A 115,343-nucleotide genomic window follows, 5' to 3' on the forward strand; every position below is an offset into this window, starting at 1 on the left:
AATTACCTGCAGATCCTGAGTTAAGTAATACCTGCCGTAGTGTGGAGCATGCTGCTTACTCATACGTTCCCCCAACACCCACTAAGTTCTCTAAAATAATATGCTGCAATAATGAACTTGCTTATACACTCGGCTTTAGTAATGCGGCATTACAATCAACTGAATTTTCAGAATTAATCAGTGGTAATAACTTACCATCAAAAATGCAGCCCTATGCAATGAATTACGGCGGACATCAGTTTGGCCAATGGGCTGGGCAGTTAGGTGATGGGCGTGCGATCAACTTAGGCCAATATTTGTTGCCTAGTAATGGTACAGAAACAAAAGAATACGCCACTTTACAACTTAAAGGGGCAGGTCAAACCGCCTACTCTCGTCGCGCTGACGGCATGGCAGTACTCCGCTCATCTATCCGTGAATATTTATGCTCAGAAGCTATGTACCATTTAGGTATTCCCACTACTCGAGCATTAAGCTTAACCTTAACGGGTGAAGAAGTCGTACGCGACAAATTATACGATGGCAGAGCCGCCTATGAGCCCTGCGCTATCGTCGCCCGTGTTTCACCTTCATTTTTACGCTTTGGTTCAATTCAATTACCCTCTTCTCGTGGTGATTTAGGTTTATTGAAACAAACAATTGAATACAGTATCACTCATGACTATCCAGCATTAATACCTGAGTCAGGGGTGATTGATAAAACGGTATATTTACAATGGTTCACTGAAATCTGTGAACGTACTGCTCATTTAATTGTTGAATGGATGCGCGTAGGTTTTGTACACGGTGTATTAAATACCGATAATATGTCTTTAATTGGTGAAACTATTGATTTTGGCCCCTATGGCTGGATTGATAATTTTGATTTAAATTGGACACCAAATACATCCGATGCAGCAGAAAAACGTTATCGCTTTGGGCAACAGGGTTACATTGGACAGTGGAATTTGTTCCAATTAGGCAATGCAATTTATCCATTAATTGAAGAAGCAGAGCCTTTGCAGGCTTTATTAAACGATTACAACCATGTATACCAGAAAAAATGGTTAACCATGATGCAAGCAAAACTAGGCCTAGAAGCTAAGCGCGAAGATAGCACAATGGATGAAACGGATTTATTATTGTGTAAAGAGTTAGAAAAAGTAATGTCATTAGTCAATACGGATATGACATTATTTTATCGCCACCTTGCTACTTTTTCTCAGCAAACAGATATTACCGACCACACTGTCTTACTCTCTCATTTTACGACGTGTTTTTATTAGTTAGAAGAGATTACGCCTGAATATTTAGAACAACTTGCCAAATGGCTAGGTCAATATAAAACACGATTAAGCAAACAAAAAAATACAGATGAGCAGCGCAAAGATGCCATGAACAAAGTGAATCCTTGTTATATTTTACGCAATTTTCAAGTACAGGAAGCGATAGAACTAGCAGAGCAAGGGGATTATTCTAGGGTATTAACCTTGGCTGAATTATTAAAGACACCTTATCAAGAACAGCAACAGTATCAACAGTTTTCAGTAAAACGTCCGAATTGGGCGACTAATAAATTTGGATGTTCTGCCCTTTCATGTAGTTCATAGTTTATTAGGTAAACTCACAATATCAGCATAAATATAAACCTCAATATTTAAATTCATGCTACTTTAAATTAGTAGACTTTTAGTTGACATCTATTGATATTTGACACTAGAGTTGATATAAGAATCATATCAGCACTTAATATTCATCCCTAAATAGGTACTTATGAGCGAAACGATGACCGAGACACTCTCTTTATCTGTACAACATATAATGTTGTCTGCTGATAGTTCACAGTTAACATTAAAGATTTTTCAAACTGAATCAGTGATCTCTGTTAAAGATATTGTTCGCCTATTACAAAATCCTGCTCTGCCTCGCTATAAACTCAATATTGATGGGGTTAATAAAGCCATCGCCGCTTTTACTATGTTGCGTGAAGGGTTAGGTGAAGGTGAGCAAGAACAAAGTATCGATTTCCCACCTATTGTGATAGCTAATAAAGTAGATGCCATATTACATATTGATTTAGATAACGATAAAATGAACGCTTACGCCAGAATTACGGTCGCCTATGGGGGTAAATCAATCACCTTAGATGATATAAAAAAGCGTTGTCAGCAATTAGACATTAAGTTCGGTCTATCTACCCTGTATATAATTCAACTGTTAGATATTTGTAGGCATTCTTACCCTGGCAGAATATATACGTTAAAGATAGCTAAAGGAGTTGCCCCAATTGATGGTACCGATGCTCAGTTTAAACAATTAGTCAGCACCGGTAACCATCGTAAACCAGCTCCTTCTACTCTTCCTAATGGCAAAGTTGATATGCTTAACCTTGGTGAATTTATCACTGTTGACATGGGAACGGTGTTAATGCAAAAAACGCCTGTTTATTTAGGTGAGCCTGGTAAAACAGTGACCTCAGAAACAATTCAGCAACAACAAGGCATAGATCACCCTTTTATCGTAAATGATAATGTTCAAATTAACCCTAGTGACCCGCTGCAATTAATCGCGACTAAATACGGCGTACCAATCGATAAACAAGGCTTTATTAGTATTGATGATGTACTGCTATTAGAAGAAGTCACGAACAAAACAGGCCATGTTGAATATAACGGCACCGTAGTGATCACTGGCAATGTAGAAAAAGGCATGAAGGTTAATGTTCGCGGTGACGTAACTGTGATGGGAATGGTTGATTCTGCACACATAACATGTGGTGGGGACTTAACCGTTCAGCAAGCAGTTATTGGCCAACATAAAAAAACCGAAGAGGAAAAATTCAGTTGTGAAATTAATTGCCAAGGTAACTTCTCTGGCACTATCGCGCAGTATGCTTGTCTCAAAATCGGTAAAGATTTGTTATTAAGTAGTCAATTAATACATTGTGATACTGAGTGTAATGGCTCAATTAAAGTACATAATAAGTCATTAACAAAAGGGTCGATCATTGGTGGGGTTACTAAAGTAAATAACAGCATAATAACGGCAATAATAGGTACCAGTGGTGGTACAAAAACGGTTATTGACTTAAAGGGTGATGTTTCTAATTTAGAAAAAAAGAAAAATGTTCAGATACATGATTTACATTTAGTAAACAATATTTTAGATAAATTTAAACAGGCAGATAAAAAAGCAGACTCTATATTAAACATCGCCGAACGCAAAAAAGCGAAGCGCAATATTATGCTAGAAAAACAGCAGTATCGAGATGCGAGCGATCGAATCCAAGTAGAAATGGCAATAACTAAAGCCAACATAGAGGCAAGTTACACTTCTTCTTTTATTAACGCGACTAAAAAGCTATTTAGTGATACTACTGTGTCATTCTCTCATCAAACTTGGTCTAGTAATCAAGAATATGGTCCGAGTACTATTTCTCTATTAAATAAAACGCTGCAGGTATCTCCTTATAAACCCAATTAAGAATAACTTGGATTCAGATCATAAGTGCATAACTTGAATTGGTAGAAAAGACGGTCAGCTGAATATATGCTTATCGCTTTTTCTCCGGCAAGAGATGCAACAATGAAAACATATAAACAACTGACCTACGAACAACGATGCCAGATTTATGCGCTAAAGAAAATAGGCATGAGTCAAAATAAAATAGCTAAACAACTGAATGTGAATCAATCAACGCTTAGTCGGGAGCTTTCTCGCAATACAGGTAAGCGAGGTTATCGAATTAACCAGGCCCAACAAGCTGCAGTTAAAAGGCGTATTGAAGCGCGTAAAGCGATTAAAATGACATCTACTCTGATTGCATTAATAAATGTAAAACTAGGTGAAAAATGGAGTCCTGACCAAATCTCAGGATGGCTTAAGAAAGAGCATGGTACCAGTATTAGCTATGAAACTATTTACCAACATATTTGGTCCGATAAGCGGAGTGGTGGCCAATTATTCCAATATCTGCGTCGAAAAGGCAAGGCTTACCAAGCGCGCAATAAAGATAAACAAGCTGGTCGAGGTTTTATCAAGAACCGCGTCAGTATTGATGAGCGACCTAATATCGTTGATACATGTAGCCGAGTTGGTGATTGGGAAATAGATTTAGTCATTGGTAAAGGGCACAGCGGCGCATTAGTGACTATTGTTGAGCGTAAAACGCGTTTTACAGTATCGACACGTATTGATGATAAGTCAGCAAAGACTGTCACTGCGGCCACACTTGCATTATTAAAACCATTTAAAAATGCAGTATTAACCATCACCGCTGATAACGGTAAAGAGTTCGCTTATCACGAAGAGTTAACCAAAAAATTAAAGTGTGCAGTCTATTTTGCAGACCCATACTGTTCATGGCAACGGGGTTTGAATGAAAATACAAATGGTTTGTTAAGACAATATTGGCCCAAATCTACCGACTTTAAAAAAGTATCGAATTCATTAGTAAAAGAGGTAATATTGAAACTCAATGACAGACCAAGAAAGAAATTAGATTACAATACGCCAGCCAAATTAATGGCTGAACATATGGCAGCTATAGCTGCTTAGTCGTTATGCACTTCAGAGTTGAATCCGCCTAATTTATTATCAATCAGATAACTTGTTTACGACATAGTATGCCTATTAACGTGCAAAACTAACAATATCATGATTTAAACCATCAATATTAGCTATCCCCCACTAGCACCATGAGCGATTACAGGCTAAAATTCTTGCCATTATTTTTCCAGACAATCATTTTAAGAAAACAAGAGAGCATTCAGATGGGAAGAGCATACCAAAACAAAAAAGAGTCTATGGCTAAAACTGCAGGCGCTAAAACTAAAGTTTATTCTAAATACGGTAAAGAGCTTTATGTAGCGGCTAAAAATGGCGGCTTTGATCCAGAGGGCAATTTAACACTTCGTCGTTTGATCGATAGCGCTAAAAAAGACCAAGTACCTGCTCACGTTATTGAACGTGCAATTGAAAAAGCAAAAGGTGGTGGCGGTGAAGATTATGAACGTGCGAGTTATGAAGGTTTTGGACCCGGCGGTTGCTCTGTCATTGTAGACTGTCTAACCGATAACGGTAACCGTACATGGACTGATGTACGTAACTGTTTTAACAAAACAGGTGCTAAAATTGGTTCACCTGGCACAGTTGCACATATGTTTGAACATCAAGCTGTATTTGTATTTGCAGGTGAAGACGATGAAGCCGTTTTAGAAGACCTTATGATGGCTGATGTAGATGTGGTTGACGTAGTTAGTGAAGATGGAAAGATTTCAGTGTTTTGTCCTCACACAGAGTTTAACAACGCAAAAATTGCATTACATGCTAGTTACCCAGATGTAGAGCTTGAAGTTGAAGAGATCACTTACGTACCGCAAACGGATACTGAGATAACTGAAGAACATGTTGAAAAATTCGAGAAATTTATTGAAATGTTAGAAGATTGTGACGATGTACAAAATGTATATCATAATGCAGTCTTACCAGACTAATTATTAACAGTTACTGACTCTGATACTGATATAAGTGATGAAACCACACTCTGTGTGGTTTTTTTATACCTGTTATCTAAGCAATTCTGCTAAATAGCTGATTATTCTTGTTAGTTAAAATACGAAACTCTTAGATTAGAGATTTTCAAAAGGAACAAGCATTCAATGCCATTGCTATAACCTAATAAGAGCCCTAGAGGATCGCACACTACATCTACAAGCAAAGTAGGTAGAGCTCATTTTTATTTTGCATAAAAAAATGCCACTAAATAATGGCATTTTATAAATAACTAATAATCACTTAATGGACTAACGGTTAAACCATTTATTAATCAAGTGTTTTCAATTGTCTTTCATATTTATCGAACTGAGCTGTTACTTCAGCTGATGGTTCATCAGTGAATAAACTCACTGCTACAATAGAGATAGTCGCTAAAATTACCCCTGGTACAATTTCATATAAATCGAATATACCACCAGATAACTGTTTCCAAACCACAATTGTAATACCACCCACTAACATACCTGCGATAGCTCCACTTCGGTTCATACGTTTCCAATATAAGCTTAAGATAAGTACCGGTCCAAATGCAGCACCAAATCCAGCCCAAGCATAAGAAACAAGACCTAATACTGAACTATCAGGCGACATTGCAAGATATAAAGCGAGTAAAGAAATAAACACAACACCTAAACGACCTACCATTACAATTTCGCTAGAAGTTGCATTAGGTTTAATTAATTGTTTGTAAAAATCTTCAGCTAAAGCAGATGAAGAAACTAATAATTGTGAATCAGCAGTACTCATTATTGCCGCAAGAATAGCTGCTAATAAAATACCTGCTATCGCTGGATGGAAAATAGTATTCACTAGTACCATGAATATTTTTTCACCATCTTCAAGACCTCCAGTTAATGAGTCATTCATATACAACATACCCACTAAACCGACTAATACCGCGCCTGTCATTGATAATGCAGTCCATACCACAGCAATTCGACGTGCAGTGGTTAAATCTTTATTACTACGTGTTGCTTTAAAACGCGCTAATATATGAGGCTGTCCAAAATAGCCTAAACCCCACGCAACCAACGACACAATTGCAATCCAAGATAAAGGCTCACCATCAACACCATTCCAAATTGATAACAGCTCTGGGTTAATTGCATACAAGTCAGAAGATAATTGATCCACGCCGCCGTTCATCGCTGCAATCGGTACAATTAACAAGGCGGCTGACATTAATAAACCTTGTACTAAGTCAGTCCATGCTACCGCTAAAAACCCACCAAACAACGTATATGAAACGACACAGACAGTACCAATAATTACCGCAACCGTATAATCCATAGAGAATACAGTTTCAAACAATTTACCACCAGCCACTAAACCTGAACTGGTATAGAAAAGGAAGAACATAAGAATAAAGAAAGCCGCTAAACTTTGCACTAGTTTTGTTTTATCAGCAAAACGACGTGATAAGAACGCAGGTAAAGTTAAAGAATCGTTAGCGGTAATACTATAAGTACGTAAACGCTTAGCGACGATCAACCAATTTAACCAAGTTCCTGCTAATAAACCACCTGCTAACCATAATGATTCCAAACCAGCAGCATAGGCATAACCTGGCAACCCTAACAACAACCAGCCACTCATATCCGACGCACCTGCAGATAATGCAGCGGGCCATGGCCCTAAGCGGCGTCCACCTAAGAAGTAGTCCTTAGCATCTGAGGTTCGCTTATAAGCATAAATACCAATAGCTAACATCATGACGAGGTACACCATAAATGTTGCTATTATAGTAAAATTATTTTCTATCATAGATCACTCCGTTTTTGATCGTTAATGCTCTTATTGCTCACCGCAACCTAAAGCTAATAAAGTAGCGTTACCACCTACCGCAGTGACATTAGTCGACAGCGTTTTTTCGGTAATAAAGCGTAATACTAAATGTTGATCTCGTACTGTTGGTAACAGTGCTAAATCTGTTTCTGCAATTAATTGAGCAATTTGTCCTGTTCGAGCTGCTAACGCTTGATTCAAACTAATTGCCTGTGTCTCATTACCTACATAGCCAACACCGGCAATACTAGGGTCTGAAATGATAGCCTGTAATGCTTCCTTCTCTTTAACAATGAACACTGGCATTTCAACACCAGTTAATGAACAAGCTTGCTGTAAACTAGAGACAATTTCCTTATTGTCAGAATTAGATAATAATAAAACACTATTGCCTGCAATTAATGCACAGTTTAATAGCCCCACTAATGCTGGAATAGAGGAGTCCTCTTCCATCATCATCAAAAATATACCCCGACCAGAGGTGCTCAGTATATTACTCTCACCCGTTGGCCCAGGCATCACTTGCGATTCTGCGATTAACGAAATAGCTTGGCGATTATGAAATTCAATCACGTGTGCCGGCATATCACCAATATTAGGATTATCTTTTAAACGCTCTCCCCACTGTGCAGTGATCCCGATGCGTTGATGTATATTGATCTCATTCCATGTTAACCATGATTTTTTTGCTTGCTGGATCATTACAGTTATTGATTCTGACATGATACTTTCTCCTAACATGAACTTACGATTTGTTGAGTAAAACGATGTAAATAACGTGGGCCACCGGCTTTGGGGCCAGTACCAGATAGACCTTGTCCACCAAAAGGTTGTACACCTACTACCGCACCTACTTGATCACGATTGATATAACAGTTACCAACTCGGCTCATTTCTGCGATATGTGTATAAGCTCTTTCGTTACGGCTATGTACACCCATCGTTAGACCAAAACCAGTATTATTGATCTGTTCAATAACGTTATCTAATTCAGCCGCTTTAAAACGGATCACATGTAAGATCGGACCAAACTGCTCTTCGCTTAATTGTCCAAGATTATCAATTTCGATGGCGGTAGGTGAAATGAAGTCACCTTTTGCACAACTGTCATTTAAAGCCACTTGTGCTAACAGTTTATGTTCAGCAATCATCTTTTGAAGATGCGCGTTAAGCTTATCTTTTGCTGTTTTATCAATAACAGGTCCCACATCGGTGCTATGAAGATAAGGTAAACCAACAGCAAGTTCTTGCATTGCTCCCTTAATTAATTCAATAACACGCTCTGCAACATCTTGTTGAATAAATAACACCCTTAATGCTGAACAACGTTGCCCTGCAGAAGCAAAAGCTGAACGAACAACATCACGAGCAACTTGCTCTGGTAATGCAGTGCTATCTACAATCATTGCATTCTGCCCACCTGTCTCTGCTACAAAGGTAGCGGGTAATAATGGTCGTTTAGCTAGATTACGGTTAATCACTTGTGCGGTCCCCGTAGAGCCCGTGAATACAACACCAGCAATACGGTGGTCAGCAGTTAACGCAGAACCAATTTGAGCACCATTACCGGTTAATAATTGAATACATTGTTTAGGGAATCCAGCTTCAAGCATTAATAAAACAGTGCGTACTGCAATTAACGAAGTTTGCTCCGCAGGTTTCGCAATCACCGTATTACCGGCCACTAACGCAGCACCAATTTGACCTAGGAAGATCGCTAATGGGAAGTTCCATGGGCTGATACAAACAAACACGCCTTTACCTTGATGGCGAATTTGTTGCGTTATTCCATCAAAGCTGACATCTGTTTCAGCGTTAGAGAAGTTATCAACGGCCTGTTGTGCATAATAACGACAGAAATCTACAGCTTCTCGCACTTCATCAATACAGTCATGAATTGTTTTGCCGGCTTCGTGGTGACATAAAGCAATTAACTCAGGCATATTTGATTCAAGTAAATCAGCAAGTTTATACAAGTACTGAGCACGCTCCTGTACTTCCGTATTAGACCACTCAGGAAAATATTGATGTGCAGTACTTAGTGCTTTTTCAATCATCTGTGTTTCAGAAAAAACCACTGATCCAACACTAATAGTACGGTCGTAGGGAGCAGTACATTGGTAAACTTCTGTTTTCTCAGTAACATCATTGTAATGAGTACCGTCAACTATAGGCCCCATTTTCCAAAAATGGCCTGTGAATACTTCTACTTTTTTCTCAAAAGGAAGTGCTTCGCTTTCTATGTCAATATTTACACTGAACGAGTTTTTGCGATCAGGGAAAATAGCAGGTGGTAATTCAATTAAACTGTTATGTAATGATTGACGCTTTAATAATGTATCAACAGGATGCTCAATTAATTCATCTATAGGGCAATCAGCATCAACTAAACGATGTACAAATGAGCTATTGGCGCCATTTTCTAATAAACGTCTCACCAAATAAGGTAATAGATCTTTGTGGCTCCCTACTGGAGCATAGATACGTACATTACTATTAGACATGGTCATTACGTGGTTATACAGCGCATCTCCCATGCCATGTAACCTTTGGAATTCAAACTCTTTGTGAGTCGACATTGAGTTGATCGCGGCTATCGTGTGCGCATTATGGCTAGCAAATTGTGGGTAAATAAGCCCCTTAACATGTTCGCATAAAAGAAAACGTGCACAGGCTAAATAAGAAACATCAGTTGCTTCTTTACGCGTATAAACAGGATAAGCCGCGTAACCATTTTGTTGAGATAATTTGATTTCACTATCCCAGTAAGCACCTTTCACTAAGCGTAAAGGAATAACATCACCTTGAGATTTAGCTAATGCAGCCAACCAAACTAAAACAGGTAAAGCGCGTTTGCTGTAAGCTTGTACCACAATACCGAACTTTCCCCAGCCTTGTGTTTTTGGATCTCGGTATAATTTTTCAAATAATGCCAATGAAAGCTCAAGACGATCCGCTTCCTCAGCATCAATAGTTAAGCCAACATTTAAAGCACGCGCTCTTTCTATTAATGACAACACCGAGTCAAACATTTCAGTCATCACACGTTGTTTGTTCGCAGGTTCATAACGTGGATGTAGCGCAGATAATTTAATCGACACCGTCGCAGCATTATTTGCCTGATTTTTATTAATAGACTTGCTGCCTACTGACTCAATCGCCGTTAAATATGCCGCATAATATTTTTTTGCATCACTGGCCGTTAGTGCTGATTCACCAAGCATATCAAAGGAATAACTACAGCCTTTGTTAGTAAACCCTTTACCGTTCTTTTGTGCTTCATCGATATTGCGGCCCAATACAAATTGGTGCCCCATTATTTTCATCGCTTGATGCATTGCTTTACGAATAACAGGCTCAGACATTTTATTAACCAAGCTGTTAACAACATTGGTCGTACTATTGGTTCTAGTTTTTTTTAAATTAACAATTTTACCCGTTAATAGAAGGCCCCACGTTGAGGCATTTACAAAAATAGAATCTGATTTTTTAAGATGTGATTTCCAGTCAGCAACGCTGAGTTTATCTTTAATTAAAGCATCTGCCGTTGTTGAATCAGGAATACGCATTAATGCTTCAGCTAAACACATTAATAAAATACCTTCTTTGGTATCTAAACTGTATTCCAGTAATAATGCATCAATCATCTGCACAGCATTTTTATCTTTACGCACGCGCTTGATCAAATCCGTGGCATAATCAGCCATCGTATTTGATTCATCTTTTGATGGTGTAGCAAGTGGTATTAGTTGCTTTAAACAAGCAGACTCATCAGCCATATACAATGGTGAAATATGTGTCCAAAGCGTTGCTAGCTCTGTATTTATAAAATCTTTGTGCAACACATCCGTTGCAATAAATGATGACATACCCGACTCTCCTAAAAATCATAACACCTGTTAATGTTATGTTATGCAAATGTAACTAAGCACGGATAGTATTGCTAAAAACGTTTGAGTTCTTACCTAAAACTACGATTTATATGTCAAAAAGTACGATCGATTTTTTTTTGTGATCAACATCATGGAAAATTACAATCCAGCTTTATAAAAAAATGATTAATAGTGAATAAATAATGGCAGTAAATAGCTCTTATGCAGTCTGATACAGTCATTCGTCCTTAGGCTGTACATAAAATAAGGCCTAACGCAGTAACCTTTACGTTTAGTGATTAATTGGGAAGGTTGAAAGGCATAGCTGTGAGACATAGTTGAGATATATAGTTGAGAGGAATAGTAAAACCTCTACTTGTAGGATAGTAAAGGCTTCAGTTATACAAAGAAATTAATGAATTCGAGGAGGAAACATTGTCAACGCAACATCAGGCATTGAACTATTAGCGATACCTAGAAGGGGAAGTTCCCTGAAATTTAGTGAAGGTGTGAGTAAAACTACTTTGATTAGCAAAGCCACTAGCACTGGCAATCATCGCTAATGTCAAAGAGCGATCTTCTAATAACTGTTTTGCAAGATTCAGTCGTACTTGCATTATGTATTGATGAGGGGTCATGCCCATTTGTTGTTTAAACAATAAGTGAAATTGACTTTCGCCTAAGAACACACAACCTGCTAGCTGAGCGACGCTGATTTTAGTAGTAATATGTTGAATAATAAAATTATCAATCACTTCTATATTAATGCGATTTTTTTTACTTAGGTCGGTTTTAATATGACGCTGTAATAAAGCAATAATTGTATTTTTGCATGCTTCTGCAACCAATATATCATCAGGGGCTTGGCGCATCTCTTTAACTAATAATTGTAATAATATCTGAAACTGGTTATCTAATTTAAAATATTGATTAGAATGAATCAAAGGTTGAATATGTTGAGCAGTGTAATTATCTAATTGAGACTCAGTAGGTAAATTTAGCGTTAGTATTTCGGCAAAACCTAAACCATTAAAAGCATGATCAGATGAAGCAGTCACCACACAGCCCTGGCCTGGTACAATAATATTCTGCATACCTTCAATGCTAAATTCAGAGTTACCATTTAATGCAATCACTAATTGATGATGATCGTGGTCATGGTGCTGTATTTCATTGGGTAAAGTTATGACTTCAGCCGGTCGCATTAAAACAGCTTCAATTAAATTCATAACTCACTCCTTATAATAGATAATATTAAAAATCCAAATATAAAAGCGAAATGTTAAATTACCTAATAAAAAAATTATATTTTTGAACGACTGTCATTAAGTGGTCATTTATTAGTAATAAAGTGAGCGGTTGTTAAGCATTTTACAAATTCTTGCTGATTATTGATTATTGATTATTGATTATTGATTATTGATGACAAGAAAAATCGAATTCGATGTTCGGCAACATGACATTGTAAATAAAATTGAATGTCGATTGATAAAACGAATACTAATATAAATTAAAGCACTAAATTGATAGGAAGGTTAGAACAAGTTAATTAAAGTATGTCGAGTGATAGAGTCTAGGGATTAACAAAATAGGTTTTATCAATTAGTAGAATTAGACAACTCCTAATCACTCCCCACAGAAATTATTCGTTCTTGTATAAGTTAAGGAAACCTTTAACACTAAAACCATTCAAGAACTGATCGCCTATTTTCACTACAGGTACACCACGGTATCCCGTTTTCGCAAATTCTTTTTGGCCTGCAGCACTTTTAACATCAACTAATCTGAAGGTGATTTTTTGTTGCTCAAGATATTGTTTAGCTGTTTTACAATGAGGACAATTTGCCATTGTATATAATGAAACACGTTTCATTTTTGTATCCTTCGGTTTAAATAATTGCTTCATGACTTGAGGTTAATAGGCCTGTGATAGTATACTTAAGAATGTATTTAAGCATATGAAAAGTAACACTATACACAGGCGATATTTGTAAAAACGCGAAAAAATTAACTGCGCTTTATGGTCTAATGAGCACAACCACCTTTTGCATGGGCATGACCATGCGATAACTCATCTTCAGTTGCCGCACGTACACTTATTACTTCAATAGCAAACGTTAATGTTTTACCCGCGAATGGATGATTCAAATCGCAATCTGCATTAAAACGCCCTACTTTGACGATCGTGACTTCTTGCTTACCTTGGTTAGATTCAACTACTGCTGTCATGCCAGCCGTCCATTTCTTTGCTCCTTGTAAGTGTTTAATCGGAATACGTTGTAACGCACCTTCACGACGTTCACCATAAGACTCTTCAGGAGATAATGTTACTTCAAATTTATCACCCACTGTTTTATCGACAAAGGCTTGCTCCATTTTTTCAAATAGACCACCGCCGCCGTGTAAATAAATAAGCGGTTCATTATCTTTACTGTCTTCTAATAACTCATTACCTTCTGTTAAGCGGTAATGAAATTCAACGACACTGTTTTTAGCTATTTGCATTGTATATCCTTGTTAATCTTTTATATTGTTATTAAATTATTGTTAATAAGTTATTTTACTAAGTTATTGTTACTGATTAGTTTTTACTAAGCCGTTTTACTGACTAATTGCCACTAAGGTATTTTATTAAGCTATCTTACTAAGGAATAGTTTCTGCTCCTACTAGCACTTAATGGGCTTAATTAAATAATTCAACCACTGCTACGGGCATTTGGTGTGCTAAAATATGCTCTTGTTTAATAGTTTTTTTATGCTCACAGATTGTAGCAACCAAGTTTTGGCTTTCTGCTGATAAGGTTTTATTTTTCAGATAATTAACTGAATTAATTTGGTTATAAAAATCTTTTTCAATGCCACTAATGTTAAAGGTTTCAACCATACTTGTTTGAACAGTTAAAATCTTAGTTGCGCTGCTACTTATAGCAATTTCTAAGCCTTTAGGGTCTACGTCCGCAAAACATAATAGCTGATGTGAAGCACTAAATGATCTAAAAAACGCATAGGCTTGATGGGTACTTTGTATTGATTTTTGATCACCACGATACAGCCATAGGGCATTTTTTAAATGTGCTGCATTATCCATTAATACTAAATGTTGTAAATTAGCCATTACCGCTAGGTTTTCAACCAACACAATATATTGATGCTCTACACTGTTAATTTTAGATGCATCAACATATAACCCCAATGATGAAATCGCACCTACCTCTATCTGCTGTCCATTAAGTTGCAGTGTTTGCATTGCGTTAACCAATACAAAGTCATTACTAACGGACAAGGTATTAAACTTTTCATTGTTATGGCTAAGAGCAGTATCTACACGAGTACTTTTATCCGGATAATTATCAAAAAGTAAATTAATGTGTAACTCTCGTTGCACTAATTCAATAATAGCTGCTCTATCTTGTTCAGTATAAAACCACAATCCATCATGAATACGTCCGAGACGATGAGTATCAACCATCCAACGACAACTTTGGCTTGCTTTCACAGCCCCGAGATCAGCACGAAGATGTCTTGCAAAAAAATCATACTGTATTTTATTAAAGCGTGAATAATTCATGTTGGTTTTAACTCTTTACCTTAACTATTTACTCTTGAATTCAAATAATAATTGACCTTAACTATTTACTTTAACGACAATATCACTGTACGACCAATTATGGGAAATACCCTTTAATTGTTGGCCTTTAGGGCGAATATCTATCAATGCTTGTTGTATATTGGTTAATTTACAATAACTACTAAACACTAACTCAACCCAAGGTGTCGGGTCGATATGCTGTTGTTCGCTATGCCATTCTGGTAACGCTTGTTGCCAATATTTAATAGCAGAAACGGGGTTTCCAGTGGTAATAGCTTGTTCAAATAAACGTTCTGTCTGCTCTTCGAAGTAATCGTAACTGAAACTCATAGCAACATTAGCAATCAATTCCACTTCCGATGTTTCACGCGCATTAGGTTTAACCACTGAACTCAATTTACGCAGTGATTGTACAATTTCAATTAATGCAATTTCATGCGCTGTTTCTTTAACATTGATATACGACTTAATCGGCATCGGCGCAGCAAAACGTAATGGTTTCGGTAAAGTTTTGTCTTCAAACACCTGTTCATTAATTTCAAATTCAGGGTGTTTGTGAAGATACCGCGCCATATTGCGTAATAGGCTTGCCTGTTTTTCATCGCGTCGTAATTTAAATAAACTTAGGCGCATACTGTCAATGATGTAACGTAACCTTGGTAGAGTCTGATTAAACCAATAGATGAAACCACTGATTTTACGCGCCAGTTCTACCGGGCAAGCCCAATTCATCCACTCATAACAAGTTTCAGGATCAATCTGTTGTAACTCAGTTAATAGCTTTTGTGCATAGGTTAAAGCACGTTCATTTTCACGAACCTTGGCACTAATAGTAGATACAAAACCAAACTGACTGGAAATGGCATAATGCATATTATCTAAGCTAACATTTAAGTTATCTTTTGCTTCATAAAGCAGATCATCAAGTTGATCTAAATAGTATTCTGCATCGTCCTGCTGGTCGCCAATCACAGATAAACGGTAGTCGTTGACAGTATCTTCCAATACATCAATTACTTTACCCATATCAGTAAGTTGACGGTAACTACTTTGTTTACGCATTAACCGGTTTAGCATGCGTTTTAATTCAGCACTTACACGATAATCACCCGGTTCATCGTCGGGCCTTAATAACGCTTTTTTATGCAAAGCAGCAATTTTACGTGCATCACCACCGTCGCCCTGTATCGAACCAAATACATAGGCTTCAGCAAGCAATTGGTCATTTGAGCCAAGTTGACGCAATAACTCCGCAACATCTTTGGTATCGTAGCCGGCCATTAAAACAATAACTCTTCTTGTTGTTGCTGTTCCGTTTCAGGTAACTCAATGCGTTCTGAGTCATTCAGAAACTCAATCAATAAATAGATTAAATCGAAACGCGCCGTCGCAAAATAGCGACTACTTCCAGCATTCTTACGCACAAAGTATCCTAACTCTTCAAGTTTATGAAACACAAATACCAGCTGTTCACGGCTTTCTAATTTATTCGTTTTAAAAGGACGTATCGCGGTTAAATGGCGCAGTTGTTCACGTAAAGTTTGATCATGTTCAAAGGGATCAAATAGCTCATTGATATTAATAATTGATTTAGCATGGATAGGTAAATCAGTTTGACTGGCAGTGAGGATCAACTCTAAGAACTCTACTAACGGACGAAACATCCCTCTAATATCGGTAAATAAAGTGGTCAGTTCAGCACTGTTATTAGCGTCTACTTCGTTAAAAGTACAATAATAGGCATCGGCACTGTCTAAGTACGTTAAATCACGGTCTAAATTAGATAAAAAATCCGAGACACGATCCTGATTAGATTGAGCCTGCAAATAGAGGAATTCATCGGCAAACCCTGTTTCACAAATTACCGCTCCTGTTAATAGTTGCTGAACAGTTTGCTTAAACATTTTGAGGCTCCTTTGAGATCATATCTATATCAGTACTTGATGACGCCTGCTCACTCTCTGTATTGCTTTGCTCAAGTTTTTCTTGTGAGTTCTCAATAGCGCATACGTCCGTACTTACATTAGTACTTGTATGGTCATTTAGTTGGTTCTTGAGCTGCTCGGCTACTTTTTTACGTTGTAGCAGCAATTCATCTAAGCGAGAAGTAGGAATATGCGCATGGAAAATCTTATTATCTTTAATCTTATAATGACGTTGATATAAAGATAAAATATGCCTATCCGTAGAAGGTGAAGCGGATAGCATAGTGATCGCATTATCGTTAAACATGGTCAATAACAGGTCGATATTTTCTGCTGCCAGTTCACCTAATTCATCTACTGGTAAGATGATTTGTGTTTTAGCATCGCTTTCACCTCGTAACATACCCAAAATACCCGCATATAAAGAAAGCATCGCTAAGTAGGATAAGCCCGTAGAACTGATTTTTTTTAATTGTCGCGCATTACGAGCGTGTTTTAACTGCCCCTTTTCTGAGATAGTAAACTCTATATCAAACAATTGATGATGCGCTAATGCAAAACCATCACTAGGTAGATAAGTCGATAATTTTTGCATCGCCACAATCAAGTCATCGGGAATATCACCCACTCCTTCACGTAAATCATCACGATATTTGTCAAACAATTTTGCAAATTGCTGTAATGGCCCCCAATAATCAAGCTCTTCTTGTTTCATCACAGTATTAACATTAATGTCCGCTAACGCTTCGAAATGAGCGAGCTTAGTGACGTTACTTGATAACTGTTTACCAATGCTTTTAATGCGACGCGCAAAATTTTCTATATGCTGATAAAACTCATTGATCATATTCGCATTGACAGTGACTAGTTGATAAGTATTTTTTTGCTTTTGAGCTGCACTACTTAATAAATCAGCGATCGGATGTTGATACTTAAACAGACTACGAGCGCCTTCATAAATATCATTATCAGACACTAATTTAACCCAGTTTTCATATAATTCACTGTTTGCATTATGCTTAGCAAAGGCGGTGTTAAACTGAGTGATTTGACTTTGTAATCGTTTATCAATAGTTCTGAATTGTTTTATCCAATCGCCACAGAATGTTACTGTTAAATCGGCACTGTTATGCGGTTCAGATTCACTTAAAGTTGCTTCAATACCGTATTGCTCGCACTCTCGTTGCGCTAACCCTAATTGTAATAACAGATCGGCATCGTCATTTAATTGTTGTGATACTTTCTTAAATTGTTTTTGTTTCTCACTGATTAAATTATTTTTTTCAATTTTCAAATCCGCTAAGCTATTTTCTAAGCCACGCTTTTGCACTTCTCGGTTTTGGTTTTTTTCAACTAATTGATCACGATGTACATAACGTTCATTCATAAATTGTTGGTACTCACGGGCTTTACGGGCCCATACAGCACATTGTTCTAGTTTTTCAGTTAACTCAACCCGTTGTTTAATGCGCTTATCAACTTCGCCATCGGGATCTAGCTCTTCTAATGCTCGGTCGCGTTGTTGCTTATAATCTTTTTGTCGTGTTTTAGCGCTGTCTTTAATAGATGTTAACTGCTCTGCTAATTGCTCTAATTGACTATCTCGATCAGATTCAATCACCATGCGTTGATCCAGCATTTGATTGCTCAACTCAAAGCGCTGCTCTTGCTGTAAAGCTTTAAATTCTTCAAGCTTAGTATGTTGATTTTTAATTTGTGTGGTGAGCTTTTTAATATTATCTTCAAACGCTAATGCCGCTTGTTTTAAATAATGTTGTTTTTTAAGCTCAAGATTTTCTTGTTGTGCTTTAAATTGTTGGCGTTTTAATTCTACTTTTTGTAAATTTTGTTTACGTTCGCTGATTAAAACCTGTTGATTTACAATCTGTTTAGTCAATTCATTAAGTTGAGATTCTAGATCTGTCACCTTTTTAATCAAGGCTGCAATTTTTTGCTCTACATCACTTAGTTTTTCTCTAAGTTCGTTTTCATTAAGTTGTAAATCATTATCTTGCAGCTGATCTAAATCTATTTTCAATCCAAATAAAGTTTCTGCTTTATCTCCCTGTGAAACCCATTGAGGATTAAGATCTTTACGTGCTAACTGTTGAGCTGATAACACTCGTCCAATATTGTTTTTCCAACCTAACGCATTTGGCTCATTGCTTAAAAAATGCTGCAGTGAGTTAACTTCAGGTAAGAGTTGTAACTGTAATTGCTGACGTGATTTTTTGACATCTTCAAGCTGGCGGTTGTGTTGTTTATGTTGCTCTAAGAGTTGAATACGTTGTTTTTCTAGCGTATTTAATTGGTCATTATCAGAGCTTAAGACCTGTAGGCAGTCACTTAGGTTATCTTTAACTTCTGACATACTGACTTGATTTGCTTCAATCTCAGCTCGCAAGCTTGCTTCAACAGTAATATTTTTCTGCGCTAATTCTTCCATTTTCAACTGGTTTTGTAGCGTTTGCAGGTCCATATTTATTTTTAAAAATGATTCGTTAAGTTGTTCGTTTAGTTTACTTAACTGACCTTGATAGTTTTCGGACACCACCGATAGCTGTAGATTAGATTGTTCTTTGATCTGCGAGACTTGCTCATTATTACGTGCTTCATCCTGTACCTTTTGCAAGGTTAACGATTGTAATAATGACTCAAATTTAGCTTGAACCTTATTTAAATTACCTTCGAACGCTTCAATAATTTCATTGACATCGTTTAAGGCTTGTTGATAACGAGGTGCATTATCGGCTTGTAATTGATAACTCGCCGCGTCATTTTCATCGAACTTTAATTTATCGTCATCTAACAAATCAATTCGGCTTTGATCCGCTTCTATCTTAGCCGCTATTTGGCTTATTTCAGTTTGAAGCAGAAGGCTTTGTTCTTTTAACTGTTTATCTAGAACCGTTATTTCATCTCTAAAGCTGGCTTTTTGATCACTACGTTGCTGTTGCAATTCAGTTATGTTTTGCTGGTGCGCTAACATTTCCGCATGCAAATGCTGCAGCTTAATCAATAAACTGTCTAACTGCGTAAAATCTGTTTGCCATAACGCAATTTTATCACTTACTTTTTGAATCGAGCGACTAGCTTGTATATCAGCTAACCATAAACTAATATCTTGTTTATTGAGGGTAATTTGTTCTTTTTCTTGTCCCACGCTGCGCGCAATGTGATCGCTAGCGATAGCCACCAGCATTTGTTTAACCGCATCGAAATCTAGATTTTTTTCAATCGTACCATTCACTACTTTATCCAGGTGAGGAGTAGCTAAATCGCTGAATGAGAAACGATTTTGTAATTGACGAACCTCTTTAACTTTACGACCACTGCGTAAGTTTTGAATCACTTGTCGGTATTTATCAACGCCTAAATAGTTAGAGCATTCCACACCTAAATTTCGATAAGCTCTTTCAACTTCTGAGACGGTTAACGGAAAATGATTTTCACCAATAAATAATCCACTTTCAAAACCACTATCAATAAATTTAAATTGCACTCCTCGCCCATCGGAGCTGGCAAGTGCCATACATGTTTGACCACTAGGTCGTTGGTATTCATAAACCAACATACTAGAGTCTCTTGGCAAATAATAATCCGCAAAGTTTTTAGCTTGATCCACTTTACTAACTATTTCACTGGGTCTCATACCATAAAAAAGTGGCAGTAAACGCATCAAAGATGTTTTACCAGCGCCGTTGGTACCTTCAAGTTGCGTATGACCAGATAAGTCTAATTCGTTAACCTGCCCTTTCCAAAAGCTATCGATAATAATAATGCGTAATAATTGATAGGCCTGTTCTGCCATGGAAAATCCTTGTTAACTTTGATTATAAAAACGTTTGTTTATGAAGCAGTCATATCTAAAGGAATAAATACAACCGAAAAACAGTGAAACTTATCTTGCTTAATAAGGTTTGTCGACCAGTTTCAAACAACACTTTGCATTAATCTCTGTAAATGCAGAATATGTAGCCAATACGATTGTTATTAGGTTAATAATCTCGCCTGTTAGCTAATTATAAAAAAGCACTTAAAAACATAAGTGTTCAAAAATATTCTTATTTGAAGTGCTAGTTACTTATTAACTAACAAACAACTCGCCAGAAGGTCAGCAAAAAAAGGACTACCTTTTTTATTTAAAAACGCAATATTCCTATCGGGGATCCCTTCCACATCAGGATGAGCCGCGATAGCTTTTTCCATACTGCTCTCTCGAATGAGATGTAATGTAGGATGTGGTGAACGGTTGCTATAATTAGAAGCTGCATTTTCATCATCGCCAGCAAAACAATAATCAGGGTGAAAATGAGCTAATTGATAAACCCCTTCATAATGACTCATTTGTAGAAGATGGTTGGATAGATATACCAAATCTAAAAAGTGCTCAAAATCACTACAGGCTTCACTCAAAATTAATAACGTAGTTTCAGTTTCTGGATGTGTATCTAAAAACTCGCATTCAACTGTTAGTCTATCTAATACACCTTCAATTTCAGTGTTAGCTTCTTCACAGTAACGAATACTGCCACGATCCACCTCTCTTTTAGCAAATGGACAAATATTATATTTAACAATGACGTTGTTAACCCAAGATTGCGTACTACTAATTACGTCCACGTGTTTCCCTTTTTACAATGTTGCACTTAACTTGAGTGCCTAATGCTTAAATAGTGTCTAAGTGTAACGCTTTCTGTGCGCTTTGATAACCTAAGGCGATCATCTCTTTTGCACGGTCAAACTCTAAAGTGCCACAGGCATTTCTGGGGATCACTATATTATAATCGGCAGGGTAAGCCGCCAATTTCAAGCGAGCAATGGTACTTTGCATAGCATCAAAGGCTTGGTCCGCAACATCATAAGCTTTCCATGTCGGCGGTTTGCTATTTGTTAATGCTAAGTTATCTCCAAACTGTTTGATGTAATGGCCAATTTTTTGCTGCAATGGTAAATCCTCAATACTATCTACCACATCCATTAACGTATCTGGTTCTACTCTATCCAGATCAATAACCCCACCCAGATTAACCGCAACAGTAAAATCAGTATTATCACTAAACGTTGGTGCTATCGGCACAGGGTTTAACACACCGCCATCAATCAGCTGCACACCTTTTCGTTCAACCGGTGTAAAAAATAAAGGTAATGAAATAGATGCACGAATCGCATCGAATAAACAGCCTGAATTAATCCACACTTCTTTCTCATTTTTTATATCTGCCGCAACGGCTGTAAATTGCAGCGGTAAGGCTTCGATGGTTTGATCACCTAATAGCTTGAATAGCGTATCAATTATTTTATCGCCACGTAATAACCCACTCGTACTCCAGGAAATATCTAATAGGGAAATAATATCTAATTTACTTAACCCACAAACCCATTGTTCAAATTCATCTAATTTTCCCGCAGCATATACACCGCCAATCAAGGCTCCAATTGAGCAACCTGATATAGATTTTATTTGATAGTTATTTTCTACTAACCACTTAATAATGCCAATATGGGCCAAGCCCCTTGCACCGCCACTACCTAGCACCAGTGATATGCACTTTTTTTGTTTGGGGCTGATTTCAAGTACATGATTTTCAGTTACCATATTAAAATTCCTGTCGATGTAAGCTTTGCCATTTTAACCACCTTTTAATGTTTAATTAACCATTTACATTGTTGTTTTTTATTTATTTAGCATTCTACTTTTATTAACGTTAGCTATTAACATCGCATTATTTGAATCTCAGACACTTAATATCCCTCATAGCAATAAGTTTTAGTCCGCAAATAAAGTGTTCAGTGCCTTATTTGACAACAACAAACAACAATTACCTATCTTTGCTTGTCCCTGGGTACTTAGCCTGTCATACTTTTAGCTTACTATTTTTTTAATCATCAGGATAATCATGACTAGTTTCTCAACATCAATTCATCAAGTGGTCACGACTGCTTTAGCGGATTTACATGAAGCACAACTGAAAGGTAAAATTCCTAAAAACCCACTCAGTGAAACGCATTTTCTAGCGGCATGGACAACCAATGCGATGAAGAAAAAACGTTTTGAAAGTGATGTATTGCCGACGTTAAAAATTTGGCAACGTAAAGCCCGTAGTTTAGGGAAAAATGCGGCTTTAGTTGAAACCTTTCAGGCAATTAAGGCGCACTATGAGCACGTTTTTGACCAAGACTTAAAAGCAAAACCTGTTAATAAACAACAAATAATTAATTTGTGTGATAAATTAACTGAACTACAATGGATGGTTAACACTGACCTTGAAGTAGGTGAAAAGTTAAATCGCCATAGTGCAGGTCAAGCATCTATGATTATTTGTAGTCAACAATTTGAACAAAATTTTGAAGATGGTTTATTAGTTAAACCTATTAGCTTATATATCCGTGGTGATTTACCAGAAGCATTACAAGCAGCCTTTGATCAATCATTATTACTTTACAAAGTAACTGATTATAAATCTAAAGTTAAATATCATGGTGAATATATTATTTACAACAATAACGAAGGTGAATTTTTACCTGAATTATTGATGGCTTAGTCCTTTTAAAGTGTTTGCTTGGTACCACTGTGCGAACACTTTATAAGCTTTTGTTTAACTGCTGAATAAAAATGCATTTTTATGCATAAATAATAACCCTATAAATTCATCAATATGATTAATTTAGCGTCTGAATATCCGTTATTTATCTGCTTATAAAATATCACCAACATAAACACTATTTTATCCTTAACCAACAAAAATAAGATCAATAATAATGACAAAAAATACTGCCAACGATACTGATATCGAATCTCACTCTTTTACAGCATCGGTATTGCGTCGTTTTATCTGGATCTATTTATTAATAGCAACAGCTTTAGCACTAACTTTGGTATACGTTCAATTCCAATATACTCAAAACTTAGAAAAAACAATGCTTGCGCAAGAAGAAGCATTTGTAACCTCTACTACTCAAGCACTACAAAAAGAGATGCAAATACAATTAATGGTATTGCAAATGGTCACTCGCTCCAAAGCATTAGTTGATTTCCTTGAAAATGGCACACTTTCAAGCAAAAAAGGATTAGAGTCGCTATTTTCTAATTTAGCATCCACATTTTTCCGCTACGACCAAGTAAGGCTACTGGATATTGAAGGTAAAGAGCGTATTCGAATAAATTATATCAACCCTTCTGTAGAAATCGTCAAACCTAATAACTTACAAAGTAAAAAACATACTCATTATTTTCAAGAAGGTATTAAACAACCACAAGGTAAAGTTTATGTCTCTGCTATGGAACTTAATGTAGAGCGTGGTGAAATTGAATTTCCCTATAAACCTGTTATCCGCTTTGCAACACCGGTTATCAATAGCGAGGGTAAAACGGTTGGTTTAATGGTAATGAATTACCTCGCCACTGAATTATTACAAAACTTTAGAGACCAAATGGGGCTACGTATCAACGGTCAAGGTATGTTGATAGACCCAGAAGGTTACTGGATAAGTAATCATGATAGAAGCAATGAGTGGGGAGGAAGCCTTGATACAGTCTCTCAGAAATTTCAAGATAAATATCCTCAAGCGTGGCCTACAATTCAGAAAAATGACAGTGGTATCTATCAATCAGATCACGGAATATTTCGCTACGTATCGATCAATCCCTTTAGTTTAGATAGCATCGGTAAATATCAAGCAGAACGAGCCATTAACCTTTCTGTTAGTGAGCAATCTAGGCAACAGAATAATTGGAAATTAATTATTTTCTTACCCTATGATGTAATGAATGAAAGTTCGTTTTTTTATAAACCAGTGGGCCGTGTGATCATCGCTTCATTATTCATCGGGTCTGCTGCTATTTTGTTACTGCTTTTAATTATGTCAGAACAAAAACGTAGGCGACTGCGTTACGACTTATTCATTAAAAATGAATTAATCGATTTATATGAGAATGCTCCATGCGGTTACCACAGTTTAGATAAAAATGGCTATGTCATAAAAATGAACCAGACTGAGTTAAGTTGGTTAGGTTACACACGCGAAGAAGTTGTTGGATCGTCTTTTACTGATTTTTTAACCAAAGGCAGTATCCCTGTATTTGAGCAGTTTTTGAAAAATCTACACTTGGATGAAACCATAGAAGGTGTTGTATTAGAAGTACAATGCAAAGACGGACATACTTTTTTTGTTTCTACATCGGCCACTTCAATTCTAGAAAAAGGTTATTTTGCTATCGCCCGCACCTCAGCATTTGATATTACAGAACGTATTGAACTGGAAAAGCGTCTTGACCATATTGCTAATACCGATGTACTCACGGAAATCAGTAATCGCAGGCACTTTTTCAAGCAAGCGAGTCAAATGTTAGAATCCAATGACCATGTTTCTTTATTAATGATAGATGCCGATCATTTTAAAAGTATTAATGACAACTTCGGACATGATGTCGGTGATTTAGTCTTAAAATTCATTGCTGATTCACTACAAAAAGCATTACCTGAGGAAGCTATTTTGGCTCGTATAGGCGGTGAAGAGTTTGCCATACTGACGTCAAGAATAAATAAAAAAGACACACTCGAACTAGCAAACAACATTTGTGAGCGATTAGCGAATAACAAGATAAAAATAGATGATCAACTCACGGTTGAAATAACATTATCAATCGGAACTACTCAACGTATTAATGCCAACGAAGACTTAAATGATCTACTTAAACGCGCTGACGTTGCACTGTATTTCGCAAAAACAACGGGACGTAATAAAGCAGTCCAATCAACAGATGAAATCGAAGCCTAATACTTAGAGCTAAAAAATCCTATATAACTGAAGTTATTAAACTAATTTCAGTTATATAGCTTCCGAAAGCTACTTTCATAAACCTATCTTCAATCAATAACCTAGATTCGCATAAGAAGTCGTCAATCTAAGCTAAATTGTACTTTTATTTGTTGCATTAAATAGGTTTCTCTTTGAATCGATAACCCCTGCTTTTTGTCATTTTGCATGGTGTTAATATTATGTTGAATAGCATCGTCAATGTGAACCCAGCACACTTGCATACCATTATTAACTTCATAATCTTCCAGTTTATTCGCACCAAGGTGCTCTCCTATTTCGCAGCTATAGCAATACGAGAGCATATGCATGATAGAACATTCAGGGTTATGTTTATCACTCTTATGTGGCCGGTACTCTTCATATAATCCAAAAGCTTGCACACGCTTTATTCCAACAGCTCCGGTTTCTTCTGCAAGCTCTCTTTTGAAGCCCGTTAATAAATCCTCGCCCTCATCGACACCTCCACCTGGTAAGGAATAGTCGTTATAGCGATTAGTGAACATTAATAAAATTTTTTTATCTCTGATCACTATCGCTCTTGTTGCGATGCGAGTAAAACTTTGATGATGACAGGGGGACAAGTTTTCAATTTGAATCGAAGGATGGACCACTCGTTGCAGTAAACGCATTACACTCTCTAAATATATTAAATTCAATGACGCCTATTTTAATGAGTAATGTTTAATTAACCAAAAAAATGAACAACCTAAAACAATATAATGATTAATTATTTATATCATTCGTTTAAAAATATTTAGATTCGTATAATAAACGCACGAATAACTTTATAACATGCTAAATAGAGTGTCATCGCGGCTTAATAAATTGAGGCTAAAATAGATAATGATGCATTTATTCAAACGAATAATTCGTATTTAACATTCATTTGTACCATAATCACAGAATCATTTTATATTTAATTTTAGGTATTGGAGCGGGTATATGGACATTAACGGCAGTATTAACCTACATAGCCAGCCAGTTACCGCCCTAAGAAATGCGCCTGAAACCTCTGACCTTAAATACCTAGCGATCGAGACTCAAAAACAGACACAAAGTGTTGACCAAGTAACAACACAACAACCAATATTACAGGCTCAAGCACCGAGTGAAGATGTGATCAGTTCAAGAGTTTCCGAGTACCAATCGCTTACAACAAATAATCAACATCAAGATGATAAACCGGTAGGCAGTTTATTCGACATAAAAGTTTAAATGCATGTTTATGATGGCGAAGTTTATTATGGTGAAGTTTATTATGGTGAAGTTTGTAATGATGAAGTTTGTAATGATAAGGTTTTGGCAGCGATAGAGTTTAGTAATAAATCGACATAGGAATTAAAAATAGAACTGAAACTGAAATCGGTACTGGAATAGGAATAGAAATTTTATGAGCATATCAGCAGCTACCCCACTTCCTATCAGCATGACAACAAGCTCAAAAATGGCAAGTAATGTCGTTTCCTCTGCCAATATCTCGTCTGAAACTCAGAGCGCTAAATCAGCACCGATGCGGCCAAACATAGAAGGGTTCTCCCCTTCAGTATCAACAACTCAAGCATCAACTTATCAAAGGCCAACTATCGATGGCAGTATTAAAAGTGCTCACCAAATCGTTATACCTCAACAGAATAAAGAATCATCACACTCTGATCCAGAAGTAGTTGCAAAGGCAGAGGGAGTTGAAAATAGCAAACAAGTAGCAAATACAGAAGCCTCCAATAAAGAGTCAAATGACGACTCAAATGGCAACTCAGATAAGGGCAAAAATCAAACGTATAGCGAAGATGAGTTAGCCGTCATAAACTCTTTAAAGACACGTCATAATGAAGTAAATATCTATGAACAATCTCATGCTGCTGTAGGTGGGCAATATGCAGGTTCACCAAGTTATAGCTATCAAACGGGGCCTGATGGCGTAAAGTATGCGATGTCGGGCGAAGTCGCTATCGATACATCTGCTATTGAAGGTGATCCTGAAGCAACATTAAAAAAAGCACAACAGGTCAAAGCGGCAGCACTTGCGCCTGCACAACCTTCAGCTCAAGATATAAAAGTTGCGGCTGAAGCAGATCAAATGGCGACACAAGCACGCAGTGAGATCTCAGTAGCAAACCGTCCTGATTCCTCTAGTGACGCCAGTAGCGAGCATTCGTCAGCGGGTTCTTCAAGAGGCTCTTCAGCTGATAGCGTCGACACACAACAAAATTTTACCGATTCACAGAATATTGAACCGTCAGTTTCCAATAATCAAACAATAAATAATGATAAACGTGAAGATAAAAGCCCTCAGATAATAAGGGATAAGATGATTGCACGGAGTTTACATATTAATAATGTATATCAAAGTAGCAGCATTAGTTCTACGCCCTATTCTAGCTTCAATGTACAAGTATAAACACGTAATACATTAAAATGCCCATATCCAATTCCCTGTCTACATTTAGAAAATACTTATTCACAATACTTATAGAAAACTCTTAGAGAAAACAGCTTATAAAATCATTCATACAAAAACAATCATCGAAACACACTTATTTTGTATGATAAATGATAGTTAATTTTGCGTGTGCTCTCACAAATATAAAACTAATAAATTAGCATTTATTTTAAGCCTTTGAACATTTGGTGAATAAAAGGCTAACGTATTAATTTTTCAACCTCACTCTATGCTTAATTAACAAACAACCCAACATAAATAAAAATAACCCATATATACAGTTAGATAGTATTTTATTTCTTATGTTTAATTACTTCTAGATTCGCATAATAATTGCATTAATATTAATAAAACTCCTATTAAATATTTGATTATGATTTTTATGAGCAATATAAAAGTATGCTTTATTTCAATAATAGGTATTTAAATATAGAGATAAGGATTGATAGTTACTATTTACAAAATATTTACTTGTATTACAATAAAACCATTGTTAAATAGGTTTTTAAGTATAAATGGGTACTTTGAGTATAAATTAACTATCAATCAACTTTAAATTACATTTTATCAATTAATAATGCTTCATATTTATTGCAGCATGAACTTAACGAATAGTGAGAAAATAATATGTCTAAAAAAATTGCTTTAATCACTGGTGCAACTGGTGGTATTGGTTTCCAAGTAGCTAAACGCCTTGGTCAAGATGGTTATACTGTCGTATTAAATGGTATTGAAGATGAAGTTGGTGCAGCACGTGTAGCAGAACTTAAAGCTGAAGGAATCGAAGCGGAATACTACGGTTTTGATGTCACTAATGATGTAGCTGTTACAGAAAATGTTAATGCTATTGGAAACAAATACGGTCAAATTGATGTTGTAGTCAATAATGCAGGTGGCCTCGGCGGACGAAGCTCTATCGAAGAAATGACCACTGAATTCTTTCGTTTTGTAATGGCATTAAACCTTGATAGTGCTTTCTTTGTATCTCGTGCTGCCATTCCGTTTCTGAAAAAAACCGAAGGTGGTTCAATTATTAACTACACTTCAAATGCAGCATGGAATGCAGGTGGACCTGGTGCTGGTATTTACGGTACATCAAAAGCTGCGGTTCACACCTTAACTCGAGCACTTGCTAAGGAATTAGCACCAGCAGGCATTCGTGTGAATGCAGTTTCTCCTGGAACTATTGATACACCGTTTCATCAACAAATTAAAGATACAAAACCCGAAGTATTTGCATCATGGAAAGATAACATTATGTTAGGTCGTCTAGGACAACCTGAAGATGTATCTGGAGTGATCTCTTTCTTAGTCAGTAAAGACGCAGCGTTTATCACCGCAGAAACAATCCAAATAGGCGGCGGTCAAGCTTTAGGTATTTAGTCTTAGCTTATTAACATTATTTAAAGCATTAAAAACCTCAAATACCTTTAAAAGGGCTCAAAGGTTTTTAATGCTAATGTTCATACAGATACTGAAACTGGGCTCACTTATTTAGACAAACAAACTAAATTAGATACTGCAGGTAGTGTTAGAGGAGATCTTCTTTGGCGAGAATAAGCAATGCCAAATAAACCAATTGCTAATAAAATAATAGATACCGGTTCCGCTACATTTATAGGTGCAATAGTCCCATCCGTACTAACATAATTTCCACTAATATTTAACGTATAACCCGTTTCATTATTGGAACTATACCAATTTTTGTAATATCCATACTTATTATCATAAGAAGACGTAATAGCAACGGAGTAATCACCAGCAGTAAGGTTAACAGTCATAAAACTCTCAAGACCATATCCACTATTATCATCGTATTTAATAAGGTCGTCCCAACTTAAATACCCATCGTCTTTAAACAAATATAAAGAGCTATCGAATTGGTTATATTTGTTGTATTTGCTATTCCACCAATGATTATTTTTATTAGTTTCTACTGCAGATAAAGATACCTTTCCTGTCTCGAAGGTAGAAAAATCATACCAATCTACTTCACCATATTTCACAGTACCAGTCTCGGTTATCAGCCCTGCATATGCAATATTAGGCAGTATTAAATAAAATAGACTACCTATTATTAATTTTTTCATTGCATTTTCCTTCATTAAAATTAACTGTTATATCTAATATACAAATTTAATTTTGATATCATAAAGCAAATACCTAATAATGGCTATTCACTCCAAGATAAAAGAAAAATATTATTTTATGACAAGAAATAAACATAAAAAAACAGTAGGTTAACTATTTTAGCGATTAAATCATAAATTATGTTTTTAATATCATAATTGATTAGTTGTGCAGTTGCTTGTGCTGATAGGATCAGCATTTATTTTTTCGCATTGCACACTATTACGGCCATTATTTTTAACGCGATAAAGTGCTTGATCCGCACGATGAAACAAGTCTTCAACCGTGTCTGTATTATGATATTCGCTAACACCAAAGCTACAGGTTATATAGACGCCCTTTGATAATTCTGTCTGGCTAATTAATTGACGAAGTCTTTCGCTGAAATTTAATGCTGCTTCAATGGTTATACAAGGTAATATTAAAACAAACTCCTCACCGCCCCATCGTGCAAAAACATCTATATCTCTAATATTATTTACCACTACTGAAGCCATATTTTGTAACACCTGATCTCCAATTTTGTGGCCAAATGAATCATTAATGAGTTTAAAATGGTCAATATCAAAAATGACAAAGCTTAGTGCGTGTTCATATCTGTTCGCGCGAGAGATTTCGCTGTTTAATGCTTCCTCGAATTTTTTACGGTTTGCAATGTTAGTTAAAGAATCGGTATTAGCTAAGCGCTCTATTTCAAGGATTTTTTCTTCAAGCTGTTTGTTTTTTGCTTCTAATTGCTCTGTTTTGATAGATATTAATTTCTCGAGTGTAGTGTTGCCTAACTCTAACTGTTGATTTTGTTTAAATAGTGAAAGTTGTGCTTTTTTTTGTTGATGAATATCTTGATGCGCCCCGATAATTCTAGCAACGGATCCATCTGGGTTGTATTCAACCGCTTTAGATCTATCTGTGATCCAAAGGTAACTACCATCGGATTTTCGGCAGCGATAATCGATACAATATGAATCAGTTTGATGTGTAATTATTTTTTCAAAGCTCTGCATCACTTTATCGTAATCCTCTTTGTGGATTACATTTTCCCAAGTATAGACATTTTGTTGAAATGTCCCCACTTCATAACCTAGCATCTCAAACCAGGCGGTACTTCTTAGTACACTTCCCGTTTTACCATCCCAATCCCAAGTGCCTTCTGCAATAACATCTAAAATACAATTCAAAGTTTTATCTGCATCTGCAATTGTTTTATGCTGATAGGTTTGGTGTTGATAAGTTATTTGAGACGCGCCAGGTTCAATTGACTTTAAGTCTAAAGGATCAGGGAGCGATGAATGAGAACGTTCATTATGTTCAAGACTTGGATTGCTTTTATTCATAGGGAATTCTTTTTCATTAAAAAATTATTTATCAGTTTTAATCTATCAACATAAAATGCTAATTAGCTTAACCAATGAAAGCCTAGCATCAGTAAATTAAGTCAACACAGACTTCTAATACACAAAAGTGAAATACGAGCTTAAGCTCTATTATTTCTTCTTATATAAGCGATTTTGTAAGCTTAAATAATCTTTTAAGGCCAATCTTTCCATTTTTAGTTCATCCCTATTACTCTTATTAATTTTTTGATAATGATGAATCAATTTACTTAAATAAGCTTCATGGTCAACCTCAGGTAGCCAAAGCTTATTACCTGTTACTGATAGCGGCTCACCATGCATCTGATTTATAAGCATAAGTTCGTAGCCACGATTATTTTCAATAACCAATTGTTCTTGTTTTAACTTAAAGCCTAAATCTATTAGCGTGAGTCGCAGCTTATAGGTATGTTGAACAGGGCATAATAAAAAATCGATATTGTGGCCAGAATAACGCTGCATCATTCCAGTCAATATATCTATCATCAAATCCCCTCCCACCCCACTAATGATAATTAGATGAGCAGGCCAATCTCTATCATGTACAACATGCTCTGAAATAGAAAAATTTGAACTCACACAATGCGTTCCCAATTCGACGTTGGACTCTAGTGATATTTTAGCTACATCCATGCACCATGTTTGCCAACGACTATCAGCAGGTAACTGATCAGCATACTTGATTAACTTTTGTGATAATTGATCAATTAACTCAGGCACAACATCTACAAAATTAACTTGCTTTATTAACCCATTAGCTAAAATTTTAAAACCTAATAGACCATGGTCACAGCAACAATCCCAAACCACGTTATAAGGTTGATTGACCATTTCAGAGAGAGCTAATAAACGTTTATTTAATTTCATTATTATTTTGCTTTATTTTACAATATTTAAAGGATTGAGTTGATAATTTAATTGATTTAAGTGGCTTTCCTTTCCTGTTTTATAATTTACCCACTAAGGTTGTTTAATGTTTTTCATGGTTAATGCGATTCGCTTACGTTGTTGGTCAATACTTGTTACTTTAACATTTACAACTTGCCCCACTTTCACGATTTTATGAGGGTCATTTACAAAACTATCGCTCAACATTGATATATGAACCAACCCATCTTGATGCACTCCTAAATCAACAAAAGCGCCAAAATTTGCAACATTGGTAACAACCCCCTGCAATAACATGTTTACCTCCAAATCACTGACTTTATGAATACTCTGGTCAAATTCAGCCACTTTAAATTGTTCTCTTGGGTCGCGCCTCGTCATGCTCAATATCGTTAAAATTTCTTGATAAGCCTGTAAGATTGATTCTTGCTCACTGTCTTTAACTTGCTTGATAGGAGGTAATATTAATGCTGATGCATCTTTATTTATAAGCACGTCTTGAGTTGATTTATTATTAAACGCAATTAATTGTTTTGCTAATGGGTATTGCTCAGGATGAAGTATGGTTTCATCTAAGCATTCATCGCCTCCATTGACAGTCAAAAAGCCTGCTGCTTGCTGAAATGCTTTAGTCCCTAAACGCGGCACTTTAGTTAATGCTTGGCGAGATTTAAAACGGCCATGCTGCTGTCTATAAGTAATAATATTTTGAGCAAGTGTCGCATTTAATCCTGCAACATGCATTAATACATTGGGTGAAGCAGTATTAAGATCCACGCCGACTTTATTCACACAATCTTCAACCACAGCTTGTAATCGTTTCGTTAATAACGTTTGTTGAACATCATGTTGATAAAGTCCAACACCAATAGCTTTTGCTTCAATTTTAACGAGTTCTGATAACGGGTCTTGTAAACGTCGCGCTATAGATACTGCACCACGTAAAGTAACGTCAAGTTGCGGAAATTCCTGTGCTGCTAACGCTGATGCAGAATAGACTGAAGCCCCGGCTTCGCTGACTGAAACAGATTGAAGGTTTGCATCGATTGACGCTAATATCTGCGAAATAAATTGTTCACTTTCACGCGATGCGGTGCCGTTCCCAATGGCAATTAATTCAACATTGTATTGTTCAATCATTTTTTTAATTGTTTGTTGGGCTTGTGTTGTTTGCAACTGTGGTTGATGAGGATAAATGGTAGCAGTTTCTATTAATTCACCTGTTTTATCAACAACAGCTATTTTACAACCACTTCTAAAGCCTGGATCTAAACCTAGCGTCACTTTTTCACCAGCTGGTGAAGCCATTAACAATGCACTTAAATTGCTAGCGAATTGTTCAATCGCCTCATGATCCGCTTGTTCTTTTAATTGAACAAAAATTTGCTTCTCTAAACTCACTAACAATTTTGTTCGCCATGCGTGGTCAATGACTTGTCGAACCCATGAGTCATGGTCATCTTTAGCAAGGTAAACATTAAGATGCTTGGCTATTAAGGTTTGGCAATAACTATAAGCTTTTTTATCTTTTTGAAATGGATCTGGATTAATTTTAAGACGAAGATAACCTTCAGCTTTACCGCGTAACATAGCGAGTACACGATGCGCCGGTAACCTGTTTAAACGAGAATTAAAGTCAAAATAGTCTTTAAACTTAATCGCGTCATCTAGTTTAGATTTTACCACCGCTGAAGACACTTCGCCTTGGTCAAATAAATGGTGTTTTAATAAGTTTGTTAATGCAATATCTTGAGCTAGTTTATCAACCGCAATCGCTAGTGCACCTTCTAATACTTGTGTGCTATTGGTAAAGCCTTTTGAATTGTTAATATAACGTTGTGCAATTTTATTTAAAGGTTGTTTAGGTGAAGCCCAAAGTAGCTCTGCTAACCCATTTAAACCTGCTTCTTCGGCTAATTTTGCTTTGGTGATACGGGTAGTTTTAAAGGGAGCATAACAATGCTCAAGACTGACTTTATCTTGTATTGCTTGAATTTCATTTTTTAGTTTATTGGTTAATTTACCGGCTTTATCAATTGCTTTTAAAATGCTTTGTTTACGCGTGGCGAGTTCTCTAAAATAAATTAGCTTGGTCTCTAATAAGCGCAGTTGATTATCGTCTAAGGATTGCGTTAAGTGTTTTCGATAACGGGCAATAAATGGGACTGTATTTCCATCATCTAATAAATGGATGGCAGCTTCTACTTGAGACGCTGAAATTTGACACTCTTTTGCTAATTGATCTTTGAGTTCAGAGAGTTGAGTAACAGAATTAGGCATATTAGCGGATCTTATAATCAAATAAATAGCGGCTATTTTTAGCATACTTACACGATTTTTTCGACTTACTTTTATTTTACTTTCTATTAAAAAGTGTTTTCTCTTACACGGTTAGCAAATCTATACCCGTTACTAATCGAGATGCTTTATTCAGTCGTTAGTTCGGACAGCAAGGCAAGACGCAACATGATGACAATGGCTAGTCCTTATCGAATGTTGCAACGCTGAATTGCTTTTCGAACTAACGACCCGTAGGGCAAGTTGTGAGGCAAGTATCTTCGTTGTTAGAAAGTATTGATTGAACTAGTTAGATCTTCAACTTTCTGCCTAGAAGCTACTCACCTCACAACCTGCTGAACTTTGCATCTTGATTGGTAACGGGTATATATGTGATATCTAAATTTAAAAGGAATAAAAGCCAGAAAATAAAATTATTTTAGGCTTTTATAAGACGCTAATGTAAGTATAAGAGGCTAATGTAAGGAGCTAAGCAATTAAAGGTTTAATGTTCCAGTTTTCATAACTATCCACATTTTTTACTTTAAGGTCAGTTGAGGTACTCAAGTCGATCAATTCTGTTTGCACGTTTTGTTTTGTCTTAGTATTAAAGAAAATCTCTACAATTGGTTTTAACATATTATCTTTTATTTCAATGACGGTTGCTAAATAACCATTGTTTAATAACACAACCGATCCCGCGGGATAGATACCAACCGACTGTATAAATTGTTGTACTAGTTGCGGATTAAAATGGCTGCCAGATCCTTTTAATAAAAATTGAAGCGCTTCAGATGGTTTTTTACCTTTATGATAACAACGGTCTGCTGTTAGTGCATCGTAAACATCAACAATGGCCGACATTTGACCTGCTAAACTTATTTGGTCTTTATTTAAACCCAGTGGGTAACCGTTACCATCGTATTTTTCATGGTGCATTGCCGCAACATCCATTGATATTTGCGATAAACCTTCGGTCTTTTCAAGAATAATACGACTATGCACTACGTGTTCTTTCATGATCACGAATTCTTCAGGCGTTAATTTCCCTGGTTTATTTAGAATATGATCTGGTGTGATCGTTTTACCGATATCATGTAATAACCCACCTATTCCCACTGCACAAATAAACTCATCAGATTTGCCCATACCTTTTGCAAAAGACATCATAAGTACAGAAAAACTAACCGAATGTTCAAAAGTATAATAATCCATATTACGAATATGAGTGAGGCCGAGTAATGCATTTTCGTTGCGTAAAATCGAGTCGCTTAGGTCTTTAATGACGGGCTCAACTTGTTCTAATTCAACGCATTGCCCCATTTTTGCACTATTCATTACACCACTAATAAACTGCCTTGCATCTTCAAAGGCAGCTTTAGCTGCTTCCATTTCTTCTTTGGCACTTTTGGTTTGTTGCTTTACCGAGGCTTCGACTTTTGGTCGAGTACTTTTAACAAGTAAAGTGTCTATCCCTTTACTGGTATCAATCTCGACCCATTTTATGCCAGCATCACGTATTTTTAGAATATCACTTTTAGATTTAAGTAAGAACTTACTCGAAGTAAAAGGATTGTTTAACCAACCGACTACAAGATGATGAATGTACATACCAACTTGAAGTTGGTCTGCTGTTATTTTTTTAATCATTGTAATCCTTAACGACCAAAATATTGGTTAATGATAGCTTCAAGGTTATCCTCAAGCTGCTCTTCGAAATGTAAATAACTTTCACCAAATAGGGATAAATATTTTGTTGCCTGCTCTTGGGTCATTGTTTTATTGCCGAGTTGAAACTTCATTTCACTTAATGTTTTGTCAAATCTAGGCACAATAAACCAATTCAAATAATGCGATGCACTAGCTTGCAATTGGGTTTGGGCAAATTCACAGAATTCATTCACATATTCTTTTCCATCAGGCCCTAGTGATCCAGGTTCCATTCTAAAAATGACCGTCATTTTTTTTTCTGGAGCAAGATTATTAAGCAATGGCATTATCGACCTTTAATAAGTAGTGTTACAAAATCAATCATATAAAAACAATAACGATTTAAGAATATAAAATTAGCATAACTTTGAGTTTTTTGTGGCCGTTTGTAAATTAATTTTTGTTTAAGATCAATTATTGAGTAATTGATGGTTTTTACAGTTAATGATTAACTCATTACAACGCAACATTGAATAAGTTAAATGCGCAAGCATAACTACTAAGCAAAAAACTTAGGATAATAACTAATGGGCACAACTCTTGTACACATTAGTAATTAGAATAGTGGGGAACAAGTAGACTATTGTAGACCTTTAATTCTTTATTTCTTGAATTAAAGTACTAATTACGCATCGTTTTATTGATGTGCAGATTAGATACGAATCGTTAAGTAACTATATATGTTGTTTAAATTTCTTTGCTAGTTGTAATAATGCTTGTTTACTGATTATTTCAACATTGTCTGCACTGATTATATTACCCTTGCTAATAAGTACAGTACGAGGAAAACCATGCCCTCCGAATTGCTCAATCACCCCTGCTATTTCAGGACTGATATATTCTCCTTTAGTTTCCTGAGCAGTCAATTCAAATACCGACAAATCATATTCTGCGACAGAGGCAACAAATGACTCAAGATTAAGACGTTGGTCTGTGCAATCAGAGCACCAAGTGGCAACGACATTTAAGATAAAAGATTCTTTATTTGATATTTTTTGTTCAAATTGACTAACGGTTATGGATACTAATTGTAGAGACATCTTGTATTTCCTATTTTGTTGATTTTTGTCGTTTTTTGTTCGGTTTGAAGTCTCGAATAGAAGTGATAATTACTTATGAGTGTGAATTCATTAATAAACACAGCTCAATGCCAGGACAGTTCTTAGGTCTGTAAATTAACAGCTCACACGGCGTAAATAAGCATCACAGCGAGACACTCAATAGTAAAAATATCATCCTGAAATAAGCAAATGAATAACAGGCAAATACTATTCACCAATTCTACAATAACGAAATAGTATTTACTTAAATAAAAGACCTTAAAGCAATATTTGATAGCACATCAAAAACTCTACAACGTAATCAATAAAAAACGTTTATTAGCGCCTATGTTTTTCATACATTATAAATTGATTTTGTTATACTGCGCGTTGATTTTAAGCGTATAAATTAGGTAACAATATGAGTGTTGATGCAGCAGGTCTATCTGCGAATCTTTTAAAGGCAGTGAAAGCCTGTGGTTATTCAAAGCTAACCCCAATCCAACAACAAGCAATTCCGATCATCAAAGCAGGCCATGATGTATTGGCAAGTGCACAAACAGGTACCGGCAAAACAGCTGCATTCACCCTTCCTTTATTGGATATTTTAGCTAAAAACCAACCTAATAATATTGGCACTTCACGTACTATCAAAGTACTTATTTTAACTCCAACACGTGAATTAGCATTACAAGTAGCAGAGAATGTTAAGCAATACAGTCAATTTCTACCTCTTACATCAGGCGTGGTTACTGGAGGTGCTAATGTATCACCTCAAAAGCAAATGCTTAAACAAGGTGTAGACGTGTTAATCGCGACACCAGGACGTTTGATAGAACACGTTAACGCACGCCAAGTAGATTTAGCACATATTAAACATCTAGTTTTAGATGAAGCAGATCGAATGTTGGATATGGGGTTCCTAACTGATATTCAACAAATTACTGATATTATTAAACAAAAACATCAAACTCTGATGTTTTCAGCGACTTTTTCTAATAAAGTAAAAACTCTAGCGAATAAAATTTTACATACCCCTAAAAATATTGAAACAGCTAAGCAAAACTCAACATCAGGTAAGGTTAAACAACAAGTTTACTGGGTAAGTGAATCGCGTAAACGTGAGTTATTATCTGAGTTGATCGGCGTTAAGAATTGGAAACAAGTGTTGGTTTTCGCTGGTACCAAAGAAAGTGCCAATATACTCGCACAGGAATTAAAGTTGGATGGCATCAAAGCCGCATTATGTCATGGGGACAAAACACAAGGTGCGCGTAATAAAGCGATTCAACAATTTGTAGAAGGCAGTGTTCGTGTTTTAGTCGCTACCGATGTCGCAGCACGCGGTTTAGATATTCCAGATTTACCACACGTAGTTAACTTTCATCTACCATTCTTATCTGAAGACTATGTGCACCGTATTGGTCGAACGGGGCGGGCGGGTAAAAGCGGTCATGCCATTTCACTAGTAAGTCCTAAAGATGAACAATTTTTAGATAGTATAGAAACACTTATTGGTCGAAAATTTGAACGAATTGTATACCCAGGTTACGAATTTAACAGTACAACGGAAGTTCAGCAAGATGGTAAATCGTTCAAGAAAAGTCGTTATAAAGCGACTCAAGAACGTAATCAGCTGGTAGAAAAACGTAAAGCAGAAAATAAACCATCTGCCGTACGCCGTGCAAAAAACAAAGCCAGAAAAGCACGTTAATACGCACTATTGGTGACACAGTGCTACCTTATTCAACAATAAGGTAGCAACTCACTAATTTCATTGTCACCCATCCCTCTCGTAACCCCTCCCATAAAAATTATCAGTTATTATTCTTTATTAATGATAAGTAAACAGACTAAATTAAAAATTTTGTACAGGACAACTTCGTGTTTAATGATATTAAATCATATGAATTCAAATCAACTAATTTATAAAATTATAAAAATAACGACAACAAGCTTCGAGCCCCCTCTCTAGCAGCTTTAATGAAATTTTGTAAGTGTTAATTAAACCTATAACGCTAAGTCATTCCTTCTTCACATAAAAGGTAAAAGAAATGTGATATCCCTGTAATTCAAAGATATTGGGTTGTAACATTATTGAAATACCTAACTGCGTGGATAAAATTATAAGAAACCCCTAACTTGTAATACAATATACCTAGAATTTTAATTTATTAGAACTAGCTCACACCTTTTTATGAGCAAATTTTATTATTTATACTTATAATAAAATTCCAACACTTATTGGAGAGAATATGATCACTTTAGGCGAGTACATTATTGAAAAACAACATGATTTCCCAGAAGCTAGTGGGGAGTTAACGGGGTTATTAGGCGCAATTCGTTTAGCAGCCAAAATTGTTAACCGTGAAATTAACAAAGCCGGCATTGCTGACATTATTGGTGCCACTGGTATTGAAAATGTCCAAGGTGAAACACAGCAAAAACTAGATTTATACGCCAATGATAAATTTAAATGTGCTCTGGAAGCTCGCGGGGAGGTTTGTGGTGTAGCTTCTGAAGAAGAAGACGACTTCGTAAGTTTTGATAGTGAACGTGGTGTAAATAGTAAATACGTTGTATTAATGGATCCGCTAGATGGCTCTAGTAATATTGATGTGAATGTTTCTGTGGGTACTATTTTCTCAATCTACCGCCGTGTGAGTCCAGTTGGATCGCCTGTGACACTAGAAGATTTTTTACAACCAGGTATTAAACAAGTTGCTGCAGGATATGTAATTTATGGTTCATCTACCATGCTTGTTTATACCACGGGTAACGGTGTTCATGGCTTTACCTGTGACCCATCTTTAGGCGTATTTTATCTATCACATGAAAATATGATGACGCCTGAAACTGGAAAGTGTTATTCAATCAATGAAGGTAATTACTTGAAATTCCCATTGGGTATTAAAAAGTATATTAAATTCTGTCAAGAAATTGTACCAGAAGATAACCGCCCTTATACCTCTCGCTACATTGGTTCATTAGTTGCTGACTTCCATCGTAATCTATTGAAAGGTGGTATATTTATGTACCCATCTACAGCACAAGCTCCACTAGGCAAGTTAAGATTGTTATATGAGTGTAATCCTATTGCATTCCTTGCAGAACAATCAGGTGGTATTGCAAGCACAGGTACGAAAAGAATTATGGAAATTGAGCCAACTGAATTACATCAACGTGTACCATTTGTTTGTGGTAGTGCTGGTATGGTAAAAGATGCTGAAAAAATGATCGCGGACTATCCTGAAGCATAAACGGTTCTGATCTTATAATAATAACACCATAAAAATGCCAAACTTATGTTTGGCATTTTTCTATATATGTTAAATTTTTTGAGTGATTAGATTTGGTTATTTGACCTTCATAAAAAAATACCTAATAGCAAATACCTGATAATAACTACCTAATAATAAAAGTACATTCTAGTAAAACATAAATGATGCTTAATAGAAGAAGCTATACATGCGTATCAATGTTATTGCCCTTACTACCTTCAGGCATAGGCGGAATTGATTCTAATAATTGAGTAGCCTGTTGCTCGGCTTGGTCATTACTCTTTTTTAATAAATTAACATTGACCGTTTCCAGCGTATTTATTTTAGTTTGTTCTGTTAGCACACTGCCAACGACACTCATATCCATCAATATTCTCCTTATCTGTACCTTTCATAGCTTCATTTTTAATGACGATATCTATTAACTTCCCTACTGCTTATTTTTCATATTGACCCGTAATAAGGAACTAAAAAGTAAATAAAAATGTAACGGTATAATCTGTTATCGACAGGAACTCATATTTCTTGAATTATAAAGATAAAAAAAGAAGCTAGGCTCCTTTTTAATAGCTAAATTTCGGCATTAACTGAATTAAAGAAATAAGCAATTGACTATTAATGTCATTAACGTACTGGTGCTTCAACCTCTAATTCATTTTCTTGTTGCTCATGGTTTGGGTTTAATCCATCAACAATAACAGCACAAGCTGCGTCACCGGTAATATTCAAAGCAGTTCTGATCATGTCAAAAATACGGTCCAGTGCAAACAACAATGGTAACCCTTCTATCGGGATCCCAGCAGCTAATAAAACAGCAACAACTAAAAACGACGGGCCAGGTACACCCGCTTGTCCAATAGCACCAATAGTGGCGGTAAATATAATAGCGGCGTAAGCACCAAAGGTTAAATCAACATTAAATACTTGCGCAAAAAACACAGCCACTAAACCATAGTAAATAGCGTTACCGCTCATGTTAATAGTCGCCCCTAGCGGTAAGACAAAAGAGGCCGTCGAGTTGTTGATATTAAGTTCTTTCTCAACCACATCCATTGTCACAGGCAGAGTTGCCATAGAAGAAGCAGTGGATAATGCAACGGCTTGCGGCGCTTTCATTACCGATAAAAAATGACGTACAGAAACCTTAGATAGCAACTTGATTAATAACGGATAAAAACCAAAACCAAATATAAGAATTGCAACTACGTAAACGACAAATAATTTCATTACCATGGTAAGTACATCAAATCCAAATGTACCCACGGCTTCTGCCATTAGACCAAAAACACCAATAGGCGCAATTCGCATCACTACATTAATCATCCAAACAAAAGCATCAACTAAAGCCGATAATGCAGACATTAATGGTGCAGATTTTTTTTTATCTACTTTAGACAGAGCAATACCGAGAAATAAACAAAAAACTAAAACTTGTAGAATATTTGCATTGTTTAAAGATTGAAAAATATTGGTTGGGATCATGCCTAAGACTGTCGCAAAAAATCCAGGTACTTCGCCTTTATCTGCATATTCATTAGAGAACATTGAATGCATGCTGCTTAAGTCAACCCCTACGCCAGGTTGAAATAGCTCACCCAAGCCGATTGCTAACGCCACTGCAACAGCAGAGGTGAGCATAAAAAATGCAAAAGTACTGACTCCAATTTTTCCTGCCGCAGGGCTATCTCCTAAATTCGCTGCTCCGGTAATAATGGCAACAGCTACAAGTGGTATCACTAACATCTTAATAAGATGAATAAAGATAGAACCCAATGGCGCAAAAATATCTGCACTTGGCCCCATATAAGCACCAACAGCAGTACCTATTACCATTGCAATAACAACTTGAGTACCTATGTTAGAAAGCATACTTTTTTTAATTTTAACCACGCTGAATCCTTTTATTGTTTTGATAACTAAATTAAACTAGCTCTAATATTGCGCAACAAACTACCTTAAATAGTGAAATTGAAACTGATAACGATCAATCTTTCTGCTACCAGTGATCATTGTCTCAATTTTATAGTGATAGATCACATCTTGATATACCAAAGCGAAGCAGAATCTGTCATATTGACCTTATTCACTCAATTTTTTATTTCGTCTCTTTTAATTAGGAAAAAACATATGAAAATCACAGGATTATTATTATCCCTGGCTATTAGCCCTCTCGCTTTTTCAGGTGAAATTATCACCAATGACGGTATTAGTGTCCTAGCTGTAAATGGTGTAAAAGTGGAATCCTCATTTATGAGCGATAACACATTAGAAGTGAAAGATGGTAAGCAGCAAATTGCAGTGAGATTCAGTAAAAAGTTTGATATTGATGATAATCGTTTTACAGAAAGTAGACCGTTTTTGTTAAATGTAGATGTGAATGGCGAAACAACTATCTCGACTGATAAATTGTATAGCGCTGAACAAGCAGGTCAAAAGATTCAAGCGGGTTTAAACTGGTATGTAACGAATGATAATGGTAAATATCAGGTTGAAAACCCGACTGAATTGCATGGTAAAGGTTTGTTGCCATATAGTGATATCGAAGCATTAATCGCTGACACAAATCGAGATAACAACATAGATGTTAGTTCTGGCACCGTTAAAAAAGTGACTACAAATAGCTTAATTGACGAATATAGAGCAGCAACTGTTGAGCAGAAGAAACAATTCAAAATATGGTTAATCAACAACGAAACACGATAACCACTAATTTAATAAATATTGCTTAAAAATGTTTTATAACGATGTTTTGTAATAATAGCGACAATAGAAAATTAAGTAGCGCCTCGCACAGCACCACTTAGTGCCATCGCACACAACGAAACAAACAGCAACATTTATGGCGGTGTTTGTAAGAATAGTTGCAGTAATTGTTGTTCTAAGAATTGAGACGTAGAGAGTAATATCTTGATTGCCTACTACGTCTTTTTTTGTATCGGTTATCGATATAAACTTGGATCAGTATAAGGTGCTGACTCGATTTTCATATTTGGATTTGGCGCAATTTATAACTGTTATATTTTTGATAAACCAGTCATTAAGCGTGCTGTTTTTCTATTTTTTATAAACACAATTTAAAGTAACATATTCATTGTCAGGTTTGCCTTTTGCTATCTTTTTTTAATTAGTTTTATTATTTAAGGTGTCAATATAATAAGGAGATTCATGTGATCACAGTAGAAACCCCTGCAAGTTTTGAATGGAACGAATCAAATAGTCAGTGGGTAAAAAATTATTTAATACCTAAAACCCCCCTATTATTATCTTTAACACAGGGCTTAGGAATCGATATTAATAATATGTCTGAGACACAATTTACACAGCTATGTCAGTTACTTGAAACCACAGCTGAAGGTCGTGAATTACGTAATAAAATGTTTAAAGCTTGGCGCAGTAAAAAGTCACGTGATAGCGATGATGGAAAAAAACTCTATACCTTTAACTTATCTATTAAAGCTGGTGACCAGTTAAAGAAAGTTGCCAAAAATAAAGCGTTAAATAAAACCCTAGAATCCCTTATTTTTGCCGCTAAAGAGCCTGCGCGTGATACAAAAAAAATGCAGCAAACAATTGATAGCTTAAGTGTGAAAAATCAGGAATTAAAACAACAGTTATCCAATGCACAGAACCAATCATCAAACAGCAATGATACCGATACCGATGATTTTGACTCATTAATTAAAAATGACTTACAAGTTGCAGAATTAGCAAAATTAGAAAAATCTCAGCTGATCAAACAAATTTTATTACTGAAAAGAAAGTTAAATAAATAGATGTCTAGATTCGCATAATAAGTGCAGTTGCTTAACTGCTATTGTGAAGAATAAAGTATAGTTTTGAAAGCCATAACTAATTATGACTCATCTATACCCGTTACCATTCAAGATGCAAAGCTCAGCAAGTTGTGAGGTGGGTAGCTTCTAGGCAGAAAGTTGAAGATCTAACTAGTTCAATCAATACTTTCTAACAACGAAGATGCTTGCCTCACAACTTGCCCTGTGGGTCGTTAGCTCGAAAAGCATTCAGCGTTGCAACATTCGATAAGGACTAGCCATTGTCATCATGTTACGCCTTGCCTTGCTGTCCAAGCTAACGACTGAATAAAGCATCTCGATTGATAACGGGTATATATATTGAATATTTATTAAGCATTTACAGCTTAATCTCTTATAGCTTAACAGGCACCTCTTAATAATTAACGTTTTAACAATCACTTAGGCTAATTAAACGTTCCAAGGATTACTTGGGTCATACTTAGGCTCTGCTTTATCAGTTTTTTTACTTGCTACTTTATTATCACGCATAGGATGTTTAGTGTCTTGTCTGCGTGATTGATGACTTTGGCGTTTCTCATTTTGTCGCTCTTGAAAAGCCGATGCTGCTTTAGCTTGTGACAACTCTATTGATTCAATGGTTAGTTTCATCGGAGATAAAGGTACAATACCATGGTCAAAACCACGCTCTCTCGGGTCTAAATGAAATTCTACATCATTAGGTTTAGGCATACGCTTAAAACGATATAAATAAAAGCTCTCTAACTTTAATCGTGCCCATTCCGTTTTTTGTAAAAATTTTAAACTACCTTTTATACTTGGATTAACGTCAAAACATTTAAAACGGGTTGCTGCAAATAAGATTTTCCAACCATAAAATTCGACCAACTCTGTTAATAATGTTTCAGTTTTCAAACCATGAAGTGGGTTGTTTCTTTGTAATTCGGCAGACATTTTCTTTCCTAAGGGTATTTCAATAAATCGGTAGATAATATGTATATTGGTAAGTTAACATCTAAATGTAGACTAGATAGTAAACTCAACCTTAATAACATTATTGTTTTATTTGTGCATTATAGCAATCATTTCAATTCAGCGTCATTGCTTCCATTATTTTTTGGGATGGTTACGATAACAACTTACAAATTGATTAAATAATGCCCTAACTATTAAGTTGACCATTAAACTGATCATTTATCAATTTCATGTCTATATGTTCAATGCCATCTTCATCGTAAGGATCTGAACAAATAATAAACCCTAATGACTGATAAAAATTTTGTAAGTGAGATTGAGCAGATATTTTAATAGCTGGTGCTTGCATTTCATCTCTAATAAAATCAATCGCTTTATGCATCAGTTGCTTAGCTAAACCACTTTTACGTGCATTGGCAGATACAGCTACTCTACCAATGGCTACTTCTTGATAAAGAATACCAGCTGGAATAATTCGACAATAAGCGACTAAATCATCATCCTCTTCCGATATTAATAATATATGTAATGCTTGCTGGTCTAAATTATCAGTATCCGCATATAAACATTGTTGTTCAAGAATAAACACGTCTTGTCTAAGCTTTAATACTTGGTATAAACGATGTGCAGATAATTCTTTAAAAAACTTTAACTCCCAACTCAACATGATCTATTCCATTCTTTACAATCATCACTTAATAACTTCGTCTTGATACAAAGCATCATTTAACACCCCATGGATTGCTTGGGTCATAAACAGGTTCATTCTTAATAGTGTCTGCTTTCTCATAAATGCGGTATTTGCATGCTATATCAACACGATCAATCATCGCATTAGTAATAGGTTTAGGTTCATCAGGCATCTGATCTTCAGGGATATTTCTGTCTCTAGGTGGCTTAGCCAGTAACTTGGGTTCTGGGTATGGATAGGCTTTGAATTCATACAGATAAAAGGTTTCAACTTTTTCACGTGCCCATTGATTGTTACGCAAAAATTTACAAGTAGATTTCATACCGGTATGGAAATTAAAACGATCTATCAATAGTGCCTCACTTAAGCCTGGCCAAGTATAGTGTTCTGATATTTCGGTTAATAGTACTTCTAGCTTTAATCCATACAATGGATTATTTTGTTTTTTTACGGTCATGTTTTACTCTACTTTTATATTTGCCAGAGACTCTCAGCGGAACTTGATTTCACTGGCAATTTTAATTTATTAAGACAAAAAAGAATGTGCTGGATGATAATTCAATAGACTGTTGTGTACTGTCACGCCTTGATATTTAAGTTGATTGATGCGTTCTAAATACGCAGCACCAGTCAATAAATGTAATGCAACATCGACTGCATTTCGTTGTTGGTAATCGGCTAAATAACTGTCTTTTACCCAACTATTAAAGGCACCCAAACTCGGTCCAGCCCATATTTGATAGTCCATTTCACGTCCCTTTTCACCAATATTTGACCAGCGTGATGACAGACCTAAATACCAACGGAATATAAGTGCCATTTTTCGTTTTGGATCATGCTGCGCTCTGGCTAACATGTCTGGATCACGCTCATGAAAAAAGGCTTTGGTAATATCCCACACTTGATCTAGATTTTGTCTAAAAATTTGTTTTTCCACTTTCTCGCGTTCAATGGCAGGAATAGCTTCTATGCTTGGGTAGTTAGTGTAGATCTCATAGAGTTTATTAGCTCGCATAGCAAACATTGAGCCACGCTTTACCACTTGTAGTTTAACGCCCATTTCAAACATATCTGCCGCAGGAGCCATAGTCACATCGGCCATTTCTACATTCGCTAATAATTTTCTTGTATGTTCCGAAGCGCCCGCTTCTACACAAGCTTGGTTAACAGACCCAAGAACAATGTAAGCAGCCCCCATATTAAATGCAGCTAAGGCAGATTCAGGGGTTCCTATTCCGCCGCCAGCACCAACACGTAGTGGCGTCATATAGTTATACTTTTCTTGTAACTGATCACGCTGTTTTATAATAGTTGGTAGGAGTGTTAAAAAAGGACGGTTGTCAGTGTGTCCACCAGAATCTGCTTCAGCGGTAATATCATCGGCCATAGGCACCTTCAGTGCAAGCTCCGCCTGTAGTGCCGTTATTTTTCCTGCTGCTAGTAATTTTGTTAAAAACTTTTGCGGCGCAGGTGACATGAATCGTTCCGCAACTTCAGTACGCGAAACTTTTGCAATGACTTTATTGTTAATAGCAATACTACCATCTTGATTTTGTGAAAGGCCAGCAACGCGATAATGTACAATATGCTCAGTCAAAGCTAAAAACGCAGAAGCTTCTACAGTGTTAACCCCTAATTTCAAAAATCGCTCTACCGCACCCGATTCAAGCGCTTGCTCGCTGGGAGAGTGAATTAAGTTAACCGCAAAAGGGCCATCAGGCAACGCACGTTGTATACGTTTAATAGATTCTTCAATGACATCAGGAATAAGTCCTGCAGCGCCAAATGAACATAAAAAACCAGCTTGACCTAATGCAATCACTAACTCTACTGATGCAATGCCATTGGCCATCGCGCCACCATGATAAGCATATTTTACACCATGCGCTTTTTTAAATTCAGCGGAACCAAGTTCTTCAGCTTTAATTGCTTGTGCAAACGCGAGTACCGGTAAAACAGAAGCTGATGAAGTATCTACTGCTGTATTTTCTTGATGACTCATTAACTGATGAGTGACCGCAATGTTATTATTTGATTTAGCTAAATACATCGGTTTACCAATCTCTAATAATGCATTTTTTAAGCTAACAGGGTCATCGGATAATGTTGAGGCAGCTACTTGCCAATTCCAATCAATTTGTTGTTTATTGATTTCAATAAGTGCTGCTTTGTTAGTTGCTTGTGTCATTATTTTTCTCTTTAAGCTTCAACGATACTCAGAACAATGTCTTTCACTTGATAGATACGCAAACCATCTTTTGATAAGTTAGCATCGCCTATTAAGCGCACTTCCGATGCACTAGTAATAATCTCTTTTAAGTGCACATCCAAGCTCATTTGTTTATTAAGTGGTGTAATTTGTCCGCGATATTTCCACGCAACCTTAGTTGTTGGCGCAATAAAACGAGGATTACTGAATTGCTTACCTAAATCATGGGTTAACGCATAACACTGTAACAACTCGATAATGGCTTCTACGCCTAAAGAGCCTGGCATTACAGGATCTTGATGGAAATGATAACGGAAGAACCAATCACTCGCATCAATGTGGCGTTGCCCATAAATGTAAGCTAATTGATGATCTCCACCACCTTCAACAATACTCACTGTATCAACAAAGTTTAATTGCCCACCAGCTAAACGATAATTTGGCTTCTGTGCAGATGAATTGAATAAACTCAGTGTATCATCTGTAAGATCAATCTGTGTAATATCAGTTGCCGCAATATTATACTCAACAAACCACGGTTGAGTTACTTGTCCGTTATCAATACCCAACTGATTAGTTAATGAGTCTGCACTGAAATAACCAAAGACTGCTCCACCACGGTATATTGTTTCTGCATCGACACTTAATTCAAAACTAAAGCTTTGAATTATTGCACCACCTGCCATGCTTGTTGATAACAACACAGATTTATTAACGATGGTTTTTCCACGTAAATCGATCTGCTTAATGATCTCTCCGTGACCGTCTAAATTGCGAAAATAGAGATCTTTTTCCGGGTATTTTAGGGTAGTCCCCATGTACGCAGAGATAAATCCGTTTGGTTGTAATGCAATCTCCATTAATAGCGAATAAGGCATCCAGTTTTCACAGCTATTTTTAGTGAAATACCAGGCATCTTCCGGAACCTCATATTCAGCAATACAGCTAGCAGGCGTTTTAAAGTCCATACGTTGACCTTGCACATCAACGACCTTAGTAACCACCTGTAAATCGCCACAGGGCGTTCTTGGTGGCGTTCTGCTTTGATAAACATCAAAGTCTTGTCCAAAACACTGGCTAATGTTTCCCGTTGCAAATTCAAACAAGTGCCAAGCTGTAAAAGGTAGCGTATCTGGTTGCCTATTCTGCCCTTCAAAATAAGGAGCTGCAAAGTGCTGTATTGGCACGACACCTTTATTAGTCGGTGCACTCAAGTCTGACTCAACACGCATCAGTGGTCGTGTTGTATTTAGAAACGGTTTGATACCTCGTTCATCGATACAGTGTTGGTCAATACTGTGTTGATCAACACTGTATTTCCCTTGTTCAAATCCTAAAGCGGCATCACTTAGTGCCGAGGTTTCGCCCAAGTGATTTATAGAAATATTATTTGCATTGTTCACGCGATTTACATTGTTAGGAAGGGATACAGGATAAGGGCTTGTTTGATCTTGCTCTTTTATTTCCATACACAAATTTTTAAAATCGACGACAACTTTACCGTCCAAAATAATATCGATATTTGCTTTGATAAATGGACACGGTGACATTCCAATTTCAGTCACTTCCATTCTATAGGTCAGAGTATTAGTTTGAGGTCTAACTTGACCACGGCAACGCACCGTTTGCGCTTCACCGGCCATCGGTTGAAAACGTGCATTATTGACATGACTATTCATACCTAACCAGAGCATGAAGAACATTGCCATTTGGCCACAACCTTCAGACATTAACGAGCCAGCCATCACTTGGTCATCCTTAAAGTGGCAAGGGAAATACCAATGTTCAGGGTCTAATTGTTTTTGACCTTCTAGTAAACCGAGTCCCCAATGCCCCCCATTTTTATCAATTTTAGTGATTCGTTCAATCATTAAGAATTTTTCAGATGAGAACTTTAATGAAGGGTTACGCCCCTGTTGATCATAAGCATCACCAAAACACCCTTTGATATCACCATGCACTAATTTTAACATCGATTGATAATCGTATTGTGTTTGAGTATTAGCAATTAAGGGGCTAAATGATGATTTTATTGCACTATCGTATTGTGCTTTGTCATTAGCTGTTGCAATCACCCCTTTTCCATCTGCTAGCTCCTCATCGGTGAAGAAACCAGCACAACCATTACGCATGATTAACACTTTTTTATCGCCAACAAAACAATCGTAATGGAAGAAAAACAATAACTGCTCGCCATTTTTAGCATAAGAATCAATATGAATTTCATAGCGCAAGGTTTCACCACCAAAAGCCATCTCTTCTAAAAATGTTAATTCACAGTCTAATAAGCGGTATACACGCTCACCTTTGTTCTGAAAATCAATGCCAATATAAGAAATTAGCATAAGATCGCATTGTCCAGATTCTACGGATACAGACCAAGGTATTTGACCATCAATTAAAAAAGGTGCATCCAAAGGAATGTCATACTCGGTAAACATAGAAGATTTTTTATATTGATGCGTTTGTGCACTAAGTTCGGTAACTCGACTTACCAATAAATAATCCGTAGTCGGCAAACGTACTCTGCGTTTATAGCTATCAATAACGGCATACTGCTGACCAAATACATTACCAATATTACCTTCCGCAAACTCCACCAATTGCGCAGTATCAAAAACAATATTGGCAGGTTTATTATATTTGGGGATCAACTTCAAAGGTGGATAGTCATACCCACTTTGCCCCTGAATCGACAATAAACCAACTAGGTTTGTTGATGGCTGATTTGAATGACCTAAAGGCTGCTCAACTGCCGTAATGTGCGCTGGATTAACTAATTCATTATTAGTCATCGGTATTTGCTCATCCATTACAAGCTGAGCCTGCAGTTTGATCAAGGTAGATATCTGCTTTTCAGCCATAAATCGAGCACGTAAGAATGCTTGATGAGTTTGGCTTTGTTGCTCAATTTCACTACTTACTTGGCTTGCTACTTTACTTACTACTGGGCTTACTACTTGACTATGCTGTTTTTGTTTATCTGTTTCGCCAACAGTACTTTCAATATTGCCTGTTGTTTTTTGTGTTTTTTCGGTCATCGTTTCAACATTATTTCTGCTATTAGCAGTATTGATGGAGGCATTTAAATGGGCCATTTCAGGGGCTTTAAACTGCCTATTAAAAGAGTGCTGTATTTGTTCAATGAGTGGATTGTTTTGTTGTTGGCAAATACTATCAAAAATTGATTTACCGCCTAGGGTAACCGTTTTAATTAATCCTGGCTTAGAAGGCTTAGTTGTTTGCTTAGCTGTTACCTTAGTAACAAGTTTAGTCGCGTTCACATTAGACATAATAAGATGGGCAATACTATTGTCCATACCTAATCCATTTATTGCAACATAACGACTTGGTGCAACAATATTATTTTGTTCGCCGTCTGTTTGTTTATTGTCCTTAACAGCAAATACACTTGCAATAAGGCTCGCCATGCCAGATGCGTTATAACAATGCCCTATCTTTTGCTTGCTAGAAACAATAGAGGCACTTGCATAAAGCGTAGTCAAAGCATGATGTTCATCTGTTAATTGTTGTTGATTACCAGCGGCAAAAGCTTCAACTTGGGTAATTTGTGCTGCACTGACCTGTGCTTTTGCTAATGTACGAGAAATAAGCTCAACATTACTTTGTGCATTGATATTAGGGGCAAAGTTAACAGCTTCAATATTTGCATAAACTGTATCAGATTCGTTCACTCGAGAGTCTGCGAGCTGTGAGTTATCACCTTCTAAATCCTTTACTTGTGCGAGTACCTGAGCAGAATTTGCTTTAACAACAATAGCTCCTGCGCCTTCTCCGACTAACCACTGTAATTGTTGTTCAGAACGGGATTGTACATGTGCATTTACAGCAACTCGATTTTCCATAGGATTCATTTCACTTGCACTAAAACGTTGCCTCAGTGAAATATTTTCGATACTTCCCGCTAAATCAACACTGGCAATAATAACTGCTTCGACCGCGCTAGTTTTAAATAAATTATCCGCAATATCAATGCATTTATACACCGAGTTTTCTTCACTAGAAACCGTAAAGGCAGGTCCACTAAAGTCCCATAATGCAGAGATTCTTGAAGCCATGATATTACCAATAAAACTAGTGTATTGGTTTAGCTGCGCCGGTTCGTTAATACTCTGTTTGCTGATAGCAATCAATTCGGCCAACTGCTGCTTGGTTAATTCAATCCCCTGTGCAGATAAACTTTGCTTAATTTGGCTGTGCAGATTAACACGTCCACGATATTGGTGTAGATCAAGCTCTAATCCCATAGCGACCAAAACAGCAACATTACTTCCTGGCGTTAAGTTAGCATCTTTAGCGGCATTGTCAGCCACCTTCATCATTAATAACTGTTGTGGTATCAAGCTATCTTGATCATTAGGCGGAATCTTAAAACGCAAAAAATCTATCTCAAATTCGCTGAGATAATTCCCTTTAGGGGCTTTTTGTAATCCCATTCGATTCAGTACTGATGCTTGTTTATCAATCCCTTGCCAACGTTTCTCCGGTAAATCGACAAAATTATTTTCGTTGCTATTTAATAACTGTTGATAATCGAATGCATTATCAACCGAACCAAAGTGGCAGTCTATTCCAACAATAGCAAGACTTTGTACAGGGTTGAGTTGATTTGTATTGTCTGTTTTTGGGCTATCACCCGCTTGCAACACTAAGTGAGCATTACTACCACCAAAACCAAACACACTAACACCTGCTGTATTTTGATGTTTATGATCTAATGAATGTGAGGTTTCAGGCCATCTTATATTTTGAGTCGGGATCTGTTGTGCTGAAAAGTAACCCTGTTTAGTCGCAATGGCATTATCAACATTAATGGTTGCAGGGATCATTTTCTCGTTAAGTGCATAAATAGCTTTTGTCATCGCAGGCATACCTGCAGCCGTTAATAAATGACCGAGGTTAGATTTTGCAGATCCAAGTAAAGGTTTATGATGATATTGACTAAAAAACTGTTCCATAGACGTTAATTCAACTTTATCGCCTTTAGGAGTCCCCGTTGCATGACATTCAATGTAATCAATTTCTCGTGGATCAATCTGCGCATCTTTATAGGCTTCTTGATAAGCTAATATTTGCCCTTTACTATTAGGACTAAGTACAAATTCACCTTTGCCATCATTGGTTAAAGCTCCGCCTTTGATCACAGCATGAATACGATCCCCGTCTTTAATGGCATCACTATGTCGCTTAAGCACCATCATGCCGGCACCTTGTGCAGCAAATAGCCCTTGCGAATCTTGATCAAAAGGAGCATGTCGATTATTTTCAGGAAAAGCTTGAAAGATTGAAAATCCCATGTTCACAAATAAAGAATCGGCAGCAGAAACCGCCCCCGCTAACATCATATTAGCTTTACCCGTTTGCAAATAATCACAGGCTAATTTCACGCTATAACAAGATGAAGCACAAGCAGCATCCAAGGAAAAATAATTGCCACCGAGACCATTAACTTCAGCTAATAAAGCAGCGGGATAACCGGCAACAAGTGCATTATAAGGAGAAACGGTTTTAGTAGGTACAAAAGCAGACAGTTGAAACCTTGAATCAATCGTTTGCTGTAAGGCAAGCTCTACCACATCACGATATAACTCTAAAAAAAGATGATTAGATTGCTTAGTCGGGAAAGAAAGGTTGCCTAGAATCAACCCACAATCTTTTAATTTTTCACTGTGCCAATACCCTGCATCCTGCAAAGCACGTTTAGTCACGTACAGCGACCATTGATGTAAATCATCTAGCTGGTTTAAATCATCGGCGGTTACTGCTTTCCTTCCATTTAATGAGCGTTGATTAGTAATATATTCAGTACCATCAAAGTTAAAATCACGAATGTAGCCGCCATATAAACAATAATATTTATCGCTTTCACCCTTGCGCCCTAGATAGTCGTTTGGATTAACACCTAGTTCATGTTCAGTGATTGGCGTTCGATTATCTTGTTGCTTTAGTAATTGCTGCCAAAACTCATCAGGTGCACTCGACCCTGGAAATAAATTAGCAATACCTACGATGGCGATGTTTTCCATAATGACTCTCTATGATACTGATACTAAAGCAGACAACTTCTTAACGGGTCGTATTAATGAACCACTAAAAAAAGGCTGTAAATGAATAGGATAACCAAGGCTCAACAAGGCTGCGATGGTTTTTAAAATGGCACTATGATCATCTAATTTATTTTGGTTAACTGATAAACAGGTAATTGGCTGAGTGCTATTTTTTAAAATGCGTTCAATCCAGGTACTCAGGGACTTACCCGCGCCCATCTCAATAAAGACCGTTTCACCTGATGCCGCTATTTTGTTTATTAAGCGAGGAAAATCAACTAATTCCGTTAAACATTTACTAATACTCACGGCAATGGCTTTTTGCGTGATAGGTATCGGTAAATAACAAGAACTTGAAAATAGCTGGCAACTTAGTTTTTGTTTGATCGGTAAAGAATACAGCTGCAACATGTTTTCGTATTCGCTTTTTGCTAACTCACAGTGAATTATGTTGTGTACATTCAGAGCGATAGCACGCAAATTTAATCGTTTGGCTAATGCTAAACATTGTTCAGGCACACCAGCAATGACCAGACTCTCTGGCGTATTGATAATAGTGATATAAACACTTGGGAATTCTTCAATAATGGATTCAACCTGCAAAAGCCCCGCTTTGATATGATAAGATTCCCACAAAGGTTGTTCTGGAGTTGGACTAACACTGCTTTTATCGATTTTGTTGTTGGAAGTATTGCTTGTTTTATTTGGTGTTTTATTTATTACAGTACAGCTACTCTGCTCAGTAATTTTATCTAGGCTGTTTTTTTGAATGCTCTGTAAGCGTTTTAATGGACCAGATAACTGCTCAGTAAACACCTTGCTATTTCTGAAACGTTGGCTCATTAACTGTGGTGTTTGCCAGCAGTCTAGCGCAGCAAACATACTCACTTCTCCCATGCTATAACCCGCAGCACTGGTCGCTTTTAAACCAAGTTGTTGCTGAAAAATATCAGTTAATAAACACGCATAACTAACGCCTGCCTCAGCAATATTCGCTAATTCTGCACGTAACGACTTTTCTAGCGCTAAGGACATATTGAAATCTACTTCATCTATCAAACGTGGCGTGAGCAACGTATCTTGTAAGCTATGTGCAAGATCATCACTGAGCATGGATAATGATTGCCAACACTGAGGAAATAAACGCAGTAAATCTTTGCCCATATTGACGTATAACGCGCCCACACCGGGGTAGATAAAACTAAGTGATTTTAGCGTTTTAAAGGTACTCACTGCTTGCCCACTAAAATAGCTCCCAACAGGTGTTTTCCAAGGTTTGTTATTTTGCTGGGCAATGCTAACACCGGCAATGGCTAATTGTATTTGTTCCACTAATGTTGTAAATGAAGACGCTAACAGCACGACACAAAACTGCGCCTGAGTATCTTCACCCATCGCGAGTCTAGCATTGATTTGGTTATTATCTTGAGCATCCACTTGAGCATTAATCGAATAAGTTAAATTATTTTTTTGCTTAACAAATTCAACAAATGACAATGTTTGACTTGCAGAAATCATATCCATTGCTTGCAATAATGTTTGCTTTAAAAACTTTAATAATAATTGCATGTTTGAAGCACGAAAAATCACTGGTTTTAACGCTTGTTGAGCTAAAAAACCGTTATTTACGTTAAAACTATGACCTTTTTTTGTGCCTGCTGCGCACACACTAATTAATTCAAGCAGCCCATTACTATAAGTATTGTTGTCAATATTTTTAACCTCAGCTTTATTAGGTTCTTTCGTCGAATCTTTTACATGGCCGATATGGCTTACAATCACTCGACGAGGTCTAGTATTAGCTCCCTCGTTTGCATTATCACTTAAATAACTGTTCGAATGGGCTAGATAGTAAAAAGGTGAATGTTGCCAATCGGTTATAGACGGTGTTTCATTATCAGCTTGCTTTGCCCCCTGCTTTTTATTTTTCTTTTGAATCAAGCTTTGCTTACAACCTAAACGATAGCGCTGATCTAAACATAATATAGCAGCAAGCAGTGACACTAACGCAGTGAAATTTACCGAATCAGTCCTAATACACTCTACTGCCGTTAATAATGTTGTCTTAGCTTGATCTTTTTTTTGTCCAGATGATGCTTGAATTTGTTGTTTAGATAAACATTGAAAGGCATTTAGCCAACTGCCTTGATGCTGATGCCGGTAAACTTTGTTTTGTTCACTTGTACAACCTTTAGCTACAGATTCACCAGTGAGTATAGATTCAACCTCAGCAGGATTAATATCATTAGTCGATAAAAAATCTTGTATATGTTCACTCACTTCATCATTACAAGAAGTTTTTGTATAATTCAAAGTAGAAAATGCATTAATTTCAGCATAACAATGACATAAATGAAATTGCGATAGTGGTTGTTCAAGTAAAGCTTTATCGCAAACTAATAATGCAGCAACACCATCTAAATATTGTTGATTAATAGAAAGGATGATGGCTGCTTTATTGTTTACAGTGCTGATATTTGATTTTACAGTGCGAGAGTAGCTAAGCTTGCCGTTATTTGTAGCAACAAAACTTACTTCTTGCGCCTTTTTCAATGCCTCTGTAATCGAAAAAACAGTATTCACAGCAAAAAAATTAGTACTGAATTCAGTATTGGATAGTAATGGCTGAAAAATAGATGAATTGTCTTCATCTACAATCAATAAGTTAATATCATCGCCAGTTAAATGATTTACCGTTAATAACTGCTCAACAACCCTTTCGGCATCAGTTAAAACAGGCCCATAATGGCCTTGCTTTACTAATGGAATAGATTGATTTCTGTATAGGTGGTAATCGAATGCATCAATATCTTTTACTGATGTAAAACTCCCCCCTAGACCGATCACAGCAAGCATTATTAAGCGCTAGCCTTAAATAACTCACGTAAACTTGCGCTACAGGTGACTTCTGCTGCGCTTATTTTACTAATCACTCGATTATTTTGATCAATCAATAAAAGATCGCCTAGCACCGACTGTCCTGATTGTTTAGTGATCGTCAATTTTATAAAGAAATCTTCACCTACTTTTACATCTCGAAATAACTGCCATTGCCCAGTGCTCGTGGGCAAACTACCGGCATCCATTATTTTACTTGTCCACACTAACAGAGCTTGATATACCAGATCATTGGCTAACACATTATTGTCAGCTAATAAAAATTCACCTTGTGCAGACAGCGCTGAAGGTTCAATAACACATTCGATTAATAAACCAGACTCATCTAATTGATGGACATGTTTAATGCCCTGTAAACTCTCACCATGGAATAAACTACCGTCTGAATACAAAGCGTTAGCTTGTGCAGACTGCTTGCTTACTCGCTGCGGTAAAATGCCTTGATACATTATTTGCTCCGCATTTTGTTGATAACCAGGTTTAATCAAATTCAATACGGCACGATAATGATAAAATGATTTAGTGGGTTCTTTTTCACTACTAACCACTACTTCAATAGCAATGGATGAATCAGACTCACTGATCACGGTTGTATTAATCAAGTAATGTATCGATTGTTTACCATCAAAAACAACACCTTTTAACAACTTAAAGTGTTCAATACTTTGATAAGAATAATCAGGATACAAGGCTTCACAAGTTGAACGCATCCAAGCCATCGCGCACACAGTCGGTAATACTTGCTGACCATCAATTTTATGATCTGCAATCAATAAACTATTATCGGGATTAAAGGTTTTTGTCACGACTTTGTTAACACCGATTAATGTTTGATTATTCCCCTCTAACGCCCATTCTTGAGTAGACGAATTATGCTTAGCAGCCGTATCATTCGTATCTAAAGCATCATGATTACCAGACATATCAGTACCGACTACAATTTGCACACAACGATTGCTATTAGCCGCCAACTCGCTGGCCAGTAATGTAGCCCCCGATTGAATAGGAATAATGTATACACCACGCTCGTCGAACATACGTTTCAACTCTGCTGTAACCATACCACCATTCCAAGGTCCCCAATTGAAACTAAGCACCTGCGCCGCTGGATATAAATTTTTAAAACGGTAAGCTGCTTTATTAAGGATTTCATTCGCAATCGCGTAATCAGATTGACCTGGGTTACCATAAAAGCCCGCTGCAGAAGAAAATAACACTAAATGTTGTAATGTGCTTAACTCACAACAAGCTAACAATGCATTCAACCCTTGAATTTTAGTGTTATATACCTGATCAAATTCGGCTAATGTTTTTTGTTCAATAAATTTATCTGCTAGTACACCGGCGCCATGTATAACACCCGTAATCGGCCCCCACAAATCACAAATTGGTTGAATCACTGCTTTAAGGTTTTCTTGGTCACAAACATCCGCGCTAACGTATTCAGCAATACCTCCGAAAGCTTCAATGCTCTGTAAGGTTTGTGTTATTTCTCGATTAGCGAGTACCGGTCCGATTAACTGTTTAATCAATTTAGGGCTTGGTTTTTCACCTGTATTGAGCAAATGTTTCATAGCAGATTTTTTTAATTCACTCTCAGTGGCATAACTAAGTGACCAATCATCTTCTTTAGCCTGATAACTTGAGCGCCCTAGTAAAATAAATTTACACTGGTATTGTTTAGCAATTTCAATGACACAATGTGCTGTCACTCCTTTAGCACCGCCACTCACTAAGAAAACACTATTCTCATCTAACTTATTATCACTTTGTAATTGATAACTGTCGGTACTTTTGGCGACTAGTGAAAGGCGCCCCTGTTCATTAAAGCCAACTTCAACCGGTAATATTTGTTTGTCATTGAGTTCACCGACGACTATCTTGGCAACTTTATTAGCGGCATATTTACTAGGAATATCAACAATACGGCAAAACACATTATCCCACTCATGGGCGATTGTTTTCACTAAACCAGCTAATCCACCTTGCACAAGATCCGCTTTTTGTTCGATATTATTCGTTGCAAAATCACCGCCTTGGCGTGTTAACACCAAAAATGATACACGGTCATCGTTATTTATTTTGTTAAGTTTACTTAACTTCGCTAACAGAAAGGCTAACTGTAATCCTTTTTTATGATCCTCTGTAAAGCTAATCCCTTCAACTGCTGTTTTAGGATGCAGATAAATAACCGACTGCCACTGTTCCTTTGATTCTAATAATGTGTGTAATGTGTTTTCACAAAGTTCAGGTAAAACCAAACGCTCAATGTTCTGATCAAAGGACTTAGTCATTTTCTCTACCACCCAAGCAGGTGTCAGTACACTAACATTCCAACCTAATGTAGATAACTCATTGGCAATCAATACACAGCTATTTAAACCATCATTAACTAATAGAAGATTCTTGTTATCAACACTTGAGTTAATACACTCAAGTGTTGCAAGCTTTTTTATTTCTACCGTCGCACTAGGAGACGGATCAATAACATAATTGATTTCCAAATTATTTTCTGTCGCCGCATTTTCTAAAACCAATGGTTTTTCAGGGCTAATTTCTGCATTTAAAACTGGCAATACTATCGCACTCGATTGAACGCTATGCATGTATTGTATAATTTCATCTAAGGTACGCATTTGTGATAATTGCTCTGCATCTAACTCCGGTAAGTCAGTTATCTCATCCTGCACAGCCCCTAGAATTTCTACACGTTTGATAGAATCAATACCTAAATCAGCTTCCATATCCATGGTTAATTCCAGCATTTCAACGGGATAGCCGGTTTTATCAGCGACCACATTTAACATGACTTTTTCAATATCATTGAGGTTCAAGGAATTATTACTGGTAGCTTTCGCTGTTTCAACTTGTGTGGCAATAACAACTGGTGTTGAAACTACAACGTTAGTTATTGGGTTTACTGTCACCACTGAATGCATATAATTCACAATTTCAGCTAAAGTACGCATTTGCGATAACTGTTCAGCATCTAACTCTGGCAAATCAACAATTTCATCTTGCACCGCGCCTAAGATCTCAACTCGCTTGATTGAATCAATGCCGAGATCCGCTTCCATATCCATGGTTAGTTCTAGCATTTCTGTTGGGTAGCCGGTTTTATCCGCTACCACGCTAAGCATGACTTTTTCAATATCATTAAGGTTCAAGGAATTTTTGCTGGTAACTTTAGCTATTTCAACTTGTGTGGCAGTAACAACTGGTGTCGAAGCTACGACGTCAACCACTGGGTTTACTATCACCACTGAATGCATATAATTCACAATTTCAGCTAAAGTACGCATTTGAGATAACTGTTCAGCATCTAACTCTGGCAAATCAACAATTTTATCTTGCACCGCGCCTAAGATCTCTACACGCTTGATTGAGTCAATGCCTAGATCCGCTTCCATATCCATGGTTAGTTCTAGCATTTCTGTTGGATAGCCGGTTTTGTCAGCCACCACACTAAGCATGACTGTTTCAATATCATTGAGGTTCAAAGCGTTATTGTTAGCAACTTTTTCTGTTTCGAGCTGTATTTCAGTAGCCGAAGCAACGACCTCACTCATTGGATTTACCATCACCACTGAATGCATATAAGCAACAATTTCATCTAGGGTACGCATTTGAGATAATTGCTCAGCATCTAACTCTGGTAAATCAGCTATTTCATCCTGTACAGCCCCTAAGATCTCAACACGCTTGATTGAATCAATGCCAAGATCTGCTTCCATATCCATGCTCAGTTCTAGCATTTCTGTTGGGTAACCGGTTTTATCCGCCACCACGTTAAGCATCACTTTTTCAATATCATTGAGATTCAGGGAAGTATTGTTATCAACTTTCGCTGTTTCGACCTGTATTGCAGTAGCCGAAGCAACGACCTCACTCATTGGATTTACTATCACCACTGAATGCATATAAGCAACAATTTCATCTAGGGTACGCATTTGCGATAATTGCTCAGCATCTAACTCTGGTAAATTAGCTATTTCATCCTGTACAGCCCCTAAGATCTCAACACGCTTGATTGAATCAATGCCAAGATCTGCTTCCATATCCATGCTCAGTTCTAGCATTTCTGTTGGGTAACCGGTTTTATCCGCCACCACGTTAAGCATCACTTTTTCAATATCATTGAGATTCAAGGAAGTATTGTTATCAACTTTCGCTGTTTCGACCTGTATTGCAGTAGCCGAAGCAACGATCTCTCTCATTGGATTTACTACCACCACTGAGTGCATATAGTTAACAATTTCCGCTAGGGTACGCATTTGTGATAACTGCTCAGCATCTAATTCCGGTAAGTCAGTGACCTGATCTTGCACTGCGCCTAAGATCTCAACACGTTTAATTGAATCAATGCCCAGATCTGCTTCCATATCCATGCTTAGCTCTAACATTTCAGTGGGATAACCGGTTTTGTCAGCGACTACATTCAACATAATGCTTTCAATAGCTTGAGCATCCGCCTTTGTCTCAGTGACTGCTATTACGTTGGCAGGTTGTTTAACTTGCTGAGACTGAATCGTTGCATGTGTTACTTTTAGTTGTTGTTGTAAATCAAGATCATTGGCTGTGCTGATATTTGTATTAGCATTTGCCGCAACACTTTCCTTTTGACTACTTTGGAATTGATTAGCTTGCATTTCAGGTTGAAGCTTATCAGTAGACCTTGCCGTTGCCGAGTCTGTTACGTTATACATAGGATTTTTTAAGTTAGATACAGAGTTTGTTGTTCTGTTTTCACTCACTTCAACCGCCGACACATTATTCAACATTTGCTGCATATTGTCGGTTTGATTGTTTAAATAAGTTTCGTGTACACGCAACGTTTCCGTCTGGAAGTCATGGTACATAGCAAGTGTTTTATCTAACCCGTCAGGTAAATTTTGTTGCCCTGCTTGCGCAGCAAGTACTGTTTTAAACGTATCCGCGTATTGATTCGGCCCTTCTAAATAAGCTTGGTGCACAGAGAGAAGTTGTGATTGATGTTTAACAAACTGCTCTACGCTGCTTTCAATACTAGAAGCTAATTGTTGTTGATTATTACTAATGCGATTAATAGCATTAGTAGCTAAATGAGCACTAGCTTGGTCTTGAATATTGGCGCCCGTTTGATCAGCTAAACGCTTACCTTGACTGTCTACGTAGACTATTTTTTCGACAACCTTTTCAACTATTTTTTCAACAATAACTTCTTTAATTTGTGGTTCAGACACAGGTACTGCCTGTGCTACTTTCCAACCATCTGTTAATTCATCTTGGAAGGCTTTTTTAGTTTTATTGCTGACATAAGATGCACCAGAAAGCTTCATTGCTAGTGGTGACTTTTTAGGTGCTATTGTAGGGCGTACTACCGCAGAGTATGGGTCAATATTATCCAGTTCAAGTCCAAGCACGGCCATTTGCACGGCAGCTAAGCGTAATTGTAAATCTGAACACTGCTTAGGATTGTTATTGGTTGCAATGGTTACGACATCATTTTTATCGCCTAAAATGTTATCAACTAATCGTGTTAATACATTTTTAGGACCAAACTCAACAAATATGCGCCCACCAGCATCATACAAATTATTAATCTCTTTACTGAATTGTACTGACTGTAAAATATGTTCTTTTAGTGCAGACTTGATCTGATTATGATCATCACTGTGCGCTTCACCCGTCGCATTTGAATACACTGCGATCTTAGGTTTGTTAAACTTAACCCCATCAATAGCTTCAGCAAAAGGTTGCTGCGCGTGCCCTACTAGCGGTGTATGAAATGCAGCAGAGACAGGTAATGCGATGACTTTAAAACCACTATCAGTTAATTGCGTTGTCGCGATTGCTATCGCGTCGGTTGTACCTGCAATAACAGCTTGATTATTTGCGTTATAATTGGCAATTTCCACCCCTTCAATGGCTTCAATGTTTGATTCAATATCGCTTATATTTCCAATCACTGCCGCCATAGTGCCAGGGTCAAATGCTTCACTATTTTGTGTATTGTTATCAGGTGCCGACATAGCTTGCCCGCGCGCCTTCGCTAATTTCATAAAGTCAGCTTCAGATATAACATCTGCAGCCCATAATGCAGTCAACTCACCAAAACTATGTCCTGCGGCAAAATCTGCTTTAAATCCAGCTTGTTTAAAGGTATTGAATAAACCAACAGATAAGCTACCAATGGCAGGTTGTGCGTATTGTGTCGCTCTTAACGCTAATTCCTGTTGATCTCGTTTTTGCTGATCAAATACGGGAATAGGATACACAAACTGAGATAAACTTGTCTCACCTGCTTGATGGAATTGCTGGTCAATGTGTGCTTGGCTAGCCATCATGCTTGGAAAATGACAAACCAACTCACGGCCCATATTGACATACTGAGAACCTTGACCAGAGAATAAAGCCACTACTTTGCCATTAGTTGGCATCGCCTGCTCACGATAATAAAGGCCAGTCGGTGTTGACCATTCACTATTTTGATCAGTGGTTAATTGAGTGACTAGCTGTTGCAACAGCTTAATTGTTTGCTCAACTCCATTGGCGACAAAACCACAGCGTGCTTGTTTTTCTGCTACTTTCTTAATCGGATACGAAAGGATCAACTGATTAAGCGCATAGGGTTGTTGTTCAGGGTCTACCTGCAAAGAAGCTAATTCAGTTTTTAATGTGTTAATTAAAGACTGTTTATTATCGGCAGCAAATAACAACGTCTGTGCAACCTCATTTAATCGATATGCACCTTGTTGACTTTGTGTGTATTCTTCTAACACTAAATGAAAATTCGTGCCGCCAAAGCCAAATGAGCTAATACCCGCTTGACGCTTAGCGCCATCAGCACGTTGCATCCAAGGTCTAGTTTCAGTATTGATATACAAAGGTGTATTTTCAATATCTAAATTTTGATTTGGTTTATCTACATTAATGGTGGCTGGTAACACCTTATGATGTAAAGCGAGTGATGCTTTGATTAAACCCGCCGCACCTGCAGCCGCTTTAGTATGTCCCACTTGAGACTTAACAGAACCAAGGGCAACGTGCTGTTTTTGATCGTTATTTTCACTAAATAATAACTCTAAGCCTTTAAACTCTGCTGCATCGCCCGCTTTAGTGCCAGTGCCATGAGCTTCAATTAAGCCACAGGTTTTTGGATCAAAACCGGCATCTTGATAGGCGCGTTTTAATGCTTTTAATTGCCCTTCTGGACGAGGAGCATAAATAGATTTAAATTTACCATCGGATGAACTACCAATACCTTTAATAACAGAATAGATTCGGTCACCGTCACGTTCAGCATCTTCTAAACGTTTTAGAGCGATCATCCCTACCCCTTCTCCGATCATCATTCCGTTCGATTTATCATCAAAAGGACGAATACAATCTCCGTCGGTAAAAGCAGGTGTTTTAGAAAATGACATGTACATGAATGGTGAGTTATCGCAGCAAATACCGCCTGATAACATCATATCTGAGCGGTATTCTAATAAATCTGAAACCGCCATTTTGATCGCAGATAAAGAACCCGCACAAGCAGCATCAACCACACAGTTAGTACCACCAAAATTAAAACGATTCGCAATACGTCCAGCAATAACGTTACCTAACATACCGGGGAACGAATTTTCTTCCCAGGGAATATAAGCCTTCTTAAATTTGTCCACGATAACTTGTGTATCATCTTGACTAAGGCCTGAAGCTTTTAAAACTTTCTCAAGTACGGGGCCTTGTAGGCGAGACATTAATTGTCCACCTTGTTTTTGGCCACCACCTACTCCTAATACAATGCCCATTTTATCACGGTCAAAACTACTTTCTTCACTGACACCGGCATCAGCTAATACATCACGCGCAACCACTAAAGCCATTAACTGTGTAATATCTGTTAATTCTAATAAGTTCGGTGGTAAACCAAATTCCATTGGATCAAAATCAATCTCGGGTAAAAAAGCGCCGCGTTTACAATAACTTTTATCCGCTTCTTTTTTATCGGCAGAATAATAATCATCGATAGCCCATCTGTCCTCTGGCACATCTTGAATGCCATTTACAGAATTAACGATAGTATCCCAAAATTGTCCAAGGTTTTTACTCTCAGCAAAAACCGAAGCCATACCAACAATTGCAATCGGCGTTTCTTGCAAGCGAGAGTTGAGTCGCTTATCCGACGCTGGGTTTGTGGTTTGCTTTTTTGACATTATTTTCTCCAATAGCATTACTATTAATTTGCTAAGCGTTTACTGTACGTTTAACAAATGAAATCGGCTTAAAAATTCATTATAATTTGCCGCTAATAAACGGCGGATATGGAACGGCGCATGGCGCAAAACATACTTCATATAGCGTCTTGCGGCATCGGCTTCATCGTCTTGATATAAATCTACATATACCCATTCACTCTCTAGGTCATGTGCAATTAACAAACGCGGTTGGTTATCTTGATTGGCAATATTTTTTTGCTTTGTTTTATTCAATGATTTATTTAATGTTCTATTCGCTGCTTTATTCGATTTTGTATCAAGATCAGGCAAGGTTGTCACACTCACTTGCACTACATCTGAATAGCTTAAATGACGAGTATTTGAATTTCTTGCTTGGTCTGCCAGTTTACTGCTTTTTAGGCTGTCGGTATCTTCCAAGCGTAATTGATTTAATACATCCAACATAGCCTGAGGGTTAACCACAGAACTCATCACTTCATCTGAGTTATTGTCTTGAATCGCAACGGTGACTTGCTGTTCTAACTTAATTAATTCACCAGCAGGATCGATATCAGCTAATTTAGAAACACCATGGCGTTTTAAACATCGCTGTAATCCAGCACGAGAAGTGTTTTCATTAATGAATTGGCGACAGACTTGTAACAGATGATCAAGCGACAACATTAATCTAGTACGTAATTGCACTACGATATATTGTTGTTGCAAGGTAAGTGTTGTTTTTGAGTTTTTTGGGACATGTGAAGCATCTTCAAGCGTATCGCGTTGACGCCATTTACGTACCGTAGATTCAGATATTTTCAGAAGACGAGCTAATACCGCCGTAGGCAGTTCTGATGCTCGAATAAAAGCTCGGATTTCAGGGGTAGTAGTAGCGTTTTTATGCTGTTTGGCGCTCAATAGATGATTCACTAAAACGAAAAAGTATCGCTAATATACACAGGTATCAACCCCTATACAATCAACCGATACTTATAATTGTTTATAGTCTGTGCAAACACACAATTTTTTATCGAGATCACAGAATTGTTAATCATTAATTTCTGCATGGTGAATAGATTCAAAATAGTCAATAAAGATTAGCCTTCTATTTATAACTTATAAACTATAGCCTTTAACCTATACCCCATACCCCATACCAAGATATACCAAGATATACCAAGATAGTCTGAAACATGAGTACGACTTTTCAAGGTTATAGGCTTTTCAAAACGCTATTAACTATTTAAGTAAAGCCTGTGCTAACCAAGTTTTGAATTGTGCCGCGGGCAATGCACCATTCAATGTATCAACCATTTTTCCCTGCTTAAAGACCATTAAAGTAGGAATACTGCGTATATTATATTTTGCGCCTAATTGTTGTTGGTCTTCGGTATCTACTTTCACAAATAAAACCGACGTTTGCTGTTTTGCAACTTCAGTAAATGTTGGCGCAAAGTTAATACATGGACCACACCAAGGGGCCCAAAAATCAACGACTACCGGCTTTTCACTATTAATCAACGCTGCTAAATTAGCATCGGTACCTTCAACAGGGGCACCTTGTAATAAATCTTTTTTACAACGCCCGCAGCTCGGGTTAGCGTCAATTCGATCAATGGGTAAACGATTCATTGAATGGCAATGTGGGCATCTAGAAGTGATTGTATTCATTATTATGTTCTCTTTTAAGTCGATGGATCAAAATCTATTTCTTTGCATGTGCTATTTTTTAAATAGATGATTTATGTTTTTTCTTATTCTCAATTTCTTCGTTCATTTAATACTTTATTTATAAGTGTTTTATTAAATTATTTATTTAAAACTACTCCATAGAATCAATGCTACTTAAAATAAACCTAGGTTTAAAGAGACCAAGATAGTAGAGCAGACAATTAAGTCAAAAAATAAGTGTTATCTCGATTTATTCAAAAATATTGTTGAACATTTATCAAGCAAAATCTACAGACGACTAAAAACGAATTTCAACTTATTGTTTGTATATTCTATAGATCTTTATTTATATGCTTTAACTTATTCATTGCGGCTCACTTATTCTTGCTTGCGAATCCTAGCAAGTGATCTCAATTACAATTTTTGTGAAGTATATTTCATTGATGTTTATCAGATTTCTGCTACCCCCTTAATTTTATTGTGGAATATGATAGTGTATGTTTATTGTACTTAGCGTTATTCATCAAATGTAATTTTAATGGAGAACTACTCATGGCCACATCGATACAATCTTTAAAACAACTTCAAATTAACGATAGCATTTATAACTATTATAGTTTTGATGCTTTACAAGATAAGTATGACCTTTCGCGTTTACCCTTTTCCGCTAAAATCTTATTAGAGAATTTACTGCGCCATGCAGATCGCGATTTTGTGCAACTAGAGGATATTGAAACGTTAGCAAAATGGGATGTAGATAACTGGCAAGATACTGAAATCGCTTTTGTTCCTTCTCGGGTTGTGCTTCAAGATTTTACGGGGGTACCTGCCGTTGTAGATTTAGCAGCGATGCGAGATGCGATTGTAAAAATGGGCGGGAAAGCAGATAAGATCAATCCGCTGAATCCAGTAGAACTAGTTATTGACCACTCAGTAATGGTAGATGTCTACGGCCAAGCCGATGCTTTACAGCAAAATACAGCCATGGAATTTCAACGTAATGGCGAACGTTATAAGTTCTTACGTTGGGGTCAACAAAGCTTTGATAATTTTAAAGTTGTCCCTCCAGGTCGCGGTATCGTACATCAAGTCAATCTCGAATATTTAGCGCGCGTTGTGTTTAAAGATTCCGAACAAAATAATTTACTCTATCCTGATACTTTAGTTGGCACAGACTCACATACCACCATGATCAATGGTCTTGGTGTTTTGGGTTGGGGAGTGGGAGGCATTGAAGCTGAAGCCGCTATGTTAGGCCAACCCGTCACCATGTTATTGCCTGAAATTGTAGGATTTGAATTAACCGGAAAATTACCCGCGGGGACGACGGCAACGGATCTCGTATTAACGGTAACTGAACAGCTACGTGCTGCAGGTGTAGTGGGTAAATTTGTTGAGTTTTTTGGTGAAGGAGTCAATCAATTAACTTTGGCTGATAGAGCAACCATTGCCAATATGGCACCGGAATATGGAGCTACCTGTGGTATTTTCCCTATCGATCATCAAACCATTGATTATTTAAAATTAACCGGTCGTAGCAGTAAAGATATTGCACAAGTTGAGGGTTATTTAAAAGCCATGGACATGTGGGGTGTAGAGTCGCAAAAAAATGCGGTTTATCATAGCAGATTATCATTACAACTTGATCAAGTCGTCCCTTCTATTGCAGGCCCTAAAAGACCTCAAGACAGAATATCACTGGACCAAGCGGGCTCAGCCTATCGTGATTGGTTAGCATTACAAAAAGGACCACAACAAGCAGCTCCTGATCAAGCAAAAAGTGGTTTTGAAAGTGAAGGAGGACAAGCATCCACTATACTACCTTCAAGCGATGGTGGTGCAGGTGTTGCTTGTCAATATAATGGTGAAGACTTTATTTTAAAACATGGCTCTGTCGTCATTGCAGCAATAACTAGTTGTACTAATACTTCCAATCCATCGGTATTAATTGCAGCGGGTTTATTAGCAAGAAAAGCGAGACAACTTGGGTTAAATGTTAAACCTTGGGTTAAAACTAGCTTGGCACCGGGTTCACAAGTAGTCACCGATTATTTAGCAAAAGCTGGTTTAAATGAAGATCTAGATGCGCTCGGATTTCAATTAGTAGGCTATGGCTGTACCACCTGTATTGGTAACTCAGGTCCTTTACCAACTGAAATTAGTGACGCAATACACCAAGGGGATTTATCCGTTACTTCCGTATTATCAGGAAACCGTAACTTTGAAGGACGTATCCACCCCGAAATACAAGCTAATTATTTAGCGTCACCGCCTTTAGTGGTTGCCTATGCATTGGCAGGTAATATGCAAATAGACATTACTACCGAACCTTTGGGCAATGATAGCAATGGCAAGCCGGTTTACTTAAAGGATATTTGGCCAGATAATAACGAAATAAAACAGATGATGGAAAAAGTCATTGATAGCTCAATGTTTATATCCCGTTATGCTGATGTTTATAGTGGTAATAAAGATTGGCAAGCATTGGACGTTGTACAAAGCCAAAAATATGATTGGCCAGATTCAACCTACGTTAAACTCCCACCTTTCTTTGCTAATATTAGTGCCCAAGTACCAGAGATTACCGATATTAATAATGCACGTTGTTTATTAAAACTAGGTGATAGTGTCACCACAGACCACATATCCCCAGCGGGCTCTATTGCACTTGATAGCCCTGCCGCAGCCTACTTAGAAAGCGAAGGTGTAGCTGCAAAAGATTTTAACTCCTATGGTTCTAGACGCGGTAATCACGAAGTCATGATGCGAGGCACTTTTGCTAATGTACGTTTACGTAATTTATTGGCTCCGGGTACCGAAGGCTGTTGGACGCGCATGATGCCATCTGGTGAACAAATGAGTGTATTTGATGCTGCTATGCAATATCAACAACATAACATTGCTTCCATTGTGTTAGCGGGTAAAGAGTACGGCACGGGTAGTTCACGTGATTGGGCGGCGAAAGGGCCTGCGTTATTAGGCGTTAAAGCAGTTATCGCACAAAGTTACGAACGCATACATCGTTCTAATCTAGTTGGAATGGGTATATTGCCTTTACAATTTATGGAAAACGATAGCGCTGATTCATTAGCATTAACGGGTGAAGAACAATTTACTATTCCGGCGGTCAGTGCAGGACAAAAAACGGTGCAAGTGACAGCCATTGCTGAAGATGGAAGTTCTCGAAGCTTTGAAGCACGTATTCGAATAGATACACCGAATGAGTTTAGCTATTATCAGCACGGTGGCATCTTACACTACGTACTTCGTAACTTATCTGTTTAGAGGGTTAATATTGAAGTAGTGAATTTGTAAGTGTTTTAAAAGAGACTTGTTTAGCTGCTTATTGCTTAGCAGCTAAACACTTAACCAGTTAAAAAATTGATTAGCCAAAAGATTAACCAGCAAAACAAGCGACCTCGTATGAGGTTTACTTATTGGTTAATAACGGTCTTGTATCGCTTTGCTTATCCAGATCTGAGGTTAACTATAAATAGGTTTATTGAGTTTTATCAAATGCAGTTATATTGGGTTCTCCCAACACAACTTGGTCCCTACCCTGATGCTTAGCTTGATATAATGCATTATCAGCACGCTCAAAAGCGAGATCAGCATCATCAGATTTACAAAATGATGTATAACCGATTGAGACAGTGATCGATAGCTGATCATTTTTAAATTTAAAGGGAATATTCTTAATTTGTTCTCGTAATTTATTTAATACATAAGCAGATTGTTGTTCGGTAATTTCGGGTAGTAATAGTGCAAACTCTTCGCCACCAAAACGGGCAATATAGTCATTTTTTCGAATTGATTTTTGTAACGTTTGTGCAATAACATGAAGCACTTTATCACCCGCTAAATGACCAAAATTATCATTAATTTCTTTAAAATTATCAATATCAATAATCGCAATATTAAGACGTTTTTGGTAGGTTTTAAAACGCAGCATTTCTATTTCTAGTCGTTCACTCCAAGCTGCTCGATTAGGAATTTTTGTTAAAAAATCCACATGTAATTGTTTATTTTGCTGCTTAAGTGTTTTTTGATAACTCTGTGTTTCATTTTGTAATTTTTTAATTTGTCTCACCATACTTTGAAATTTATGTCGGAACTTTTGCTCCTTCTTTTTTTCTTGTGCGGTAATAACATGCTGTACGTCACTCACATAGTTTTTAATGTGTGCACGTAAATGTTCTAAATCTTGTATCTCTTCACTTTGTTGTTTTAATAGTTGAGCATTTGACTCAATGGAGATAAAAGTTTCTTTTTGTTGAACAAACCCTGCCTCAGTACTACTTAATGTCCTACTAAAGTTTGAATAAAACTCACTTAAATTATCATTTAACATATACAAAAAATGCCGAGAAGCAGTTCGCTCTTCACGTGTGCTTTTAATAATCAGTTTAATCACTTGTAAACAATGATATGGCAGTTGGAAATGATCATCTTCATTACAAATCTTAATTCTAAGTTTTTCCAGGTCTTTAACGTAAGACTCATCTATATCCAATTCAAGGATCACTTGTTGTAGCTCTTTGTTAATAAAGGCGACATCATTTTTATTATCACAATCAGATTGCATAGAGCATTGACTCAATTCAATCACTGCACTTTGATAAATTTTGATCAAGTCATTTAACTCAACCTGATGTTCAACAACACTATAGGCAGTGTTATTTTGCATATTATTAAGTTTCTTTTTAATTGAATTTGATAACGAGGTAACTTGCTGCAATTGTCGCATTGAATGGCGTGTAATGAATCGACCTTCAGATAATTTTTCTTCTAAAGTATTGGGAACCAACGATAGCTGCTTATTACATTCATTAAAAAGAGTACTACGATCTTCATCGTTGGAGATAACTTGAAAATTCTTTAAAAATGTATACTGATAATTATCAAACGTTTTGTCCTGTCGAAAATGACGCTTGAATAACTGTTGAAACAGTTGCAGTAGTGCTACCGATGAAGCCATGAATTTAAGTCCTTTAAATTACTGATTCAATTATTATTTATTAATTGAACATTCAAAAACAGTATAGCTAAATAGTCAATTTTTAATTATGTTATTTGTTGAAAACATGTGATTAAAAGGGAAAAAGCAGACAAGGCTATAATATATGAGAATTATCTTATAAAATTGACCTATATTATACATTATCAAGTTAAAAACTAATTACATCAACAACTTAAATTTAAGATATTCTCAATATTGTCCAATATTAAAAAATTTAAGATAATTATTGTTAGTTACTTTTTGATTATATTACTATGATAAAAATCATTATATAAAACCATATTAGCTAAATTGATAGCGATCTAAATTGACAGTTATCTAAATTAACAGTAATGCTTAATCATCACAAACATCAGCGTTTTATATTATTAATATTGCTAAAAGAAAATAAGAGCAATTTATATCGCTCACTCTCTTTCAACTTAAAGAATTGACATTATGACAATATATTTTATTCAAGCAGCTCTGTATCTTCTCGTCGCGGTAATATGCGTACTTTTAGCAAAAAGATATGGATTAGGATCGGTACTTGGTTATCTCAGTGCAGGAGTTATCATAGGCCCCATTACAGGTTTAGCAGGCGAAGAGACAAATACTATCCAGCATTTTGCTGAATTTGGTGTCGTGATGATGCTCTTTATCGTCGGGTTGGAGCTTTCACCAAAAGCGTTATGGAATATGAAAAGTCGGCTGATTGGTTTAGGGGGATTACAAATTGGTCTTACAACCCTCATTATCACCTCACTCGGCATTGCATTTGACTTTCCATGGCAACCTTCTTTGGTAGTTGCCCTTATCTTTTCATTATCATCAACTGCGATTGTTATGCAAAGTTTCGCAGAGAAATCACTGAATAAAACCGACGGCGGACAAGCAGCATTTTCTATTTTATTATCTCAAGATATTGCAGTTATCCCGATGCTGGCGGTTATTCCGTTATTAGCTATTCCCGCTTATTTTGGCATGCCAGAAACCATTTCATTAGTCTCAGACCATGGAGCTATCTCGTTAGTTGAACACTTATCGGGTTGGCAGTATGCTGGCGTCATTATTATTGCCATTGCTCTAATTGTGGGTGCTGGACATTATATTTCGAAACCTTTATTTACATTGGTTGCCAAATCGGGACTTCGAGAACTGTATACAGCCACCGCTTTATTATTGGTTATATCGATTTCCGCATTAATGAGTGTGGTTGGTTTATCTCCGGCACTGGGTACCTTTTTAGCAGGCGTTGTACTAGCTAACAGCGAATTTCGTCATGAATTAGAAAGTAATATTCAACCTTTTAAGGGATTATTACTGGGGTTATTTTTTATCACCGTGGGCGCAGGTATTAGTTTCGCAGTGATTACCGAACATTTTTTATTAATTAGTAGTTTGACCATAGCAGTGATTGCTATAAAAGCCGCTGTGTTACTTAGTTTGGCAATTATTTTTAAAATTAAAAACTCCGATGGTTGGTTATTAACCCTTAGTCTCGCGCAAGCCGGAGAGTTTGGATTTGTAGTACTAAGTTTCTCATCACAAAGCCAAGCATTACCCCCTGAATGGGTTGCTATTCTTTCACCCGTTATCACACTATCAATGTTTTTAACTCCACTGCTATTTATTTTCTATGACAAAGTGGTCACTAAAAAATATGTTGCGACACAGCAGAAAAAACCAGCTGATAACATTGATAAAAAAGGACAAGTTGTTATTGCAGGGATCGGTCGTTTTGGACAAGTTATTAATCGCTTACTCATGGCTAATGGCTTTGAAACAACAGTGATTGATCAATCAACAGATATGATTGACCGTGTAAGAAAAATTGATATACATGCTTATTATGGTGATGCGACAGATTCTAGCTTACTTAATACGGCAGGCCTTGAAGAAGCATCGTTATTAGTGATTGCAATTGATGGACCAGAAAACATACTACATTTAGTCAAACACGTTAAACAATTTCATCCACACTTATCTATTGTTGCTCGAGCCTATGACCGTGGTCATGGTTATCTTTTAGAAGCAGCAGGTGCAGATCACGTGTTTATAGAGTCCTACTTTACCGCATTAGAAATGAGTAAGAGATCATTACAAGTGTTGGGCTTTGATGAAAAGAAAGCGGAAAAGGCTAAATCGCTTTATTATCAAACGGAACTAGATCATCATGAAGATTTGCGTAAAGCTTGGAATGATGCGGGCAAAGAAAGTTATCTATTTAACAACTATATTGAGTTGTTTGTATCATTAGAACAAGAGATGAGATTAGCAATGAAAGAACATATTAATGATGAAAAAGAGTAATCTCAACTAACCCAAACACTTCAATCCGTCAGTAGCCTAGTCTAAATTAAACTTAGGCTACTGACTGATTAGTGACAGGCTCTATTGTTATATTAACTTTAATCGCCGAGATCACTTTAGTTAGATATTTTCTCAAAAAGTTGAGCTAATTGCGTTTTTAATTGCTCAACTTCTTTCTCTAACAACACCACTCGAGATTCGAGTTTATCTTGTTCTGCAACATTTTCTGCCGGTAAATTATTCTGTAATGATTGTGTGCCCTGCTGTATATCAAGATCATCGTGTTGATGCTCATGATCAGAAAAGAGATGCATATACCTCGATTCTCTTTTCCCTGCTTCTCTCGGTAATTTTTGTACTTTAGGTTGCTCATTTAATACTAGTAATTGTTCAAGCGCTGCTTCAACTTCACTGACGTTATCAAACTCAGCCAAACGTTGCGTTCTGGTGCGCAGTTCTCCTGGTGTCTGAGGACCACGAAGAAATAACACGCAAAGTATTGCCTTTTGTTGGTCTGTTAATTGTAAATTACCAAAGGTAGTATTGCAGAAGCGATGCTTGTATTTATTGACACGCCCATGTGCTCCGCTATCTACCATTAATTGATTTAGTTCTATTAATTCATCAACAACATTTTGTACTTCTGTTTCAGAAAGAGTTAAAACAGGATCTCGGTTACTCTTTTGGTTACAGCCATTAGTTAATGAGTTTAACGACAATGGATATTGTTCCGGTGTGGTTTTCTCCTTTTCAAGCATCACTCCAATAACGCGGATTTGCAAAGCAGTTAATGTCACCATCTACTCGGGTTCCTTAAGTGTTAAATTTTAAGATATGAAATTGCTGCTAATAATAGTGGGAAATAGCATGGCAACAATTCATGTTTGACCATTACTTGGAATAATGTCCCCAAGTTATTAAAATGCATAGCATTATTATATAAAAGAATTTATTAATGATGAGTAAATAACATTTTTAAAGTGGTCTGTCGTTTTAATGAATATTTGAAAGTAACTAAGTTATTATTTCAACGATAGTAATCGATAAATAGAACAAGAAATCACAAGGGATAAACTTACGATTTCTTCTACTTTTAAACATTATTCGGCTATTCCATAACAAAACCATTTAACAGATCATCAACCTCATTCCTGTATTTTTCCACTAAACTCGCGCCGGTAAAGGTGACATATTGGGTAGAACCGGAAGTATCTGAGTAATAATAGCCAAGGTATTGAAAGTCAATGCCTTTCATGGTGCCAACCATTTCCATATAAATCATTTTTTTGCCATTAACAATACGATATTCTTTTTTGATCACTTTGGTATTAGGAGCGACATCTTTAGCGTTATCTAACGCTATTTCGGTTAATTCTTTAGTATTAATTTGAATCCGTTCAGTGATCACTCTCGCATACAAATCCCCTGCTTTAAGGGTTAAGCTGTATTCGATAGCAGCATCATCGTTTGAACTTTTTTCAAAAGTCCATTTTTTACTGTTAATTGCAAAGGTGGCATTATTTTTTTTACTTTTTAAAACAAAATTTGAAGTCTTAGGTGTATTAAATACCCCAGGATTGGTCTTTATTTCAAGTTCTTCAGTTACATTATCCTGTTCATAAAACCAAGTTCCATCGTCATTCAAAATAACCACATCACCTTCTTCCGTCACCCCTTTTTGGGCGGCAGAAACATGAAGAGAGAAAAAACATAATAGTAATGGAATATAAAGTTTCATAATCGGCCTTTCACTTAGCAAATGATTAGAGTAAACAAACGGGCAGTAAAGTGTATAAAATATAGCTATTTATTAATAACGATATCAATCTAATATTTTAAATCAATATATTACTCACAAACCACCCTGCATTAATAACTTAGGTACTGCCAAGGTCACAATTTACGGGTTAGTCCAACTGCAATGATTCTAAAAAATACCATTAAATAGAGATGAATTTCACAAGAAAAAGTAATGTAACTTAAAAACAACGCTGAAATAAAAGATATCTTTTATTATTGCCTTACTGTGAACTTAAAGTCATACAACAAATTATCAAAAAATAATACTTAAATTATGTTCAATAGTTGACATATTTAATGGATACTCAATAGAATGATTAAGTAGCGTATTCATGATGTTGAGAACAATACCTTAAACAAGCGATGACTGCTCTGCATATCAATATTTTAAAGTCCCCCCTATAACATAAATGAAGGTAGATGATGATGAAGAAAATATTACTCGCCATTACGGCAACTGCAATGATTATCCCCGCTGTATTTGCAAATGATTTTGAAAAAACAGAAGACGCAATCAAATATCGTCAAGCAGCCTATGGATTAATTTCATTTAACTTTGGTGAAATGGGTGCGATGTTAAAAGGTCAGAAGCCTTTTGATCAAGACCAATTCAACATACGTGCTGAAAATGTGGCTGCACTATCTAAATTGCCACATGAAGCTTTTGTTGATGGTTCAGATAAAGGAGATACGGCGGCACTTGCTGAAATTTGGCAGGATAAGGCAGATTTTGATAGTAAAATGAATACTTTTAAAGATAATGCAGCAGCTTTAGCCATCGCCGCTAAATCTAATGACAAAAATGCCATCAAAGCAGCTTTTGTTGATACAGGTAAAAGTTGTAAAGGCTGCCACAAAGTTTACAAAGAAGATTAAGGTAAGATTTACAAGCTATGCACTTATTATTTGAATCTAAGTCATACAAAAAATATCAAAATACCCATTAAGTATTTACTTAATGGGTATTTAATAAGGCTTGGATTCAGGTCATAAAAAACTCACCACAGGCGCTAATAAATAAAACCACACCAATGTAAAAATAATCGCAACAATGACCAATGCAACTAGTTGAGAACGCAGTTTAGGAGCATCTGTACTATCTGTTAAACCTTTATCGCTAGCATTTTTTTTATGTCCACTGAGCTCTTTGTACCCTGTAAACATTGCATTAATTAAATTTTCACCTTTCAGAAAATGTACTACTACAGCTAGAATATGCACCGCTGCCATCGCAATGATGATATTAAAATTGTTCTTATGTACCCAAGTTAACCAATTAGCAGTATCAGAAGAAACTAAAGATACCAAGGGCCCTTCTGTAAAAATTTCATCCGTAGCAAATAAACCAGTGCCTAGCTGTAGCGCAATCAAACTGAGCAACACCACCACCATATAACCACCTAAAGGGTTGTGTCCAAGCGTCTTTGGTTTTGGTTCTTTTAATGTGTAACTAATAACTTGTTTTGGCGATACGATAAACTGTTTGAATAAAGCGGTTTCACTTCCCCAAAATCCCCATATCAATCTAAAAAGAATTAAAGTCATTAATAAATAGGCGCAAATTTGATGCCATTGCATCTCACCATTTTCAGCAGTCCACCAAAGACCTACTAATAATAAAACCATTGCCCAATGGAAAAAACGTGTTGAAAAATCCCACACCTTTATTTTTTTATTATTTAAATTCATCTGTCACCCATTTAGTAAAAAAGTAAATTTATCAATACTGAGAAGTTACGTCGAAGTCATTGTACATACCCATTACCAATCGAGATGCTTTATTCAGTCGTTAGCTTGAATAGTACGGGGTATAGTTTGTAGTCAGTTTATCAGAGCAGGATTATAATTCATCAACATTAACATTGATGGTGGCATCGTTTTTAATTCATTCCCAAAAGACCTTAAGGTGCAAATTTACGCTTCAGCTTATCAAGCATTAAGATCATACCCAGTTTAATAAATCGCCAACTATTAATGAGTTTTGAAGCCCCGTGCTGGGTAGGATAATGTTGATCTAAAAAAGTGATTATATGATGACGGCCGAACATAACAGCCCAATCTCTTACATTCATGTTGGTTTTATTTTTAAGGCTGATGTCTGCTCCAAACTCTAAAAGAAGCAATAATGTTTCAATATCTCCTTTGTAGGCGGCGCCCATCAAAACTGTATTCCCCATACTATCAGTAGAATTAACATCTGCTCCGGAACGCAAAAGAGCTTCACAAAAATCTTTTTCACCATTGTAAACAGATAACATTAGAGCTGAATAACCACGACCGTTGGTCGCATTAAGATCCAAAGCATTATCTCGCATTAAAAGATCTGCATAACCTCTTAAATCACCTATTCTAGCAAAATCAAAAATAGTCGACTCGGTACGATAGGTTTCTTTGTATGCTTTCCAGGTTTTCATTTTTTCCTTTATTCAATTAATAAGAAAATTGAATAGCTGAGCAGACCCGTCACCACAAAATTAGGCCTGCAACAGTTAATTCACTTTTATTGTTTGTTACAATTATAAATCTTTGTATATAAACAACTTATTAAGAAGCAAATCACTTAAAAGTAAATTTTTTACAAGTCAATACTTTTCAAATCAATGTCTAATGCGTTAGCAACACCTTGACCATAAGCAGGGTCTGCTTTGTAACAGTTTGCAATATGACGGTGTTTAACTTCAATTGAAGCAGGACCAATACTTCTTGCTGTATTTTCAAATAATACTTGTTGTTGTTGCGCAGTCATTAAATTGAACAACTTACCGGGTTGGCTATAATAATCGCTGTCATCTTCTCGGAAATCCCAATTATAAGCATCACCATTAATCGCTAACTTAGGTTCTTTTTGCTCTTCCTGCTGCTGCCATAATCCTAAATTGTTAGGCTCATAAGCTTTGGTACTGCCATAGTTACCATCAACACGCATTGCGCCATCACGATGATATGAATTAACTGGACAACGAGGTTGATTGACTGGAATATGCATGTGATTAACACCTAGACGATAACGTTGCGCATCACCATATGAAAATAAACGTCCCTGTAACATTTTATCTGGTGAATAACTGATGCCAGGTACAAAGTTGGCAGGGTTAAATGCTGCTTGCTCGACTTCAGCAAAATAATTATCAGGATTACGATTAAGCTCCATCACACCTACATCAATTAACGGATAATCATCGTGTGGCCATACTTTAGTAAGATCAAAAGGATGTACTTGATAGGTATCTGCTTCTTTCTCTGGCATTATTTGAACTTTGACATTCCATTTAGGAAAATCACCTTGTTCTATTGCTTCGTATAAATCTTGCTGATGACTTTCACGGTTTTTTCCAACTAATGCTTCCGCTTCTTGATCAGTTAAATTTTTAATACCCTGTTGTGTTTGTAAATGAAACTTAACCCAGAAACGTTCGTTATCTGCATTAATAAAACTAAATGTATGGCTACCAAAACCATGCATATGACGGTAACTACTCGGGATACCACGGTCACTCATGACAACAGTCACTTGATGAAGTGCTTCAGGCAATAAAGACCAAAAATCCCAGTTGGTATTGGCATTACGAAGATTGGTACGAGGATCCCTTTTTACTGCATGGTTTAAATCAGGAAATTTCAATGGATCACGTAAAAAGAAAACCGGCGTATTATTACCGACTAGATCCCAATTACCTTCCTGTGTATAAAACTTGATCGCAAAACCGCGAATATCGCGTTCGGCATCAGCTGCACCACGTTCACCCGCTACGGTTGAAAAGCGAATAAATAGATCAGTTTGTTGACCGACTTCGGAGAATATATTTGCTTTTGTATATTGCGTTATATCGTGTGTCACAGTAAACGTACCATAGGCACCTGATCCCTTTGCATGCATACGTCTTTCAGGAATCACTTCTCTATCAAAATGCGCTAATTTCTCTAAGAACCAGAGGTCTTGTAATAACATTGGCCCGCGTGGACCAGCCGTTTGTGCATTTTGATTATCTGCAACGGGGGCACCATTTGTCATCGTTAATTTATGCTTATTGGTCATGATTATCTCCATATCTTAGATTTAATAGATTAATAGTTAATGATTAAATTTAGCGTAAAAAATCAACTTCTTGTTGATGAAGATAATCCACTTTAACCATTACCTTTCTGGAAAGGTATTAATTGAATATACCTCTCTAGAAAGGTATTGTACAAACAAATATAGGGAATTTTATGCCACATACACAATTACAGTTTGATAACTTTATTCGCTTGATGGAAAAAAATTGGTCAAATGCCTTTCAAGGCCTTTATTTACTTTTTCCTCGGGTAGAGAGGATCGCAAAAAACATTGATAGTCATATTAGTAAATCAATGAGTGATCGCGGTTTATTAACGAGTGATTTTCATTTAATTACCGCAATCAGGCGCAGTAAAAGTAGCCCTCCTTATGAATTAAAACCCTCTGAATTATGCAACTACATGTTATTTAGCTGGGGTGGTTTAACTAAAGCAATGAAAAGATTAGAGTCCAAAGGGATCATAACGCGCATTAATTGTGACGATGACAAGCGTATTTGTATGATTCGATTGACCGAGCAAGGGCTTGATATAGTTGACCAATCAGTAATGGAATTACAAAAGATACAGCAACAGTTATTAACCGGATTCACCGCTGAAGAAATAGCATTGTTAGATGAACTACTTGCTAAATTATTAAATAATATAGAGTCACGACAGCTACCATAAAAACACACTGATTGATAAACTATGCGAATACTTTAATCAGTAAATAATAACGACTCCTCACTTAATATTACTTATAAACATCAGGAACAAGATGAATAAACCCTTAGAAAAACAGCTTACTGCATGGTTAAAAAAACAAAAGAATGCCTGCGGTTTTTTCCTAAATTTGACCGTATTGTTTGGTCTATTAACTGGCTTTTCACTGATTTTACAAGCTTACCTAATCTCTACCATTTTGCATGGGATCATTATTAACGACTTACCCAAGTCTGCATTCAGTACGGAGTTTTTATGTCTATTAGTATTAATTCCAATACGAGCATTGTTAGCTTTTGCCCGCGAGCGTTGCAGCTTTGAAGCGGGTAAGCGATTGCGTTTACAGATCCGTGCTGCTGTTTTAGATAAAATAAGTGAATTAGGTCCTGCATTTGTCAAAGGTAAACCTGCCGGCAGTTGGGCAAGTATAGTGCTTGAACAGGTTGAAGATTTACACGACTTTTACGCCCGTTACTTACCACAAATGTTACTCGCTGGGTTTATCCCTTTGACCATTTTAGTGGTTGTATTTCCTTTAAACTGGGCTGCAGGTTTGATCTTATTTTGTACAGCACCTTTAATTCCTATTTTTATGATTCTAGTGGGGACTGGGGCTGCCGATGCAAACCGTAAAAACTTTAAAGCATTATCACAATTAAGTGGTCATTTTATGGACCGTCTAAAAGGATTAAATACGTTAAAGTTGTTTAATAGGGGTCATGCTGAGGGTAAAGAGATAGAAGCGGCATCTGAAACCTTTCGTAAAAAAACCATGGCAGTATTACGCTTGGCTTTTTTAAGTTCAGCGGTGTTAGAGTTTTTTGCAGCCGTTTCAATTGCAGTGTTAGCAATCTATTTTGGCTTCAGCTTTTTAGGTGAACTCGATTTTGGTGACTATAACGCAGGCGTAAGTTTATTTGTAGGTATGTTTGTATTAATGCTTGCGCCTGAATTCTACCAACCTCTTCGTGACATGGGCACACATTACCATGCTAAGGCTCAAGCAATTGGCGCTGCAGAAGAATTAAAGGCACTTCTTGAATATCAAGTTGAGGTGGATAACAGCAATACATTCACAACCGACAACGAACACGGTGATGTTAAGCAAAATATAGTAACACAACCACACAATAATGCGGGGGCTAAAACAGTCAATAGCCAACAAGGCATTACATTAATTGCCTCTGATTTAATTGTTAAAAGTCACTCTGGCGATACCTTAGTTGGCCCCATCTCATTTGAACTCGAAGCAGGTCAACATATCGCAGTGGTTGGACCTAGCGGCGCAGGTAAAAGTAGTTTGCTGAATGCTTTACTTGGTTTTTTACCTTACCAAGGTTCGCTCACAGTCAATGGCATTGAGTTAAATCTTTTATCTGTCAAAAATTGGCGCTCAAATCTCGCTTGGCTTGGTCAAGAGCCTCAACTATTTCACGGTAGTGTACGTGATAATGTTGCTTTAGCAGATCCTAATATGAGTGATGACAAGATAAAAACACTGCTATCAAAAGCTAAAATACTCGATTTCGTTGAACAACAACCATTAGGTTTAAATTACCCTATTGGTGAACAAATGGCCGGTGTTTCTGTGGGTCAAGCGCAACGAATTGCCTTAGCACGTGCTTTAGGTCAGCAGGCTTCATTATTCTTACTTGATGAACCAACTGCTAGTCTAGATAGGCCTAGCGAAAATGCTGTACTTGCTTCTCTAGCCGAAGCCATGCAAGGAGTAAGTTGTTTGATGGTGACCCATCGTATAGATCAACTAACTAAAATGGATACTATATTGGTACTTGATAAAGGCAAAATTGTGCAACAAGGTAATATTGATTTATTGACTCATGAAAATGGATTGTTTAAACAAATGCAAAGTGATCAATCTGAATTTATAACGGAAAATGAGAAGGAGCAAGACGTATGAAAACGTTACTTCCTTTTATAAAATTATTCAAACATCAGTGGTTTATGATGTCGATTGGTTTGCTATTGAGTATTACTTCTTTGATGGCAGGTATCGGTTTATTATCTCTATCAGGTTGGTTTTTGTCCGCCTCGGCGGTAGCTGGTTTAACATTACTCGCTACGCAAACGTTTAACTATTTAACTCCTAGTGGCGGAGTTCGCTTTCTTTCTATAGCGAGAACAGCAAGCCGCTATGGTGAGCGATTAGCCACCCATGAAGCAACTTTCAAGTTATTGACTCAACTTAGGGTTTGGGCTTGGAAAAAAGTGATGCCACTTAGTGCCAGAAATATGCAGGGGTTACGACAAGGTGAGTTGTTAAATCGCTTAGTCGCTGATATAGATACACTAGACCACCTTTACCTACGTTTAATAACGCCTCTATTTGCAGCCCTATTGATGCTGCTTTGTTTATACTTTTTTGTTGCTTGGATAGACGCAGAACTAGCACTTTTAATCTGTGGTAGCTTATTATTAATCTGGTTAATATTACCTTGGTGTTTTTATTTTCTGGGGCGAGCGCCAGGTATCAAACAACTACAAAGTAAGCGTCTATTACGCATTCAAATACTTGAATTTGTGCAAGGTCTTGCGGAAATTTCATTATTTGGAGTAGAGCAGCGTTTTCGCGATAAATTAGCACAATCAGAAGCTACATTATTGGATAGTCAACGCGCGATGGCTAATATAACTGCATTGAGTCAAGCAGCATTAATCTTATGCCATGGTTTTGTGATGTTAATGGTACTTTATGTGGCCGCTTCCGGTGTGGGCGAGCATCAACCTCCAGGCGCCATGTTAGCGATGGTAACGTTTATGGTATTAGCTTGTATTGAAATGTTAATGCCTATTGCCGGTGCTTTTCAACACCTTTCTTCCTGTGTTGATGCAGGCAAACGGGTTAATGACTTGGTGCAACAAACGCCTGATATCGTTTTTAATAATCAAAATACCAGTATTATCAATAAAGGTGCTTTGGATTTGAGAGATATTGTTTTTTCTTATCAAAATATGGATCACTGCACTGAAAAAAGCGCAGATAAAAAGGTAGATCAAGCTGTACTAAAAGGTATCTCACTAACCATTAATGCCGGCGAAAAAATCGCATTACTAGGCCAAACGGGTTGTGGTAAATCAAGTCTATTAGCTTTGATCACACGTGAATGGGAAGCGAATTCAGGGCATCTATTGATCGATGGTGTCGATGTTAAACAATACAGCCAACAGGCTTTAAGCAGCGGCCTTTCAATAGTAAGTCAACGTATTTATTTATTTACCGGTACCCTCAGAGAAAATTTAACGCTGGCACAAGTAGAGACCATTAAATTTGATACCTACAAACAGCAGGCTGAAGCGCAAATAAACAACGACAAACAGTTATTAGCAGTGCTTGAAAAAGTTGGTTTATCTGTATTAACACAGGGAGAGTCTCCACTTGATGCATGGATAGGTGAAGGTGGAAGACAACTATCTGGCGGCGAACAACGAAGAATTGGCGTTGCACGCGTGTTATTACGTAATGCACCATTGCTATTACTGGATGAACCGACAGAAGGTTTAGACAAGCGTACAGAGCGAGAAATTTTATCGCTTTTATTTGAATTTGCTAAAGATAAAACACTATTAATGATCAGTCATCGACTAACAGCAATAGAAAGAATGGATCGAATATATTTAATGGAAGATGGCTTATTACGTATTTCTGGAAAACATAAAGAACTATTAGCAAATGATCAGTATTACGCCAGTCTGCACCAACAGTTAAACTAAAGCTTTGCTGAAGTTATATTAAGTTAAGGTGAAATTATAAAATAACTTAGATTTTCGTTACTTAAAAACAGATAGCCTATTAGCATTGCCTACTAATCACCAAATCCAAGGAATAAATGCCTTGGATTTTTTTTGATAAGCAGGATATTCAGGATGATGCAGAGATAAAGCTTTTTCTTCGTAGCGGGCTTTAAGGCACAGCACAATAATCAATAGTAACCATGCGATCAGTTTGTATTCACTAAACTGAAAACACAGTATTCCTAATCCACCAAAAAATAGTGAGGTATACATAGGATGACGGATATATCGGTAAGGCCCATGAACGATTAACGTACCAGTTAATTTTGGATCTGGACGAACATTAAAGTTTCCAGGACGGTTGGTGATTAAAGCAGAAAGTGCAATTAACATAGCGCACAAAATAAGCAGTAATCCTAACATCGATAGCTTTAAGCTGGCTATCGGCCACGCAATAAAAGCCAAGAGTATAAATTGTGCAACCACATAAATCATTTCAGCATCCTCAATCTATAGCAAAGACAGACTATACCCGTAATAACCAATAGACATTCTGCCAGTCGCCCACTCACAGATCAGGCAAAACAAAAGATGATAACCTTACGAGCGATTAACTATTATTTAGCGAGTTTTAAATGAGCGCTGTATTTTATGTCATCACATATTAGCGTTAATACTTCAAAGTCTTTAAACATGGCTAAATCAACACTATCAAATAACCAAATAGAAAAAATAAAGTTCTCATCTATCGTTGCTCTTGCAAAGGGGTTAATTAGCCCTACACGTTGATAGTTATTAACGCTCAATGCAGCTTCACAAGAACCGTGCTTTTCATTGCGTAACATAGCTCTTTGCTCGTTATTATAAAGCGACTTATCAACTTGAAACATCAAGGTTGGAATGCCTAACTCAGTGATCAAAATAAACTCACCAAAGTCACTAGATTTAGAATACCCTGGCACATTCTTCCAGCTACGAGTTTTAGCCTTTAATAATATTTTAGGTTTTACCGGTAATGTTTCGGGCATTGAGCTAATAAAGAATCGAGGCGTAGGTAGGATTGAATCTTCTTCTTCATTTAATGATGTCATTAGCAGGATCGAGCCACAAACCATCACAATAAATAACGTTGTTAATACAAACTTAAGTTGCTTTGCGACTTTAGCAACATCAGAATCAGCAGTTAGTTTACGGATTTCAGCATTGGCTTCTGTTAAACAATCTGTTTTAATTTTGATGTCTTCAAGTAACTGATGGACTTTTATACGTAAAGACTCTGCGTCTAGTTTTTCTTCATCAACAACAATCACCTCAGAAGGTAAATAAACGAAATGTTCATTACCTTTCCCGCTGGTGATATTTTTATAAGCTATATGTACTATTTTAAATAATTCACTAGTGCCCGATTTATCAGGGTGAATTTTTAATGATAGTAGCTTAAATTGCCTACGAATTGCTTTTTGTGACCAAGAGTCATTTGTCCCTAAAATATCATGGTTATTCATATTTATGAAGTATTTACCTACTAGGAAAAGAGAAATTAATGCGCTTAAAATGACGTTATCTATTTAACCATTTAATAATAAAGTTCCATCTTTAATGGCTAGATTCTGACATCCACTTTAAAGAAAATCAAAAAAAAAACCACAAAACAAATCAATATCTTAAAAAAATAATGAATAATGTGATTTTTCAAACGCTATTGCTTATTTAGTGGCAAACATCAATCAATACGGGCCTTAAAAAACACTCATAAAGAGATAGATTATAATTGCGACTATATTTTCATATTCGAGCGAAGACAAATAAAAGGCATATAAAACATATATTTTAACTGCTTTATTAATACCAAAGTAATATCAATAAATTTAAAAATAACGTTAATATTAATAAAAATTAATGGAGTTATTGAGTACTGCAATGTTTAATAACCCCACTTATTATTTACCGAGTAAAAATCCAAATATTCAGGTTCGATATAAGACCTTTATGACATGCCAGCCGAATTTTGTTTTTACTAAGTGAGGAGTGATCAATTCAGCACTAAAACAGACTTTATCAAAAGCAGGTACCATTTGCCCTTTTTTAAACTCACCTAAATCCCCCCCTTTTTTACCCGAAGGACAGGTTGAATATTTTTTTGCTAAAGTCTGAAATTTTGCCCCTTTTTTTAATTGAGCAAGAATATCTTCAGCTTTCTCTTGGTGTTTTACTAGAATATGTAATGCGGATGCAGTGTTAGCCATGTTATTTATCTCTGATTATTAAAACTTCGCTATGATAGCAAATCAGATCGAAATGGATGCATTTATGTTAAGGTTAAACGATTATTTCAAAATATTTTTTATAGCAGTTTGTTCAAAAATACTAAGCAGATTAAAGTACAGAAGAAAATATTCTGATCAGGTATCAAAATTCAAGGTACATTTATTAACTAGCTGTGACTGACTAGGTAGCCCCATTATAAAAATATTACAGGGTTAACAATGCGAGGTTAACGAATAACCAGCAATGTAATCAACTTGCTTACTATTTTAGTATTTGAACTAGTCACAAGTCGATATAATTTAATTGTTGTCGGCCTATAACCAAACAGCGAGGTGCTTTAATCAATTAAGATAATTAACCTATTAATCTATGATCTTTAACTTTTAAACAAGATCACAGTGTATTAGGCATCTATTAATCTATTCACGAGGACCTGCTTTAATGATGTTTTTAATAAAATAATAAGCAATATAGCCCACAATTAAACAAGTCCCTGCGATAACCGCAACGCCAGCACCAACAATAGGGTCATTCAACAACATAGAGAAAAAATCCATTATTACCTCCTAAATTAACTAATAATTAAATCTATTAATAGTTAATGTAGTTAAGAAGCTAAAAATAGACTTTGATTTAAATCAGTTTAAGGATTGTTATAATAATTACTTCAGGAAGATGCTATACACCTCACTTTATTACGGTTATTTAGTCAAAAAGTAATCTAAGCAGAATACCGTTCAAATTGAATATACTGCTTTTTATTGTTAATAAAGCTCCATTTACTATTATCAAAAGTGGTAACAGCCCCTTCTTTCAATACTTTAACGATAATTGGTTGTTCTTCTTTAATATCATAAGCTTACTAATAAGTTACATATGTAAATAGCGTTTAATTTTTTTTGTCGGTGTTTTAATAAAAGGCTCAGCCTGTTCAACTACTGAACTGATTTTAGAAAACGAAGCTAAGCTTTCATTTGCCTCATTTCTAATGCTTTCCAATAAAGACACAATATCTTTATGTAAATCAAAATCACTTTGTGTTTTTAAATTATGCTGTTCATCGAACAGGTCATAATCAATATAAATTTTCGCCACCAACTTTTTATCTACTTCGTAGACCATCGAATCAATAACTAAAGGATGCTGTTCAATCACAGACTCAACCGATTCAGGGTAAATATTTTCACCACTCGCACCGATAATCACATTTTTACTACGCCCGCTAATAGTTAAAATGCCCATATCATCAACATAACCTAGATCTCCCGTATTAAACCATCCTTCGCTATCTAACACCTCTTCAGTACGCTCCTTCTCTTTATAATACCCGAGCATCACATTAGGTCCGCGCACATGTAATTCGCCATCTCGATCCTGCTCATTTTGTTTTGCAAAGCGATATTCTATTTCTGGAGCAAAAACGCCGGTTGTGCCGATGCGAGTTTTACCTGGTATGGCCCCAGCGATAATAGGCGCAGTTTCAGTCAAACCGTAACCTATCGCATAAGGGAAATTAGCTTCTAAGAGAAATTGTTCAACAAACTTTGATAACTTAGCACCGCCAATACCAAAGAATTTAATTTCTCCGCCAAAGCTTTGCATCAATTTTTTACCGGCCATTTTATTTAATTGTTTACGTACAAAGCTAATATTTTCATACATAAATTTTGTTACTTTACTCTTATTGATTTCGGCGATAACTTTGCTTTTGTAAATTTTTTCAATGACTAATGGCACACTCAACATACAGGTTGGTTTAACTTGCTGCATTGCAGCCAAGATGATCTTTGGAGAAGGAACTTTGTTGATGTAATGTACCGAAGCACCGTTTGCAAAAGGTACTAAAAGTCCAACTGAACATTCAAAAGTATGCGCTAATGGCAATATCGATAAAAATCGATCTGTCTCAATAATATCCGCTAAGGTATTAGCTTGATACAACTGCGCCATTAAATTGTAATGACTTAACATCACACCTTTTGATTGTCCGGTTGTGCCTGAAGTGTAAATGATAACTGCAACATCGTTTGGATTGATGGTTAACGAATTATCAATTTCACTCATTTTTAAGAGCTTTTTCTGCTTTGCAAACTGTATGGCTTTATCTTTCATCTGCGCAATAGTTTCTGCGCCTTTAATAAACAAATCTGAATGCTTAGGCGTTTTATCCTCCAATATATCTAATGTTTCTAGTGAAAAAACATAAGAAAGACTAGAACTAAAGTCATCTTCATTAAGACGTGTACATATTTTGTTTGAAACAAAAATAGCTTGCACCTGCGAATGTTTAATAATGTGATGAATTTCATTACTATGAAAATCTGGCAAAATAGGAACAGCAATAACTCCCATTGCAGTTATTGCGAGGTAAACTATGCCCCAATGTGGCATATTTTCACTGCATATCGCTACCTTATCGCCTTGTTTTATCCCTAAATCTTTGAACATTGCTTGCAGTTGAATAACTTTTTCTCCTGCTTGCTGATAGGTGAATCCTTCTTCTCCTACATTTGTCACAAAGGTGTTCGATGCATACTTTTTAAAAGTATAATCAGCTAAAGACATTAAGTTATTGTGTGAGAGGTTAAGCGACATAGTTGACCTTTAAGTTGAAAGAAATGTGTTTTTTAGCACACCCCTTCTCTGGATAATTAATTTTATTGTTACTTTAATTTTACACCAATAAATTAATACAAAATGACAAAAATACGGGTTATTAACGGCTTTTCAGAGTCTTAGCTCAAATTTATTAAAAAAAGTAATTTGATTAAATCGAAAAAGGTAGTTATAGCAACACTTCAAGCTGTGCTAAAATCTTCTTTTTTTATTTATTGGAACAATTCTATGGCACGTCAAGTCACCTATTTTTACCAAGGCACCAAAAAAACAATCTCATTTTCTTTTAGCCAACACTTTGATATTTTTGAAGCGGTTGCAGCGGCAGAAGGTGTTGATTTAAAATCATTTTGGGCAATGGAAAAACAGCTAGAAATGAGCTCGCGTGGCCAAGGAATAATGAAAAATTATCGTGCAAATGAATTTGAACGTATGGGTTTTTCTGAGATCAAGTTTGTACGTGATGAGACAAAAGATAAAAAAACCAATAAAAACAATAAAGACAATAAAGACAATAAATAAATTCAGAGAGGCGATCAAAGCCTCTCTCCTTTCACGGAATAAATTACGTGTTAACGCAAAATAAAACATTACAAAAAATATCAACACACGAGCACAAACAATTAACTGACATTATCAGTACTTTACCCGTTCCACAAAAGCGTTACTTGAAAGCCGCATTAAATACAGCAGTATTTTGGGTATTTTCTCTCGCTGCTTTTTGTATCATTTGGTTCGTATCTAGCTTATTACTGGCTAGTTTTAGTCCTTTGGATATCGGAATAAGTAGCCAGTATGCAGCCTTTATATTCCCAACCGCCATCGTATTAGCGGCTATCTTTGCGATTAACTCAACGAGAAAGTGGTTAGCTGAATCAGATAATTTATATACATTAGTAAATGCAGATATAAAAGCACAACAAGTGTGCAAAGAATCATTTCAAGTGATGGCAGTTAAATGTTTTAAAGAACCAGAACATGGCGGGTTGCTGTATTTTTTATTATTACAATCAAACTCAGATACAGAAAGCCCTGATATTCATTCTAAAGCCAATCTGATCAGAGTTATTTATGACTATCAAAGTCAACAGGATCAAATTGATCCTAGTACTTTGCTAAAACCAAGCGATAACATAACGATTATTACTGCACCTCAGTCATTATTAGTACTCGATAATATTTTTGAAGGTGAGCGATTAAGTGATATCAAACACTTCGCTCTAACATTACCACCAGAACATTGGCCAAAACCAGATAGTTGGTTAGATGAAGATTGGCAAGAACTAGAAAATAGATATTCTGCTTAAGAGTATATTTAGATAGCGACCTAGTTTAATAGAGGCCAAGTTAAATAGGGGCTTAATTAAATAGGGGCTTAATTAAATAGTCTCTTGATTGAATAGTGGATTTATTACGTCTTTCAGTAAAGTAGAAAAATAGAGTGAGTATAAACATCAAGAGGCTCTCCCTTTGAACCTCTGATGTTTTACTCTGAATCTATAACTAAATTCAGAGTAAAACCTTGCTAAACCTTAACGATTTTTATGCAATGGCTGATTGTGCAGGTAATTTGATGATCCGCTTCTCTAATATTTTTAATAGCACACCATAGGCAGGTAGGAATAAACACAAACTAACTAATAGTTTAAATCCATAATCCACCATTGCAATCTCAGGCCAATTTTCAGCCATGAAGCTGTCCGTTGATGCATAGAAGGCGAGTGAGAAGAAGACTAGGGTATCAAGTAGGTTACCTAATAAAGTTGATGCGGTAGGTGCAACCCACCAGCTTTTAGTTAAACGCAGATTTGCAAATACCTTAATATCTAAAAGCTGTCCAAAAAGATACGCAGCAAAACTTGCCCCTGCAATCCTCAATACAAAGCTATTATATTCAGCCAGTGCATCCATACCTTGAAATACGCCTTGATGGAATAAAACACCGATCACGTAGGACACTATCAATGCGGGTAACATTGCTTTAAAAATGATGCGACGAGCATCTGTCTGACCAAATATTCTTACAGTTAAATCTGTTGCTAAATATACAAAAGGGAAACTAAATGCGCCCCAAGTTGTATGCCAACCGAATAAAGTAAAAGGTAGCTGAACTAGGTAATTACTAGCACAAACTATAATGATGTGAAATCCAACCAATAGCGTAATAGCACGGCGAATTTGCGTGTTTGAAAGTGATAACATATTGTACCTTTTTATATATGACAACGGGGTGAGGGAACCCGCTTATTATTTATCCCAAATGGGGTCGCATATTATAGGGGGATCTTTTGGCAATACAAGTCCTTTGATGGCATTGATTTTATGTCATCTAAACAAGCGCGTATAATTTTCCACACAACAACGTTATACTGTATATAAACACACTTAAGTGAGTCAATTATGTTTGCTAATAAACCCATTAAGATAGCAAAGGATATTGAAGGCGTACGTCGTAGTGCTTTTTGGCATCTATCTCGTCGAGATCATAGCCAAGCTGAGTTATTAAAAAAATTACAACGTAAAACCGACAATCAAGACTGGATTGATGCGGTCATTAATGAATGCTTAGATTATAATTATCTTGATGATCAACGTTTTACTGAATCTTTTTTACGTAGCTCTCGCAATAAAGGTTATGGTGAAACACGCATTAAACAAGACTTAAAACAGAAAGGGATCAGTGAACGTTTGATTAAACAAACGCTTGATGAAAATGTGTTTAATTATATTGATGCTGCGCAACAACTATTAGACAACAAATATAATGAGGCAATTGTCACTCAGCATCTAAAGCAAAAAGCGATGGGATTTTTACAGGCCAAAGGTCATAATTTTAGTGATATTGCATTAGCCATTGAATCACATAATGAAAACTTTCCAACGCCTAGCTTTAACGATCTCGACGAAGCATGTTTATTACTTTCTAAAAAATTCAGAGTATCTATCGACGATCAAAAGCAAAAGAGTAAAGCGCTACGTCATTTAACTTCTCATGGTTATGACTACGCTAAATCAAACCAAGCGATTAAATTATTTAATGAAAATATAGCGTTAGATGAATAATACTTATCTAAGCAAACTTTATATGAACGACAGACTTTAAAAGAATAGCGACTTCAAACACTGACTATTTATTAACAACACCAGCTTTAAAATACGGAACCTATAATGGCAAAAGCAAAAACAAAAATTTCATATGTATGTAGTGACTGTGGAGCAGACTATACCAAATGGCAAGGTCAATGTGGGGAATGTAAAGCTTGGAACACGATCACTGAATTCCGTGAAGCATCAAGTACCACTAAATCTGTTAATGCAGCTATCAATCGTAACCAAGCAGGTGGATACGCGGGTGTAACCACCAATGGTGTAAAGCGAATTTCATCGGTACAAGTAGAAAATGCACAACGTGTTTCTACTGGTTTAAGTGAATTAGACCGTGTATTAGGTGATGGTATTACATTAGGTTCAGTGGTATTGATCAGCGGTGATCCGGGTTCAGGCAAAACCACCCTACTCACTAAAGTGGCATCAGTTATGTCACAAACTATGTCCACTTTATATGTCACCGCCGAAGAAAGTTTAAGCCAATGGGCAAAACGCGGTATCGAACGTTTAAACTTAAATTTTAATGAAGCTAATTTTTTATTATCTGACACTGACAGTATTGAAGATATCGTTAATCAATGTATCGAAAATAACGTTAAATTCTTAATTGCCGATTCAATCCAAGCATTTGAGTCCAACTCTGTTGATGGTTCCGCAGGAGGTGTCACACAAGTTAAAACCTGCGCAAAAATATTAAATCGATTATGCAAACAACATGGGATCACCTTAATTTTAGTGGGACAGGTAAATAAAAACTCGCAAATGGCTGGTCCGCAAACACTCAAACATATTATCGATACTGCGATTCATATAGAAGTAAATGACGCGTCAGTGCGTATTTTACGCGCCGATAAAAACCGTTTTGGTGATACTGAGCAAGTGGGTATTTTCCAAATGACAGAAAAAGGCATGCGCTCCGTTGATAACCCAAGTCGTTTATTTTTATCGGGCAGTGAAGAGCACTTTGAAGGTTCTGCTATCTCAGTTATCAAAGATGGCGCTCGAAATTTATTAATCGAAATTCAAGCATTAGCGACTGAAGTTGAAGGTGAAAAATCTATTCGTAACTGTATTGGTGTTTCCTACAGTCGTTTATCATTAATTACCGCCGTATTAAAAAAACACGGCGGCATTCCCACCTATTACGATATTAATATCAGTTTAGTGGGTGGTTTAAAGATGGCCGATTCAGAAACATCAACGGATATGGCGGTGACTGCTGCGTTACTCAGCTCTATTAACTCTAAACCCTTACCTAACGATGCAGTGTTTATTGGTGAATTAGCATTAACCGGTGAATTACGTCAAATTCCACAAATTGTACCGCGCGTACGAGAAGCCTTAAGCCATGGTAAAAAACAAATATTCATTCCCTCAGTTGCCTATCATGCATCAATGCAACAGTTTGTTAAAGGTGACCAAAAAATCATAGCACTTAAAAACGTAAAAGAACTTATTGAAGCATTACAGTAAATTAATCTGTGTAAATGACGATAAAGTAAATAAAATAAGATCCAACAAACAAAATATATTAACGGCAAGTAAGGTTAAATAATGGTAAGTGCGCAATTATTGCAAGACTATCAACATCTTTTCAAACCAGAGCAAGGACAAGTGCTCGATTTAGCCTGTGGTAAAGGCCAAAATGGTTTGTATTTAAAGCAACATAACATTGATATGTTGTTTGCCGATATTCAACAAGTGTATCTAGATCATTTAGTTACACATGAAAATGTCGAACAGAGTAATGTTTGGTGTGCTGACTTTGAATCTGAAACACAAATTGATGCAATCAAACTCAGTAAAATGCAATTGCAAGGTGTGATAATTTTTAGGTACTTACATCGACCATTATTTGATGCGCTAAAAAAATCAGTTAAAGCCGGTAGTTTTGTCATTTATGAAACATTCACTAAACAAAACAAACAATTTGGGCGACCAAATAGCGACCAATTTTTATTAAAAGAAGGTGAACTCAAATCACTTTTTAAAGATTGGGAAGTATTATTTTATTTTGAAGGCATCAAGCACAATCCTGACCGAGCGATTGCACAGATTGTTTGTCGGAAACCTTAATACTTTCATAAAAGTAAATTAATAGTTATCAATTGAAATTACTAAAAATTAAAATAACTAAAAAGCATAAACAGTCGGGCATAGACTTGTCTGCTACTACCTATGCTTTATCAGGTAGTAGCTTGTACAGCTAGGTTTTTTATACATGGTTTTTATAGCTAGCACTTATATAAACGCTTTATCGCATTAACTTTTATACTGCAACTCTACTAATTCAATAAACCGTGATAACTCATTTCTCGATAAATTATTAATACCCGCAGCGGCAGCCCTACCCCCTCCAGTTTCAAATTGACTACAAATATCACCAGCACCTTGTTTATTATTAAGCGGTGCTCTAAGTGAAACGAGATAATTTTTGTCTGAGTTCTCAGTTAATACGGCAAAGGCACTATCAGGTTGTTGATTGGCTAATAAATTACCGAAAACACCACTAATTCTGCGAGACCAAGCTTGATCTGGTAATTCAAAAATACTTAATAATGCTGAGCTGTATTGCGATGAAATCGCTAATGCCTTATCAAGATCTTCTTGGTAAGCAGATTGCAGCTTGGAAAATGGTGAGTTTGGATCAGCTATCACATCAAAGGGAGAGGAGTAATTTAACAGCAAACGGTATAACTCAGCAGGATCATAATGCAGATCCAATAACTGGCTACCATAACCATTATAATTAATTAACGTACCTAACTCTTGTAATTGTGCTCTTTGCTGTTGACCATAACCTGCAGCTATTGCAAGCTGATCTGCTTTAGCAATTAAGTTATCTCCGTAGGCTGCGCAAATAGCCCAACTATGGAATTTCCCCTGTAAATGCTGATCAATTATCAAAGCAGTACAAGTATTTGCATCGAGATCTATTAGGGCAGTTAAGTTTTTATTGCCAGGAATATCACCGCAACGGTGATGATCCGCATAAAATACATCATGCCCTTTATTTAACATTTCAATTAAAGAGGCACTATTCTTCTCCATTGAAATATCCAACACTGTGACAGTATCCTGTGCTGCTATTTCAATCTTTTTCAATAATTGAATATCCCTTTTAACACCGGTCACCAAGGTTGCGGGTATAGGATTACTAAGGCGCAATTGAATTAAAGATATAATGCCATCTGCATCACCATTAAAGACATCATAATGCATTATAGATACTCATTTTCTTTCAAGTAATCAATTACTTGTTGAGCGCAGGCTTGTATAGATTTTTGATCAGTTTGCACATGTATTTCAGGATTAACGGGTTTTTCATAGGCACTATCAATACCCGTGAAGTTTTTTATCTCACCTGCACGTGCTTTTTTATATAAACCTTTTGGGTCCCGTGACTCACACACCGCTAATGGAGTATCGATAAACACTTCAATAAACTGACCTTCAGGTAACTGTGACCGAACCATTTCGCGGTCGGCAACAAAGGGTGAAATAAAAGCCGTCGACACTAATAACCCCGCATCAGCAAATAACGTAGCAACTTCCCCTACTCGGCGGATATTTTCCACGCGATCTTTATCTGAAAAACCCAGGTCGCCATTCAAACCATGGCGTACATTATCACCATCTAATACGTAAGTTTTAGCTTGATGCTGAAACAACATCAAATCCACTGCATTAGCAACTGTTGACTTGCCTGATCCACTTAACCCGGTAAACCACAACACTGCGGCTTTATGGCCATTTAAGTGACAATGATCTTGATGAGAGACGCTTGCTTGATGCCAAACTACATCCGATGATTTTTCGCCATCAACATCTTTTTCTATATAGGGGTTGTTCATATTAATTCTCTCTTAAAATCGTTTTCAATTCTCTCAATACGAGCGTCCTTTGTGATGCTTTGTCAGATAAACTAAAGCATCAAAAATACAGGTTCACATCATGTTTAAGTTTGCCATAACAGTACTTTTGTTGCATTTTTTTAAAACGTTATTATGACAAACCAAATACAGACACAATCGCAATAATACAAGTCACGCTATAAACCAAGCTGACTGGCACGCCTATTTTAATAAAATCTTGTAATTTATATTGCCCAGCATTAAAAACCATCAAGTTGGTTTGGTAACCATAGGGACTAATGAAACTGGCACTTGCTCCAAACGCAACCGCCATAATAAAGGCAATGGGATTGGCATCAATACTCACGGCTAATCCATAAGCAATAGGGAAGATTAATGCTGCGGCTGCGTTATTAGTGACTAATTCTGTTAAGAATAACGTAATAATATAAACCGCAATAAGCGCCATCAGTGGGTTATGTAGGATCGAATTATGACTAATCATTTGATTAAAATTATCGATCACTCCACTATTTTGTAATGCATAAGAAAGTGCTATGGCAGACGAAATAATCACCCAAATATCCGTGGGGAATCGTCTCACTAATTCGCTACTGGTCAAACAGCCAGATAATAACAACACACCTAATAATAATAAAACTGCTTTAAACAGCGGTACCAAACCCAATGCGGCTAAGGTAATGGCAATAAAAAATCCTGCAATCGCTAATATTTCTTTTTTACCTGATAGACTCGAGTCTAACTCCACATCAGATAACAATATAAAATTCTTACGAATATTTCTACGTGATTTAAAATCTTCACCTACCGCAAGTACTAAAAAGTCACCGGGTTTTATTTTTAACTTACCAATTTTGCCAGAAACTTTTTCACCATCACGTTTAATTGCCACCACTGCGGCATCAAATAACGAGCGAAATCCTACCGACTTAAGGGTTTTTCCTCTTAAAATACTTTCAGGACGTACCACCACTTCTCGTAAATTATCAATGGGTAACCCGCTGTGCTCGGCAAAAATAGACAATCTATCAAAGGATCGTAATTGACTTACTTTAGATATATCGCCACTAAAAATCAGCCTGTCATTTGCCTGTAGCACTTCACTTGGTGTGATTGCAGTGAGCAGCACTTCGCCACGCATAATTTCAACTAAAAATAAGGACTGTAAATGGCGCAGACCATTTTGATCAATGCTTTTACCTATCAAACTTGATTCAGGGTTTACCTTTGCTTCGATAAAATAAGATTGTGCCTTACCAAGCTTCATGTCTCTATCTGGCAAAATACTGCGACATAAATATAGGGTAAATCCACAGGTAGCAACAAGACATAAACCAACTAAGGTGAAGTCGAAAAAACCGAGCGATGGTAAGTTAGCATCCAATACTAGACTATTAACAATCAAGTTAGTTGATGTACCAACCAAGGTTAACGTACCACCAAGGATCGCCGCATAAGATAAAGGAATTAATAATTTGCTAGCACAATGATTAGGGTTGTTACGAATCGGTGCCAACATAGTGGAAACAACAGCAGTATTATTCAGAAAAGCAGAAGAGATAACCGTAAAACCAAATAAACGAGCCCACGTTGCACTATAGCTAGGCCGGATCACTTTCATAGCAACCAACCGTAATAAACGTGTTTTTTCAAGCGCGATTGAACACAGCATTAATAAAATAAGCGTCAATAAACCTTCATTGGAAAGGCTTTTAATAACTTGATCGGTAGTTACCATCTGCGTTGAGAATAAGGTCAATAATGCCACTCCAAATACAAAGCTTGGACGTTGTTGGAAATTAATTAACCCAATGATGGTAAAGATAAAAACAGCAAGTACAAAATAAGATTGAAGTGTCATGAATAAGCCGTCAGTTAACTGCGCGTATAGTTGCCAGTATAAACTGGCAACCAGACACTATTGAGCAACTATCCTTTTAGGATATCTTTTGCATCCCAATGAGGGAAGTGTTTGCGAACTAAAGCGTTAAACTCAACTTCAAAGTCACTATAAGCTGGTTTATTTGATGCTTTAGCATCCACAGCTTGTTTGATCATACCCGCACCAACTGTACCGTTAGTAAGACGATCAATAATGATGAAAGCACCGGTCGCACGATTCGATGCGTAGGCATCAAATTGTACTTCTGTTGCCACTTCAAAATTACAGCTACCAATTTCATTCAATGCTAATTGGTTGGCAGGTTTTTGCTCAATAGTGTTCACATCTGTTTGATAATTAATCGACGTAACAGCACCAACGGTAGTATTACTGCCCACTTTAATGATGTATTCACGGTCAACATGTAGTGCGTTTTCATCCATCCACACAACATCAGCTTCAAAGTTTTTAGTCGACTGTGGTTTTTCATGCGGACGTACAATCATGTCACCACGACTGATATCGATTTCATCTTCAAGTGTTAACGTCACTGCCATCCCTTGATATGCAGTTTCTAAATTGCCATCAAAAGTAACAATTTCTTTCACTTTACTTTGTTTGCCTGATGGTAATGCTTCAATCGTATCACCGACACGAATGTCACCTGATGCAATGGTACCTGCAAAACCACGGAAATCGAGATTAGGACGGTTTACATATTGTACACCTAAACGGAATTGGTCATTGGCATCACTGTTAATTTGCACCGTATTTAAAAGACGCAATAAAGGTGAACCAGGGTACCAAGGCATATTTTCACTTTGGTTAACAACATTGTCGCCTTTTAGCGCTGAAATCGGCACAAAACGTACATCAGCAATGTTTAATTGTTTAGCAAATTCACGGTAATCCGCTTTAATCTTTTTATAAACGTCTTGGTCGTACCCAACGGCATCCATTTTATTGATAGCAATAACCACATGCTTAATACCCAATAAAGAACAAATGTAAGAATGACGACGTGTTTGAACTTGCACACCGTGGCGCGCATCAATCAGAATAATCGCTAAGTCACAAGTAGATGCACCAGTCGCCATGTTACGCGTATATTGTTCATGTCCAGGTGTATCTGCAATAATGAATTTGCGTTGTTCGGTTGCAAAGTAACGGTATGCAACATCAATGGTAATGCCCTGCTCACGCTCTGATTGCAGGCCATCAACTAACAAAGCTAAGTCAAAGGTGTTATCGGTGGTATTGAATTTTTTAGAATCTTTTTCGATTGCGGCCATGTGATCTTCAAAGATCATCTTGCTGTCATATAATAAACGGCCAATTAATGTTGATTTACCGTCATCTACACTGCCACAGGTGATAAAACGCATCATGTCTTTATTTTCATGCACTCGTAAATATTCTTCGATATCTGATGCGATTAAATTTGTATCGTTAGTCATTTTTTTTCCTTAACTCTCTATAGGACTGGGTTATTTAAGCAATGGCCTAAAAGTAACCTTCCATTTTTTTCTTTTCCATTGAACCTGCAGAATCGTTATCGATAACTCGGCCTTGACGCTCTGAAGTAGTGGTCAGCAACATCTCTTGAATAATCTCAGGTAACGTTTTGGCTTCAGACTCAATCGCACCAGTTAATGGGTAACAACCTAATGTACGGAAACGCACATTTTTGATCTCAGGCACTTCACCTTCTTCAAGTGGCATACGATCATCATCAACCATAATTAAAGAACCATCACGCTCAACAACAGGACGCGGTGCAGAGAAATACAAAGGCACCATTTCAATTTGTTCTTGGTAGATGTATTGCCAAATATCAAGCTCAGTCCAGTTAGAAAGTGGGAATACACGAATACTTTCACCACGGTCTACTTTTGAATTATAAATATTCCATAATTCTGGGCGCTGATTTTTAGGATCCCAGCGGTGCTTTTTATCACGGAAAGAATAAACACGCTCTTTGGCACGTGATTTTTCTTCGTCACGACGTGCGCCACCAAATGCCGCATCAAATCCGTAATGGTCTAATGCTTGTTTTAGGCCTTGTGTTTTCATCACATCGGTATGCTTTGCAGAACCATGTGTAAATGGTCCCATACCCATTGCCATGCCTTCAGGGTTTTTATGAACTAATAAGTCGAAATCATACTTTTCCGCTAAATTGTCGCGGAATTGAATCATTTCTTTAAATTTCCAGTCGGTATCAACATGTAGTAGTGGGAAAGGAATTTTTCCAGGATAAAATGCCTTACGCGCAAGGTGTAATAAAACAGATGAATCTTTGCCTATTGAGTACAACATTACAGGATTATCAAATTCAGCCGCTACTTCACGCATAATTTGAATTGATTCAGCCTCAAGTGCTTTAAGGTGAGTTAGTCTTTTATTGTTGTTCATGTGTTTCCTTACAAAGTCACAAGGTATGTATAATTTAGAAAGTATTATGCAGGGTTCTTTTATAAATATGCAGTAACTAATTCAGATAGGATATAGAGAATAGTTATAAGGACAAAAAGTCATGTAATTAATTGAAATTATTTTAGTTTTTTTATTAGCATTAATTGTTAAACATAAAATCCCATAAAGATTGTGTTTTTTTTTAAAAAAAAGCTTATATGTTATGAGTAATAGTTTTAAGTATGGTTAACCTTAATCGTTAATTTGTTATCACTTGGATAAAATCGATCTTGATTTGTAGTGTTACAGTGATAAGCCAAATGAATTTTAGGGATTACTTTTATAGATGATTAGGTGTTTAAAGAAGAGTATTTGTGTTTATTTTAAAGACGGCAGTATTCGTTATCTGCCTTTATCCTTGATTGAAAATAGCTGAGAATAGTAGGGAATATACTAATCGATAGAATATTCCCTATACAGAGTTTAGCGTTAATAACTGATTCGTTAGCTACCTAATATCATTAACGGTAAGGATAATAATTGGTCACCCGTTTTTGCAAAGTAAAAAATAATACCCACTAATCCAGCTACGGTCAGTAAATACCAAGCGGTTGAAAAGATCTGACCATAACGGTCTAAAGGTAATAAATGACTGTTAAACCTTGCTCTCCATTCAAAGATAATTTCCACACTCCCGATCAAAAGCATAAAACCTAATAAAGCTAATCCCAATGCGTAACTAATGAAAACACCCGCAGCAGCGCCTACAACACAGGCTAATAACCCCACTTTGCTATTCATTGAAAAACTAATGCTTTTTAAAATATGTCCACCATCTAACGGTAAAATAGGTAGTAAATTAAATAGGTTCAAAAGTGCATTAAATGCCGCCAGCCCTGCAAAAAACGTACTATCCGTTAGCCAGTAGATGATCACACAAAAAATCGACATGATCAGGCCAAAAGTTGGCCCCATAATAGAAATCACCACATCTTGCCAGCGGGTATTAATTTTTTCATCGGAAACCGCAAGTCCGCCAACAAAAGGGATTAAATAGATACCTTTTGTTTTCATTCCAAAGTATTGCATTGCTCGTATGTGCCCGTACTCATGAAACACTAAACAGGCGATCAATGCAGCTGCGAATTGAAAAGAAAAGAACCAACTGTATGCCGCGATACTTGCGCCAGCGAGCACGACTTTAATCAGTTTTGCACTCTTAAATAATTTCAGTGCTAAAGAGCCTATTCCTATCAGGCTTAACTTTTTCGGGTCGGCAACCACTTTAACCGGAGTTTGTTGTTCAATATCTTTTTCATTACGCGAAGCTTGGGCCACAAGCTGTTGATCAACATAAAACGAATAACTTACTAAAAAAGGCTGCCAAACAACGTCAACATCTAACTGGCAGGTAATAATACGCACACTAGATTGGTCTGATTCATTGTCTGATTGGGCAGCATCGAATATCTCGTCATTTGGGCTTGCCTTATCCAAAGACAACTGGTCTTGTGTTGTTTCTTTAGTCGCTCTATGCTGACGCATTTCAAATTGGTGTGAACGTTTGCCCTGTGCAAATTCACTAGCACTAATTTGCGAAACAATTTGTTCGCCCCAATACAATTGTTGCCACCCTGCCATCGATGCTTCGAGTCTTAATGTTTTTCCAAAATGTGTTAATTGCAATAATTCCATTATTTTTCCTTTTAAAGTCAGCGCGATTATGCCAGAAATAAAAACAACAACCTATAGGCGTTCATCTTCATTGGGTAAAAATACACAAGCTATAAAGGCTAAAAATCGTCACTATTTGTCACTATCAATTATTAACTTAACCCGTATACTAAGCGTTTTTAGTTCCACCATTTCATGATAAGAGAGAAGCACCATGACTGAAAACACAGCCGCATTAGAAAAATTCCAAGATGACGTTAAAGAAAGTCAACTTTTATGGGCTCTGCAAGACAAAGCGAGTGGTGATTGGGTTGTGATGGACTCAATGAATTACGAAGAAACTGAAGTAATGCCATTATGGTCTTCTGAAGCTCTTGCAAAAATACATTGTATTGAAGAATGGGATGATTATGTACCAGCATCTATCCCACTTGCTGAGTGGTTCGAATTTTGGCTTGAAGACTTGGTTGAAGACGATGTGATTGTTGGTCTTAACTGGGTAGGTGATGAAGATGATATCGAGTTAGGTTTGTCTGAATTTACAGAATCACTAGGTCAAATCGAAGCGCTATAGTTTACTATTTTGGATATGCTAGCTGTAGCGGCTAGCATAAAATATCTAATAAAAAGTATTTACTATAAGACTTTAAATATAAAATCTTATAGTTAAAACAATAGACAGCTAGTAAAAAATAGATGCAGTGCCATATAATAAGCAAGCACGCTTAAACAAAGCACTGAGATTTTAAATAAACCGATACAATAAGTCGCACTATTAAGCCATTGCTTTGATAGCCAAACAAACTATTGTTTCCGCTTATATCCCCATTTAACACGTTCAAATGTGACTACATAAAAGTTATGGTTATAAAGTTATGTCAGAAAATAAAACAACATCAGTAACAGATTCGACAACGCGCACTATCATTGCCCTCACTAATCCGAAAAGCTCATCCAATGTTGGCGGCGCAATGCGTGCAGCAGGCTGTTATGACGCCCAAAAAGTCGTTTATTCGGGTGATAGATTTAATCGTGCAGTGCGTTTAGCGGCAGATACACAAAAAGTTCATGAAATAGTGCCTCTAGTACATTATGAAGACTTATTAACTGCCTTAGAGCCAGGCATGAAATTAGTTTGCGTTGATTTGATTGAAGGTGCAATCCCGTTACCAAATTTTGAGCACCCAGAAAATGCGATGTATTTATTTGGTCCTGAAGATGGCACCATTAAGCAACAGGTGATTAATAAAGCCGATGCCGTGGTGTACATTCCAACCATAGGTTGTATGAATTTAGCTGCCTCAGTCAACGTAGTGTTATACGATAAATTAGCTAAATCCCAACAACATCAATTAGATAACGATTTAATTAAAAAAAGTCGTGATAGAAACAATAAGATTAAAGTAAAAGAATTAAAGTATCAAAAGAATGCAATAAAAGAAGCAAAAAGACTTGAGCTAGAAAAGTTAAACGCCAGCAATTAAGCCGTTTGATTCTTTTTCTGTTTAATTTTTTATCGTTAGCATTGCTATATTATCGTCTCTTGCACTGACTGGGAATGGCCACTAATAATCAGCCCGTTACAATGACAATCAACCTGACAAAGCCTATTTCCACAAAGTAATAAGCATTGTCAGACATTACCATTTGAATAGCCTCGTATCTTTCAATGTTGAATCTGCCAAATGCATTTCAAACATTAGATTACACGAGCTTAAATCTTCTACTTAGCAAAGCCGCCGAGTGGTTTTAATAGTAATGGAGAAAGTGCCGCATGTTTATCTCGAAGTGCCTGTGGCAAATCACCTAAATGTACCATTCTGGTTGGTGTCGCAGCTGCAATCCAACGTTCAGCGTGGTCATTCCAGTTTTCAATGTGAATATAAGCGGCTTCCAGATCTTTGAAACGCTCATAAACTAAAATGTCACCATCATCGGACATGTAATACTGGTAATTCAATGTACCCTCTTCTGCTTTAGCCCTGTCAACTTGCGAGTTCATTACTGCTTTAAAAGCCTCTAATTGCCCTTCGTTTAATTTTGCTTCTACAATCCAACCAAAGTTCTCAAAACTAGTATTGCCATCTTTTTCAATAAGACTGCTTTCAGCTTGTTCACGAGCAAAACCGCCGAAGGGTTTTAACCATAGAGGCGAAAGAACTGCATGACGCTCTCTAACGTCATCGGGTAAATCACCTAAATGCACCATACGTGTAGCAGGAGCAGCAGCCAACCATCGCTCTGCATGAGCATCCCAGTTTTCAATATGTTCGTGTGAAGAATCAGCATCAGCAAACCTTTCATATACCATAATGTCACCATCATCAGACATATAATACTGATAATTTAAGGTACCTTTTTCTGTGAGCGCTCTATTGACTTGAGAGTTCATTACCGCTTTGAATTGTTCTAACTGCCCTGCATTTAACTTTGCTTCTACTATCCAACCAAAATTCTTAAACATATTTTTTCCTTACTTATTAGATATTGAGTTCAACGATTAAGTGCAATGGAGTTACTCTAAACACTGCTTTTAAGCGTTTCACAACTTGAAATAAAGTTTAATCCTTTAAGTAATGTTTTATAATAACGATAAAATTGAATCAGTTTATAAAATATTTTGATAATTAAAGTGCATTATATGGTGTCATTCCTGAAACAGATAAAACAAAACATTATGAACAGCTTAACCCTCGCTATAAAAAATAAAACCTAGAACCTAGAACCTAGAACCTAGAATCAAGAATCAAGAAATACTGACATATCGAAATATAGAAAAATAAGTAACAAACAAAGCCTGCCCCTCTAGATAAAAAATTATGTAATAAAACACAGTTTATGAGTGACTAAGATCACATTAAGATTTAACATACGCGCTTTATTACATCATTACTTTTAACATTCTATCAATTGAGTTCACGATCAGTGCTCCTGTTAATAGATGAGTGTCATAAGTAAGCATCCCTGCAAGGATATTCATGACTTTTTCTAACACAACACAACCACTAAATAGAACTGCAATTATGTTCGTATTGGCGTTGGGGACCTTTATTTTAGGGTTAACCGAATTCTCTATGATGCCAATGCTGCCTTTAATCAGTGAAACCTTTAATGTTACCCCGACACAATCTGGTTACGCTATTAGTGCTTATGCAATGGGCGTTGTAGTAGGCGCTCCTATCTTAATGTTAACCACTGCTAACATGCGTAAACGTAAAGCATTACTTATTTTCTTAACATTAATGTTTATTGCCAACGGATTAAGTGCCCTGTCAAATTCGTTAAATCAATTAATATTTTTTCGTTTTCTAAGTGGCTTGCCGCACGGTGCATATTTTGGGGCCGCAATTCTGTTGGCTGCAGATATTGCCCCAAAGGGAAAACGCGCCTCTTTTATGTCTAAAATATTTATGGGATTAACCATTGCAACCATTGTTGGCGTACCATTAGTCACGTTAGTTGGACAAAACCTAAGCTGGCGTTACTGCCTAGGTGGTGCATCCGTTTTATCACTGATTGCGTTATTATTTGTCTATAAAGTAGTACCTAACATCGACAACAGTAAACCGTCTAACTTGATCAATGAATTCAGTGTATTAAAAGATAAATTAGTATGGTCGATTCTAGGTATTGTGATCATTGGTTTTGGTGGCGTATTTTGTATTTATACCTACATTGCTGACACGATCCTAGATGTTACTCAAACACCTGCTTACACTATTTCGATTGCAATGGTTATGTTCGGTATCGGTTGTACTTTAGGCAATTATTTCTTGGGTAAAGCGGCAGATGTTTCTGCTATCAAAGCCACTGGTTTAAGCTTAATTTGCGCGATTATATTTGCTATCGCCTACGTCAACGCTAGTCATAATATTTGGCAGTTATACGCCGTTATTTTCTTAATTGGTTGCAGTATTGGTTTAGCTACTTTGATTCAAACATTATTAATGGACGTATCACCCGATGGGCATGCCATGATTGGCGCACTAGTTCAATGTGCATTTAATGTGGCGAATGCTATCGGACCTTGGGTAGGTGGAATGGCCATTGCACAGGGTGCACAACCCAACCAAACTGGTTATGTTGCTGCTGTCTTATTTTTTGGTGGCTTTATAATGTGGGCATTAAGTTACATGCAATTAAATACTAAAAACAAACTAGCAGTTGCAATTTAGGATTAAGACTTCGCACTATTTGGTATTAAGACTTCGTATAACAGAGTTGGTTTACCTGCCAACTCTGTATTTATGTAAACATAGCTTATATTTGTTTGGGCTTTAATCTTATCAAACATATCTCCACCTTTTATTAGCAAGAAAGTTATTAACAAGAAAGCCTTTGGAATTAAGCTTATATTAAACTCGCCTTGAATTTTTTAGCGATCAAATTATTTAATTAACTTTGAAATATAGGGAATGTTACGAAACTTATTCTGCCAAGGTAAACCATAACCCACCAGCAAATCATCATTATCCATTTCGACAGCGTAGTATTGTTCAACTGGAATCAAAACTCGCCCCGGTTTAACAAAAAGTGTAGCAATCGATAAAGAGCTAAGTTCAAAATTATCTGTTAGAAATTGGCAAATTCGTTTCATGGTGCCGCCGGACTCAATGGCATCATCAATCAATACAACATGTTGATTTTTTAAATTAATATTATGATGAAATATAATCTCTGAGCTATTATTTCTATCTCCCGGTGTATGTAAACAGGAAATATAATCCATACTAATATCAAACTTTAATTCACGAACTAAATCAGCTGTAAATATTATACCCCCAGGTATTACGGTAATAATAACCACGCTTTCATTATTAAATTTTTGATTCAATTGCAACGCAACGTTACTCACGCCCCGTTTAATCTGCTCAGTATCAAGTACGCACTCACCAATATGTAATGTGTTCATTGCTTTTCCTTCACTATGCTTAAACAGCTGTTTATAATTATATATTGCCTTACAAACAGCGGATCCGCTAACACAGCAAACTCTTTCAAACACAAAAATTCAAGAAATTATTAATAGTTTTGGTATTCAAGAAGCGATGATGGCAGGAACTTAGAACAAGCCGTTAGTGTTTTTTGAATCAGACGTCACTACTTGTAATACATCCCAGTGTTCTACTATTTTGCCATTATGGTCAAATCTAAAAATATCGATTCCAGCATAATCTTGAGAGCCAGGCCACAGTTGGTGACAATGAAGTACTACTAAGTCATTTTCGGCGATCACACGTTTAAAATAGGTATGCTTTTCCGGATATTCTTTAGCCATGCGTTCAAAGTATTCAATGAATGCTTCCTTACCATTTCCAACATGCGGGTTATGCTGGATATATTCATCACCAGCATACAATTCAATCGCTTCACGTGGTTTACATTGATTAAACATCATGTCATAAAACGCTTGAGCATTACTTTTATTTTGCTGTAACTGATCTGCCATATTACATTCCTCTAAAAATTTTAATGAATAATCATACATCAGCTTAAAAGATAGGAAAGGTTTAAAAGTTCCATTATAAATGGTGGAATACGCCTTAATAACAATTAATTGCAGAACAATATTGTAATTATTTAACGAACAGCTCTAATGTTCATGCATTGATAGTAAGCCTCAATATTTTTGTTAAAAAAAGAGGCATAATTTGTTGCTAAAATAACTTAAAAATTAACATTTATTCAAATAAAAAATGTAAACTCAAAAATATAAACTGAATAAAACGTAAAAAAATAAATAACGTGGTAATAAGCGTAATAAAGCATGCGAGACATCGTGAAATTGCCACATCCCGACAGTAGAACGACTATACAAGCAGCTTTTTTTATTTCTTGTAATCAAGTAATAATCTATAAATCAATAAATAATGAGTAAACAATGATAACTTTTATTTACACACTAATTCCCATAATAGCGCTTATTATTCTTGGATTTATTTTAAAACGCACTAAATTCTTACCTGAAGATACTTGGCCAGGTATAGAAAAACTCACCTATTTTATCCTGTTTCCAGCGCTCCTAATTAGAACACTTGGCCAGCAATCTATTACAGGTATGCCTTGGGCTTCAATGCTATTAGTTATATTTGGTACCTTAACGGTTTCTGCCATTTTATTAATACTGTTGCGTCCTAAACTAACAGAAGACAACGCAAACTTTACATCAGTGTTCCAAGGTGGTATTCGCTTCAATACCTACATCGCCTTTGCTGTTGCGCAAAGCTTGTATGGGGCAACGGGTGTGGCAATGAGCTCAGTTGCAGCAGGATTTATGATCGTATTGATTAACCTTTGGTGTATATCGATTTTTGTTATTTGGGGAAAAACATCGATCACAGGCACGTTACAATTTATAAAATCAATTATGTTTAATCCACTGATTATCGGTTGCACTATTGGTTGGTTTTTAAGTTTAAGTGGTATCGGTGTTCCGAGTATTGCTGGAGATATCCTAGAGATAGTAGGACGAGCTGCTTTACCTTTTGGGCTATTAGCCGTTGGAGCAGCTTTAAAACTAGAATCTATTCATGGTCACTTCAAAGCGATTGTGTGCTCATCACTGATACAGTTCGGGTTAAAGCCATTAATAGCAGTCGCACTGATAACCTATACCGGCCTAAATGGCGTTGCCGCAGCCGTTTTACTTATTGCGTTTATAACGCCCACCGCTCCCTCTTCTTATATATTAGCTCGCCAATTAGGAGGAGATATCGAATCAATGGCTTCCATTATTACAATGCAAACCTTACTCGCGTTTATTCTTATGCCATTGTTAGGCATGTTGTTACTTTAAAATAGGGGTGTAGACAGGTTCGTTGAAAGAGGCTGATTGAAGGTAAACTGATAGATGTCTGTAACGAACGCCACTTCCACTAAATTGGTGTGTCCACAACTAGCGCACCAGAGAATGTGTTAAATATCAAACTAAAACCTTAATCATGTGAATAAACAGAATAATTCCGTACCAAAATACGGAATTACATAGTTTACATAACTAGCAGAATGAAGAACGTTGTATATTTTTACAAATGCTCCTCTGCAAACTCAGCTAAACGGCTACGGATCACGCCATTAAGGTAGATATTTGCACTGCCTTCGAATTGTTTAAAACGCTCAACGATATAGGTTAAACCTGAAGTGACTGGGGTTAAATAATTGCTGTCGATTTGTGCTAAATTACCTGAGCATACAATTTTAGTGCCCTCTCCACAGCGAGTGATAATAGTTTTAAGTTGCGAGGCGGTTAGGTTTTGGCATTCATCGAGTAAAACAAAACTGTTTTGAATGCTTCGACCACGCATAAAATTCACCGACTTAAATTGTATATTCGCTTTATCCATTATGTAGTTAACTGAGCTTGTACTGCAATTATCATTTTTATGTAATACTTCCAAGGTATCGGTAACAGAGGCTAACCATGGCATCATTTTTTCTTCTTCGGTCCCAGGTAAAAAACCGATATTTTCAGCCACATCGGGTGTATTACGTGTAACAATTATTTTGTCATATTGCTTCTTTTCGATAACGAGTTCTAACGCTGCAGCGACAGCCAAAAGTGTCTTCCCACACCCCGCTGGTCCAGTTAAAATGACTAAGTCCACGGTTGGATCTAGCAGAGCATTAAGCGCCATGCCTTGATAAATATTTTTTGGATTAACTCCCCAGGCTTGCTGTCCCATTAAACGGTCATAACCAATATCTAATAACTCAATATTATGTTTAAGATGATCCGTCACTTTACCAACAAATTGATACTTCTCATCGACAATATATTGGTTCGGATAGGGATCATTTATTTTATCAGAGGTTAATTGATGGTAGGTATCTTCACCTCGATTGAATGTTTCACATTTTTTTATATTGTCCCAAAAAGTACCTTCCACTTGCTGATAGCCTTTGCTCAACAAATGGACATCTTCAATTAATTGATCGGTTCTATAATCTTCGACACATTTAAGTCCCGCCCCTTTTGCTTTGAGGCGCATGTTGATGTCTTTGGTCACTAGCACGACTTTGGCAGGCGCTTTACTTTGTTGCAGATATAATGCGGCATTAATAATGCGATTATCCGGCTCATCTTCACTGAAAGCTTCCTGCATAAATGAAGCATGGTGGTCAGCAAAAATAGAAATGACTCCGCCTAATAACATTCCTTTGTGGTCAATTGGTACACCTTGCGTAATTTGCTCTGAACTTGCATCTTGAAATAGTTTTTCTAAGCAACGAATCGCAACACGGGCATCACGACTGACATCTTTTTGTCGATCTTTAATACGGTCTAACTCTTCTAAAACCGTCATCGGAACAACAACATTGTGTTCTTCAAAGGAATAAATAGCTAAAGGTTCATGTAATAAAACGTTCGTATCGAGTAGGTAGTATTTACGTGCAACGTCTGTCATAGTTTGCTCCTCAGATAAGTGAACTTTTATATAAACAGCTCAGGATGACATTTTTATGACGGAGTCATTAACGACAATAAATTATTGTTACTTCTAATAATTTGCAATTTTCGACATTTAAATCAAAAAATCTGTTTCGTAAATGTTTATGCTGGGTATAATTAAGTTATTAATATAAATCATTAATTTCTTAATTGATTTTAACGAATAGCTCTATTTGTTATTATGTAACTGTCATTAAGTATATAAATCAAAAGGTGTCATAAATGAGTAACGTTCTAGAATTAGTAAAAAATACACGCCGTAAAAATAAATTAAAACGCGAAATCATTGATAACGAAAAGAAAATCCGTGATAACCGTAAACGTGTTGATCTATTAACAAACTTAGCTGAATACATCACTCCTAGCATGACGCACGAAGATATTGTGAATATCATCAAGAATATGCAGTCTGATTACGAAGATCGTGTTGATGACCACATCATCACAGGTGCTGAATTATCTAAAGAACGCCGTGAAGTGAATAAAAAAATTAATTCATTCAAGCGTCCTGAACCAACTAAATAAATAATAGTTTGTTGGTGTGACTAGAAAAAAGATAGCTTAGCTATCTTTTTTCATTTCTAGCGAAGCAAATTGAGTGCTTTCAGTGCTCAATGTGTTGTTGCTCCCTAATCATTAAATATGAATATGTTAACTATTTATTTCAAAATGGTGGCTGAAGTTATTTATGCTAATCTAAGATTTAATAAACTTTATAATGTTGCCCTTACCTAACAAGGTCTACTCAGTGGATACATTTATTTCAAATTTACATGCCTTAAAAACTGATCATATTGATTTATGGTCTATTGACCCTACCAAGTTGTGTCAACAATCAATCACATTTTTAACTAGTCTGTTAACAACAGAAGAATCTGAAAAATTATTAAAATATAAGCATAAAGAAGCTCAACATACTGCCTTAATTACACGCTCATTATGCCGCTTAGTCTTATCCCACTATACAAACTGTTCGCCCGCCGCATTACAATTTGTCCGTAATTCACAGGGTAAACCTGCCCTAGTTAATAACAACAATGATATACGTTTTAATCTAAGCCATAATAATCAACTCATTATTATGGCTGTATGTGCTGGGGATGAAGTTGGTTGTGATATTGAAGATCCGATGCGTAAAGTTAATATAGCAACGATAACCAAACGTTATTTTGCAACACAAGAACTTAAACAGTTAAGTGAATTAACAGGAGTGGAACAACAGCAACAATTTTTTAGATGTTGGACATTGAAAGAAGCTTTCGTTAAAGCAACGGGTGTAGGGATTAGTTTGGGTTTAGATACATTTTATTTTAGCTTTACCAGCACCACCACAGGTAACCAAAGTGATCCATCAAAATCAGTGGCTAAAAAAACTCAACAATTGAATTTAAAGGATAACATTGCAATACATTTCAATTCACATTATCCATTGAGCAAAGATGCGCCATGGCAGTTTTATCACACTTTTTTTAAACAACAAACCATGTCAATCTGTCGTGCGAGTAAACTTAATCAAACTATTATTTATCGCGATGCTACTTCATTACTTGGCATTTAACTATTACCTATGGGCAAGTAGCTATGAATCAGCAGCTATGATTAAACTCATTAATAAACGTAATAAGAATGCAATACGCTAATGTATCGTTATTACGTTAATGATATAAATTCCACTGCGGCAGTATAATTACTAGGTCCAAGTTCAGTCACACGAATTAATTTAGCTTCTGCATCAAGTGGAGGGAAACGTTCGTCACCAGTGTTCAATTGAATATGCACCATATCATCGGTTTTTAGCAACTCAGCAGAAAAAGAAATACGCATTCCGGTACTACTTAAATCGATACAAAGCCCTTCATGTTCAATCTCATCTTTGGTGATCTTAATAGGTAAGTTAAGTTCCATTCTATGAAATGATCGTTGATCATTTTGTGCAAAATACATATTTGTCTCCTTTATAAAATCACAAAATTACCTATAAACTATAATTTCGCAAGTTTAATCCATGGTGTTTGGGAGAAAGATAACATTGATATAATTTTTTACCCATAAAGTGAGATCAACGAAAAAGTTTACGCATTGAATCAGCATTAAAAACCTTGATCACACTTTGTTTAATAAATTAATAATCGCTAAGGGTAATGGTTGAAGTTGTTTACTTTTATCCAAGCAGACCATTTCAATATCACCAATCACAGCTGGTCTAATTGCATTAGGTCGCCAAACTTCCTGACGCCATACCGTTTTATATTTACCTTCAATCTCAAAGTGAGTGCGAATATCACAGATTTCAGCAAACTCTACCCCATCTTGAAAAATCATATTAGCTTTGTAAACAGCAAAGCCGATCCCTTGTTCATTCCATAGCCTATTAAGCACTTGACTATCAATCACGTGTTCACGAGCACGCTCAAAATACTTTAAAAAGTTTGGGTGATACACCACGCCAGAGTGGTCGGTGTCTTCATAATAAATTTGTACTGCATGATGGTAGGTTTTATTGCTCATAAAATGATTAACTTATTTTGTCTAATAATTGGTCACTGGCGGTTTCTAACAAATCTAACACTAATTCGAACCCTTGCTCGCCACCATAATAGGGGTCGGGTATTTCAATTTCATCAACTTCGGCCATGCTCAAGAATAGATCCACTTTAGTTTTAAATTGTAATGGACAACGCGCTAATAAATCGCATTTGTTTTGTTCATCTGCAGCTAAAATATAATCAAAGTGAACAAAGTCTTCAGCTTTAACAGGACGAGAAGTGATCCCTCGAAAGCTGTATCCACGCTTCTCCCCTGCCGCTTTGGCCCTACTATCTGGGCCTTTACCTTGATGATAATCAATGGTGCCCGCCGAATCGACTTCAATATCAATACCACGCAATTTAGCTTTCGCCCGAAGCACTGCTTCAGCTGTTGGAGAGCGACAGATATTACCTAAACAGACTATTAATATTTTCTTCATTATGCACCTCTAAAAACCACCTAATATGTAATTTCAATAAATCTTATTTAATTAACTATGTACATGGTTTTTGAATAAGCTTTATTAACTCACTAATTGATACATACCTTGGTATTCAAAATCTTCAACACTTAAATCCGGTGTTTTATAGTGTTGCTGACATGCTGATAGTAAGGTCTTAGTACGTGCTGAAAACCCATTGCTTAATAAACTTAAAACTTGCTGATATACTTTTTGTTTAAAAGCTAAACGGTTGATAACAATACCACTTAGGTTATCACTACTGACATCGAACTCAAGCCCACAACTCACTGATAATGCCCATTCGATCGCTTGAGGCATTATTTCAACTTTTTCAAATTCAGCTTGGCGTTGTTGATCACGGCCATCGGGTTCATACCAGTAACCATAATCAAGGTGTAACCGACGTTTGTCGCCAGCAACTAACCAATGTGCTATCTCATGAAGAGCACTAGAAAAATAACCATGGGCAAAAATGATTTGATGGTAACCACACTGTTCATTAGCGGGTTGGTACAGTGGCTCATTTCCACCTACTACTAATTTAGTCTGGTGAGAAGTGTAAAAAGTTTGATTAAAGATATTAATGATATCTTCGCTTGAAAAGGCTTCATTCAATAACTTAGGCATACACTAAAAATTCTCGTTCAATTGTATGTGACCTCAATAATGTTCTATAAAAATAAAGCGCAAGTGTGTTCATAAACGCCTGTATTTTCCTATCATTGATGAGATTCATTAATAAAAGGGTAAAAGGATAAAATGTTCAAACTTAGCTATCAAGATAAAGACATTAAGTTCGACAAGGTTAAATACAAATTATACACTTCAGATCTCTTTCAATCTAACTAATTAAGATACGCTATGTCATTACTCACTAAACTTCGTTGTGCATTCACCTTGGGGCAAGGTGTTTTAATCGAGAACAAGGCATTAGCCACGACTGACGACCCTATTGCTTTTTTTAAGGCGTGGTTAAAAGAAGCAGAAACAACGGGTATTGTATTGCCTGAGTCAATGTCTGTTTCAACTTGTACTAACGAAGGCCGCCCTTCATCTCGAATGGTGCTATTAAAAGAGGTAGATCAGCAGGGTTTTGTGTTTTTTACTAACTACGGCAGTAGAAAAGCTGGCGAATTAGAACAAAATCCCTTTGCTGCGCTGTTATTTCATTGGAATATGTTACAACGCCAAGTGCGAATAGAAGGTCGAATTGAACGTGTTAGTCATCAAGAGTCTGAAGACTACTTTCATTCTCGCGGTCGTGGTAGTCAAATAGGGGCATGGGCTTCAAAACAAAGC

General features: G+C 36.6%; 86 protein-coding genes and 2 pseudogenes (1 of these 88 running past the window's edge). 31 read left to right on the forward strand and 57 right to left on the reverse strand.

What is annotated here, in order from left to right; genetic code table 11:
- Positions 1 to 41: 41 nt before the first annotated feature.
- From MT391_RS04490 to MT391_RS04505, 4 genes and pseudogenes are all read left to right on the forward strand, one after another.
- Positions 42 to 1,589 (forward strand): annotated as a pseudogene (locus MT391_RS04490) (protein adenylyltransferase SelO).
- Positions 1,590 to 1,752: 163 nt separating this feature from the next.
- A complete protein-coding gene (locus MT391_RS04495; protein WP_499497049.1) occupies positions 1,753 to 3,462 on the forward strand; it encodes a flagellar assembly protein A in 1,710 nt (569 codons plus the stop codon).
- Between the two features lie 102 nt (positions 3,463 to 3,564).
- Entirely contained in the window at positions 3,565 to 4,536 is a 972-nt protein-coding gene (locus MT391_RS04500) for an IS30 family transposase (RefSeq protein ID WP_499497050.1), read from the forward strand.
- A gap of 215 nt (positions 4,537 to 4,751) precedes the next feature.
- Positions 4,752 to 5,474 (forward strand): YebC/PmpR family DNA-binding transcriptional regulator, encoded by a 723-nt coding sequence (locus MT391_RS04505; protein WP_299663349.1) that lies wholly within the window; start codon positions 4,752 to 4,754, stop codon positions 5,472 to 5,474.
- A 328-nt stretch (positions 5,475 to 5,802) separates the two neighbouring features.
- Here the strand turns inward: MT391_RS04505 and putP are convergent, their stop codons facing one another.
- The 12 genes from putP to MT391_RS04565 form a co-directional block, all read right to left on the reverse strand.
- Complete coding sequence (putP, locus tag MT391_RS04510; protein WP_299663347.1) at positions 5,803 to 7,299, reverse strand: sodium/proline symporter PutP; 1,497 nt, start codon at positions 7,297 to 7,299, stop codon at positions 5,803 to 5,805.
- 30 nt (positions 7,300 to 7,329) lie between these two features.
- Positions 7,330 to 8,043, reverse strand: coding sequence for an aldehyde dehydrogenase family protein (locus MT391_RS04515; protein ID WP_499497051.1), 714 nt, complete (start codon positions 8,041 to 8,043; stop codon positions 7,330 to 7,332).
- An 11-nt stretch (positions 8,044 to 8,054) separates the two neighbouring features.
- Positions 8,055 to 11,189 carry a bifunctional proline dehydrogenase/L-glutamate gamma-semialdehyde dehydrogenase PutA gene (putA, locus tag MT391_RS04520; protein WP_166369310.1) on the reverse strand — a complete coding sequence of 1,045 codons (3,135 nt, stop codon included), beginning with the start codon at positions 11,187 to 11,189 and terminating at the stop codon, positions 8,055 to 8,057.
- Positions 11,190 to 11,656: 467 nt separating this feature from the next.
- Positions 11,657 to 12,421 carry a helix-turn-helix domain-containing protein gene (locus tag MT391_RS04525; protein ID WP_166369308.1) on the reverse strand — a complete coding sequence of 255 codons (765 nt, stop codon included), beginning with the start codon at positions 12,419 to 12,421 and terminating at the stop codon, positions 11,657 to 11,659.
- Between the two features lie 413 nt (positions 12,422 to 12,834).
- Positions 12,835 to 13,065, reverse strand: a complete 231-nt coding sequence (locus tag MT391_RS04530) for a glutaredoxin family protein (protein WP_166369306.1) — start codon at positions 13,063 to 13,065, stop codon at positions 12,835 to 12,837.
- Between the two features lie 152 nt (positions 13,066 to 13,217).
- Positions 13,218 to 13,697 carry an FKBP-type peptidyl-prolyl cis-trans isomerase gene (locus MT391_RS04535; RefSeq protein ID WP_499497052.1) on the reverse strand — a complete coding sequence of 160 codons (480 nt, stop codon included), beginning with the start codon at positions 13,695 to 13,697 and terminating at the stop codon, positions 13,218 to 13,220.
- Positions 13,698 to 13,875: 178 nt separating this feature from the next.
- Entirely contained in the window at positions 13,876 to 14,760 is an 885-nt protein-coding gene (locus tag MT391_RS04540; protein WP_499497053.1) for a DUF7281 domain-containing protein, read from the reverse strand.
- Positions 14,761 to 14,817: 57 nt separating this feature from the next.
- Positions 14,818 to 16,062: a hypothetical protein gene (locus MT391_RS04545; protein ID WP_166369300.1), complete on the reverse strand. Its 1,245-nt coding sequence runs from the start codon at positions 16,060 to 16,062 to the stop codon at positions 14,818 to 14,820.
- Positions 16,062 to 16,685: a hypothetical protein gene (locus MT391_RS04550; protein WP_166369298.1), complete on the reverse strand. Its 624-nt coding sequence runs from the start codon at positions 16,683 to 16,685 to the stop codon at positions 16,062 to 16,064. Before MT391_RS04550 ends, MT391_RS04545 begins: the two co-directional genes overlap by 1 nt.
- On the reverse strand, positions 16,678 to 20,517 hold the full coding sequence (locus MT391_RS04555; protein WP_499497054.1) for an ATP-binding protein: 3,840 nt from the start codon (positions 20,515 to 20,517) through the stop codon (positions 16,678 to 16,680). The genes MT391_RS04550 and MT391_RS04555 overlap by 8 nt, the downstream gene beginning before the upstream one ends.
- 269 nt (positions 20,518 to 20,786) lie before the next feature.
- Entirely contained in the window at positions 20,787 to 21,329 is a 543-nt protein-coding gene (locus tag MT391_RS04560; RefSeq protein WP_166369294.1) for a DUF1415 family protein, read from the reverse strand.
- A 46-nt stretch (positions 21,330 to 21,375) separates the two neighbouring features.
- The gene (locus MT391_RS04565; RefSeq protein WP_166369292.1) at positions 21,376 to 22,305 is read right to left on the reverse strand and encodes a patatin-like phospholipase family protein; all 930 of its coding nucleotides are present in this window, start codon (positions 22,303 to 22,305) and stop codon (positions 21,376 to 21,378) included.
- A gap of 301 nt (positions 22,306 to 22,606) precedes the next feature.
- On the opposite strand from MT391_RS04565, the gene MT391_RS04570 reads away from it, so the two are divergent.
- The gene (locus MT391_RS04570; protein WP_166369290.1) at positions 22,607 to 23,251 is read left to right on the forward strand and encodes a DUF2913 family protein; all 645 of its coding nucleotides are present in this window, start codon (positions 22,607 to 22,609) and stop codon (positions 23,249 to 23,251) included.
- A 217-nt stretch (positions 23,252 to 23,468) separates the two neighbouring features.
- Positions 23,469 to 25,487, forward strand: coding sequence for a sensor domain-containing diguanylate cyclase (locus tag MT391_RS04575; protein ID WP_499497055.1), 2,019 nt, complete (start codon positions 23,469 to 23,471; stop codon positions 25,485 to 25,487).
- 122 nt (positions 25,488 to 25,609) lie between these two features.
- On the opposite strand, the gene MT391_RS04580 is transcribed toward MT391_RS04575, so the two are convergent.
- Positions 25,610 to 26,158 carry an NUDIX hydrolase gene (locus MT391_RS04580; RefSeq protein WP_166369286.1) on the reverse strand — a complete coding sequence of 183 codons (549 nt, stop codon included), beginning with the start codon at positions 26,156 to 26,158 and terminating at the stop codon, positions 25,610 to 25,612.
- Between the two features lie 313 nt (positions 26,159 to 26,471).
- Between MT391_RS04580 and MT391_RS04585 the strand changes: the two genes are divergently transcribed.
- The 3 genes from MT391_RS04585 to MT391_RS04595 all read left to right on the forward strand — a co-directional run bounded on the left by MT391_RS04585 (position 26,472) and on the right by MT391_RS04595 (position 29,352).
- Complete coding sequence (locus tag MT391_RS04585) at positions 26,472 to 26,744, forward strand: hypothetical protein (protein ID WP_499440236.1); 273 nt, start codon at positions 26,472 to 26,474, stop codon at positions 26,742 to 26,744.
- Positions 26,745 to 26,919: 175 nt separating this feature from the next.
- Positions 26,920 to 27,927 carry a putative metalloprotease CJM1_0395 family protein gene (locus tag MT391_RS04590; protein WP_499497056.1) on the forward strand — a complete coding sequence of 336 codons (1,008 nt, stop codon included), beginning with the start codon at positions 26,920 to 26,922 and terminating at the stop codon, positions 27,925 to 27,927.
- 669 nt (positions 27,928 to 28,596) lie between these two features.
- Complete coding sequence (locus MT391_RS04595) at positions 28,597 to 29,352, forward strand: SDR family NAD(P)-dependent oxidoreductase (protein WP_499440232.1); 756 nt, start codon at positions 28,597 to 28,599, stop codon at positions 29,350 to 29,352.
- 107 nt (positions 29,353 to 29,459) lie between these two features.
- On the opposite strand, the gene MT391_RS04600 is transcribed toward MT391_RS04595, so the two are convergent.
- The 7 genes from MT391_RS04600 to MT391_RS04630 form a co-directional block, all read right to left on the reverse strand.
- Positions 29,460 to 30,059, reverse strand: a complete 600-nt coding sequence (locus tag MT391_RS04600) for a DVUA0089 family protein (RefSeq protein WP_166369278.1) — start codon at positions 30,057 to 30,059, stop codon at positions 29,460 to 29,462.
- A 192-nt stretch (positions 30,060 to 30,251) separates the two neighbouring features.
- Entirely contained in the window at positions 30,252 to 31,433 is a 1,182-nt protein-coding gene (locus tag MT391_RS04605) for a sensor domain-containing diguanylate cyclase (RefSeq protein WP_499497057.1), read from the reverse strand.
- A 150-nt stretch (positions 31,434 to 31,583) separates the two neighbouring features.
- Positions 31,584 to 32,339 (reverse strand): tRNA (adenine(22)-N(1))-methyltransferase TrmK, encoded by a 756-nt coding sequence (locus MT391_RS04610; RefSeq protein WP_499497058.1) that lies wholly within the window; start codon positions 32,337 to 32,339, stop codon positions 31,584 to 31,586.
- 93 nt (positions 32,340 to 32,432) lie between these two features.
- Positions 32,433 to 34,640 carry a helix-hairpin-helix domain-containing protein gene (locus MT391_RS04615; RefSeq protein ID WP_499497059.1) on the reverse strand — a complete coding sequence of 736 codons (2,208 nt, stop codon included), beginning with the start codon at positions 34,638 to 34,640 and terminating at the stop codon, positions 32,433 to 32,435.
- A 486-nt stretch (positions 34,641 to 35,126) separates the two neighbouring features.
- Positions 35,127 to 36,287, reverse strand: a complete 1,161-nt coding sequence (locus tag MT391_RS04620; RefSeq protein ID WP_499497060.1) for a cyclic di-GMP phosphodiesterase — start codon at positions 36,285 to 36,287, stop codon at positions 35,127 to 35,129.
- Positions 36,288 to 36,295: 8 nt separating this feature from the next.
- Entirely contained in the window at positions 36,296 to 36,634 is a 339-nt protein-coding gene (locus tag MT391_RS04625; RefSeq protein ID WP_499497061.1) for a hypothetical protein, read from the reverse strand.
- Positions 36,635 to 37,021: 387 nt separating this feature from the next.
- Positions 37,022 to 37,387 (reverse strand): thioredoxin domain-containing protein, encoded by a 366-nt coding sequence (locus MT391_RS04630; protein WP_499497062.1) that lies wholly within the window; start codon positions 37,385 to 37,387, stop codon positions 37,022 to 37,024.
- 421 nt (positions 37,388 to 37,808) lie between these two features.
- On the opposite strand from MT391_RS04630, the gene MT391_RS04635 reads away from it, so the two are divergent.
- Positions 37,809 to 39,101: a DEAD/DEAH box helicase gene (locus MT391_RS04635; protein WP_166369264.1), complete on the forward strand. Its 1,293-nt coding sequence runs from the start codon at positions 37,809 to 37,811 to the stop codon at positions 39,099 to 39,101.
- 541 nt (positions 39,102 to 39,642) lie between these two features.
- A complete protein-coding gene (gene fbp, locus MT391_RS04640) occupies positions 39,643 to 40,647 on the forward strand; it encodes a class 1 fructose-bisphosphatase (protein ID WP_499440221.1) in 1,005 nt (334 codons plus the stop codon).
- A 202-nt stretch (positions 40,648 to 40,849) separates the two neighbouring features.
- Here fbp and MT391_RS04645 read toward each other — a convergent pair whose 3' ends face one another.
- Together MT391_RS04645 and MT391_RS04650 are read right to left on the reverse strand one after the other, a co-directional pair.
- Positions 40,850 to 41,035, reverse strand: coding sequence for a putative motility protein (locus MT391_RS04645; RefSeq protein WP_028867203.1), 186 nt, complete (start codon positions 41,033 to 41,035; stop codon positions 40,850 to 40,852).
- Positions 41,036 to 41,292: 257 nt separating this feature from the next.
- Positions 41,293 to 42,537, reverse strand: a complete 1,245-nt coding sequence (locus MT391_RS04650; protein ID WP_499497143.1) for a dicarboxylate/amino acid:cation symporter — start codon at positions 42,535 to 42,537, stop codon at positions 41,293 to 41,295.
- A gap of 258 nt (positions 42,538 to 42,795) precedes the next feature.
- Between MT391_RS04650 and MT391_RS04655 the strand changes: the two genes are divergently transcribed.
- Both MT391_RS04655 and MT391_RS04660 read left to right on the forward strand, forming a co-directional pair.
- The gene (locus MT391_RS04655; protein WP_166369260.1) at positions 42,796 to 43,371 is read left to right on the forward strand and encodes a DUF2057 family protein; all 576 of its coding nucleotides are present in this window, start codon (positions 42,796 to 42,798) and stop codon (positions 43,369 to 43,371) included.
- A gap of 464 nt (positions 43,372 to 43,835) precedes the next feature.
- Complete coding sequence (locus tag MT391_RS04660) at positions 43,836 to 44,441, forward strand: hypothetical protein (RefSeq protein WP_499440218.1); 606 nt, start codon at positions 43,836 to 43,838, stop codon at positions 44,439 to 44,441.
- A gap of 582 nt (positions 44,442 to 45,023) precedes the next feature.
- Here MT391_RS04660 and MT391_RS04665 read toward each other — a convergent pair.
- The 9 genes and pseudogenes from MT391_RS04665 to trxC form a co-directional block, all read right to left on the reverse strand.
- Positions 45,024 to 45,395 (reverse strand): annotated as a pseudogene (locus MT391_RS04665) (VF530 family protein); the annotation flags it as partial.
- Between the two features lie 208 nt (positions 45,396 to 45,603).
- The gene (locus MT391_RS04670; RefSeq protein ID WP_205962950.1) at positions 45,604 to 46,083 is read right to left on the reverse strand and encodes a GNAT family N-acetyltransferase; all 480 of its coding nucleotides are present in this window, start codon (positions 46,081 to 46,083) and stop codon (positions 45,604 to 45,606) included.
- Positions 46,084 to 46,138: 55 nt separating this feature from the next.
- A complete protein-coding gene (locus MT391_RS04675; RefSeq protein ID WP_166369254.1) occupies positions 46,139 to 46,564 on the reverse strand; it encodes a VF530 family DNA-binding protein in 426 nt (141 codons plus the stop codon).
- Positions 46,565 to 46,633: 69 nt separating this feature from the next.
- Entirely contained in the window at positions 46,634 to 48,295 is a 1,662-nt protein-coding gene (locus MT391_RS04680) for a PfaD family polyunsaturated fatty acid/polyketide biosynthesis protein (RefSeq protein WP_499497063.1), read from the reverse strand.
- An 11-nt stretch (positions 48,296 to 48,306) separates the two neighbouring features.
- Positions 48,307 to 54,363, reverse strand: a complete 6,057-nt coding sequence (locus MT391_RS04685) for a hotdog fold thioesterase (RefSeq protein ID WP_499497064.1) — start codon at positions 54,361 to 54,363, stop codon at positions 48,307 to 48,309.
- A gap of 9 nt (positions 54,364 to 54,372) precedes the next feature.
- Positions 54,373 to 57,240 carry a hypothetical protein gene (locus tag MT391_RS04690; protein WP_499497065.1) on the reverse strand — a complete coding sequence of 956 codons (2,868 nt, stop codon included), beginning with the start codon at positions 57,238 to 57,240 and terminating at the stop codon, positions 54,373 to 54,375.
- Between the two features lie 2 nt (positions 57,241 to 57,242).
- The gene (locus MT391_RS04695; RefSeq protein ID WP_499497066.1) at positions 57,243 to 65,465 is read right to left on the reverse strand and encodes an SDR family NAD(P)-dependent oxidoreductase; all 8,223 of its coding nucleotides are present in this window, start codon (positions 65,463 to 65,465) and stop codon (positions 57,243 to 57,245) included.
- 39 nt (positions 65,466 to 65,504) lie between these two features.
- Positions 65,505 to 66,386 (reverse strand): transposase family protein, encoded by an 882-nt coding sequence (locus MT391_RS04700; RefSeq protein ID WP_499497067.1) that lies wholly within the window; start codon positions 66,384 to 66,386, stop codon positions 65,505 to 65,507.
- Positions 66,387 to 66,707: 321 nt separating this feature from the next.
- Entirely contained in the window at positions 66,708 to 67,139 is a 432-nt protein-coding gene (trxC, locus tag MT391_RS04705; protein ID WP_166369242.1) for a thioredoxin TrxC, read from the reverse strand.
- Between the two features lie 552 nt (positions 67,140 to 67,691).
- Between trxC and acnA the strand changes: the two genes are divergently transcribed.
- Entirely contained in the window at positions 67,692 to 70,424 is a 2,733-nt protein-coding gene (gene acnA / locus MT391_RS04710) for an aconitate hydratase AcnA (RefSeq protein ID WP_499497068.1), read from the forward strand.
- 214 nt (positions 70,425 to 70,638) lie between these two features.
- Here acnA and MT391_RS04715 read toward each other — a convergent pair whose 3' ends face one another.
- Complete coding sequence (locus MT391_RS04715) at positions 70,639 to 72,117, reverse strand: GGDEF domain-containing protein (RefSeq protein ID WP_499497069.1); 1,479 nt, start codon at positions 72,115 to 72,117, stop codon at positions 70,639 to 70,641.
- 480 nt (positions 72,118 to 72,597) lie between these two features.
- Here MT391_RS04715 and MT391_RS04720 point away from each other — a divergent pair, with 480 nt between their 5' ends.
- Positions 72,598 to 74,451 (forward strand): cation:proton antiporter domain-containing protein, encoded by a 1,854-nt coding sequence (locus MT391_RS04720; protein ID WP_166369236.1) that lies wholly within the window; start codon positions 72,598 to 72,600, stop codon positions 74,449 to 74,451.
- Positions 74,452 to 74,567: 116 nt separating this feature from the next.
- On the opposite strand, the gene MT391_RS04725 is transcribed toward MT391_RS04720, so the two are convergent.
- Both MT391_RS04725 and MT391_RS04730 read right to left on the reverse strand, forming a co-directional pair.
- Complete coding sequence (locus MT391_RS04725; protein WP_166369234.1) at positions 74,568 to 75,251, reverse strand: YceH family protein; 684 nt, start codon at positions 75,249 to 75,251, stop codon at positions 74,568 to 74,570.
- 308 nt (positions 75,252 to 75,559) lie between these two features.
- The gene (locus MT391_RS04730; protein ID WP_299663267.1) at positions 75,560 to 76,189 is read right to left on the reverse strand and encodes a hypothetical protein; all 630 of its coding nucleotides are present in this window, start codon (positions 76,187 to 76,189) and stop codon (positions 75,560 to 75,562) included.
- 482 nt (positions 76,190 to 76,671) lie between these two features.
- On the opposite strand from MT391_RS04730, the gene MT391_RS04735 reads away from it, so the two are divergent.
- Positions 76,672 to 77,127, forward strand: coding sequence for a c-type cytochrome (locus tag MT391_RS04735; RefSeq protein ID WP_499497070.1), 456 nt, complete (start codon positions 76,672 to 76,674; stop codon positions 77,125 to 77,127).
- Positions 77,128 to 77,238: 111 nt separating this feature from the next.
- Here the strand turns inward: MT391_RS04735 and MT391_RS04740 are convergent, their stop codons facing one another.
- The 3 genes from MT391_RS04740 to MT391_RS04750 form a co-directional block, all read right to left on the reverse strand.
- Positions 77,239 to 77,940 carry a cytochrome b/b6 domain-containing protein gene (locus tag MT391_RS04740; RefSeq protein WP_499497071.1) on the reverse strand — a complete coding sequence of 234 codons (702 nt, stop codon included), beginning with the start codon at positions 77,938 to 77,940 and terminating at the stop codon, positions 77,239 to 77,241.
- Between the two features lie 212 nt (positions 77,941 to 78,152).
- Positions 78,153 to 78,665 carry an ankyrin repeat domain-containing protein gene (locus MT391_RS04745; RefSeq protein ID WP_499440199.1) on the reverse strand — a complete coding sequence of 171 codons (513 nt, stop codon included), beginning with the start codon at positions 78,663 to 78,665 and terminating at the stop codon, positions 78,153 to 78,155.
- A gap of 161 nt (positions 78,666 to 78,826) precedes the next feature.
- Entirely contained in the window at positions 78,827 to 80,287 is a 1,461-nt protein-coding gene (locus MT391_RS04750) for a catalase (RefSeq protein WP_499440198.1), read from the reverse strand.
- A 173-nt stretch (positions 80,288 to 80,460) separates the two neighbouring features.
- Here MT391_RS04750 and MT391_RS04755 point away from each other — a divergent pair, with 173 nt between their 5' ends.
- From MT391_RS04755 to cydC, 3 genes are all read left to right on the forward strand, one after another.
- Positions 80,461 to 80,976 (forward strand): MarR family winged helix-turn-helix transcriptional regulator, encoded by a 516-nt coding sequence (locus MT391_RS04755; protein ID WP_499497072.1) that lies wholly within the window; start codon positions 80,461 to 80,463, stop codon positions 80,974 to 80,976.
- Between the two features lie 91 nt (positions 80,977 to 81,067).
- Positions 81,068 to 82,933, forward strand: a complete 1,866-nt coding sequence (cydD, locus tag MT391_RS04760; protein WP_499497073.1) for a heme ABC transporter permease/ATP-binding protein CydD — start codon at positions 81,068 to 81,070, stop codon at positions 82,931 to 82,933.
- On the forward strand, positions 82,930 to 84,744 hold the full coding sequence (cydC, locus tag MT391_RS04765) for a heme ABC transporter ATP-binding protein/permease CydC (protein WP_499497074.1): 1,815 nt from the start codon (positions 82,930 to 82,932) through the stop codon (positions 84,742 to 84,744). The genes cydD and cydC overlap by 4 nt, the downstream gene beginning before the upstream one ends.
- 96 nt (positions 84,745 to 84,840) lie before the next feature.
- On the opposite strand, the gene MT391_RS04770 is transcribed toward cydC, so the two are convergent.
- The 5 genes from MT391_RS04770 to MT391_RS04790 form a co-directional block, all read right to left on the reverse strand.
- A complete protein-coding gene (locus MT391_RS04770; protein WP_166369216.1) occupies positions 84,841 to 85,260 on the reverse strand; it encodes a methyltransferase family protein in 420 nt (139 codons plus the stop codon).
- A 122-nt stretch (positions 85,261 to 85,382) separates the two neighbouring features.
- Complete coding sequence (locus tag MT391_RS04775) at positions 85,383 to 86,270, reverse strand: J domain-containing protein (RefSeq protein ID WP_166369214.1); 888 nt, start codon at positions 86,268 to 86,270, stop codon at positions 85,383 to 85,385.
- Positions 86,271 to 86,732: 462 nt separating this feature from the next.
- The gene (ppiC, locus tag MT391_RS04780; RefSeq protein WP_499497075.1) at positions 86,733 to 87,011 is read right to left on the reverse strand and encodes a peptidylprolyl isomerase PpiC; all 279 of its coding nucleotides are present in this window, start codon (positions 87,009 to 87,011) and stop codon (positions 86,733 to 86,735) included.
- A gap of 441 nt (positions 87,012 to 87,452) precedes the next feature.
- Positions 87,453 to 87,590 carry a DUF3149 domain-containing protein gene (locus tag MT391_RS04785; RefSeq protein WP_166369210.1) on the reverse strand — a complete coding sequence of 46 codons (138 nt, stop codon included), beginning with the start codon at positions 87,588 to 87,590 and terminating at the stop codon, positions 87,453 to 87,455.
- A gap of 313 nt (positions 87,591 to 87,903) precedes the next feature.
- Positions 87,904 to 89,628 (reverse strand): AMP-binding protein, encoded by a 1,725-nt coding sequence (locus tag MT391_RS04790; protein ID WP_166369208.1) that lies wholly within the window; start codon positions 89,626 to 89,628, stop codon positions 87,904 to 87,906.
- A 249-nt stretch (positions 89,629 to 89,877) separates the two neighbouring features.
- Between MT391_RS04790 and MT391_RS04795 the strand changes: the two genes are divergently transcribed.
- Together MT391_RS04795 and MT391_RS04800 are read left to right on the forward strand one after the other, a co-directional pair.
- Entirely contained in the window at positions 89,878 to 90,171 is a 294-nt protein-coding gene (locus tag MT391_RS04795; RefSeq protein ID WP_499497076.1) for a DUF2960 domain-containing protein, read from the forward strand.
- A gap of 47 nt (positions 90,172 to 90,218) precedes the next feature.
- Positions 90,219 to 90,956: a hypothetical protein gene (locus tag MT391_RS04800; RefSeq protein WP_499497077.1), complete on the forward strand. Its 738-nt coding sequence runs from the start codon at positions 90,219 to 90,221 to the stop codon at positions 90,954 to 90,956.
- Between the two features lie 235 nt (positions 90,957 to 91,191).
- Here MT391_RS04800 and MT391_RS04805 read toward each other — a convergent pair whose 3' ends face one another.
- Positions 91,192 to 91,851: a 7-cyano-7-deazaguanine/7-aminomethyl-7-deazaguanine transporter gene (locus tag MT391_RS04805; RefSeq protein ID WP_499497078.1), complete on the reverse strand. Its 660-nt coding sequence runs from the start codon at positions 91,849 to 91,851 to the stop codon at positions 91,192 to 91,194.
- 198 nt (positions 91,852 to 92,049) lie between these two features.
- Between MT391_RS04805 and MT391_RS04810 the strand changes: the two genes are divergently transcribed.
- The 3 genes from MT391_RS04810 (at position 92,050) to MT391_RS04820 (ending at position 94,833) form a co-directional block, all read left to right on the forward strand.
- Positions 92,050 to 92,712 (forward strand): regulatory protein RecX, encoded by a 663-nt coding sequence (locus MT391_RS04810; protein WP_166369200.1) that lies wholly within the window; start codon positions 92,050 to 92,052, stop codon positions 92,710 to 92,712.
- Between the two features lie 105 nt (positions 92,713 to 92,817).
- Complete coding sequence (radA, locus tag MT391_RS04815; protein WP_499497079.1) at positions 92,818 to 94,230, forward strand: DNA repair protein RadA; 1,413 nt, start codon at positions 92,818 to 92,820, stop codon at positions 94,228 to 94,230.
- A gap of 81 nt (positions 94,231 to 94,311) precedes the next feature.
- On the forward strand, positions 94,312 to 94,833 hold the full coding sequence (locus MT391_RS04820) for a class I SAM-dependent methyltransferase (protein ID WP_499497080.1): 522 nt from the start codon (positions 94,312 to 94,314) through the stop codon (positions 94,831 to 94,833).
- Positions 94,834 to 95,019: 186 nt separating this feature from the next.
- On the opposite strand, the gene MT391_RS04825 is transcribed toward MT391_RS04820, so the two are convergent.
- The 6 genes from MT391_RS04825 to MT391_RS04850 form a co-directional block, all read right to left on the reverse strand.
- The gene (locus MT391_RS04825) at positions 95,020 to 95,979 is read right to left on the reverse strand and encodes a DHH family phosphoesterase (RefSeq protein WP_499497081.1); all 960 of its coding nucleotides are present in this window, start codon (positions 95,977 to 95,979) and stop codon (positions 95,020 to 95,022) included.
- On the reverse strand, positions 95,979 to 96,611 hold the full coding sequence (gene cysC / locus MT391_RS04830) for an adenylyl-sulfate kinase (protein ID WP_166369192.1): 633 nt from the start codon (positions 96,609 to 96,611) through the stop codon (positions 95,979 to 95,981). Before cysC ends, MT391_RS04825 begins: the two co-directional genes overlap by 1 nt.
- A 151-nt stretch (positions 96,612 to 96,762) precedes the next feature.
- Positions 96,763 to 98,493, reverse strand: coding sequence for an SLC13 family permease (locus MT391_RS04835; RefSeq protein ID WP_499497082.1), 1,731 nt, complete (start codon positions 98,491 to 98,493; stop codon positions 96,763 to 96,765).
- 68 nt (positions 98,494 to 98,561) lie between these two features.
- Entirely contained in the window at positions 98,562 to 99,971 is a 1,410-nt protein-coding gene (cysN, locus tag MT391_RS04840; RefSeq protein ID WP_499497083.1) for a sulfate adenylyltransferase subunit CysN, read from the reverse strand.
- A gap of 46 nt (positions 99,972 to 100,017) precedes the next feature.
- Positions 100,018 to 100,929 carry a sulfate adenylyltransferase subunit CysD gene (gene cysD, locus MT391_RS04845; RefSeq protein WP_499497084.1) on the reverse strand — a complete coding sequence of 304 codons (912 nt, stop codon included), beginning with the start codon at positions 100,927 to 100,929 and terminating at the stop codon, positions 100,018 to 100,020.
- A 504-nt stretch (positions 100,930 to 101,433) separates the two neighbouring features.
- Positions 101,434 to 102,624 carry a site-2 protease family protein gene (locus MT391_RS04850; RefSeq protein ID WP_499497085.1) on the reverse strand — a complete coding sequence of 397 codons (1,191 nt, stop codon included), beginning with the start codon at positions 102,622 to 102,624 and terminating at the stop codon, positions 101,434 to 101,436.
- 193 nt (positions 102,625 to 102,817) lie between these two features.
- Here MT391_RS04850 and MT391_RS04855 point away from each other — a divergent pair, with 193 nt between their 5' ends.
- Positions 102,818 to 103,177: a DUF2750 domain-containing protein gene (locus tag MT391_RS04855; protein ID WP_166369182.1), complete on the forward strand. Its 360-nt coding sequence runs from the start codon at positions 102,818 to 102,820 to the stop codon at positions 103,175 to 103,177.
- A gap of 301 nt (positions 103,178 to 103,478) precedes the next feature.
- Complete coding sequence (locus tag MT391_RS04860; protein ID WP_166369180.1) at positions 103,479 to 104,087, forward strand: RNA methyltransferase; 609 nt, start codon at positions 103,479 to 103,481, stop codon at positions 104,085 to 104,087.
- Between the two features lie 239 nt (positions 104,088 to 104,326).
- Here MT391_RS04860 and MT391_RS04865 read toward each other — a convergent pair whose 3' ends face one another.
- Complete coding sequence (locus MT391_RS04865; RefSeq protein WP_166369178.1) at positions 104,327 to 105,067, reverse strand: putative quinol monooxygenase; 741 nt, start codon at positions 105,065 to 105,067, stop codon at positions 104,327 to 104,329.
- Positions 105,068 to 105,581: 514 nt separating this feature from the next.
- Here MT391_RS04865 and MT391_RS04870 point away from each other — a divergent pair.
- Positions 105,582 to 106,778, forward strand: coding sequence for an MFS transporter (locus MT391_RS04870; protein WP_499497086.1), 1,197 nt, complete (start codon positions 105,582 to 105,584; stop codon positions 106,776 to 106,778).
- 212 nt (positions 106,779 to 106,990) lie between these two features.
- Here the strand turns inward: MT391_RS04870 and MT391_RS04875 are convergent, their stop codons facing one another.
- Both MT391_RS04875 and MT391_RS04880 read right to left on the reverse strand, forming a co-directional pair.
- Positions 106,991 to 107,515 (reverse strand): phosphoribosyltransferase, encoded by a 525-nt coding sequence (locus MT391_RS04875; RefSeq protein ID WP_166369174.1) that lies wholly within the window; start codon positions 107,513 to 107,515, stop codon positions 106,991 to 106,993.
- Between the two features lie 150 nt (positions 107,516 to 107,665).
- Positions 107,666 to 108,052, reverse strand: coding sequence for a nuclear transport factor 2 family protein (locus tag MT391_RS04880; RefSeq protein ID WP_166369172.1), 387 nt, complete (start codon positions 108,050 to 108,052; stop codon positions 107,666 to 107,668).
- Positions 108,053 to 108,484: 432 nt separating this feature from the next.
- Between MT391_RS04880 and MT391_RS04885 the strand changes: the two genes are divergently transcribed.
- A complete protein-coding gene (locus MT391_RS04885) occupies positions 108,485 to 109,399 on the forward strand; it encodes an AEC family transporter (protein ID WP_499440175.1) in 915 nt (304 codons plus the stop codon).
- Between the two features lie 229 nt (positions 109,400 to 109,628).
- On the opposite strand, the gene MT391_RS04890 is transcribed toward MT391_RS04885, so the two are convergent.
- On the reverse strand, positions 109,629 to 111,008 hold the full coding sequence (locus MT391_RS04890; protein WP_499497087.1) for a PhoH family protein: 1,380 nt from the start codon (positions 111,006 to 111,008) through the stop codon (positions 109,629 to 109,631).
- 266 nt (positions 111,009 to 111,274) lie between these two features.
- Between MT391_RS04890 and MT391_RS04895 the strand changes: the two genes are divergently transcribed.
- Both MT391_RS04895 and MT391_RS04900 read left to right on the forward strand, forming a co-directional pair.
- A complete protein-coding gene (locus MT391_RS04895) occupies positions 111,275 to 111,577 on the forward strand; it encodes a DUF496 family protein (RefSeq protein ID WP_166369166.1) in 303 nt (100 codons plus the stop codon).
- A gap of 223 nt (positions 111,578 to 111,800) precedes the next feature.
- On the forward strand, positions 111,801 to 112,610 hold the full coding sequence (locus tag MT391_RS04900; RefSeq protein ID WP_499497088.1) for a 4'-phosphopantetheinyl transferase family protein: 810 nt from the start codon (positions 111,801 to 111,803) through the stop codon (positions 112,608 to 112,610).
- 92 nt (positions 112,611 to 112,702) lie between these two features.
- Here MT391_RS04900 and MT391_RS04905 read toward each other — a convergent pair whose 3' ends face one another.
- From MT391_RS04905 to MT391_RS04920, 4 genes are all read right to left on the reverse strand, one after another.
- Positions 112,703 to 112,996, reverse strand: coding sequence for a PilZ domain-containing protein (locus MT391_RS04905; protein WP_166369162.1), 294 nt, complete (start codon positions 112,994 to 112,996; stop codon positions 112,703 to 112,705).
- A gap of 159 nt (positions 112,997 to 113,155) precedes the next feature.
- Positions 113,156 to 113,560, reverse strand: a complete 405-nt coding sequence (locus MT391_RS04910; protein ID WP_499440172.1) for an acyl-CoA thioesterase — start codon at positions 113,558 to 113,560, stop codon at positions 113,156 to 113,158.
- Between the two features lie 7 nt (positions 113,561 to 113,567).
- The gene (locus MT391_RS04915) at positions 113,568 to 114,020 is read right to left on the reverse strand and encodes a low molecular weight protein-tyrosine-phosphatase (protein ID WP_166369158.1); all 453 of its coding nucleotides are present in this window, start codon (positions 114,018 to 114,020) and stop codon (positions 113,568 to 113,570) included.
- 84 nt (positions 114,021 to 114,104) lie between these two features.
- Positions 114,105 to 114,671: an elongation factor P hydroxylase gene (locus MT391_RS04920; RefSeq protein WP_499497089.1), complete on the reverse strand. Its 567-nt coding sequence runs from the start codon at positions 114,669 to 114,671 to the stop codon at positions 114,105 to 114,107.
- 234 nt (positions 114,672 to 114,905) lie between these two features.
- Here MT391_RS04920 and pdxH point away from each other — a divergent pair, with 234 nt between their 5' ends.
- Positions 114,906 to 115,343, forward strand: partial view of a pyridoxamine 5'-phosphate oxidase gene (pdxH, locus tag MT391_RS04925; RefSeq protein WP_499497090.1) — the 5' portion only. The gene runs 216 nt beyond the window's last position; the window shows 438 of its 654 coding nt (coding positions 1–438); it begins with the start codon at positions 114,906 to 114,908; the stop codon falls past the right edge of the window.

It is taken from the genome of Vibrio sp. 1-Bac 57 (assembly GCF_037546855.1).
GTDB lineage: Bacteria > Pseudomonadota > Gammaproteobacteria > Enterobacterales > Psychromonadaceae > Psychromonas.

What these genes read in the sequence shown, in the direction of transcription:
- MT391_RS04535 (WP_499497052.1), bottom strand. Translation starts at nt 13,697, where the DNA reads ATGCAAATAGCTAAAAACAGTGTCGTTGAATTTCATTACCGCTTAACA.
- MT391_RS04600 (WP_166369278.1), bottom strand. Translation starts at nt 30,059, where the DNA reads ATGAAAAAATTAATAATAGGTAGTCTATTTTATTTAATACTGCCTAAT.
- MT391_RS04910 (WP_499440172.1), bottom strand. Translation starts at nt 113,560, where the DNA reads ATGAGCAATAAAACCTACCATCATGCAGTACAAATTTATTATGAAGAC.
- MT391_RS04570 (WP_166369290.1), top strand. Translation starts at nt 22,607, where the DNA reads ATGACTAGTTTCTCAACATCAATTCATCAAGTGGTCACGACTGCTTTA.
- MT391_RS04785 (WP_166369210.1), bottom strand. Translation starts at nt 87,590, where the DNA reads ATGGATTTTTTCTCTATGTTGTTGAATGACCCTATTGTTGGTGCTGGC.
- acnA (WP_499497068.1), top strand. Translation starts at nt 67,692, where the DNA reads ATGGCCACATCGATACAATCTTTAAAACAACTTCAAATTAACGATAGC.
- MT391_RS04730 (WP_299663267.1), bottom strand. Translation starts at nt 76,189, where the DNA reads ATGAAACTTTATATTCCATTACTATTATGTTTTTTCTCTCTTCATGTT.
- MT391_RS04630 (WP_499497062.1), bottom strand. Translation starts at nt 37,387, where the DNA reads ATGTCTCTACAATTAGTATCCATAACCGTTAGTCAATTTGAACAAAAA.
- MT391_RS04835 (WP_499497082.1), bottom strand. Translation starts at nt 98,493, where the DNA reads ATGACACTTCAATCTTATTTTGTACTTGCTGTTTTTATCTTTACCATC.
- MT391_RS04650 (WP_499497143.1), bottom strand. Translation starts at nt 42,537, where the DNA reads ATGCTTTCTAACATAGGTACTCAAGTTGTTATTGCAATGGTAATAGGT.
- fbp (WP_499440221.1), top strand. Translation starts at nt 39,643, where the DNA reads ATGATCACTTTAGGCGAGTACATTATTGAAAAACAACATGATTTCCCA.
- MT391_RS04880 (WP_166369172.1), bottom strand. Translation starts at nt 108,052, where the DNA reads ATGGCAGATCAGTTACAGCAAAATAAAAGTAATGCTCAAGCGTTTTAT.
- MT391_RS04850 (WP_499497085.1), bottom strand. Translation starts at nt 102,624, where the DNA reads ATGGAATTATTGCAATTAACACATTTTGGAAAAACATTAAGACTCGAA.
- MT391_RS04625 (WP_499497061.1), bottom strand. Translation starts at nt 36,634, where the DNA reads ATGCCATTGCTTAATAATCTTGCTCCAGAAAAAAAAATGACGGTCATT.
- MT391_RS04635 (WP_166369264.1), top strand. Translation starts at nt 37,809, where the DNA reads ATGAGTGTTGATGCAGCAGGTCTATCTGCGAATCTTTTAAAGGCAGTG.
- MT391_RS04655 (WP_166369260.1), top strand. Translation starts at nt 42,796, where the DNA reads ATGAAAATCACAGGATTATTATTATCCCTGGCTATTAGCCCTCTCGCT.
- MT391_RS04920 (WP_499497089.1), bottom strand. Translation starts at nt 114,671, where the DNA reads ATGCCTAAGTTATTGAATGAAGCCTTTTCAAGCGAAGATATCATTAAT.
- MT391_RS04545 (WP_166369300.1), bottom strand. Translation starts at nt 16,062, where the DNA reads ATGGCCGGCTACGATACCAAAGATGTTGCGGAGTTATTGCGTCAACTT.
- MT391_RS04860 (WP_166369180.1), top strand. Translation starts at nt 103,479, where the DNA reads ATGTCAGAAAATAAAACAACATCAGTAACAGATTCGACAACGCGCACT.
- cydD (WP_499497073.1), top strand. Translation starts at nt 81,068, where the DNA reads ATGAATAAACCCTTAGAAAAACAGCTTACTGCATGGTTAAAAAAACAA.
- MT391_RS04530 (WP_166369306.1), bottom strand. Translation starts at nt 13,065, where the DNA reads ATGAAACGTGTTTCATTATATACAATGGCAAATTGTCCTCATTGTAAA.
- MT391_RS04725 (WP_166369234.1), bottom strand. Translation starts at nt 75,251, where the DNA reads ATGGTGACATTAACTGCTTTGCAAATCCGCGTTATTGGAGTGATGCTT.
- cysD (WP_499497084.1), bottom strand. Translation starts at nt 100,929, where the DNA reads ATGAACAACAATAAAAGACTAACTCACCTTAAAGCACTTGAGGCTGAA.
- MT391_RS04740 (WP_499497071.1), bottom strand. Translation starts at nt 77,940, where the DNA reads ATGAATTTAAATAATAAAAAAATAAAGGTGTGGGATTTTTCAACACGT.
- MT391_RS04750 (WP_499440198.1), bottom strand. Translation starts at nt 80,287, where the DNA reads ATGACCAATAAGCATAAATTAACGATGACAAATGGTGCCCCCGTTGCA.
- MT391_RS04525 (WP_166369308.1), bottom strand. Translation starts at nt 12,421, where the DNA reads ATGAATTTAATTGAAGCTGTTTTAATGCGACCGGCTGAAGTCATAACT.
- MT391_RS04550 (WP_166369298.1), bottom strand. Translation starts at nt 16,685, where the DNA reads ATGTTTAAGCAAACTGTTCAGCAACTATTAACAGGAGCGGTAATTTGT.
- MT391_RS04695 (WP_499497066.1), bottom strand. Translation starts at nt 65,465, where the DNA reads ATGTCAAAAAAGCAAACCACAAACCCAGCGTCGGATAAGCGACTCAAC.
- cysN (WP_499497083.1), bottom strand. Translation starts at nt 99,971, where the DNA reads ATGACTAACGATACAAATTTAATCGCATCAGATATCGAAGAATATTTA.
- MT391_RS04755 (WP_499497072.1), top strand. Translation starts at nt 80,461, where the DNA reads ATGCCACATACACAATTACAGTTTGATAACTTTATTCGCTTGATGGAA.
- MT391_RS04885 (WP_499440175.1), top strand. Translation starts at nt 108,485, where the DNA reads ATGATAACTTTTATTTACACACTAATTCCCATAATAGCGCTTATTATT.
- MT391_RS04585 (WP_499440236.1), top strand. Translation starts at nt 26,472, where the DNA reads ATGGACATTAACGGCAGTATTAACCTACATAGCCAGCCAGTTACCGCC.
- MT391_RS04820 (WP_499497080.1), top strand. Translation starts at nt 94,312, where the DNA reads ATGGTAAGTGCGCAATTATTGCAAGACTATCAACATCTTTTCAAACCA.
- MT391_RS04620 (WP_499497060.1), bottom strand. Translation starts at nt 36,287, where the DNA reads ATGATTAAAAAAATAACAGCAGACCAACTTCAAGTTGGTATGTACATT.
- MT391_RS04745 (WP_499440199.1), bottom strand. Translation starts at nt 78,665, where the DNA reads ATGAAAACCTGGAAAGCATACAAAGAAACCTATCGTACCGAGTCGACT.
- radA (WP_499497079.1), top strand. Translation starts at nt 92,818, where the DNA reads ATGGCAAAAGCAAAAACAAAAATTTCATATGTATGTAGTGACTGTGGA.
- MT391_RS04735 (WP_499497070.1), top strand. Translation starts at nt 76,672, where the DNA reads ATGATGATGAAGAAAATATTACTCGCCATTACGGCAACTGCAATGATT.
- MT391_RS04810 (WP_166369200.1), top strand. Translation starts at nt 92,050, where the DNA reads ATGTTTGCTAATAAACCCATTAAGATAGCAAAGGATATTGAAGGCGTA.
- MT391_RS04540 (WP_499497053.1), bottom strand. Translation starts at nt 14,760, where the DNA reads ATGAATTATTCACGCTTTAATAAAATACAGTATGATTTTTTTGCAAGA.
- MT391_RS04855 (WP_166369182.1), top strand. Translation starts at nt 102,818, where the DNA reads ATGACTGAAAACACAGCCGCATTAGAAAAATTCCAAGATGACGTTAAA.
- MT391_RS04870 (WP_499497086.1), top strand. Translation starts at nt 105,582, where the DNA reads ATGACTTTTTCTAACACAACACAACCACTAAATAGAACTGCAATTATG.
- MT391_RS04615 (WP_499497059.1), bottom strand. Translation starts at nt 34,640, where the DNA reads ATGCCTAATTCTGTTACTCAACTCTCTGAACTCAAAGATCAATTAGCA.
- MT391_RS04715 (WP_499497069.1), bottom strand. Translation starts at nt 72,117, where the DNA reads ATGGCTTCATCGGTAGCACTACTGCAACTGTTTCAACAGTTATTCAAG.
- MT391_RS04805 (WP_499497078.1), bottom strand. Translation starts at nt 91,851, where the DNA reads ATGTTATCACTTTCAAACACGCAAATTCGCCGTGCTATTACGCTATTG.
- MT391_RS04590 (WP_499497056.1), top strand. Translation starts at nt 26,920, where the DNA reads ATGAGCATATCAGCAGCTACCCCACTTCCTATCAGCATGACAACAAGC.
- MT391_RS04680 (WP_499497063.1), bottom strand. Translation starts at nt 48,295, where the DNA reads ATGACACAAGCAACTAACAAAGCAGCACTTATTGAAATCAATAAACAA.
- MT391_RS04720 (WP_166369236.1), top strand. Translation starts at nt 72,598, where the DNA reads ATGACAATATATTTTATTCAAGCAGCTCTGTATCTTCTCGTCGCGGTA.
- putA (WP_166369310.1), bottom strand. Translation starts at nt 11,189, where the DNA reads ATGTCATCATTTATTGCAACGGATGTGTTGCACAAAGATTTTATAAAT.
- MT391_RS04875 (WP_166369174.1), bottom strand. Translation starts at nt 107,515, where the DNA reads ATGAACACATTACATATTGGTGAGTGCGTACTTGATACTGAGCAGATT.
- MT391_RS04645 (WP_028867203.1), bottom strand. Translation starts at nt 41,035, where the DNA reads ATGGATATGAGTGTCGTTGGCAGTGTGCTAACAGAACAAACTAAAATA.
- trxC (WP_166369242.1), bottom strand. Translation starts at nt 67,139, where the DNA reads ATGAATACAATCACTTCTAGATGCCCACATTGCCATTCAATGAATCGT.
- MT391_RS04905 (WP_166369162.1), bottom strand. Translation starts at nt 112,996, where the DNA reads ATGTATTTTGCACAAAATGATCAACGATCATTTCATAGAATGGAACTT.
- MT391_RS04610 (WP_499497058.1), bottom strand. Translation starts at nt 32,339, where the DNA reads ATGAAATTAAATAAACGTTTATTAGCTCTCTCTGAAATGGTCAATCAA.
- MT391_RS04575 (WP_499497055.1), top strand. Translation starts at nt 23,469, where the DNA reads ATGACAAAAAATACTGCCAACGATACTGATATCGAATCTCACTCTTTT.
- MT391_RS04605 (WP_499497057.1), bottom strand. Translation starts at nt 31,433, where the DNA reads ATGAATAAAAGCAATCCAAGTCTTGAACATAATGAACGTTCTCATTCA.
- cydC (WP_499497074.1), top strand. Translation starts at nt 82,930, where the DNA reads ATGAAAACGTTACTTCCTTTTATAAAATTATTCAAACATCAGTGGTTT.
- putP (WP_299663347.1), bottom strand. Translation starts at nt 7,299, where the DNA reads ATGATAGAAAATAATTTTACTATAATAGCAACATTTATGGTGTACCTC.
- MT391_RS04675 (WP_166369254.1), bottom strand. Translation starts at nt 46,564, where the DNA reads ATGACCGTAAAAAAACAAAATAATCCATTGTATGGATTAAAGCTAGAA.
- MT391_RS04505 (WP_299663349.1), top strand. Translation starts at nt 4,752, where the DNA reads ATGGGAAGAGCATACCAAAACAAAAAAGAGTCTATGGCTAAAACTGCA.
- MT391_RS04775 (WP_166369214.1), bottom strand. Translation starts at nt 86,270, where the DNA reads ATGAATAACCATGATATTTTAGGGACAAATGACTCTTGGTCACAAAAA.
- MT391_RS04890 (WP_499497087.1), bottom strand. Translation starts at nt 111,008, where the DNA reads ATGACAGACGTTGCACGTAAATACTACCTACTCGATACGAACGTTTTA.
- MT391_RS04865 (WP_166369178.1), bottom strand. Translation starts at nt 105,067, where the DNA reads ATGTTTAAGAATTTTGGTTGGATAGTAGAAGCAAAGTTAAATGCAGGG.
- MT391_RS04670 (WP_205962950.1), bottom strand. Translation starts at nt 46,083, where the DNA reads ATGTTGAGTTGGGAGTTAAAGTTTTTTAAAGAATTATCTGCACATCGT.
- MT391_RS04795 (WP_499497076.1), top strand. Translation starts at nt 89,878, where the DNA reads ATGGCACGTCAAGTCACCTATTTTTACCAAGGCACCAAAAAAACAATC.
- MT391_RS04555 (WP_499497054.1), bottom strand. Translation starts at nt 20,517, where the DNA reads ATGGCAGAACAGGCCTATCAATTATTACGCATTATTATTATCGATAGC.
- cysC (WP_166369192.1), bottom strand. Translation starts at nt 96,611, where the DNA reads ATGAACAACCCCTATATAGAAAAAGATGTTGATGGCGAAAAATCATCG.
- MT391_RS04770 (WP_166369216.1), bottom strand. Translation starts at nt 85,260, where the DNA reads ATGATTTATGTGGTTGCACAATTTATACTCTTGGCTTTTATTGCGTGG.
- MT391_RS04685 (WP_499497064.1), bottom strand. Translation starts at nt 54,363, where the DNA reads ATGGAAAACATCGCCATCGTAGGTATTGCTAATTTATTTCCAGGGTCG.
- MT391_RS04580 (WP_166369286.1), bottom strand. Translation starts at nt 26,158, where the DNA reads ATGCGTTTACTGCAACGAGTGGTCCATCCTTCGATTCAAATTGAAAAC.
- ppiC (WP_499497075.1), bottom strand. Translation starts at nt 87,011, where the DNA reads ATGGCTAACACTGCATCCGCATTACATATTCTAGTAAAACACCAAGAG.
- MT391_RS04690 (WP_499497065.1), bottom strand. Translation starts at nt 57,240, where the DNA reads ATGCTTGCTGTGATCGGTCTAGGGGGGAGTTTTACATCAGTAAAAGAT.
- MT391_RS04915 (WP_166369158.1), bottom strand. Translation starts at nt 114,020, where the DNA reads ATGAAGAAAATATTAATAGTCTGTTTAGGTAATATCTGTCGCTCTCCA.
- MT391_RS04500 (WP_499497050.1), top strand. Translation starts at nt 3,565, where the DNA reads ATGAAAACATATAAACAACTGACCTACGAACAACGATGCCAGATTTAT.
- MT391_RS04515 (WP_499497051.1), bottom strand. Translation starts at nt 8,043, where the DNA reads ATGTCAGAATCAATAACTGTAATGATCCAGCAAGCAAAAAAATCATGG.
- MT391_RS04595 (WP_499440232.1), top strand. Translation starts at nt 28,597, where the DNA reads ATGTCTAAAAAAATTGCTTTAATCACTGGTGCAACTGGTGGTATTGGT.
- MT391_RS04790 (WP_166369208.1), bottom strand. Translation starts at nt 89,628, where the DNA reads ATGTCGCTTAACCTCTCACACAATAACTTAATGTCTTTAGCTGATTAT.
- MT391_RS04495 (WP_499497049.1), top strand. Translation starts at nt 1,753, where the DNA reads ATGAGCGAAACGATGACCGAGACACTCTCTTTATCTGTACAACATATA.
- MT391_RS04825 (WP_499497081.1), bottom strand. Translation starts at nt 95,979, where the DNA reads ATGCATTATGATGTCTTTAATGGTGATGCAGATGGCATTATATCTTTA.
- MT391_RS04895 (WP_166369166.1), top strand. Translation starts at nt 111,275, where the DNA reads ATGAGTAACGTTCTAGAATTAGTAAAAAATACACGCCGTAAAAATAAA.
- MT391_RS04565 (WP_166369292.1), bottom strand. Translation starts at nt 22,305, where the DNA reads ATGGTAACTGAAAATCATGTACTTGAAATCAGCCCCAAACAAAAAAAG.